Below are 113,601 nucleotides of genomic sequence, written 5' to 3'. Positions count from 1 at the left end.
GGCGTGGGGCGCCCCTGTTCGACTCCTGGCCATCCGACACCTGTCGTTCGTTAGCCCTCTGCTGTCGCGATCGAGCATCCGCGATCTCATACTGTGATCTGACGAATGCGAGGAGTACACGTGTACGCACGCCCTGCCGCTGCAGCCGCCGCCGCGCTCCTGGGAGTCAGCGCACTCATCCTCCCCTCACCCTCCGCTCACGCCGTCGAGCACGACGAACCGCTGGTCATCGCCCACCGCGGCGCCTCCGCCGAGGCCCCGGAGAACACTCTGGCAGCCGTCGACCGGGCGGCCGCCATGGGGTTCCGCTGGGTCGAGAACGACGTCCAGCGCACCAAGGACGGCGAGCTCGTGGTGATCCACGACGACAGCCTGAAGCGGACGACGAACGCCGAGGAGGTCTTCCCCGGTCGTGCCCCGTGGAAGGTCGCGGACTTCACAGCGGCCGAGATCGCCCGGCTCGACGCGGGCAGCTGGTTCGGCCCCGAGTACGCCGGCGCGCGCGTGCCGACGCTCAAGCAGTACATGAAACGGCTCTCCCACAACCACCAGAAGCTCGTCCTGGAGATCAAGAAACCGGAGCTGTATCCGGGCATCGAGCAGCAGACCCTGCGCGTGCTGCGCAACGAGGGCTGGCTCGATCGCGCCCACGTCGGCAGCAAGCTCGTCATCCAGAGTTTCAGCGCACGGAGCGTGCAGACGGTGCACGCTCTGCAGCCCGACGTCAAGACGGGTTTCCTCGGCACTCCGGCGACAGCGGACCTGCCGAAGTACGCCGAGTTCGCCGACCAGATCAACGCGGAGGACACCTCGATCTCTGCCGCCTATGTGTCCGCCATCCACGCCCTCACGGGACCGCACGGCAGGCCGCTCGAGATCTCCACCTGGACCGTCGACAGTGCGGCGAACGCACGGCGGGCCGCGGGCTTCGGCGTGGACGGCATCATCACGAACGCCCCTGACGTCGTACGCAGGGCCGTGGCCGAGGACTGAGTCCACCCTGTGATGCGGGCGGAGGGGGCTCCCGCCCGCAGCCCCGGGCCAGGCCGGTGCCGGGTCGTTGTCAGCCCCGGGTCGCTGTCAGTGCCGGTTCGTTGTCAGTGCCGGGTCGTACGGTGGTGCGCATGAACAGCCATGGGCAGAACGGGCAGCAGAACGGGCATTCCGGGCACCGGGTCGTGTGGACCGTCGTCGGCACCGACATCGGGCCGCTGCTGCTGGCCGCGACCGAGGAGGGCCTGGTCAACGTCGTCTTCCACGCATCGGACGCGGTGCGGGAGACAACGCTCGAGCGGCTCGCAGCACGTCTGGGCACCGAGCCGGCCGAGGCACCCGAATCGCCGCTGCTGGCCGAGCCCATACGTCAGCTCGCTGCGTACTTCGCCGGTGAGCTGCACGATTTCGAGCTCCCGCTGGACTGGAGCCTGGTCTCGGGCTTCAACCGCCAGGTCCTGCGCGAACTGGCTGCGGGCGTCCCGTACGGCGCGGTCGTGGGCTACGGCGACCTGGCGGCCCGGGTGGGCCAGCCTGGCGCGGCACAGGCGGTCGGGGCCGCCATGGGGGCCAATCCTCTGCCGGTCGTCGTGCCGTGCCATCGGGTGGTGGAGAGCGACGGCGGAATCGGCGGGTTCGGTGGCGGCCTGGAGACCAAGCGGCACCTCCTCGCCCTGGAGGGGGTACTTCCGCAGCCGCTGTTCTGAGCCGTATGCGAGGCCGGTTCGCTCCCGGTCCGACCAGTGCGGGGAGGCACGTCCGGCCCTGGAAGTGAGGACCGCTGCGGGAGGCGCGCCGTCGTGCTTCCGAGCGCCCGGACTGGAACCCGCCCCACGGGGAAGGCCGTTGGTGAGCGCACTCGGCGTGGGCAGGCGTGGCGCGGCAGGGACGGGCAGCCTCGAGGCTGCCCGTCGGCCGGTATGCAGAGGGAGTCGTGGCGGCATGGAGATCTCCGGCATCATCAGCGCGATAGTGATCGGCATCGTCATCGGCGGCCTGGGGCGCCTCGTGCTTCCCGGCCGGCAGCGGATCGGCATCCTGTTGACGATTCTGGTGGGCATCGTGGCCGCGCTGCTCGGCTCGGCCATCGCTGCCGGAGTCGGAGTGGCCGACACCGCTGGTGTCGACTGGGCCGAGTGGTTGATCCAGATCGGCCTGGCGGCGCTGGGCATCGCACTGCTGGACCGCGGACGCGTTCGGCGCTGACGCCTTGGGGCGGCCCAAGACGGCCGGCCGCCCAGCGGCTGGACGCCCCAGCGGACCAGGCCCCCAGCCGACGACACGCGGTTGCCGAGCACGTCATCAGGCGTCACGCGGCACTCCGCGTCACGCCGGGTCGTAGTGCCGGGCCTCGAAGATGTCGCCGTCCGGATCCCGGAATTAGAAACTGCGCCGAGCGTTTCCGCGGGCGCCGAACGCGTCGTAGGAGAACTCCGAGACGGGCGTGTTGCGCTCCTCCAGCTGGGCGTGCAGGGCGTTGAAGTCCTCTCCCGGCAGGGAGATACAGACATGGTTCACGGGGCGCCCGGCGCTGTCCGCCGCGCGTGGTCGAGGCGCACGATGTCTGTCGTGCCCCCAGGCTGCTGCGGTCTCCTCCGCCGTACAAGGGTTTGACCGGTCGTCTCGGCTGCCAGGGATGAGGGGGGAGACCGACAGGCAGGAGGCAGGCGCGTGCTGGTGGTGTCCGAGGAAGTACGGGAGGCGGTCGCGGCGCGGCAGCCGGTCGTGGCGCTGGAGTCCACGATCATCGCGCACGGGCTGCCCCGCCCGCGCAATCTGCAGGTGGCTCTGGAGCTCGAGGCGGTCGTACGCACAGAGGGCGCCGTTCCCGCGACGATCGCCGTACTGGACGGGCGGCCCCATGTGGGTCTGGACAAGGAGCAGCTGGAGCGGGTCGCCAACGAGGACGGGATCCGCAAACTGGGCCACCGGGATCTCGCCCTCGCGGTCGCCGCTGGAGCGAGCGGCGCGACGACCGTGTCGGCGACGGCGCTGCTCGCCGCGCGTGCGGGGGTACGGGTGTTCGCGACGGGCGGGCTCGGCGGGGTGCACCGGGAGTGGACGGTAACGCAGGACGAATCGGCCGACCTGGGACTGCTGGCGCGTACCCGCATCACGGTGGTGTGCGCGGGCGTGAAGTCGATCCTCGACGTGGCTGCGACGCTCCAGCGTCTGGAGACGCTGGGGGTGGCGGTGGCGGGATACGGCACGCCGCGCTTCCCCGGCTTCTATCTGTCCGACTCCGGGCATCCGGTGGAGTGGACGCTGAACTCGCCCAGCGAGGTCGCGGAGGTCATGCGAGCCCAGGACGCGCTCGGCGGCCCCGAGTCGGCGCTGATCATCGCCAACCCCGTGCCCGAGAGCGAGCAGCTCGATCCAGCGCTGCACGCGCGCGTGCTGGCCGACGCGCTGCGAGCCTGCGACGAGCAGGGTGTCACGGGACAGGCGGTCACACCGTTTCTGCTGGACTATCTGGTGCGGCACACCGACGGTGCGTCACTGCGCGCCAACCTTGCGGCAGTGCGCGGCAACGTGCGGCTGGCGGCACGCATCGCGGCGGCCTGGTCCCCGGCGTGACCACGGCCCCTCACCATGCATCCGGCGCGACCGCGACCGATCACGATGCATCGGGCGTGGCCGCGCCCGGTCACGATGCATTCCCCATGACGCCGACGGCCGCAGGCAACGGTGCGCCGGGTGTACCGGGGACGCCGACCGCACCGGAGCCGCAAGGTGTGCCGAGAACGCCGAGTACGCCAGGCGCACTGCTCGTCGTCGGCGACGTCATCACGGACATCGTCGCCCGGCACCGCGCACCGCTGGCACCGGGCACGGACACTGCGGCCGCGGTCCGGACGCTGCCGGGCGGCGCCGGCGCCAACGTCGCCTGCTGGGCGGCCCATTGCGGCTGCGCGGATGTACGGCTGCTGGGACGCGTGGGTAGCGACTCCGCGACGTGGCACGAGCGTGCGCTGACCGTCTCGGGGGTGGGTCCTCGCCTTGTGGTGGATCCGGAGGCGCCCACCGGGACGGTGATCTGCCTGGTCGACGCCGCCGCATCGGCGGAGCGCACCTTCCTCACGGACAGCGGGGCATCCCTGCGGCTCTCCCCCGCCGACTGGTCGGCGTCTCTGCTGGACGGCGTCGCACGGCTGCATCTGTCCGGATACCTGTGCTTCGCAAAGCCGAGCCGCGCGCTGGTGAGGGCCGCTGTGGCGTCGGCACGCGCGCGTGGGGTGCCGGTGAGCATGGACCCCGCCTCGGCCGGCTTCCTCAGGGAGCTCGGTGTGGACCGGTTTCTGAAACTGGCCGAGGGCATCGACGTACTCCTGCCCAGCGGCGACGAGGCGCGGTGGCTGACCGGCGTCCCGGACGACGTCGACGCGGCGGCCGAGCTGAGCCGCCATTTCCCACTGGTCGTGGCCAAGCGGGGCCCCGAGGGCGCTGTGGTGGCGCGCGCGGGAGCGGTGCGGGCCCGGATCCCCGCGGTGCCCGCCAGGGCACGGGACACGACGGGCGCCGGTGATGCCTTCACCGGCGCCTTCCTCGCTGCTCTGCTCCGGGGTGCTGGGGCGGAGGAGGCGGCGGCCGAGGGATGCCGGGCGGGAGCGCAGGCGGTGCAGCAGGTGGGCGCCAGGCCGCGAACGTCCGCTCCGGAGGAATCCGCATCGGCACAGGACCTCTCGGCGCACGGGCGGTAGACGCCGCTCGTTCACCTGCCCCCGCCGGCATGGGCGAGCCTCATGGTTCGCTTGCCGTGCCTTGGGCCCGCGCCTCAGGCCTTGCGTCCCCACGCAGAGATCATCGGTGCGGTGGCAAGGTCCATCTCACCGGCGGCCACGTTCATGAGGTGCCGGTCGATCTCCTCGTCGGTGGCGAGCCCCGCGCCGACGAGATGGTCGCGCACCTCCTGGACGGTTGCGATCTCCAGCTCGGCGCAAGCGCGCGAGGCGAGCGGGAAGTGGACCTCCGCCTCCACCTTGCTCAGCCCGGCCTCGCGCATGAGCCGGGGCAGCGTGCGGCCGTACGAGAGGTCGGCGCCGCGCCCGGCGAGCAGGGCACGGAACGACTTGCGCAGCCGGTTCGCCAGCTCCTGGGCGGGGCCGTGCTCGTCGGGGCAGAGAAGGGGCTGCAAGGCGGGGTCGGTGTCCTCGACGAGCAGGTGTCCGCCGGGCCGCAGGGCCTTGACCATGGACTGCAGCGCCCGTGCGTGGTCCGGCACATGCACGAGGACGTGCCGGGCGTGCACGAGGTCGAAGCTCTCGCTGGGCGACGGCTCGGTGCCCACGTCGTGGCGGCGCACCTCGACGGGCGGGCGGGCCGCCAATGCCACCCGGGAGGTGTCGGTGTCGGTCACGAGGACCCGCCCGGTGGGCCCGACCTTCTTGGCGAGCCAGTTCACCACGGAGGTGCCGTAGGCACCCACCTCCCAACACCGTCGGCCCGGGCCCATGCCGAGCCTTTCGATGTGGCGGAACGTCGCGGGATCGAAGAGTGCGGCGAGGGCGTCGAATCGCCGCCCTGCCGCAGTCTGGTTCTGCGTCTGGCTGCTGTTGAGGAGACGACCGTCAGTTCGCGTCATGCGCTGATCATTACAGTTGGCCCGGTTTGCCCCATGCAGTTGAGGGTCGCTTCCGGAGCGGATTACTCCGTTCCCACAGGCCACCACGGCATGTGGCGCATCCTGGCAGACTGGCTCGCCAGGTCATCGAGTCCAGCGCAAGGAGCTCCGCATGTCGATGGCAGGGAATCTGTGGAAGGTGGGCAGTCTGCACAAGGTGGGCGGCCTCCGGAAGGTGGCGCGCCTGAGGCAGCGACGCCCGCGGGTCGATCTGAGTCATCCCGCCCGCTCCCCCCTGGGCTCCGCGGTGGTGAACTGTGTGACGTACCGGGACGGCATCCGCCAGCCGGGAGGTCGCGACCTGGTCGAGGCGGTCGAGTTCGTCCGCAAGGCCAAGGAGGGCTTCGTATGGCTGGGCCTGCACGAGCCCACGGAGCGGGAGTTCGCGGGAATAGCGGCGCTGTTCGACCTTCACCCGCTGGCGGTGGAGGACGCGATCGACGCCCACCAGCGCCCGAAGCTCGAGCGGTACGGCGAGACGCTCTTCGCCGTGTTCAAGACCGTCTGCTACGTGGATCACGCCGAACTGACCGCGACCAGCGAGGTGGTGGACACGGGCGAGATCATGGTCTTCGTCGGCCGGGACTTCGTCATCACGGTCCGTCACGGGAGGCACGGTTCGCTGGGACCGGTGCGCGAAGGGCTGGAGGCGGCCCCCGAGCAGCTGGCCAAGGGTCCGGCCGCCGTGCTGCACGCGATCGCCGACCATGTGGTGGACGACTATCTGGCCTGCACGGACGCGGTGCAGGCCGACATCGACCAGGTCGAGACGGATGTGTTCACCGAGACCGGCGCGCGGGCCGATCCCGGACGCATCTACCAGCTCAAGCGTGAGCTGCTGGAGCTGAAGCGGGCCGTGGTCCCCCTCAGCCGACCGGTGCAGGTGCTCGCCACAGAGCCCCTACGGGTGGTGGACCCGGAGATACAGGCGTACTTCCGGGATGTCTCCGACCATCTGCTGCGGGCCACGGAGCAGATAGCCGCGTTCGACGAGCTGCTGAACTCGATCCTGCAGGCGCACCTCGCGCAGGTGACGGTGGCTCAGAACGAGGACATGCGCAAGATCACGGCCTGGGCGGCGGTGATCGCGGTGCCCACGATGGTCTGCGGGGTGTACGGCATGAACTTCGACTACATGCCGGAGCTCCACTGGCGATTCGGCTATCCGGGCGTCCTTGTGGTGACCGCGGTGGCCTGTCTCGTCCTGTACCGCGGGTTCAGGCGGAGCGGCTGGCTCTGACGGGGACGGCCGACGCTTCAACCGTTCCAGGCCGGGTGCCGTGGGTCGTCCGCTCGTACGAGTACGTCGGCCGTCGAGCCCGGGTCCACCTCGGACTCGTACCGTCCGAAGGCCGGCAGTGTCCACAGCTCGTGCTCGGGCGTGCGCCGTCGGAGCGCGCCCGGCGACAGTCGCACATGAACGGTCAGATCGAAGGGGAACCAGCGTCCCAGGAGGAGGGGGCCGTGCAGCAACAGGATGCCGCCGGGCGGGAGTTGGACGTAGGTGCTGCGTGTCGCCCGATCGGCGGTCGCGTCCCAGAGATCGGGCAGCACACGACCGGTGCCGCCGGGGTCGAGGGGCCCGAAGACCTCCCGCCACAGCGCGGCCGTGTCGAACCAGCCGTCGTAGTAGGTGCCGACGTCCTCGCGCCCGTACTCGAACCGCAGCGACGCGGGCCGCAGGAACCCTTCGGTGCCGACGACGAGCCCGGCGCGGCCCCGGGCGCGCAGCACGTCGGCGACCTGCCGGGCAAGGTCGCCGGGGCGGGCCGCCGGGGCTCCGTCGAAGGCGATCCGCGGCCAGGAGCTCCCGTCGTGGGGCTTGAGGTCGAGCAGCCGGTCGGCGAGCGAGTCGCCGAGCCGTTCCCAGGTGATCGCTTCGAGTCGCACATGCTCCATCATGCCGCGCTCCTGGACGCTACCGGCCGGGCACCCGGCCCTCCACCGGCCAACCCTCGCAGATCCTCGGTGCACAGAGGGAATGAAGCGCGTATGGCGACCTCCCCCTCTGCCCTGGGATCCGGCGCCGGTGGGCGTGGACCTCTCGTCTTCCAGTCCGTGAAGCGGCGGCGGAACTGTGCGGGGTGCCGCGGCGGGCCGCTGTCGCTGCTCGTGCTCGAGCGCGGCGCGCCGCGGTGCCTCGACTGTGCCGACCTCGGCCATCTGGTGTTCCTGGCGCGCGGCGACACCGCACTCACGCGGCGGGCTCGCGAGGGCAGCAATCTGTCCGCGATCGTCGTCCGCTTCAACCGGCGGCGGGGACGGTACGAGCGGCAGGGCGTCCTCGTCGAGGAGGACGCCCTCGCGCGGGCCGAGGAACGGTGTCTGGCGGACGCCGAGATCAGGGCGCGGCGCCGGGCGCGTGACGCCAAGCGGCGCGAGGCGGAGGATGTGCGCTTCACCGCGGCGTTCGCGGAGAAGATATCCCGCCTCTTTCCCGGTTGCCCGCCCGGCCGGGCACAGGCGATCGCCGCTCACGCCTCGGTGCGGGGCAGCGGCCGCGTCGGCCGCAGCGCCGCGGGCCGGGCACTGTCCGAGACCGCGGTGACGGCGGCGGTCGCGGCGGCGGTGCGGCACACGGACACGCCGTACGACGGCCTGCTGATGAGTGGCGTGCCGCGGCTAGAGGCACGTCGCAGGATCGGACCGACGGTGGAGGCGACGCTCGAGGCCTGGCGTGCGGGCGCGGGTACGAGCGCGGACACGCACGGGGGCACACCCACGGGCACGGACACGGGCAGGGACACCCACGGGGGCACACCCACGGGCGCGGGCAAGGACACGGGCGGGGACACGCGGTGCGAGGCGTAAGGGAGTTGACATGATCGAGGGGCCTTACTTCGTTCTCACTGTGCTGGGTGCACTCGCCTGCGGACTGATGGCCGGGGTGTTCGTCGCCTTCTCCACCTTCGTGATGAAGGGGCTCGCCGCACTCCCCGCCTCTCAGGGGATCGCCGCGATGAACGCGATCAACGCGATGGCGGTCGGCCCCGCCTTCATGGTCCTCTTCATGGGTGCGGCCGGGTTGTGTGCCGTACTGGCCGTGGTGACCTTCGTGCTGTGGCCGGACAAGGGGACGGTCGAGCTGCTGCTGGGTTGCGCGCTGTATCTGGCCGGCTCGTTCGTGGTCACCATCGCGGCGAACGTCCCACGGAACGAGGCGCTCGCCAGACTGGATCCGGAGGCACCGGAGAGCGCCGAGTACTGGCACAGATATGTGGCCGAGTGGACCATGTGGAACCACATACGCAGTGCCGCGTCGCTCACCGCGAGTGCCTCGTTCGTTCTGGCCCTCACCCTCTGACCGCGCGGCGTTCCAGACGCATTCCAGACGCATTCTCGACGCGTGCGGCGACGCATTCTCGACCATGCCGCGACGCACACCGCGACGCACGGTGGCGGCGCGACGTATGGTGGCGGGAAGACGCTGTCCCCCGTAGGCAAGGGAGACGGCCATGGCCGATCCCAAGGGTTTCCTCACGACCTCTCGCCAGGAATGGCCGCGGCGCCCGGTCGAGGAGCGGGTCCAGGACTGGGACGAGGTCTACGTCCCCGGCGCCCTGCTTCCGATCGTCAGCCGGCAGGCCAACCGCTGCATGGACTGCGGCATACCGTTCTGCCATGACGCCTGTCCGCTGGGCAATCTGATCCCGGAGTGGAACGACCTGGTCTCGCGCGAGGACTGGCGTGCGGCGAGCGAGCGGCTGCACGCCACGAACAACTTCCCGGAGTTCACCGGGCGGCTCTGCCCCGCCCCCTGCGAGGCGGGATGTGTGCTGGCGATCAACCAGCCGGCAGTCACGATCAAGAACGTCGAGGCGGCCATCGCGGACCGCGCCTGGGCCGACGGGCTGACACCGCCCCGGCCCCCGGACCGACTGTCGGGCCGCACGGTAGCGGTCGTCGGCTCGGGTCCGGCCGGGCTCGCCGCGGCGCAGCAGCTGACGAGGGTGGGGCACACCGTCGCGGTGTACGAGCGGGACGACCGTATCGGGGGGCTGATGCGCTACGGGATCCCCTCGTTCAAGATGGAGAAGCACCACCTGGAGCGGCGGCTCGGGCAGATGGAGGCGGAGGGCACCAAGTTCCGGGCGGGCACGGCCGTCGGAAGGGACATAGGGGCGGAGGAGCTGCGGGGGCGGTACGACGCGGTGGTGCTGGCCGTCGGCGCCACGGCGTGGCGCGAACTTCCCGTAGCAGGACGGGAGTTGACCGGCATACACCAGGCCATGGTGTATCTGCCGCTGGCCAACCGGGTGTGCGAGGGGGATCTCGACTTCTCACCGCTGTCCGCCAGGGGCAAGCACGTCGTGATCGTCGGCGGCGGTGACACCGGGGCGGACTGCCTGGGCACAGCAGTACGCGAAGGGGCGGCGTCCGTGACCCAGCTGGACATCTATCCGCAGCCGGCGACCGAGCGGACGGAGACGGATCCCTGGCCGACGTACCCGAAGATCTACCGGCTGTCGGCCGCGCACGAGGAGGCCAGGGACCTGGCCACAGCGCCCGCGGCGGACGCGGACGCACGCCTCTTCGCGGCATCCACGCTCCGCTTCACGGGGGACGAGACGGGGCACGTCCGGGCCCTGCACCTCGTCGAGGTGGACGCGGCGCGCCGCCCCATGCCCGGCACGGAGCGTACGCTCCCCGCCGACCTGGTCCTGCTCGCGCTCGGCTTCTCCGGGCCCGACCGAGGGGACGGGCTCATCGATCAGCTGGGGCTCGCCCTCGACGAGCGCGGCACCATCGCGCGCGACGCGGGCTTCGCGACCAACGTCCCGGGCGTCTTCGCCGCCGGAGACGCGGCCCGCGGCCAGTCACTGATCGTCTGGGCGATCGCCGAGGGCCGCGCGGTGGCGGCGGCCGTCGACCGTCATCTGACGGGCTCGGACCGCCTCCCCTGCCCGATAGGTCCGTACGACCGGCCGCTGCGCGCGTAGCGCTCACCGCCCACCACGCACGCCCCCGCGGCAACTGCCTCCCAGGCCCGTGCGGGCGCCGCCGACCCCGTGTCGCTTTGTCGTCTACCTCTTGCGCGCCACTCCCGCGTACCCCGGTACGGGCCCGTCGTCCTGCCCCGGGACGGGTTCGCCGAGCTCCGGGTGCCAGACGGTCGGGACCACGACGCCGGGCTCCACGAGGTCCAGGCCGTCGAAGAAGCGGGCGACCTCGGCGTGGCTGCGCAGCGCCATGGTGAGCGCCCGGGCCTTGTACATGTCACCGGCCTCGGACGCGGTGTCCGGCGTGAAGTCGGCCGTCGCGTGGGAGAGCATCAGACAGCTTCCGGCGGGCAGGTCCGCCATGAGCCGGTCCACCAGCTCGTACGCCCCGTCCTCGTCGGAGATGAAGTGCAGCAGGGCGACGAGCGACACCGCGACAGGCTGTGTGAGGTCGAGGATCTTCCGGGCCTGGTCGAGGATCGCGCCCGGCTCACGCACATCGGCCTGGACGAACTCCGTGGCGCCCTCGGGCGTGCTGCGCAGCAGCGCCTCGGCGTGAGCCAGCACGATGGGGTCGTTGTCGCAGTACACGACGCGTGCGTCAGGCGCGATCCGCTGCGCGATCTGGTGGAGGTTCGGCTCCGTGGGTATGCCCGTGCCGATGTCGAGGAACTGGCGTACGCCCTGCAGGGCCAGCCAGTGCGTGGCGCGCTGCATGAACGACCGGTTGATGCGCGCCAGGACCGGAACGCGCGGCTCGAGGGCCAGGAGCTGCTCGCCCATCTCGACGTCGACGGGGTAGTTGTCCTTGCCGCCCAGAAACCAGTCGTACATGCGGGCCGGATGAGGCTTGCTCGTGTCGATCGCAGGGTCTTTCCGGGGTGCCGTGGATTCCTGCGCGGCAGCAGCGTCTTGTCCGGTCACGGCGTCTTGCCCGGTCATCAGTGACTCCATAAGTCGGAAGGAAAGTCGGCACGGTTCGCGGTGTCGACACATTCGGGAGAATGGGCGAGGAATTCAGAAGAATCGACGAGGAAATCGGGGGAATGGGCGATCACGACAGCAGGAAATCCGCTTCTCCGGCCTTGGCACCCTCGATGAAGGCGTTGATCTCGCCGGGTGTGTAGATCAGAGCGGGTCCGTCGGGGTCGGCCGACTGACGCACCGCGACCCTGCCGTCCGAGAGCTTCATGGCCTCCAGGCAGTTGCCGCCATTGCCGCCGCTCCACGGCTTGTGCCAGCCCTCGGTGCCGAGTTCGCGGGCGGGCATGCCGTTGTAGATCCGCACGCCGTCGGCACGGTGGATGCCGTCGGTCGTGCGTATCCGGACCTTGATCCGATCCATCCGGTCGATCCGGTCCATCCGGTCCATTCACAGCTCCTTGCGGAATTCCCGGAGGATTTCCTTTGTGCGTCGTGCAGTTGCGGCCTGCGCCGCCATGCGGTCCAGGACCTCGAGATGCGTGGCGACCTCGGCACGCGCGTCCAGATAGACCGCTCCGGTCAGGTACTCGCTGTAGACCATGTCCGGGAGCTCCGGCATGGCGAAGCGGAAGAGTACGAACGGCCCGTACGTGCCCGGGTGCGGTCCGGACGCGAACTCGGCGATCTGCAGCGTCACATGGGGCAGCCGCATGGCCTCGAGCAACCGGTCGATCTGCGCCCGCATCACCTCGGGGCCGCCGACGGGACGGCGCAGCGCCGTCTCCTCCATCACGACCCACAGCCGCGGGGCGTCCTCGCGGGTGAGCAGTTGCTGGCGCTGCATCCTCAGGGCCACATGGCGTTGGATGTCTCCGGGCCGGGTCTGGCCGATCGCGCCGGACTCCATGACGGCGCGGGTGTAGTCCTCGGTCTGCAGCAGTCCGGGGACGAAGTGCGGTTCGTACGACCGGATGAGGCTCGCGGCCCCCTCCAGGCTGACGTGCATGCTGAACCAGCCCGGCAGGATGTCGTGGAACCGCTGCCACCAGCCTGGCCTGTTGGCCTCCTCGGCGAGCGTGACGAACGCGTCGGCCTCGCCGTCGGAGACGCCGTAGGACTTCAGCAGCAGCTGCAGATACGGGATCTTCAGCGCGACTTCGGCCATCTCCATGCGGCGGACGGTGGCCGGGGCCACGCGCAGGATGCGGGCGGCCTCCTCACGCTTGAGGCCGGCCTGCTCCCGCAGATCCTGGAGGCGCCGGCCGAGGACGACCTGACCGACCGTCGGTGCGGACCGTGGCTCGCTCACGCTCTACCTCCGTCCAGTCCCTGGGCCAACTCGGCCTGTATGGCGGTTGGTTGCGAGAAGTGTGCCATGTCCCTCCACCGGAGCACGCGACACTCTGGACTTTTCAGAGTGGCTCTTGCCAAGTGTTCGAGGCAGGGAGATAGTTGCACACGTGACTACTTCCGCGCGGTTAGAGACGGCCGCCGCCGAGGGCAATCCCGGCATGCCGGCCGGGGCATGCGTCGGGGCGACCGCCGGACGCCGGTTCGGCTTCGAACTGGCGGTGCATCCGCGTTCCGCGGGACAGGCGCGGCAGCTGACGCGTGCCCGGCTGACCGGCTGGTCCGTCGGCGAGGACACCTGCGAGACGGCCGTCCTGGTCATCTCCGAGCTGGTCACGAACGCACTGGTCCACACCGCGTCCCGGATGATCGTGTGCGCGCTGCACGACGACGGCCGTCGGCTCCGGATATCCGTACGCGACGAGGGATGTACGCCCGGCGAGCCGCACCCGTCTCCACAGCGACCCGAGGAGGAGCACGGGAGGGGATTGCTCCTCGTCGAGGCCTTGAGCAGTGCGTGGGGCACCCAGGAAGCCGGGTCCGGTCTGCTCGTGTGGGCGGACCTGCCGCGTCCGGTCGACGAGACCCGCGAGACCGAGGCCGGTTCGGACGGGGTCCGCGGCACGGGGACCGGATGGCTGTGACGAGGTCGCGGGCCCTGGGGATCGACACGCTGGCCGGCCTGGGGCGCCGGCGCCGCCCGCTCCGCGTCCCGCCGCTGCGGCTCGCCGTTCCCTCCGGCATGTCGGCGCCCTTGGGCTGCGACGCGGTCGCGGTGCCGGCGGCGTACGGGCAGCGGCTGCTGGCGCGGTTGCCGCGGGCGGGGTGCGTCTACGGGGACGAAGCTCGCTGGTGGTGGCTCGTGCCGTCCCATTCCGATGTCGCCATGGAGTGGCCGGCGCCCTCGTACTACGCGACGGGAGCGGTGGTCTCGGACGCCTGCGGCCGGCCGGGACTGGTGCACCGCCCGGACGGCACGTCCGTGGCGTACACCCCGCCGATCCCGCTCTATCTCGCCATGTGCCAGATCACGGGGGCGAGGCCCCCGTGGTCGCGCCCGGTCACTGCTTGACCGGCTAGATCACGATGCACGGCTGACCGGCGCGGCTACTCGGAGGCCTCCCTCGGCCGCACGATCACCAGGAACGCGTCCGACGCCAGGTCCATCACGACCTCGGCAGGCTGCCCCTCCATGCGGAGTGCCTGCGCGAACTCCTCTGCCGGCCAGGACCCTCGCGGGCCGCCGGCCGGAAAGCGCTCCAGCACTACGCGTCCGTTCACCGCACTCTCCTGTTCTCGTGCCCGGCCCACACCTTCGAGGACCGTTCAGGAACTAGAACGCACCGCGAGCCTGTTCGGTCTGCGACGTGACGGTACTGAAACCTAGTTGAAACGCCAAATGTACTCAGGGTTCACTCTCGTACCGTGGCCCTCCGTGCACGCACCGTGGCCGGAAAGTGGTGCGGTCCGTTGCCTACGGTTTCTGGATCAGGCCGTGCCTACGGTTTCAGGATCAGGCGGTCGTGATCCGCGCGCGGGGCTCCACGAGCTGCTTGCGCTGCGTGAGCTGCGCAAGGTCCGCGCACAGCGCGGACAGCTGCCGGGCGTGCTGCTCGGGGACGCGGCCGGTGTCGTCGACGTGCACCGCGCACGCCGTCGCGGTGTCCACGATCAGTTCGAGCATGGCCGCGATCTCCCCTGCGCCCGCCGCGTGCCGGGCGAGTGCCGGCAGTTCGGCGGCCGAGACCTCGCTGGCGGCGCGGGCCTGGGCGAGCGCACGGTAGGCCGCGCGCCTCAGCGCCCAGCGGGCGGCACGGTCCTCTGAGCCGCTCAGCACATGGGCGAGGTAGGCGTCCGCGGCACGCATGGCCGCCGCGAGGCGGGTCCGCACGACGCTCCCGCCGTGCCCGGGCAGCGGAAGATGCCCGACGATCAGCACGATCGCGCAGGCCAGCAGCGTCTCCCCGATCCGGCTCCAGGCCGCCTGCGGTTCGCCGCCGACCATCACCAGGCCCAGCACGAGCACGGTCACGACGGCGGTCTGCGCCGCGAAGTGCCGGGTGGCCACGGGGATCAGGGCACCGCTGAGGGCGACCAGGCCGATCAGCCCGTACGGCGAGGGCAGCAGCGCCGCGAAGGCCGCGAAGAGCGCGGCGCCCAGCACCGTGCCGAGGGCCCGGCACAGCACGCGCGACACGAGCGGTCCGAGGTCGGGCTTCACCAGGAAGACGGCCGTGGCGGGCAGCCAGTACCAGTGCGCGTGGTGCAGTGCCTGCGCCACGGCGGCGCTGGCACCGAGGCAGAGGGCGACCCGCACGCCGTACTCGCGCCCGCCGGGTCCCAGGGCCCGGCGGGCGGCGGGCAGCAGCCGGCTCTTGCGCCGGGGAAGGTGTTCTGTGCCGCTGTCGAAGGCCTCGGCCGCGTGCAGCAGGGCGTCGTCGAGGGCGCGCAGCCCGGCGTCGTAGCGGGCGGGCGCGGGGAGCGGGCCGGGGGCCTCTCCGCTGCGGACGGCGGCCGCGAGCCTGCGCGGGCCTTCCGAGGCCTGGGCGGGGAGGGTGCGGCCCGCCCAGGCGAGGGCGGTCGCGGCCTCGGCGAGCGGCAGCGCGGCGAGGTACTGGGCATGCAGCCGCCGCTCGGCCGAGGAGCTGGGCCTGGCCCGCAGGCGCGGACCGGACAGGGCGTCCTGCGCATGGTCGAGGGCCGCGGTGAGCGCGGCACGACGGGCGAGGGCGTCGGGCCCTCCGGCCGCGTCGAGCAGGTCGGCGATGGCTGCGTAGACGTCTGCGACAGCCGTACGCTCACCGTCGAACCGGAAGGACCCGGCGGTGCCCGGGGCGCCGGGCGACGGAAGCAGGAGGCGCAGCGCGATGAGCCAGCCGGCGCCGGCGAGGTAGCACAGGGCGCGCTGCCATCCGGGCTCGGGCAGTTGCATTCCGGCCCCGATCGCCGCGCCCACCAGCAGTTGTGTCCCTGCCGCGGAAGCGACGGGCCCCCCGGCGCTGACGGCACCGGCGAAGAGTCCGAGCACGGCGAGCCCCGCGATCAGCACGACGGCGCCCGCCCGGCCTTCCGCGCCCGCCGCATACCCCGTGGCGTACGACCCGAGAAGCAGCCCGCACGCACCGGCGACGGCTGGCACGCCCAGCCGCTGCACTGCCGAACGGCGGCTTCCCCGCCGGTCGTTGATGCCGGCCAGCATGGCCCCGAGCGCGGCGACGACACCGGCGGACGGCCGCCCCCACCACACGGCCGCGAGCAACAGGGGCCCGGCGGCCAGCGCGCCGCGGACGACGGCGCTCCAGGGCACGGGTCCGCGCTGGGCACGCAGGGCATGGGCCAGCCAGGGCGGTATGGCGGAGCGGAGACCGGAAGGGAAACGGGCGGGGACGTGCACGGGGCTCCTGTCGGGCGGGGCGGGGTGCGCCTTCGGACGACTTCGGCCAGGGCGGTCGGTCCGACCATAGGAGATGGATTTGAAGGGATCGGGACGTGACCGTTTCCGCAATGTGTCAGCCGCTGATGGTTCCTGGCTGTTCCCGGATCCCGCGGCGTCGGCTACGCGGTCAAGAAAGGTTTCGTCGTCATCTCGCGGCGGGTGGCCGGGTGGCCCCGATGGTCAGGCCGCCCGACCGAGCCCGGATCGCCGTGCCGTGCTGCGCGCCGCCGCCGGTCCTGTCGGGTACGGCCCCTCGCCGCTGCGCCGATGGCACAGGGCCCCACTCGGCCAGGAGCGCGCGCAGTTCGGCGGCGGCTGTCGGGTCCGACCGCAGGGTGCGGCGCAGCCGGTTGCGCCACTCCGCCTGCACGTCGGCCTCGGCGTCCTGGTCCTCGGCGCCCCGCGCCGCGACGAGTTCGGCCCGTGAGGCCTCGAGTTCGCCCCCGACCACGTCCCCGGCGCCGCCGCGCCGCCGCGAGAAGAACGCGACCGCACGGTCACGTGCCTGCGTCCATCCGTCGGTCGCCATCTGCTGCACGAGCGCCGTCGCCCCCGCCGCCGCAAGTGCACTCAACTCCGCGTCCACCGAGCCCCCTTTGTCGCTCGTCGCCGCTCCGGCCGGACGCCCCCACGGTATCCCGGCGACTCACGGCAGGTAGCCGACCGTCCACGCTCGGTGCCCCCCGGAGCACACGTATCCCGAGGCCACGCGCCAACCGAACTCCCCACAAGTCTCGGGCGCGTCCCGGACCGAGGACCGCGTCGACAGCCCAACCGGTGTGCCACGCGCGCGTGCACGCGCTCAACGGTACGGCGCCGTCCGCAGCGGCGCAGTCACCGGACCGGCCCGCTCGTCCCCCGTACCACCAGCGTGGGGTCCACCACCGCCTCCCGCGGCTCGACGCCCTCCCCCTCCAGGCGCTCCACGGCGAACCGCACCGCGCGCTCCGCCATCAGGACGAAGTCCTGGCGGACCGTCGTCAGGCCCAGGGGCATGAGGTGGGAGATGTGGCTGTCGTCGTAGCCGACGACCGAGACCTCGCCGGGGACGTCGATGCCCGCGCGGCCGAGGGACATCAGCAGGCCCAGCGCGCAGCGGTCGTTGGCCGCAAGGACCGCCGTCGGCAGCTCGTCCTGCGCCGCCAGGAGGCGGCCCGCGTCGATGCCGGCCTGCTCGTCGTGCGCTCCCGGAACGACGCGGATCTCGTCGGCCAGGCCGTGCCGGCGCATGGCGTCGCGGTAGGCGCGGCGGCGCTCGGCCGAGCCGGGCCCGCGGCCGCCGTCGACGTGCACGATACGGCGGTGGCCCAGTTCGACGAGGTGGTCCATGGCCTGCCGTACGCCCTTGGCCTCGGCGGTGCGGACGCTGTCGACGCGGGCGCCGCGCACCCGTCGCGCGACCGCGACGGCGACCGTGCGCCGGCCGAGGGCTTCCAGATCGGCGGCGCTCGAGCGCGGGCCGAGCAGGATCAGCGCCTCGCAGCGGTGGCTCAGCAGTGCCTCGATCGCTTTGCGTTCGTCGCGGGCCGGGGCGTCGGCCGACAACAGGACGTCGTAGCCGGCGCGTTCGGCCTCGTGGTAGATGGCCTCGACGAGGTCCGTCTGGAAGGGCTGGTGGAGGGTCAGCATCACACCGAGCGCCCGGCTGCGGCCTCGCGCGAGAAGGCGTGCCGCGTTGTCGGGGCTGTAGCCGAGCTCTTCCGCGACGCGCCGTACGCGTTCTCGGGTCTCCTGGCTCGCTCCCGGCTGGTTGCGGAAGACGATGGAGACCAGCGCCCTGGAGACGCCGGCCTTCTCGGCGACATGCGCCATCGTGGGGCGCTGCCTGCCCGGTGCACGCATACGAGGTCTGCCCTTCCCTTCCGTTCGGTGGTCCGACCTTCGCGTATCCGAGGATCTGTGTATTGGAGTAATCCGAGGAGGATCTGTGTATTCGGAGTGATCCGAGCCGGGAGATTCGGGCGGATCTCCGCGGGGTCTGCCCGGCCTCCCCGGGCTCAGCGGGGCAGACGCCCGGAGAACTCCCGGACCCGCTGGTGAGTCACCCCATGGACGCCGGTTGACATGACATTCGAACAGCGCCATCGTTACTCGCCGCTGGAGCGCGCTAGCAGGGTGGGGCGGAACCGAGTGTGCCATGAGCACCGAAACGCCCCAGCCAGTCAAGGGGGAGCGATGACCACCGAGACGATACGTCTCACCACTGCCCAGGCCCTCGTCCGCTTCCTCGCCGGCCAGTACAGCGAGCGCGACGGCCTGGAGCAGCGGCTGATCCCGGGAGCCTGGGCCGTCTTCGGGCACGGCGAGGCCTCCGGTATCGGTCAGGCGCTCCTCCAGGCGGCCGTCACGGGCGAGGCCGGGGTTCCGGAGTTCCCGTACTACGTGGCCCGCAACGAACAGGGCATGGTGCACGCCGCCATGGCCTTCGCCAGAATGCGGGACCGGCTGGCCGCCTTCGCCTGCACGGCGTCGACAGGGACCGGTTCGACGAACATGATCACGGGTGCGGCGCTGGCCACCGCCGGCCGTCTTCCCGTCCTCCTTCTGCCCGGCGACACGGCCGCGACCCGGGCGGCCGCCCCGGTGCCGCAGCCGGCGGCCAAAGGGTCCGGCGATCTGACGGTCAGTGACGCGTTCCGCTCGGTGTCGAAGTACTTCGAGGTGATCACGCGTCCCGAGCAGCTCATCCCGGCCGCGCCGGCCGCGATGCGGGTGCTGACGGACCCGGTGGAGACGGGAACGGTCACGCTCGTGCTGCCGCAGGACGTCCAGGCGGAGGTCTTCGACTGGCCGGTGACGTTCTTCCGGCGCCGGGTCTGGCGCGTGGGCCGCCCGGCACCGGAGCCGGCCGCGCTGGCGCGGGCCGCCCGACTGCTGCGGCAGGCACGGACGCCGTTGATCGTCGCGGGCGGCGGTGCGGTGTACTCCGGCGCCGAGACGTTGCTGCGCGCGTTCTCCGAGGCCACCGGCATCCCGGTCGCCGACACGCACGCCGGCAGGGGTGCGGTGCCGTGGGACCACCCGTACGCGGTGGGCGGCATCGGCCCGGCGGGCTCGTACGCGGCGAAGGAGACGGCGAGGGCGGCCGACGTCGTCCTCGGCATCGGCACCCGCTACAGCGACGTCACCGCCTCCGGCCGATGCGTCTTCGGCAATCCGCACGTCGCCTTCGTCAACCTCGACGTCGCCCGGCCGGACTCGGTCAGGCACTCCGTCGAACCACTGGTCGCCGACGCCCGGCTCGGCATCCAGGCGCTCGCGGGCGCGCTCACGGACTGGGAGGTCGACGAGGCGTACCGCCTGCGCACCCGTGAACTCGTCGCCGAGACGCGGCGGATGGAGGACGAGAGCGTCCGGCGCGGCGAGGGCCCGCTGCCCGCCACGGCCGAGATCCTGCGCGCGCTCGACGAGACACTCGACGACCGCGACGTCGTGATCAACGCGGCCGGGTCCATACCTGGCGACCTGCAGCTGTGGCGGGTCCGCGATCCGAAGGCGTACCACGTCGAGTCGGCGTATGCGTGCATGGGTTACGAGGTCGCGGCCGCTGTCGGTGCGAAGCTGGCCGATCCCTCGCGCGAGGTCGTCGTGCTGGTCGGCGACGGCTCGTATCTGATGATGGCTCAGGAGATCGTGACCTTGGTGTCCGAGGGCATGAAGGTCGTCATCGTCCTGGTCCAGAGCCGCGGGTTCGCCTCGGCCGGTGCGCCGTCCGAGCCGCTCGGCTCTCGGCGGTGCGGCGCGCAGTCCCGCTTCCTCGACGGGGAGCCGGGGCTGCCCGTCGGCACCGGGGGCCGCGTCGATCTGGCCGCCAACGCCGCCTCGCTGGGCGCCGACGTCCTGCACGCCACGACGGTGGACGAGTTCCGCACGGCGATCACGAAGGCGAAGGCCGGCAGCCGCACCACGGTGGTGCACGTCGAGACCGAACTGAGTTCCGTCACAGCTCCCGCGCCCGGAACCCCGGACGCGGAAGCACTCACGCTCTGACGGGTTCCCGCGCCTCAGGGTTGCGCGGCCGCGTACTTGTCCGTGGCCGCCACCAGCGCCTCCTGGATGCCCGGCGCCCCCGCGTTGTGGCCGACGTCGTCCACGAGCACCAACTCGCTGCCGGGCCATGCGTGGTGCAGCCGCCACACGATGCCCAGCAGGTTGCCGAAGTCGAGGCTGCCCTGGACGAGCGTGCCGGGGATGTCCTTGAGCAGCGGGGCGTCGCGGAGGACGACGCCTTCGTCGTTGCCCTCACCGAGGAAGTGGTCGCCCGCGAAATAGTGCGTGACGATGCGGGCGAAGGCGGCACGGAAGACGGGGTCCTCGTAGCGCGGGACGGAGCGCGGCGGCGCGGGCGCCATCGCCGTCTCCCAGTCCGTCCAGGCCCGGGCCGCCCTCGCCCGCACCTCTGCGTCCGGCGACTCGAGGAGCCGGTTGTACGCGGCCGCCAGATTCCCGTCGCGCTCGTCCTCGGGCACGTGGTCCCGGAACTGCGCGAACGCCTCGGGGAAGATCTGCCCGAGCCCGCGTGTCAGCAGCGCCACCTCGGGGCCCGAGCCCGTGGCCACACCCGTGAGGACCAGCTCCGACACGCTGCCCGGGTGCGTCTGCGCGTACCGCAGACCGAGCACCGAGCCCCACGAGACCCCCCACACCAGCCACCGCTCGACGCCGAGATGCCGGCGCAGCAGCTCCAGGTCCCCGATCAGATGAGCCGTCGTGTTGACGCTCATGTCCGTGTCGTATGCGCTCGCGTGCGGAGTCGACCGGCCGCAGCCGCGCTGGTCGAGGAGGACGATGCGGTACGCGGCAGGGTCGAAGAGACGACGGAAGTACGGCGTGCAGCCGGAGCCCGGCCCGCCGTGCAGGACGACCGCGGGCTTGCCGCGCGGATTGCCGCAGACCTCCCAGTACACGTCGTTACCGTCACCCACGTCGAGCATGCCGTGGTCGTGCGGTTCTATGTCCGGATAGAGGCTCATCAGGGCAATCTAGTGCCGCGTCCGGCGCGAACGTGACACGATTTCGAGGGTGACCAGCAAACCCGCCGCGGCACAGCGCCTGAGCGACCTCGCGCGGCTGCGTCGCGTGCGCGACCGGATCGACCGGGAGTACGCGCAGCCGCTGGACGTCGAGGCCCTCGCCCGTGGCGTGAACATGTCGGCCGGGCACCTCAGCCGCCAGTTCCGTCTCGCCTACGGAGAGTCGCCGTACGCCTATCTGATGACGCGGCGCATCGAGCGCGCGATGGCGCTGCTGCGCCGTGGCGATCTCAGCGTGACGGAGGTCTGCTTCGAGGTCGGCTGCTCGTCGCTGGGCACCTTCAGCAGTCGCTTCACCGAGCTGGTCGGTGTGCCGCCCAGCGTCTACCGGCACCAGGCGGCGCAGGCGACGGCAGGGATGCCGTCCTGCGTCGCGAAACAGGTGACCAGACCGATCAGGAATCGAGAAGCATCGGCACCGAGCGGCAACTAGCGTGACGGCCATGGACATCACCATTCACACGAGCGTTCTCCCGCACGACGACCCGGACGCGTCCCTGGCCTTCTACCGCGACACCCTCGGCTTCGAGGTCCGCAGCGACGTCGGACAGGGCACGATGCGCTGGATCACGGTCGGCCCTCCCGGCCAGCCCGACACGTGCATCCTCCTGGCGCCGCCGGCCGCAGACCCGGGCATCACCGAGGACGAGCGCCGCACCATCACCGAGATGATGGCCAAGGGCACCTACGGCTGGATCCTGCTGGCCACCAAAGACCTCGACGGCACCTTCGAGCAGGTGCAGGCCGGCGACGCCGAGGTCGTCCAGGAGCCGACCGAGCAGCCGTACGGCATCCGCGACTGCGCCTTCCGCGATCCCGCGGGCAACCTGATCCGCATCCAGGAACTGCGCTGAGCCTTCCGGCGAACGCTCGGCGTCCTGGAGACACCGGACATCGGCTCACCCACGACAAAGCGAAGTAGAACCAGGCGTACGGCTTGAAGCTGGTCAGATCGATCCAGGCGACGCCGACGGAGACCGCGAAGCCGGTCCCGCCCGACAGATGGAGAAATGATGAGCATGGCCCCGAGGACGGACACGCAGTCGCCTGCGCTGCACGATGCCGACAGCCACGATCTGATCCGCGTGCACGGCGCGCGCGAGAACAACCTCAAGGACGTCAGCATCGAGATCCCGAAGCGCCGGCTGACGGTGTTCACCGGCGTCTCCGGCTCGGGCAAGAGCTCGCTGGTGTTCGACACGATCGCCGCCGAGTCCCAGAGGCTGATCAACGAGACGTACAGCGCCTTCGTGCAGGGCTTCATGCCGAACCTGGCGCGGCCCGAGGTCGACGTGCTCGAAGGGCTGACGACCGCGATCATCGTCGACCAGCAGCGGATGGGCGGCGACCCCCGCTCCACGGTCGGCACCGCCACCGACGCCAACGCGATGCTGCGCATCCTCTTCAGCCGGCTCGGGCAGCCGCACATCGGCTCGCCCAAGGCGTACTCCTTCAACGTCGCCTCGATCAGCGGGGCGGGCGCGGTCACCGTCGAGCGCGGCGGACAGAAAGTGAAGGAACGTCGCAGCTTCAGCATCACCGGCGGCATGTGTCCACGCTGCGAGGGCCGGGGCACGGTCACCGATCTCGACCTCACCCAGCTCTACGACGACTCCAAGTCGCTCGCCGAGGGCGCGATCACCGTCCCCGGCTATACGGGGGGCGGCTGGAACTCCCGCCTCTACAGCGAGTCGGGCTTCTACGACCCGGACAAGCCGATCCGCAAGTTCACCAAGAAGGAGCTGCACGACTTCCTCCACCGCGAGCCGACCAGGATGAAGATCGCGGGCATCAACATGACCTACGAGGGGCTGATCCCACGGATCCAGAAGTCGATGCTCTCCAAGGACAAGGAGGCGATGCAGCCGCACATCCGTGCCTTCGTGGAGCGGGCGGTCACCTTCACCACCTGCCCCGACTGCGACGGCACGCGGCTCAGCGAGGCCGCCCGGTCCTCGAAGATCAAGGGGATCAGCATCGCCGACGCCTGCGCGATGCAGATCAGCGACCTGGCCGCATGGGTCCGCGGCCTCGACGAGCCGTCGGTGGCGCCGCTGCTCACCGCGCTGCAGCACACCCTCGAGTCGTTCGTGGAGATCGGCCTCGGCTATCTCTCGCTGGACAGGCCGTCGGGCACGCTGTCGGGCGGCGAGGCCCAGCGCACCAAGATGATCCGCCACCTCGGGTCGTCGCTGACCGACGTCACGTACGTCTTCGACGAGCCGACCGTCGGTCTGCACCCGCACGACATCGCACGGATGAACGGCCTGCTGCTGCGGCTGCGGGACAAGGGCAACACGGTGCTCGTCGTCGAGCACAAGCCGGAGGTCATCGCGATCGCCGACCACGTGGTCGACCTCGGCCCCGGCGCCGGTACGGCGGGCGGCACCGTCTGCTTCGAGGGCACCGTCGAGGAGCTGCGGACCGCGGGCACCATCACCGGCCGCCACTTCGACGACCGGGCCTCCCTCAAGGAGACGGTGCGGAGGCCCACCGGCCTGCTTCCGATCCGCGGCGCGACGACACACAACCTGCAGGGCGTCGACGTCGACATCCCGCTCGGGGTGCTGGCCGTCGTCACCGGCGTCGCCGGCTCCGGCAAGAGCTCGCTCGTACACGGTTCGATCCCGGCCGGCGAAGGTGTCGTGTCCGTCGACCAGACCGCGATCCGCGGTTCGCGCCGGAGCAACCCGGCGACGTACACCGGACTGCTCGACCCGGTCCGCAAGGCGTTCGCCAAGGCCAGCGGGGTGAAACCGGCGCTGTTCAGCGCCAACTCCGAGGGCGCCTGCCCCACCTGCAACGGCGCCGGTGTCATCTACACCGACCTGGCGATGATGGCCGGCGTCGCCACCACCTGCGAGGACTGCGAGGGGAAACGGTTCGACGCGTCGGTGCTGGAGTACCACCTCGGCGGCCGCGACATCAGCGAGGTGCTCGCGATGTCGGTGACCGAGGCCGAGGAGTTCTTCGGCGCCGGCGAGGCGCGCACCCCGGCCGCGCACCGCATCCTCGAGCGGCTCGCTGACGTCGGGCTCGGCTACCTCACCCTCGGCCAGCCGCTCACCACGCTGTCCGGCGGCGAGCGGCAGCGGCTCAAGCTGGCCACGCACATGGCCGAGAAGGGCGGCGTCTACGTCCTCGACGAGCCGACCGCAGGTCTGCATCTCGCCGACGTCGAGCAGTTGCTCGGCCTGCTCGACCGGCTCGTCGACTCCGGCAAGTCGGTCATCGTCGTCGAGCACCATCAGGCGGTCATGGCGCACGCCGACTGGATCATCGACCTCGGCCCCGGCGCCGGCCACGACGGCGGCCGGATCGTCTTCGAGGGCACACCCGCCGACCTCGTCGCCGCCCGCTCCACCCTCACCGGCGAGCACCTCGCGGCCTACGTCGGCGCCTGAAGCGCGGCACCTGAAGCGCAGGATCGAATGCCGCGTGAGGTGGTCGAGCGCGCACACGCTGCCTCACGCGGCACCTGCCCGTGCTACGTCTGCGTCGGCTGGATGTTTCTCATCCGCCCGTACGCGTACACGCAGCCCGCGAGGGCCAGGTCCGACAGCAGCATGAAGCCGATGGAGTACGAGTTCTTCACGCTGTAGATCGCGCCCATGACGAGGGGCGGCACGAAACCGCCGAGGCCGCCCATCGCGCCGACGATGCCGGTGACGGAGCCGACCTGTGGCTGTGGGGTGACCCTGGAGACCAGCGCGAACACGCTGCCGCTCGTCGTGCCGAGACCGGCCGCCATCAGCAGGAAGCAGAGCGTGCCGACCGGGGCGAGCGCCGGGTCGAAGGACTGGATGATGGCGAACAGCGCGACGACGCCCAGAGCGACGCAGGTGACGATCGCGGGGTGGATGTGGTCCGACAGCCACCCGCCGATCGGCCGGAAGATGACGGTGACCAGGGCGAATCCGGCCGCCTTGGTGCCGGCTTCCGTGGCGCTCAGGCCGTACCAGGTCTTCAGATACGTCGGCAGGTACACGCCGAACGCGACGATGCCGCCGAACCCGATCGCGTAGAGCGCGGACAGCTCCCATGTCACGCGGAGACGCCCCGCCTGCCCGAGCCGGGTGCCGAGCGAGGTGGCCGGCACCTGCCGGTCGGGCCGGTCGGTGATGAGGAGCGCGCCGAGCACGGCGAAGACGGCGAGCGCGATGGCGACCACGATGAACGGCAGGTTCTCGCCGTGTTTGGCGATGCGCGGCGTGAAGAATCCGGACAGCGCCACACCGCCCATGCCCATCCCGAAGACGCCGAGCGCGAAGCCGCGGTGGGCCGGCGGAAACCACGAGTTGACCAGCGGCACGCCGATCGCGAAGGTCGTGCCGCCGAGGCCCAGCAGAAAGCCCACGACGAGCATCGCCCCGAAGCTGCCCCGGGCGGGAATGACCAGCAGCACCGGGATGATGGTGAGTGCCGTGACCAGCGGGAACATCTTTTTCGCGCCGTAGCGGTCGGTGAGCGCGCCCGCCGGGATACGGCCCAGGGAGCCGACGAGTACCGGGATTGCGACCAGGAGCGACTGCTGGAAGGAGCTCAGTCCCAGACTCTCCTTGAAGTCCCCGCTGAGTGGCGAGATCAGGTTCCAGGCCCAGAACGTGAGCCCGAACCCGATCGTGGCCATGATCAGGTTCCGGTACGCGGCCGTGGAGGGCTTGGTCGCCGGGCCGCCCTCAGCGACCGAGGGGGCGGTCTTCGTGTCTTTCACGCCCCCACGCTAGGAACAGCCGTCCGGCAAGGCCCGATCTACTGCTCCATACGAGGGGTCCCGCCTGCTGCTCCATCAGCGGTGGGCCCCTCGGTGTTCAACCCCGCCGCACGGGCTGCCGTCCCGAGCACGCCCCGCAGCATGCCGGGGGTGAGCCTGCCCGTGAACGTGTTGCGCTGGCTGACATGGAAGCAGCCGAAGACCTCGAGCGGCGGGCCTCCGTCCGCGGCGGGCAGTGTCAGGTGCGCGCCGTGCGCGAAGGCCGGGCGCGGCCGGGGAACGACCCACCCGGCCGCACCGAACGCCGGAAGCGCGGCGCCCCAGCCGAAGGCCCCGAGGACGACGGCCGCGCGCACATACGGGCGCAGCAGCTGCAGTTCGCGCACCAGCCAGGGGCGGCAGGTGTCGCGTTCCTCAGGCGTGGGCTTGTTGGCGGGGGGCGCGCAGTGCACGGGCGCGGTGACGCGGACGCCGCGCAGGGTGAGGCCGTCGTCGCGCGAGACGGCGTCCGGCTGGGAGGCGAGGCCGAGATCGTGCAGCGCCGCGTACAGCACATCGCCCGAGCGGTCGCCGGTGAACATCCGGCCGGTGCGGTTCCCGCCGTGTGCGGCCGGCGCCAGGCCGATGACCAGCAGCGACGCGGTGGGCGGGCCGAAGCCGGGCACCGGGCGGCCCCAGTACGTCCAGTCCGCGAAGGACGCGCGCCTGGTCCCCGCGACCTGCTCGCGCCACTCGACCAGCCGTGGGCAGGCACGGCAGTCGGTGAGGGCGGCGTCGAGCTCGGCGAGGGTGCGCACGCCTCCACGGTAAGCGCGCGGAGAAAAGTAGTCCGGGCCGGCCGCCGCGGGGCACTAAGGTCAAGGCATGGCTGGTCGAGACATGGCTTCAGGGGACCCGGACGGCACGGCGGGCGCCGCCGGCGAGGGATCCGTGCGCGTCGACAGCTGGATCTGGTCCGTTCGGCTGGTCAAGACCCGGTCGATGGGGGCCACCGCATGCCGCGGCGGGCATGTGCGGGTCAACGGCGAACGCGTGAAGCCCGCCCATGGTGTGCGGGTCGGCGACGAGGTGCGGCTCCGGCACGAGGGGCGGGAGCGGATCGTCGTGGTGAAGCGCATCATCCGCAAGCGCGTCGGCGCGCCGGTGGCCGTCGAGTGCTACGTCGACAACAGCCCGCCGCCCCCGCCCCGCGAGGCCGTCGCCCCGGCAGGTGTACGGGACCGGGGCACCGGCCGCCCGACCAAGCGCGACCGCCGTGAGATGGAGCGGCTGCGCGGGCCGGGCGGCCTCGGCGGGCCGCCCGCCGGGCAGTAGCACAGTTCACGCGCGCCGCCGGACGAGGCGCAGCAATTCGGCGTTGTGCTGACGGCGCGCCCAGGCGATGAGGGCGAACGGCACGACGAGGATCACCGGTGTAGCGGCGTACTGGCCGTCGAAGACCACGATCTGCGTGACGAACGCCCCGATCATCAGCCCGATGAAGGCCACGGACGCCACCGAGGACAGCACCGGGATCAGCAGGGCGATCGCTCCGGCGAGCTCCAGGGCACCGATGGTGTACATGCCGCCGGCGCCCCACCCGATCTTGTCGAACGACTCGGCCGCAGACGGGTGCGCGATCAGTTTGGGCAGAGCGCTCGCCAGCGCGAAGAACAGGGCGAGCAGCACCTGGAGGGTGAGCAGCGCGAGATGGAGGCGGCGGCCGCGGGGCCTGGCCGCGTCGGTCCCGGTGGCTCCGGTGGCGGCGGTGGCGGCGGCGGCGGGGTTGCTGGTCTGGGACATCAGGGTCTCCTCGGTGAGCAGGTGCCTTTCGGCTGTCACCGAGGCAGACCGGCCCAGACGGCCGAACTCATCGGCCGGGCCCGGATGTCCCGGCCGCGGTTATCGGACCGGCAGCGCCCGCACCCATGTCCCGTCGTCCGTCAGATACCGGTCGACCTTCAGTCCTGCTTCCGCGAGCGCCTCCTCGAAGGCGTCCTTCGTCAGAGGGCGTGACAGGAACGTCTGGGTCCATGTGGCATCCGGGAAGACGTATTCCGCGCGCACCGAGTGCACACCGTCCCCGACCGGATCCGCGGACACGATGCGTACGGTGCAGCCGCTCGGGTCGGCCCTCTCCCTCGGCACATTCGTGTGGTAGTCGGCGCCTTCGCGCTGGATCAGCACGCAGCCGGCGTCGGCGACATGGCGCCGGCAGGTGTTCAGCAGTCCACGCCGCACCTCCACGTCGCCCGCGTGCACCAGGAAGGAGGCGAGCATCACCACGTCGAACGTCTCGCCGAGGTCCAGCTCCTCGATGGACGTGCACACCGTGCGGGCCCCGCGGACCCGCTTCAGCATCTCGGCCGACTCGTCCACGGCCGTGACCGTGAAGCCGCGCTCCAGCAGCGGATGCGTCACCCGGCCGACGCCGCTGCCCAGCTCCAGGATGTACGCCTCCGCCGGCACGGCCCCGGCGATGATGTCCGGCTCGCCGCCGACGGGCAGCCGCGCATACAGATCGACCGCGCAGCCGTCCGGCGTGATCGCGCCGGGCCCCGTCCCTCCGTATCCCTTACGCATCTCACCGCTCATGGCCCGCCAACGAACCCCTGCCGCGGTGCGTTCCCCGGCCCGGGTGCCGCGGTCGGAAACCGGCCACGTCCCGCGCACTCGTTCCACGCTCCCGCCGCCTGGATTCCGCCTCCGCTCCGCGTTCACCGGACCCCGGGTGGGGTACCTCAGCGCAGGTAGGAGGTGATGGCGATGCGTACAGGCAGTGAACCGATGACAGCGCGCAGTCCCCTGCGGATGCGCTTCTGGCTCAGCGTCTGGGGCGTGATCGTCACGGTCGCGGGGACGGTGGCGTTCGTCCTGGCGGGGCGCCCGGGGTGGGCGGCGGCGTGCGCCGCCCTGTGGCTGATCACCATCATCGACATGGCGGTGATCCTCCGGCACATCCGGGAGGGTCCGCGCTACCAGCCGGGGCGCGACGTCCCGCCCTACCCACCGGTCGACGACCGCTGGTGACGGCGTCGCCGGGCGTGTCAGGAGTCGAAGCGCGCGGCCTTGACGTACTGCGGGCGCGGGTCGAGCGCCGCGGCGAGCCGGAAGTGCCGCAGCGCCTGGTCGGGCTTGCCCGAGCGCTCATAGGTGCGGGCGAGCGCGAAGTGTGCGAACGCGTTGTCGGGCTCGCGCTCCAGGACGATCGTGAACTCGAGCTCGGCGGGGCGCAGTTGGGCCGCGGCGAAGAAAGCGCGCGCACGCAGCAGCCGCGCGGCGGTGTTCTCCGGATGGGCGGCGATGACCCGGTCGAGAAGCTTCACCGCACCGCGCGGGTCGCGTGCGGCCAGCAGTTGCTCGGCCGCACGGAAGTCGATGACATCGGTTTCCGGCGTACGTTCGGTGTGTTCGGGCACGACTGAGTCCTTCCCTGACTGCACCTGTTCAACGCCCGCCACAGCCCCTGCTATTCCAGGGCCGGCCAACTGCGTACCAGCCTGTGACCGCGTACCGGACCAGGACCGCGCACCAGCACGGGACGGCCGCTTCAGCGCTGATCCGCGCCCGCCGCCCTCTCCGCCAGGTCGCGCCACACGGCCTGGACCTGTTGCCGCAGCTCAGCGAGCGGCACATCGTTGTCGATCACGATGTCCGCGATCGCCAGCCGCTTCTCTCTGGTCGCCTGCGCGGCCATGCGCGCCCGCGCGTCCTCCTCGGTCATGCCGCGCAGGCGGACGAGCCGGTCCAGCTGTGTTTCCGGGCTCGCGTCGACGACGACCACCACGTCGTACAGGGGGGCCAGGGTGTTCTCGGCGAGCAGCGGCACATCGTGGACGACGACGGCGTCGTCGGGGGCGGCGGCCTCCAGTTCGGCGGAGCGCGCACGCACCAGGGGGTGCACGATCGAGTTGAGCACGGCCAGCCGATCGGCGTCGGCGAAGACGACGGTGCCCAGCTTCGGACGGTCCAGGGAGCCGTCCGGGCGCAGGACCTCCTCGCCGAAGGCCTCAACGATGGCGGCGAGCCCCGGAGTTCCGGGATCGACCACCTCACGTGCGATCTTGTCCGCGTCGATCAGCACCGCGCCGTACTCGACGAGCAGCCGCGACACCTCGCTCTTGCCGGCACCGATGCCCCCGGTCAGGCCCACTCTCAGCATGTCCGGAAGCTTAGGCCCTCGCCTCACGCACCGCGCCGGCGGCTGGATCCCTAGACGTCGCCCTCCCGCTCCGCAAGGAATTTTTCGAACTCCCTGCCGATCTCGTCGGCGGACGGGATGTCGGCAGGTTCCGCCAGCATGTTGCCGCGGGTCTCGGCACCCGCCGCGGCGTCGTACTGGTGCTCGAGACCCTGGACCAGTGCGACGAGCTCCTCGTCGCCCTCCCGGATCTGCCGGTCGATCTCCGTCTGTGTGCGCTGTGCGTCGGTACGCAGGGAGTGCGCGATGCCGGGCAGTACGAGGCCGGTCGCGGCGGTGATCGCCTCCAGGACGGTCAGCGCGGCGTCGGGATACGGCGAGCGGGCAACGTAGTGCGGAACGTGTGCGGCGACGCCGAGCACGTCGTGTCCGGCCTCGATCAGCCGGTACTCGACGAGGGACGCTGCGCTTCCGGGCACCTGGGCCTCTTCGAAGGGGCTGCGGTGGCCGGGGACGAGATCGGTGCGGTTGCCGTGCGGGGTGAGCCCGACGGGACGCGTGTGCGGGACGCCCATGGGAATGCCGTGGAAGTCGACGGACAGCCGCACGCCGAGCCGTTCGACGATCTGCCGGACGGCGGCCGCGAAGCGCTCCCACTCGACGTCGGGTTCGGGGCCGGACAGCAGCAGGAAGGGCGCGCCCGTGGCGTCCTGGACGAGCCGCACCTCGAGTGTGGGCACCTCGTAGTCATTCCAGCGGTCGCGCTTGAACGTCAACAGCGGCCTGCGGGCGCGGTAGTCGACGAGGCGGTCGTGGTCGAAGCGCGCCACGACCTGGTGGGGCAACGAGTCGAGGAGACGGTCGACGATCTGTTCGCCGGTGTCACCCGCGTCGATGTAGCCGTCGAAGTGGTAGAGCATGACCAGTCCCGCCGACTCCTGTGCGAGCGCCATGTCGACGGCGGCGAGCCCCTTCGGCTCCCATGCGTACAAACCCTGCGGATCAAGCACTGTGACCGCTCCTCCTCGTGTTCGTACAGCAGAACGCGCGACGGGGCGCGGGCATTCCCGCCCGCGCCCTGCACACCCGCCCTCAGCAGTGCATTGTGTGCCTCACGCCGCCAGTACGCGCGCGTGGAGCGCGGAAACAGCCTTGCGCGCCGACGTGAAGGCGCCGTGCTGCCACGCGTCGGTGTAACTCAGCCAGTCTCCCGCGAAGTACACCCGCCCGGTGGGCTCGTTCAGAGGCTTGTAGCGCGCGTGGTCGGGACCGCCGGGCGTGCCGTGCCAGGCCGCCTCGAGATACGGGGTCTGCCGCCAGTGGTGCGAGAAGGAGGAGGCGAGCTCGGTGCGGTACTTCTCGCCGTAGATCTTCACACCGGCGGCCACGGCACGCTTCTCACGCTCCTTCGGGGTGAGCGCGGCGTACGAGTCCGCGTCGCTGCCGTAGTTGTAGTAGCCGATCATCACGCCGCGCTCGCCGTGGTAGCCGTACGAGGGGTGCCAGATGTGGGTGACGTCGAGGTCGGTCTCGGTGATACCGCCGTAGATGTTGTGGTCGAGCTCCCACCAGCGCGACTTGTACTCGAGACCGATCTTGCCGGCGGACTGCGGCGTGATGGCCTCGAGGGCGCTCTGCACGCCGGATCCCAGGTTGTGCGGGACCTTGGCGAGGATGTTGGGCGGCGCGGCCGCGATGCAGTAGTCGGCGTCGACGCTGTAGGTCCGGCCGCCCTGCGTGTAGGTGACGGTGACGCCGTCACCCTTGTCCGTGATCTTCGTGACGGCGGCGCCGGTACGGACCCGGTGCTCGCCGATCGCCTTGGTCAGCGCCCTCGGTATCTGGTCCATGCCGCCGACCGGCTGGAACATCAGCATCGCCTGGTCGAACTCGAATTCGAAGGAGAAGTAGCGCCCGACCCCGCTCGCGAAGACCTCGGACGCGGACGGGACGTCGCCGAGCAGCACGCCCGGGGTGCCCGCCGCGGCCGGGACGGTGGTGTACCCCCGGCGCGAACCGCCCTCGTACTGAAGCTTGTCACCGAGCTCGCCGAAGTCCTTCAGGAACTCGATCAGCCGCTCCTGATCGGCGCTGGTCAACTGCGCGTCCAGAGCACCCTTGTCGGTCGCCTTGGCCAGGAACTCGGAGACGTAGCCGTATACATCGGCCTTGGCCGTGCGGTAGCGCATCGGCTTGGTCATGCCGGCGGACTCGTTGAAGATGTACGCGTCGGCGTTGACGTTCGTGAACACCTCGACGGGCACGCCGAGTTCACGGCAGTAGTCGAGGGTGACCATCCACTGCGGGAGACGCGCGGGGCCGGCGTTCATGTACTGGCCGTCGCTGAATCGGGCAGTTTGCTTGTTGCCACCCAGGTCGGTGGTGGAATCGCCGCTGCGCACCGTGAAGTTGCGGCCGCCGGTCCGGTCTCTGGCTTCCAGGATCGTACAGTCGTAGCCCGCCTTGCCGAGTTCGTACGCGGAGGCGAGCCCGGCGATACCGCCGCCCACGATGACCACCTTGGCCGCGCCACGGCCGCTGAGCGTGAAGTCCCCGGACTGTGGGGCGCGGAAGGGCTGTTCCCGCTGCGCCGCCTGCGCGGTGGGGGCCAGGCCCAGGGCACCCATGGTGGCGAACATCGCGCCCGCACCACCCGTGAGACCCACGTTGCGCAGAAACACTCGCCGACTGGTGCCCGTACCCGCCTGAGGCTTTGCCATGTGTTCGACTCCCCTAATCGATCATGCCTGATGAAGGGATCCTGACAAGAACCTGTTACAACCCGAGGAGATTCGTGTATCCACCACATTTCTCACCCGCCGCTGTGCCCACGACGGCGGGCAACTGGAAAAGTGGGGCACCCGGGCCTACCCGGGCAACGCACTGGGGCCCGCACCCAAAAGGGTGCGGGCCCCAGCGTTACCGGCTAAGCCCTAGCGGCCAGCGTTCAGCTCTGACCACCGGCCAGCTTCTCGCGCAGCGCAGCCAGCGCCTCGTCCGAAGCAAGCGCCCCGGAGTTGTCCGCGGACTCCGAGGAGTACGACCCACCGGACGCGGCCGGAGCCGCACCCGCCGCGTCGCCGCCCTCGGCCGCAGCCTGGGCGTCGGCCTCGCGGGACTTGATGACCTGCGCCTGGTGCTGCTCGAAGCGAGCCTGCGCCTCGGCGTACTGGTGCTCCCACGCCTCGCGCTGGGTCTCGTAGCCCTCGAGCCAGTCGTTGGTCTCGGGGTCGAAGCCCTCGGGGTAGATGTAGTTGCCCTGGTCGTCGTAGGACGCGGCCATGCCGTACAGGGTCGGGTCGAACTCGACGGCCGTCGGGTCGGCACCGAAGGACTCGTTGGCCTGCTTCAGCGACAGCGAGATCCGGCGACGCTCGAGGTCGATGTCGATGACCTTGACGAAGATCTCGTCGTTGACCTGGACGACCTGCTCCGGGATCTCCACGTGGCGCTCGGCCAGCTCGGAGATGTGGACCAGGCCCTCGATGCCCTCGTCGACGCGGACGAACGCACCGAACGGAACGAGCTTCGTGACCTTACCCGGGACGACCTGACCAATCTGGTGGGTCCGGGCGAACTGCTGCCACGGGTCCTCCTGGGTCGCCTTCAGCGACAGGGAGACGCGCTCGCGGTCCATGTCGACGTCGAGGACCTCGACGGTGACCTCCTGGCCGACCTCGACGACCTCGGACGGGTGGTCGATGTGCTTCCAGGACAGCTCGGAGACGTGGACCAGACCGTCGACGCCACCCAGGTCCACGAAGGCACCGAAGTTGACGATCGAGGAGACCACACCGGAGCGGACCTGACCCTTCTGCAGGGTCGTAAGGAACGTCTGGCGGACCTCGGACTGGGTCTGCTCCAGCCAGGCACGGCGGGACAGGACCACGTTGTTGCGGTTCTTGTCCAGCTCGATGATCTTCGCCTCGAGCTCCTTGCCGACGTACGGCTGGAGGTCGCGGACGCGGCGCATCTCGACGAGAGAGGCCGGGAGGAAGCCGCGGAGGCCGATGTCGAGGATGAGACCACCCTTGACGACCTCGATGACGGTACCGGTGACGATGCCGTCCTCTTCCTTGATCTTCTCGATGGTGCCCCAGGCACGCTCGTACTGGGCGCGCTTCTTCGAGAGGATCAGGCGGCCTTCCTTGTCCTCCTTCTGAAGGACGAGGGCCTCGATCTCGTCGCCGACGGCGACGACCTCGTTGGGGTCGACGTCGTGCTTGATCGAGAGCTCGCGGCTCGGGATGACACCTTCGGTCTTGTAACCGATGTCGAGCAGGACCTCGTCCCGGTCGACCTTCACGATGACGCCGTCGACGATGTCGCCGTCGTTGAAGTACTTGATCGTCTCGTCGATCGCGGCGAGGAAGGCTTCCTCGTTACCGATGTCGTTGACCGCAACCTGCGGGGTGGTGGCGGTGGTCTCGGTGCTGCTCGTCATGTGGGAAAGGGCTCCGGTACGGACATTGAGTCGTAGGTACTGCTTACGCCGGGAGCCCGTTTCGCTCTGTAGAAGCCGGACAGCTTAGGAGGCGGTTTTCCGGTTTCCATTGAAACGGAAAGCGCCTCGACAACCGAGGGGACATACAACAGATGCGAGCGCAGCCTGCTATGTCTGAGGTGCGCAGGCCCGCAGCGCAACTTGTAGCATACGGGGGCAGCCGGGCAGGGTCAATGCGCGAACGCGCACACCCGGGGCGGATCGCCGCATTCCCGGCACAAAACCTGTTGTCTGAGGCCACAGGGGGCGCACCGCACTCGGTCGCGACACGCACGCAGCGTCACAGCCGGCGCGGCAGTGCGCCGCCGCGGCACGACGCCGTCGAGACCCGTCACGACGGATCAGCAGCAGGCGATCGAAGAGTACGACGAGGGAGCCGATCATCCAAGAGCCCGAGCTGCCCGAACCGGAAGCCACTCGACGTGAGACCGATGTCACGGAGAGTAGTCGCGCGAGTCGCGGCTGGTGGGACCGGAACGCGGACGAATATCAGCGCGATCACGGCGCCTTTCTCGGCGACGACCGTTTCGTGTGGGGCCCGGAAGGTCTCGACGAGGAACAGGCGGCGCTGCTCGGCCCCGCGGCCGAGTTGAAGGGCAAGGACGTCCTGGAGATCGGTGCGGGCGCGGCGCAGTGCTCGCGGTGGCTGGCCGCGCAGGGCGCCAGGCCCGTCGCCCTGGACCTCTCGCACCGGCAGCTGCAGCACGCGCTGCGGATCGGCGCCGAAGGGCTCGGCCTCGTGCAGGCCGACGCGGGGGCGCTGCCCTTCGCGGACGGCTCCTTCGACCTGGCCTGCTCGGCGTACGGGGCGCTGCCGTTCGTCGCGGACCCGGTGCGGGTCCTTCGGGAGGTGCGCCGTGTGCTGCGTCCTGGTGGCAGGTTCGTCTTCTCCGTCACGCATCCCATCCGGTGGGCGTTCCCGGACGAGCCGGGCCCGGAGGGCCTGTCGGTGGCCGCCTCGTACTTCGACCGCACGCCGTACGTGGAGCAGGACGAGCAGGGACGTGCCGTGTACGTCGAGCACCACAGGACGCTGGGCGACCGGGTCCGTGACGTGGTCGCGGCGGGTTTCCGGCTCGTCGACCTGCTGGAACCGGAGTGGCCGGCCTGGAACAGCCAGGAGTGGGGCGGCTGGTCTCCCCTCCGCGGGAACCTGATCCCGGGGACAGCGATCTTCGTCTGCGTACGGGACCGGTGATCGCTCACGGGACCGGTGAGGTGACGGGCGTACGGGGCTGGAGACTGGGGGCGTGATCCGTACCGACGCCCTCGAGCAGTTGCCCGTCCGCACCGCCGTTCCCACCCTGCGGGAGGCGCTGGAAGAGCACGGCACCGCGGTGCTGTGCGCGCCGCCAGGGACGGGCAAGACGACGCTCGTGCCGCTGGCCCTGGCCGGGCTGCTGGACGGCGGCCCGGCGGCCGCGGAGGTGCCGGTGCGGCGTGTCGTCGTCGCCGAGCCGCGGCGTATCGCCGCGCGTGCCGCCGCCCGGCGGATGGCGTGGCTGCTGGGCGAGAAGACCGGGCAGCGGGTGGGTTACACGGTGCGCGGCGAGCGCGTGGTGGGGCGGCACGCGCGCGTGGAGGTCGTCACGACCGGTGTTCTGCTGCAGCGGCTGCAGCGGGATCCGGAGCTTTCGGGGGTCGATGCGGTGGTCATCGACGAGTGTCATGAGCGGCATCTGGACGCGGACACGGTCGCCGCGTTCCTGCTGGACGTGCGCGCTGCGCTGCGGCCGGAGCTGCGGTTGCTGGCGGCCTCGGCGACGACCGATGCGCAGGGGTGGGCGCGGCTGCTCGGCGGCGCGCCGGTGGTCGAGGCGGAGGGCGTCTCGTATCCGGTGGACGTGGTGTGGGCGCCGCCCGCGCAGCCGGTGCGGCCGCCGCACGGGATGCGGGTGGATCCGGCGCTGCTGTCGCATGTGGCGTCGGTGGTGCGGCGGGCACTGGCGGAGCGGGACGGGGATGTCCTGTGCTTCCTGCCGGGGGTCGGCGAGATCGCCCGGGTGGCCGGCCTGCTGGCGGGCCTGGGCGGGGTCGAGGTGCTTCAGGTGCACGGCCGGGCGCCGGCGGCGGTGCAGGACGCGGTGCTGGCGGGCTCGCCGGACGGTATGCGCAGGGTGGTGCTGGCGACGTCGGTCGCGGAGTCGAGCCTGACGGTGCCGGGTGTGCGGGTGGTCGTCGACTCCGGGCTCGCGCGGGAGCCGCGGGTGGACCACGCGCGCGGGCTCAGCGCCCTGACCACGGTGCGTGCCTCACAGGCGGCGGGCCGGCAGCGGGCGGGGCGGGCCGGGCGTGAGGCGCCGGGTGCCGTGTACCGGTGCTGGTCGGAGGCGGAGGACGGGCGGTTGCCGCGGTTTCCGGCGCCGGAGATCAAGGTGGCGGACCTGGCCTCGTTCGCTCTGCAAGCGGCGTGCTGGGGCGACCCTGACGCGTCGGGTCTCGCGCTGCTCGATCCGCCGCCCGGCGGAGCGATGGCCGCGGCGCGGGACGTCCTGCACGCCATCGGTGCCGTCGACGCGGCCGGCCGGGCCACCGAGCGGGGCACCCGGATGGCACGGCTCGGGCTCCATCCGCGGCTGGCGCGCGCCCTGCTCGACGGGGCCGGCGAGGTGGGCGCGCGGCGGGCGGCGGAGGTGGTGGCCCTGCTCAGCGAGGAGCCGCCACGCGAGTACGGCGACGACCTGGCCGCGGCGTGGCGCACCGCTCACCGCGGCCGTGACGCCTACGGGGCGCGCTGGCGTGCGGAGGCCGGGCGATTGGCGTCCGCCGTCGCCGCACCGGGTGGTGGTGAGTCCGGCGCGGGGTCAGCCGAGGCCGCCACGCCCGCGGGGGCCGGGCGCGACGCCGGGTACACCGACGACCTCGTTGCCGGGCTCGTCGCCGCGCTGGCGTTTCCGGAGCGGGTCGCGCGGGTGCGGAGTGGAGGGGCGTACCGCATGGTGTCCGGGACCGGGGCCGAGCTCGGCGAGGGTTCCGCTTTGCGCGGGACACCGTGGATCGCGGTGGCCGTGGCCGACCGGCCCGTGGGGGCCGGGCACGCGCGCGTGCGGCTCGGTGCCGTGATCGACGAGGCGACCGCGCGGCGGGCGGCCGCTTCCCTGTATGCCGGGGGCGAGGAGGTCGGCTGGGCGGACGGCGACGTCGTCGCCCGGCGTGTCGAGCGGCTCGGGGCCATGGAGCTGGCCGTGAGTCCGCTCAAGGGCGCCGACGCCCGCCTCGTACGCGAGGCCCTGCTGGAGGGGTTGCGGCGCGAAGGGCTGGGGCTGCTGCGCTGGACGCGGGACGCCGTAGCGCTGCGGCAGCGGCTCGCCTTCCTGTACCGGCACAGGGGCGCCCCGTGGCCGGACGTGTCCGACGACGCTCTGCACGCGCGCGTGGGCGAATGGCTGGAGCCCGAGCTGAGCCGTGCCCGCAGGCGGGCCGATCTGGAGCGCATCGACGCCGGTCAGGCGCTGACGCGGCTGCTGCCGTGGGCGTCGGGTGAAGCGGTCCGGCTGGAGGAGCTGGCGCCCGAGCGCGTCGAGGTGCCGAGCGGGTCCAGGATCCGGATCGACTACGGCGACCCCGACCGGCCCGTACTCGCCGTCAAGCTGCAGGAGATGTTCGGTCTGGCCGAGACGCCGCGCGTGGCCGGGGTGCCGCTGCTCGTCCATCTGCTCTCGCCCGCCGGCCGCCCGGCGGCCGTCACAGCCGACCTGGCCTCCTTCTGGCGCGACGGCTACCGGTCCGTGCGCGCCGAACTGCGCGGCCGGTACCCCAAGCACCCATGGCCCGAGGACCCGGCCACCGCGGAGCCCACCCGCCACACGAACGCACGGCTCAGGCGTTGACGCTGCTCAGGCATTGAAACAGCTCAGGCGTTGACGCAGCTCAGGCGTTGACCGGCTGGGGCGCCGGCTCGCGCTCTCCCGCCGGCGCCGGCTCCCCCGGCCTGCGGCCGCGCGCCTCCAGTACGAGCGACAGCGTGAGCAGGCCGGCGCCGAGGCCGAGGAAGCCCCAGGGCAGATACGAGGTCATCAGCAGGATGAGCGTGCGCTGGGACTTGACCAGGGCGACCGTCGACCTGATGTAGTCCTCGCGCATCTTGACGTCTCCGGAGAACACCATGACCCTGTCGCGGCCGCCGAGCAGGGTCCCGCCGCGCAGCTCCTCCTTGTGGTCCTCCTCGCCGTAGACGGGCGCGCCGGTGACCGGTTCGACCCAGAACTTCCGCACGGTCGAGTACCAGCGGGTGGTGCCCGTCTTCGCCACCGATTCCGGTGTGATGCCCTTGACCGGCATCGTCTTCGGCATGCTGACCTTGGTCCACGGGATGGTCTGCTCGAAGTAGTAGACCTCGACGCCACGGAAGTTCCGCGTGCCCTTGTAGTGGATGGGAGCGGTGGTGCGGGACTGGGCGTCGAAGTACTCGTAGTCCCGCTTCTCGGTCAGGAAGGGCCACTTGAACTCGATGCCCTCGCGTTTGACCGGGTCCCCGTCGACCATCTCGCCCGATGCGTGGACGGGTTCCTGGGAGTGCGCGTCGAAGATGTAGCGCTCGGGGATCTTGGAGACCATCTTGCCGTCGGGGCCCTGGACGTAGGAGAGCCCGTCCCAGACCACGACGTCGCGGCCGGTGCTCTTCTCGATCTTCTTTGACGCCTCCACGTTGCCCTTGAGGGTCTGCACAATGGTGACCTTGTCGACCTTCTTGGCCTGCATGGTGCCGTAGTCGATGAGGGTCGCGGGTTTCGCCTCCAGCACCATGGTCTGGTAGTGGTTCGCCGGGATCTTCGCCAGCCGGGGGAAGGCGTACCAGCGCACGAGCGGGGACAGCGCCGTGCAGAACACGGCGAGGGCGAGCAGGACCAGGCTGGCCTTGCGGCGCATCTCGACGGCCCTCCTACGGGTCAGGGGTGTGCGGGGACGGTGGTGAGCAGCGGCTTCGGTGAGGTCTTGCCCGGGGGTGAACCGACGGCGGTGAGCGTGAGCACCAGGGCGAAGGCGACGGCGAGACCGGTGGCGGCGGCGATGAGGGCACGCATGGGGCCTCCCGGCGAGCTGGGCTGCTGATGACAGATAGCTGATGCTGCGTCAGAACTGGGGCACCGTAGCAACGGCCGCGCGAGATGAGAACACGTTGCACGCATGCAGAACGGCGCCCCTCTGCCGGCGGTGGCAGAGGGGCGCCGCCGTGTGCGAGCTGTGCCGTCCTTACGAGGCGGTGGCCGCCTCCACGTTCAGTTCGACGGTGATCGTCGCGCCGCCCGTGGTGTCGATGCGGAGCAGGAACGTACCGGTGGTGTCGTCCGCGTACAGCTGCGGCAGCTTCAGCAGACCGTTCGCGTCCGTCTCCAGGCCCGTGAGGGTGCGGACGGGGTTGCCGTCGGCGTCCTTGAAGTAGGGGCCCTTGTCGTTCTCGGTCGCGTCGTCCGCCGACTTGATCAGGGTCGCGGTGGCCGCGACACCGTCCGCGACGGCGCCCTTGTAGGTGGCCTTGACCTCGACGGCGTCCGCGAACTCGCCGCCCGGCGTGCAGGTCAGCGCGGTGTCGCTGGTGCGTACAAGGGTGTCGGCCTGGCGTTCGGTGACCGTGGCCGTGTAGTCGAGACCGGAGAGGGTGCGGCCCACGACGGCGGCGCGGACGGTGAAGTCGCCGGTCTTCTCGCCCGCCTGGAGCGTGGGAGCGGTGGCCGTACCGGTGGCGGAGGTGGTGATCGTGGCGATGGTCTCGCCGCCGGTGAAGGTCGCGTCCGTGTCGCCGACGATCGTGAACCGCACCCTGACCTTGGGCACACCCAGGCCGGACGCGGACTCGGCCCGCACGGACACCCGCTCGGCGAAGGCGTCGCCCGCCATCGCGGTCAGGTCCCCGGTGCCCGCGTCCTCCAGGCGCGCCACGGTGTCGGTGGCGGTGGGCGGCGTGGGGCTGGGCGAGGGCGTGCCGGGCTCGGTCGGCGCGGGGCTCGTCGTGCCGCCGCCCGGCTTCGTGGTGCCCGGGTCGGGCGTGCCGGGCTTGGTCGCGCCGGGCGTGGTCGGTGACGGGCTGGGGGTCGGTCCGTCGCTGTCGTCGCTGCGGTCGTTCGGCAGGACGCCCGTGCCGTCGGGGACCTCGTGGGTGCCCTTGCGGTAGTAATCGAGCCACTTCAGGACCGTGTTCAGGTAGTCCTGCGAGTGGTTGTAGCTGAGGATCGCCGCGTGCAGCTGCGAGGTGACCGACAGGTCGCGGTCGCCGGCGCACAGGTAGTGGCCGGCGGCGAGCGCCGCGTCGTAGATGTTGTTGGGGTCCTTCTTGCCGTCGCCGTTACCGTCCGCACCCCAGCTCTCCCAGGTCGACGGGATGAACTGCATGGGGCCGACGGCGCGGTCGTGCGCCGTGTCGCCGTCGTACGCGCCGCCGTCGGTGTCGGTGATCTTCGCGAAGCCGTTGCCGTTGAGGACGGGTCCGAGGATGGGGGACAGCGTGGTGCCGTTCGCGTCCACATTTCCGCCGCGGGCCTGGCCCGACTCGACCTTGCCGATGGCCGCGAGCAGTTGCCAGGGCAGGTTGCAGCCGGGCTTGGACTCGGCGAGGGCGGCCTGCGCCTTCTTGTAGGCGTCGAGGACGGTGGCGGGTATGCCCGCTTCCGTGTCGCCCGTGTTGCCGCCGTCGTCGTCGGCGCTGGGCGTCTCGGTGGGGCTGTTGAGGGGCGGCAGGTCCGTGTAGTAAGGGGAGTTGCCGGTCACGCCCGGGTCGGTGTCGGTGTCGGCCGCCGGGGTGTCCGTGCGCTGCCGACCGGTGCTGCTGTCGGTCAGGCCGGGAGCCTGGGACGCGGATATCGCCGCGACCGCGACCGCCGCCAGGGCGGCGGTCGCCATCCCCTTGCGCAGCCTCCTGCCGAAGTGCGCCGCCATTCCGAGAACCCCTCCCATTGACGATCATGCGGGACCGTCCGCGCTCCCCAGCGCGTAGACCCACGTGACACTACGACAACTTGAGGCGCCTAGACACCTGTTCGCGCCCGAAATTCACCGGTTGGCCACCTCTCGGTTTCAGCCATCCTGCACGCCCGGGCGACCCGCATCGGCCCGATCGGTGCATCCCGCATACTGGGCGGCATTGATCGCGACACGGTACGCGACACGGTTACGGGGCGCACGGTCGGGGCGTGCGCAGTCAGTGGGAACTGTCCTAGGGGGGCTCTTGCCGTTCACGCTCAGCCATGCGGCCGCAGTACTGCCGGTGATCCACCGAGACGGCACAGCGCGGGGGCCACTGATTCCGTCGGCGCTCGTCGCGGGTTCCTTTGCGCCCGACATGACGTACTTCGTGGCGAGTGTGCTGCCCGGAGCCATGGAGTTCGGGGACGTCACGCACTCCGCCTTCGGTGTGTTCACGGTCGACGCCCTCATCACGGCGGCGCTCGTCGGCGTCTGGCGGGTACTGCTCGAGCCGCTGGTGGCGCTGCTGCCGCGCGCCTGGCAGGGCCGTACATATGCACTGCTGTGCGCGGGCGAAGGAGCGGGACGGCGGGGGCGCCGGAAGCCGGTGGCGCTGATCGTGTGGGGGTATGTCTCCGCGGTGCTCGGGGCCGCCACGCATGTCGTGTGGGATGCGTTCACGCATTTCGACCGGTGGGGGATACGGGTGTTCCCCGTGCTCGGCGAGGAGGTCGCGGGCTCTCCGCTGTACTGGTACGCGCAGTACGGCAGTTCGGCGCTGGCCCTGGTGGTGATCGCCCTGTTCGCCGGTTCTGCGCTGCGGCGGGTGCCACCCGCCGCACCTGTGGGCGTGCCTGAACTGTCCGCGCGCGGGCGCTTGTTGGCAGCCGTCCTGATCGGCGGGTGCTCGATAGTGGGCGCGACGCACCGGGCGCTGCGCTGGTGGGCCTACTGGGGCGCCATCGCCAAGCCGTGGGACCTGATCCCGACGCTGTGCTTCGGCGCGGGGGCGGGGCTGGCTGTGGGGCTTTTCTTGTACGGGCTCGGGGTGCGGGCGTTGCGGGCGGGGCCTGCCTCTGCCGCCGACGCCGCCTCCGCGGCAGCGGCGTCGGCCTCTGCGGCCGCGAATCCGGACCATGCGAGGCCGCGCTGACGCGACGCGATGTCGCGGCGCGCTGCTCACCGTCGCGGGCAGGCGTCCCGCCTTCGCGGAACACCTGCCCAACAGCCGCGTCAGCGGCTAGTGCGCTGCCGACTCCCAGTCCGTCCCGACCCCCACCGACACATCCAGCGGCGCCCGCAGCTGCACCGCCGACGCCATCTCGCGGCGGACGATCTCCTCTGCGGCCTCCCGCTCGCCGGGGGCGATCTCGAGCACGATCTCGTCGTGGACCTGGAGCAGCGTCCGCGACTTCAGCTGGGCCTCGGTCAGCGCCCGGTCCACCTTGAGCATCGCGAGCTTGACGATGTCGGCCGCGGTGCCCTGGATCGGCGCGTTGAGCGCCATGCGCTCGGCCATCTCGCGGCGCTGCCGGTTGTCGCTGTTGAGGTCGGGCAGATAGCGGCGGCGGCCGAACAGCGTCTCCGTGTACCCCGTGGCGCGGGCCTCGTCGACGACGCGGCGCAGATAGTCGCGTACGCCGCCGAACCGCTCGAAGTACGTCTCCATCAGCCCGCGCGCCTCAGCCGCCTCGATGTTCAGCTGCTGTGAGAGGCCGAAGGCCGAAAGACCGTACGCAAGGCCGTACGACATGGCCTTGATCTTGCGGCGCATCTCGGCGTCGACCGCGGACCGCTCCACGGAGAACACCTGCGAGGCGACGGTGGTGTGCAGGTCCTCGCCGGAGGTGAACGCCTCGATGAGGCCCTCGTCCTCGGACAGGTGCGCCATCACGCGCAGCTCGATCTGGCTGTAGTCGGCGGTCATGAGGGACTCGAAGCCCTCGCCGACGACGAAGCCGCGGCGGATGGCGCGGCCCTCGTCCGTGCGCACCGGGATGTTCTGCAGGTTGGGGTCGGTGGAGGACAGCCGGCCCGTCGCCGCCACGGTCTGGTTGAACGTGGTGTGGATGCGGCCGTCCTCGGCGATCGTCTTGATCAGGCCTTCGACGGTGACGCGCAGCTTCGCCTGCTCGCGGTGGCGCAGCATGATCACGGGCAGTTCGTGGTCGGTCTGCGCCGCAAGCCAGGCGAGGGCGTCCGCGTCCGTGGTGTAGCCCGTCTTCGTCTTCTTCGTCTTGGGCAGGGCGAGTTCGCCGAAGAGGACTTCCTGGAGCTGCTTGGGCGAGCCGAGGTTGAACTCGTGGCCGACGGAGGCGTGCGCCTCCTTTATGGCCTGCTGCACGGCGCCCGCGAACATCTGTTCCATGGCCTCGAGGTGCGGGCGGTCGGCGGCGATGCCGTGCCGCTCCATGCGGGCAAGGAGCTCCGACGTGGGCAGCTCCATGTCGCGCAGCAGCTCGGCGGCGCCCACGTCCCGCAGCCGGTCGCCGAACGCGGTGCCCAGGTCGAGGATGGTGCGGGCCTGCACCATGAGCGCCTCGGCCTCGGCCTGCTCGTCGGTGCCGAAGGCGAGCTGCCCGTCGGCCGCGCCGGCCGGGGCCAGCTCCCGGCCCAGGTACTCCAGGGACAGCGCGTCCAGCGCGAAGGAGCGGCGGCCCGGCTTGACGAGATACGCGGCGAGGGCCGTGTCCATGCTCACACCGTCGATGCGCCAGCCGTGCTCGGCGAAGACCCGCATCGCGCCCTTGGCGTTGTGCAGCACCTTGGGCTTCGCGGGGTCGGCGAGCCACTGCGCGAACGCCGTCTCGTCGGCCTCGTCCAGCTGCGTCGGGTCGAACCAGGCGGCCGCTCCCCCGGCGGCCGCGAGGGCGACCTCGGCGACGGCGCCGCTGCCGAGCTTCCAGGAGTCGACCGTGGCCAGGCCGAGGACGGCCTTGCCGTGCTCGGCGAGCCAGGGGGCGACCTCGCCGCCGCCCAGCACGGTGCCGTCCAGCGCGACGCCCTCAGCGGCCGGCGTCTCCTCGGGCTCCTCCGCGCCGGGGTCGACGGCGAGCAGCCGCTCACGCAGCGACGGGTTGCGGATCTCCAGGGTGTCCAGGAACAGGGCCACGGCCTTGCGGTCGTACGGGGCGCGGGCCAGGTCGTCGACGGTCTTGGGCAGCTCGACGTCGCGCACCATCTCCGTGAGGAGGCGGTTCATCTTCACCGCTTCCAGGTGGTCGCGGAGGTTCTGCCCGGCCTTGCCCTTGACCTCGTCGACGCGCTCCACCAGCTCGGCGAACGAACCGAACTGAGTGATCCACTTCGTGGCGGTCTTCTCACCGACGCCCGGGATGCCCGGAAGGTTGTCCGAAGGGTCGCCGCGCAGCGCCGCGAAGTCCGGGTACTGCTGGGGGGTGAGGCCGTACTTCTCCTCGACCTTCTCCGGCGTGAACCGCGTCAGCTCGGAGACGCCCTTGGTCGGATACAGCACCGTGACATGCTCGCTGACCAGCTGGAACGAGTCGCGGTCGCCCGTGACGATCAGCACGTCGAAGCCCTGGGCCTCGGCCTGCGTCGCGAGCGTGGCGATGATGTCGTCGGCCTCGAAGCCGTCCACCGCGAACCGGTCGGCGTGCATGGCGTCGAGCAGCTCGCCGATCAGCTCGACCTGGCCCTTGAACTCGTCCGGGGTCTTGGAGCGGTTCGCCTTGTACTCCGCGAACTGCTCGGCCCGCCAGGTCTTGCGGGACACGTCGAACGCCACCGCGAAGTGCGTGGGCGCCTCGTCGCGCAGCGTGTTCGCCAGCATCGACGCGAAGCCGTAGATCGCGTTCGTCGGCTGGCCGGTCGCGGTGGTGAAGTTCTCCGCGGGCAGCGCGAAGAACGCGCGGTACGCCAGCGAGTGCCCGTCCATGAGCATCAGGCGCGGCCGGTCCCCGGCGGTCGTCTTCTCGGTCTTCTTCGATGCTGTCTCTGCCACGCCCCCGATCCTGCCACGGCCCACTGACAACCGTGCCCGCCCCCGCGGCCGGGCCGGCCGATGCCTGCAGGGCCGTGGCGTCCGGTCCGCCGCCGTTGTCAGCGGGACGTGCAAGGATTCCGGAGACGTACGCCACACATGCGATCACAGGGGATCGCAGACGGTCCCGAGGAGGAGCAGCGATGGCCACCAAGCCGCCCGCCGGTGACCCGGTCCAGGACGCGCCGCAGGTCGCGGCCCCCAAGCACGCTGCCGCAGGCCTGCCCGCGATCGGCTACTCGCTGCGCATGGCGCAGCAGCAGATGGGCGTGCGCCGCACGGCGCTCACGCTGCTGCGCGTGAACCAGAAGGACGGCTTCGACTGCCCGGGCTGCGCCTGGCCCGAGCCGGAGCACCGGCACACGGCGGAGTTCTGTGAGAACGGCGCGAAGGCGGTCGCCGAGGAGGCGACGCTGCGCCGCGTCACGCCGGACTTCTTCGCCGCACACTCGGTGGCGGACCTCGCGAACCGCAGCGGCTACTGGCTGGGCCAGCAGGGCCGGCTCACGCACCCCATGTATCTGGCGGAGGGCGCCGATCACTACGAGGCGGTGCCGTGGGAGCGGGCCTTCGACATCATCGCCGAGGAGCTGGCCGGGCTCTCGTCGCCGGACGAGGCCGTGTTCTACACCTCGGGCCGCACCAGCAACGAGGCCGCGTTCCTGTACCAGCTCTTCGCCCGCGAGTTCGGTACGAACAACCTGCCGGACTGCTCCAACATGTGCCACGAGTCCTCGGGCTCCGCGCTCACCGAGACGATCGGCATCGGCAAGGGCAGCGTCCTCCTTGAGGACCTCTACCAGGCGGACCTGATCATCGTCGCCGGGCAGAACCCGGGCACGAACCACCCCCGGATGCTCTCCGCCCTGGAGAAGGCCAAGACGAACGGCGCGCGGATCATCTCGGTCAACCCGCTGCCCGAGGCGGGCCTGGAGCGGTTCAAGAACCCGCAGACCCCCAAGGGCCTCGCCACGGGCGCAGCGCTCACCGACCTGTTCCTGCAGATCCGCATCGGCGGCGACCAGGCCCTGTTCCGGCTCCTCAACAAGCTGATCCTCGAGACAGACGGTGCGGTCGACGAGGAGTTCGTCCGCGAGCACACCCATGGGTACGAGGAGTTCGCGCAGGCCGCGCGGGCAGCGGACTGGGACGAGACGCTCACCGTGACGGGTCTCACGCGCGAGGAGATCGAGGAAGCGCTGCGCATGGTGCTGGCCTCCAAGCGCACCGTCGTGTGCTGGGCGATGGGCCTGACCCAGCACAAGCACGCGGTGCCGACCATCCGCGAGGTGGTCAACTTCCTGCTGCTGCGCGGCAACATCGGCCGCCCCGGCGCGGGCGTGTGCCCGGTCCGCGGCCACTCCAACGTGCAGGGCGACCGCACGATGGGCATCTTCGAGCGCCCCGCGCCCGCCTTCCTGGACGCCCTGGAGCAGGAGTTCGGCTTCGCTCCCCCGCGCCGACACGGCTTCGACGTCGTACGGGCGATCCGCGCGCTGCGCGACGGCGAGGCGAAGGTCTTCTTCGCGATGGGCGGCAACTTCGTGTCGGCCTCGCCCGACACCGACGTGACCGAGGCCGCGATGCGCCGGGCACGCCTGACGGTACACGTGTCGACGAAGCTCAACCGCTCGCACGTCGTCACGGGCGCGCGCGCCCTGATCCTGCCCACGCTCGGCCGCACCGAGCGGGACCTGCAGGGCAGCGGCGAGCAGTTCGTGACCGTCGAGGACTCCATGAGCATGGTGCACGCATCGCGCGGCCGCCTGGAGCCGGCGAGCCCGCTGCTGCTGTCGGAGCCGGCCATCGTGTGCCGTCTGGCGCGGCGGGTGCTGGGCGAGCACAGCCGCACCCCGTGGGAGGAGTTCGAGAAGGACTACGCGACGATCCGCGACCGCATCGCGCGCGTCGTCCCGGGCTTCGACGACTTCAACGCGCGCGTGGCCCGTCCCGGAGGCTTCGTCCTGCCGCACGCCCCGCGCGACGAGCGCCGCTTCCCGACGGCCACCGGCAAGGCCAACTTCACGGCCGCCCCCGTCGAGTACCCGGCGGTCCCCGAGGGCCGTCTGCTGCTGCAGACGCTGCGCTCGCACGACCAGTACAACACCACGATCTACGGCCTGGACGACCGCTACCGCGGCATCAAGAACGGCCGCCGGGTCGTCCTCGTCAACCCGGACGACGCGACCGCGCTGGGCCTGGCCGACGGGGCGTACGCGGACCTGGTCAGCGAGTGGGAGGACGGCCTGGAGCGGCGAGCGCCCGGCTTCCGCGTGGTGCACTACCCCACCACGCGCGGCTGCGCCGCCGCGTACTACCCCGAGACCAACGTCCTGGTCCCGCTCGACGCGACCGCCGACACCAGCAACACGCCCGTGAGCAAGTCCGTCGTCATACGCCTGGAGCACCGATGAGCGGACCCGTCGTACGGCGGGAGCGCTGACGACGGCAACAGAGACCCCGTCTAAGCGTTTGCTCAGCCGTCCTGATAAAACGGTGCATCTGCCATGCACCGCCGTACGGCTACGGCGGCGAGACAACGAACGGAGCCCGGCCACCCCATGGGCGAACAGCACACCGTGAAGTTCCCGCAAGAGGTCATCGACGAGTACGCCTCGCTCGGCGTCGATCTGCCCGCACTCTTCTCCGCAGGCCACCTCGGTACCCGTATGGGCATCGAGATCAAGGAGGCGTCGGCGGACCGCGTCGTCGGCACCATGCCAGTCGAGGGCAACACCCAGCCGTACGGCCTGCTGCACGGCGGCGCCTCCGCCGTCCTCGCCGAGACCCTCGGCTCGGTCGGCTCGATGCTGCACGGCGGCAGCACGAAGATCGCCGTCGGCGTCGACCTCAACTGCACCCACCACCGCGGGGCGCGCTCCGGCCTGGTCACCGGCGTCGCGACACCGCTGCACCGGGGCCGCTCCACCGCCACATACGAGATCGTCATCACGGACGAGCAGGACAAGCGCGTCTGCACGGCACGGCTGACGTGCCTGCTGCGGGACGTCGGCCCCAGCGACGAGGAGCGCATCCGCGCCGCGGGCTGACACCGACGGCTCCGTTCCGGGGCGGGCCGCGCTCTTGTTGCCGCCCGCCTCAGGCGCTTCACTGGCGGACACCTCCCACAGGCACCTCCCATCGAGGAACGCCCGTTCCAGAAGAACACCCGTTCCACACGCACTGCGACAGAAGGGGTTTCTACTTGACCGCCGTACGCGCCACCGCCGTCACCGCAGCGGCCTGCGCCGCCGTGCTCGCCACCGCGCTGCCCTCCTCCGCGATCAACTCCTACAACGCGACGCCCGCACCCGAACGCACCGAGGTCGGCGCGCTCGTCGCCACCTGGGACAACGACGACGACCCGGCGACCCCGGACCGGGTCGACTGGGTCTGCTCCGGCACCATGATCGACGCGGACACCTTCCTGACCGCCGCGCACTGCACCACCGACTGGCCGGACAACGTCAAGTTCTACGTCTCCCTCGACCAGGACGTACAGGCCGGTCTCGACGCCGCCGCGAAGAAGTACCCGGGCGACCCCGCCGCCCAGGCGAACGCCGTCGCCGTCCAGGGCACCGCCCACACCCACCCCGACTACCCGGGCCCCGCCTCGGACCCGCACGACATCTCGGTGATCGAACTGCCCGCCGCGAAGGTCAAGTCCCGCTGGTCCTTCACCCCCGCCACCCTGCCGACCGCCGACCAGCTGGGCGCGCTCGGCCCACAGGGGCTGAACTCCACCGACTGGTTCGTCGCCGGATACGGCACCCAGGAGGCCGTCAACGGCCCCGGCGGACAGACCCACCCCGGCGGCGGCGTCCGTATGAAGGCCCCCGTGACCTTCAACGCCCTCAACAATGCCTGGGTGCGCCTCGGCATGACCGAACCCCAGGGCAACGGCGGCGCCTGCTACGGCGACTCGGGCGGCCCCAACTTCGCGGTCATCGGCGGCAAGAACATTCTCGCCGCCACCACGATCACCGGCGACACCCCGTGCTACGCGACGAACGTGGCGTACCGGCTGGACACTCCCGGCGCGCGGGCCTTCCTCGCGCCTTTCGCGAAGCTGCCCTAGCTGCTCCTCGCTCCCCTGGCTGCCCTCATCCCTGGCCGGCTGCAGGAGACCGGCGCGGGCGGCCTGGCGGGACGTCGTCTTTCCCGCCACGGCCGCCACCCCTACCGTTTCACCATGAGGCTGTCATGAGGGCGCGGTCATGAGCGGTACAGGGCCCGTCGAGCCTGTCGAGCCGATCGACCCGGCTGAACCGGCTGAACCGGCTGAGCCCGTCAGCCGGTTCGGCCGGTTCACGCGCTTCAGCCGGTTCGTTCGGTTCGGCCGCATCGAACCGGCCGACACCGGGCACCCCGTCGACCCCATCGACCCCATCGACTCCGACGACCCCATCGGCCCCGTCGACGCTCGGCGGCCCCGCGATCGCCTCGCTCGGGATCTCGACCCCATCGGCCCCATCGGCCCCGTCGACCCCGACAAAGAAGCCGGCCTCGAAGGGCTCTCCACGACCCGTACCGGGTCCGCGCACGAAGGAGCCCGCCAATCCGCACCCAGGCCGGACCACGACATCATCACCGGCCCGGTCAACTCGCCCCTCCTGTCGGACCGCTGGTACGCGCTGTCGCCCCGCCTGCGCAGGCTTCTGCTCACCGCGGGCGCCGTGGGCGCGGGCGCCGCGGTCACCGCCGCGCTGCTGCTCTCCACCAGCAAGCCGCCCCCGCAGTTCGCCCCCGACGAAGAGCCTGAGACCCCCTGGCCCGCCTCCGTCACGGATTTCCGGTACACGGGTACGGCGTCGGCGCCTGCGTCCGGGAACACCTCCCGCGCCGGGGCCTTCCGCTTCACGGTCTCGGTGCGCCGCGGATCCCCCGTGACCATCGAGCGCGTCAGCGCCGCATTCCAGGGACTGACGGCTCGCACCACTCCAGTGACGCCGTTCTCCGTGCGGGCCGGCACCTCGCGACCGGTCACCGTCCTGATATCCGTGGCCGAGTGTGCGGGGCTCCCCCTGAACGCCTCCCTGCCCTTTCTGGATGTAACGCTGCGTAACACGCGCGCAATACAGCAGCACAGTTTCATCTTCGGCGGAGCGTACTCCCGCGATCTTTCGCGGCTGCTCCACAGGGTCTGCGACGGCATTTCCCCCAGGTCCGGCCCACCCACGAAGGGAAGTGCAGCTTCTCAAAATGTGGACTTTTGGGAATTCCACCAAACCGGCCGAGAGTCACCTTTGCGGAAGGATTGATTCCGGGCAGGCCATAACAAGAAAGTCACAACGCAGCCCGCGTAGATGCCTCTAACCAGGCACCGGGCTTAGAGTCACGCCCAGTCACCGCTCCATGGGGAGTTCGGTACCAGCGCGGCACAGACCGTCCCAGAAGGGTGACGGTCATGCCTGCCGAAAGGACTGATTGTGCGACAGCGTTCTCTGGTGATTCTTACCTCCGTTCTCACCACCGGAGCTCTGACCCTCACCGCTTGCGGCTCCCGTGACGACAAGAGCGGCGACTCCAGCGACAGCAGCACCACCACCCTCACCATCGGCGTCGACGCACCGCTCTCGGGCGAGAACTCCACCACCGGCCTCGGCATCCAGTACGGTGTCCAGATCGCCGTCGACGACGCCAACAAGAAGAACCTCGTGCCCGGCGTGAAGTTCAAGGTCCAGGCCGTCGACGACAAGGCCCAGCCCGCCACCGGCCAGCAGAACGCCACCGCCCTCGTCGGCGGCAAGGACGTCGTCGGCGCCGTCGGCCCCCTCAACTCCGGTGTCGCACAGTCGATGCAGCAGGTGTTCGAAGCCGCCAACATGGTGGAGATCTCGCCCTCGAACACCAACCCCGAGCTGACCCAGGGCAAGAACTGGCAGACCGACAAGAAGCGTCCCTACAAGACGTACTTCCGCACCGCCACCACCGACGCCCTGCAGGGTGGCTTCGCCGCCGACTACGCGTACAACGGCCTCAAGAAGAAGAAGGCCTTCGTCGTCGACGACAAGCAGACATACGGCGCCGGCCTTGCCAAGATCTTCAAGGAGCAGTTCACCAAGCTCGGCGGCAAGGCCGTAGGCACCGACCACGTCAACACCGGTGACAAGGACTTCGGTTCCCTCGTCACCAAGATCAAGAACTCGGGTGCCGACCTGCTCTACTACGGCGGCCAGTACGACGAGTCCTCGCTGATCACCAAGCAGCTCAAGGACGCCGGCGTCAAGATCCCGCTGTTCGGTGGCGACGGCATGTTCGCCTCCACCTACATCGAGACCGCCGGCAAGGCGTCCGAGGGCGACCTCGCCACCGCCGTCGGCGTCCCCGTCGACACCCTGCCCGGCGCCAAGGCCTTCGTCGATGAGTACAAGGCCAAGGGCTACAAGGGCGACTACGGCGCCTACGGCGCGTACGCCTACGACGCCGCCACCGCGATCATCAACGCCGTGAAGGCCGTCAAGGACGCCAGCGGCGACAAGCTCCCCGCCCTCAACGACCTGCGCTCCAAGGTCGTCGACGAGGTCCAGAAGAGCGACTTCGAAGGCATCAGCGGCAAGGTCGCGTTCGACGAGTACGGCGACACCACGAACAAGCAGCTCACCGTCTACCAGGTCACCGACGGCGCATGGAAGGCCGTGAAGACCGGCACCTACAACGAGAGCTGACCGACCCCAGCATGCCGACGGGCCGCGCGGAAGGACGACCCCACCGCGCGGCCCGTCCGCACGTCAGACCCAGACCCCGAACCCCAGACCCGTGCACACAACCAGTGCACACGACCAGCGACATGGAGGCCATGCGGTGAACACCCTGCCGCAACAGCTGGCCAACGGGCTGCTTCTCGGCTCGATGTACGGGCTGATCGCCATCGGCTACACGATGGTGTACGGCATCGTCCAGCTCATCAACTTCGCACACGGCGAGATCTTCATGACCGGAGGTTTCGGCGCGCTCACCGTCTACCTCGCCCTGCCCTCCGGCACCTCGATGTGGGCCGTCGTGCCCCTCATGCTGATTGGCGGCGCACTCGTCGCCGTCCTCATCGCCGTAGGAGCGGAACGATTCGCCTACCGGCCACTGCGCGGAGCACCACGCCTCGCCCCGCTCATCACCGCCATCGGCCTCTCCCTCGCCCTCCAAGAAGTCGTACGCAACTTCTACCCCCAGGCCGACCGCGCCCGCGCCTTCCCCGGCCTCGACACCACCCACGACCTCGGCTCCGTCACCATCAAGGACGCCGACATCTTCCTCATCCTCGCCGCCATCGTCTGCATGGCCTCCCTCGCGCTCTTCGTCCGCCGCAGCCGCACCGGCCGCGCCATGCAGGCCACCGCGCAGGACCCGGACACCGCGCAGCTCATGGGCATCGACACCAACCGCATCATCGTCATCGCCTTCGCCATCGGCGGCTTCTTCGCCGCAGTCGCAGCCGTCGCCTACGGCCTCAAATACGGCAACATCGACTACCGCATGGGCTTCCTCATGGGCCTCAAGGCCTTCACCGCAGCCGTCCTCGGTGGCATCGGCAACATCTACGGCGCCATGCTCGGCGGCATCGTCCTCGGCATCGCCGAAACACTCGCCTCCGCCTACATCGACGGTGTCCCCGGCATGCAGCAGCTCGGCGGCGCCAGCTGGGCCAACGTCTGGGCCTTCTGCCTCCTCATCCTCGTACTCCTCTTCAGGCCACAAGGCCTGCTCGGCGAGCGCGTCGCGGACAGGGCGTGAGCACCATGACCGACACCACCACCAGCACCGAGACCACCGCCACCCGCGGCCTCATCCCGCTGCCACCCGCCGCAGCCAAAGCCCTCACCCTCGCCGGATCCATCGCCACCACCGCATCCGCGTTCCTCGCCTGGACCTGGACCGACGAGTTCCCCGGCAACCTCACGATCAGCGGCTACCCCGGCGGCCTGCAGTGGCTCACCTTCACCGCCGGCATCCTCACCGCCCTGTTCGCCCTCTCCCTCTACGGCGTCCCAGGCCTCCGCTGGCTCACCCCCGCCGGCAACAACGCCCCCGCCGCCCTCACCGCACTCGGCGGCTTCGGCACCACCTGGTTCACCATCATCGCCATCAGCGTCGAACTCGGCGGCCTCGCCAACCTCGAACCCGGCGGCTGGATCGCCGCCGTCGCCTCAGCGCTGCCCGTCATCGGCACCCTCGCACTCCCCCAAGCCGGCGCCGGCGACAAACCCGCCAAAGAAACCCTGCGCGACTACCTCGCCAAACCCGACAGCATCCCCGCGGCCACACCCGCCGCACCCTGGGTACAGCGACTCGCCATCACCGCCGTCACCGCCATCGGCCTCGGCGTCTTCACCTACGGCATCGACACCGAATACGGCCAGCTGTTCATCGGCTACCTCTTCGTCGTCATCTTCTCCATCTGGGCGCTGCACACCGCCGGCCTCCTCAACCGGTTCTCCCGCCTCATCGCCGACAACCGCAGCTTCGGCCTCGCGATAGGCCTCCTCGCCGCCATCGCGTTCCCCTTCACCCAGACCAACGACCACTACGCCAACATCGGCGTCAACATCCTCATCTTCGGAACCGTCGCACTCGGTCTGAACATCGTCGTCGGCCTCGCCGGCCTCCTCGACCTCGGATACGTCGCCTTCCTCGGCGTCGGCGCCTACACCGCCGCCCTCGTCTCCGGCTCCGAGTTCTCCCGCTTCTCCGGCGTCCAGTTCCCCTTCTGGGCCGCCGCCCTCGCCGGCGCCGCCGCATCCCTCGTCTTCGGCGTCCTCATCGGCGCCCCCACCCTCCGACTCCGCGGCGACTACCTCGCCATCGTCACCCTCGGCTTCGGAGAGATCTTCCGCATCGCCGTCAACAACATGGACGGCGACTCCGGCCCCGACATCACCAACGGCCCCAACGGCATCCCGTCCATCCCGGACCTGAACTTCTTCGGATTCAACTTCGGAGAGGCTCACGACCTCGGCGGGTTCACCCTCGGCCGCTTCGCCAACTACTACCTGCTGATGGTCCTCATCATGGCCATCGTCGTCCTCGTCTACACCCGCGCCGCCGACTCCCGCATCGGCCGCTCCTGGATCGCCATCCGCGAAGACGAAACCGCCGCCACCGCCATGGGCATCAACGGCTTCCGCGTCAAGCTCATCGCCTTCGCCCTGGGTGCTTCGCTGGCGGGTCTGGCCGGCACCGTCAGCGCCCACGTCACCTACAGCGTCGTCCCCAACCCCTACCAGTTCGCCGGCTCGACGCCCCCCAACTCGGCATTCCTCCTCGCCGCCGTCGTACTCGGCGGCATGGGCACCGTCGCAGGACCGCTGCTCGGCGCGGCACTCCTCTACCTGCTCCCGGAGAAGCTCGTCTTCCTCCAGGACAAGTCGCTCCTCGCCTTCGGCATCGCCCTCATCCTGCTCATGCGCTTCCGGCCCGAAGGCATCATCGCCAACCGCCGCCAGCAACTCGAGTTCCACGAAACCGGCCAACTCGACGTACCCGAACAACGAACCGACGACACCGACGACACCGCCGCCGTCAACGTCACCAAAGCGGGGGCGTGACCACCATGACCACAACCACCACGGCAACCGGCACCCCCGTCCTCGAAGCCAAAAACGTCACCATGCGCTTCGGCGGCCTCACCGCCGTACGCTCCGTCGACTTCACCGTCAACAGCGGCGAAATCGTCGGCCTCATCGGACCCAACGGCGCCGGCAAGACAACCTTCTTCAACTGCCTCACCGGCCTGTACGTCCCGACCGAAGGCACGGTCTCGTACAAGGGCACCGTCCTGCCGCCCAAGCCGCACCTGGTGACGAAGGCCGGCATCGCCCGCACCTTCCAGAACATCCGGCTCTTCGCCAACATGACCGTCCTGGAAAACGTCCTCGTCGGCCGCCACACCCGAACCAAGGAAGGCCTCTGGTCGGCGCTCCTGCGCGGCCCCGGCTTCAAGCGCGCCGAACGCGCGAGCGAAGAACGCGCCATGGAACTCCTCGAGTTCGTCGGCCTCGCCGCCAAGCGCGACCACCTCGCCCGCAACCTCCCCTACGGCGAACAACGCAAGCTCGAAATCGCCCGCGCCCTCGCCAGCGAACCCGGACTCCTCCTCCTCGACGAGCCCACCGCCGGCATGAACCCCCAAGAAACCCGCGCCACCGAAGAACTCGTCTTCGCCATCCGCGACAAGGGCATCGCCGTCCTCCTCATCGAGCACGACATGCGCTTCGTCTTCAACCTCAGCGACCGCGTCGCCTGCCTCGTCCAAGGCGAAAAACTCGTCGAAGGCACCTCCGACGTCGTCCAAAGCGACGAACGCGTCGTCGCCGCCTACCTCGGCACCCCCTTCGAAGGCGCCCCCGAAGACACCGCACTCGAAGAAGTCGAAGCCGCCGAGGCACACAGCGCCACCAGCACCACCAGCGTTGAAGGTGAAGGAGACCAGAAGTGACCGCACTCCTCGAGGTCGAAGACCTCAAGGTCGCCTACGGCAAAATCGAAGCCGTCAAAGGCATCTCCTTCAGCGTCGAAGCCGGCCAGGTCGTCACCCTCATCGGCACCAACGGCGCCGGAAAAACGACCACGCTGCGCACGCTGTCCGGCCTCCTGAAGCCCCTCAGCGGCAAAATCACCTTCGACGGGAAGCCGCTGAGCGGAGTCCCCGCCCACAAAATCGTCGCCCTCGGACTCGCCCACTCCCCCGAAGGCCGCCACATCTTCCCCCGCCTCACCATCGCGGAAAACCTCCAACTCGGAGCATTCCTCCGCAAGGACACGGCAGGGATCGAGAAGGACATCCAGCGCGCCTACGACCTGTTCCCCATCCTCGGCGAACGCCGCAAGCAGGCCGCAGGCACCCTCTCCGGCGGCGAACAGCAGATGCTCGCCATGGGCCGCGCCCTCATGTCCCAGCCCAAACTGCTCATGCTCGACGAGCCCTCCATGGGCCTCTCCCCGATCATGATGCAGAAGATCATGGCGACCATCGCGGAGCTCAAGTCCCAGGGCACGACGATCCTGCTCGTCGAACAGAACGCCCAGGCAGCGCTCTCCCTCGCGGACCGCGGCCACGTCATGGAGGTCGGCAAGATCGTCCTGTCCGGCACCGGACGGGACCTCCTGCACGACGAATCGGTACGCAAGGCGTACCTGGGCGAGGACTGACCGTCCCACACCCGCATGAACACGGCGAGGCCCGCCTCCCAGACAAGGGAGGCGGGCCTCGCCGCTGAAGAAGACCGACCGGCCTACTACTGGCCCTTCGCCGCCTTCTTCTCCTCAGAATCCTGAATAACCGCCTCAGCAACCTGCTGCATCGACAAACGCCGATCCATCGACGTCTTCTGAATCCAACGGAACGCCGCCGGCTCCGTCAGCCCATACTCCGTCTGCAGAATCGACTTCGCCCGATCCACCAGCTTCCGCGTCTCCAAACGCTGCGTGAGGTCCGCGACCTCCTTCTCCAACGTCTTCAACTGCTGGAACCGAGACACCGCCATCTCGATCGCCGGCACCACATCGCTCTTACTGAACGGCTTCACCAGATACGCCATCGCACCGGCATCCCGCGCCCGCTCCACCAGATCACGCTGCGAGAACGCCGTCAGCATCAGCACCGGAGCGATCGACTCCTCGCCGATCTTCTCCGCCGCCGAGATGCCATCCAGCTTCGGCATCTTCACATCCAAGATCACGAGATCGGGCCTGTGCTCCCGCGCCAGCTCGACAGCCTGCTCACCGTCCCCCGCCTCACCGACGACGGTGTAGCCCTCCTCCTCCAGCATCTCCTTGAGATCCATACGGATGAGCGCCTCGTCCTCGGCGATGACGACGCGGGTCGTCAGCGGAGGCACGTGCGACTTGTCATCGTCATCGGCTACGGGCTGGGGAGACTCGGGGGCGGTCACGTGGGCTCCTCGGTGCGCAGGTCGGGCATGTTACTGCTGCCTATGCAGAGTACCTAGCGGCGGGGAGCTGCGGTGACCCGGTACACTTCCCGAAGTGCCGAGCCGGGTTGGTGGAACGGCATACACGGAGGTCTCAAACACCTCTGCCCGTGAGGGCTTGCGGGTTCGAATCCCGCACCCGGCACCCCTGAAAAGCGGATGTTCACGTTCTCGTGAACATCCGTTTTTTGATACGTACGGCCACTCTGCGTGACACAGAGTGGCCACATGATCTTTCACGGGACTGAGATCCGGCAGACCGCCCTCACGCTGCTGCGCGGCGGGACGAACAATGCGGACGTTGCTCGGAAGCTCAACGTACCCCTCGGGACCATCGGCTACTGGAAACACATGGACCGCGCGAAGCGCGGAGAGTGCCCAGGAAGACACGACCCAAAGTGCCCCCGATGCGACGATCGCGAGCTGGACGGAGCGGCGTACGCCTATCTGCTCGGGCTCTATCTCGGTGACGGGCACATCAGCCACTACTCCGAGCACAGAGTGCCCAACCTCATGATCGCCTGTACCGAGTCATGGCCGGGCCTTATGGACGAATGCGAGGAGGCCATGCGCGCGGTCTTCCCCGACAACTCCGTCTGCCGCGTACGCAGGAAGGGGTGCCGCAACGTGAAGGTCTACTCGAAGCACCTGCACTGCCTGTTCCCGCAGCACGGTCCCGGGAAGAAGCACGAGCGCACCATCGCCCTCGAGCCCTGGCAGGAAGAGATCGTCGAGGCCTACCCGTGGGAGTTCATACGGGGGCTTGTCCACTCCGACGGGTGCAGGATCACCAACTGGACCACCCGTCTGGTGGGCGGCGAGCGTAAGCGCTACGAGTACGGTCGATACTTCTTCGCCAACAAATCCGACGACATCCGGAAGCTCTTCACTGACACGCTCGACAAGGTGGGGGTCGAATGGAGCACCCTAGCCCGCGGCAGCGACCCCTTCAACATCTCCGTCGCCCGCCGCGCCTCCGTAACCCTCATGGACGCACACGTAGGGCCGAAGTACTGACCCCAGTACTTCGGCCCGCGTAAGACCCGTAAGAGGAGAAGAAAACAGCCGCTCCCCTACTTCGGTGAGTCGTCCTCGCCGATGTGGTGGACGCGCACCAGGTTCGTCGCCCCGGGGACTCCGGGCGGCGAGCCGGCCGTGATGACCACGATGTCGCCCTTCTGGCAGCGGCCGATCTTGAGGAGTTGTTCGTCGACCTGGTCGACCATGGCGTCGGTGGAGTCGACGTGGGGGCCGAGGAAGGTTTCGATGCCCCAGGTGAGGTTGAGCTGGGAGCGGGTGGCTGCGTCGGGGGTGAAGGCGAGGAGGGGGATGGGTGAGCGGTAGCGGGAGAGGCGGCGGGCGGTGTCGCCGGACTGGGTGAAGGCGACGAGGTATTTGGCGCCGAGGAAGTCGCCGATTTCGGCGGCTGCGCGGGCGACGGCGCCGCCTTGGGTGCGGGGCTTGTTGCGGTCGGTCAGGGGCGGGAGGCCCTTGGCCAGGATGTCTTCTTCCGCTGCTTCGACGATCCTCGCCATGGTCTTGACCGTCTCGATGGAGTATTTGCCGACGCTGGTTTCGCCGGAGAGCATGACGGCGTCGGTGCCGTCGATGACGGCGTTGGCGACGTCGGAGGCTTCGGCGCGGGTGGGTCGGGAGTTGTCGATCATCGAGTCGAGCATTTGGGTGGCGACGATGACCGGTTTTGCGTTGCGTTTGGCGAGTTTGACGGCGCGCTTTTGGACGATGGGGACTTGTTCGAGGGGCATTTCGACGCCGAGGTCGCCGCGGGCGACCATGATGCCGTCGAAGGCGGCGACGATGTCGTCGATGTTTTCTACTGCCTGGGGTTTTTCGACTTTGGCGATGACGGGGAGGCGGCGGCCTTCTTCGCGCATGATGCGGTGGACGTCGTTGATGTCGCGTCCGCTGCGGACGAAGGAGAGGGCGATGACGTCGAATCCGGTGTTGAGGGCCCAGCGGAGGTCGTCTTCGTCTTTTTCGGAGAGTGCGGGGACGGAGACGGCGACGCCGGGGAGGTTGAGGCCTTTGTGGTCGGAGACCATGCCGCCTTCGATGACGGTGGTGTGGACGCGGGGGCCGTCGACGGCGGTGACTTGGAGGCAGACTTTGCCGTCGTCGACGAGGATGCGTTCGCCGGGGGTGACGTCGGCGGAGAGGCCGGCGTAGGTGGTGCCGCAGGTCTGGCGGTCCCCTTCGACGCCTTCTTCGACGGTGATGGTGAATTCGTCGCCGCGTTCAAGGAGTACGGGGCCTTCGCTGAAGCGGCCGAGTCTGATCTTCGGGCCCTGAAGGTCGGCGAGGATTCCGACGCTGCGGCCGGTTTCGTCGGATGCCTTTCGTACGCGCTGGTAGCGCTCCTCGTGTTCGGCGTGGGTGCCGTGGCTGAGGTTGAAGCGGGCGACGTCCATTCCTGCTTCGACCAGGGCTTTGATCTGGTCGTACGAGTCGGTGGCGGGGCCCAGTGTGCAGACGATCTTTGCTCGGCGCATGGTTTGAGCGTATGCCTTACCCGTGGGTAGGGAATTGGCTGCGCATGACCACTCAACAACCTTTAAGTGAAGGTCTCTTGACAAGGGTTGAATTGTGCGCCGGGGCGCTCCGATGAGCATTCGAGGTGCCGCCCGTATGGGTATTCCTGTGGTCTTTCCGTGTTATTTCAGCTAGGGCTCGAGTCGGGGTGGCGTCATCGTAAATCGGGCGTTGACCTGGGCGTAGACGTGTTGGCGTTGGGGTTCGAGGTCGAGGGGTGGGGCTTCGTCGGGGGCGGTGGCGGTGTAGGCGGCTGTGCGCATGCGGGTGGCGGCGGGTGCCATGGGGCCGTAGGGGGTGGGGGTCTCGGCGCCGATGTCGGCGAGTTCGGTGAGGGCGGCGAGGGTGGTGCCGAGGGCGGCGGCGTATTCGCGGGCGCGTTGGACGGCGTCGTGTACGGCTTGTCGGCGGGCTTCACGGTGGGCGGGTGAGTCGGGGCGGAGAGCCCACCAGGGGCCGTCGACGCGGGTGAGGTCGAGGTCGGCTAGGCGGGTGGCGAGTTCGCCGAGGACGGTGAAGTCGGTGAGTTCGGCGGTGATGTGGACGTGGCCGTGGTAGGCGCGGATGCGTTCGCCGCGGCCGTGTTTGGTGAGTTGTGGTGCGATGGAGAAGGCGCCGGTTTCGAGTTTTTCGACGGCTTCTCCGTATGTCTTGATCAGGTCGAGGACGGTGGTGTTGCGGTGGGTGAGGTCGTCGAGGGCTTCTCGGCGGCTGGTGCCGCGGGCGCTGATGGTGATGCCGATGCGGGCGATTTCGGGGTCGGCTTCGAGGTGTGCTTCGCCGCGGACGGCGATGCGGGGGGCGTCGGGGGTGCCGTAGGGGGTGTGGGGGGTGGGTGGCTGGGGGGTTTCTGGGGTCGTGGCCATAGGCCCACTGTGACACCGGGGTGCGGGGCTCGGCGGTCATCAGATCGAAATGCTTCGAAACGCGGAAGGGGTGTTGCGGGGTGGGGCTTCTGCGCCAGAATCTACGCGCGTTGTGTCATGCGCATGAGGGTCCACCAGGACACGTGAGGGAGACGAAATGCCGTTCGACAGAAGGTCGTTCTTGGGCCGGTCCGCTGCCACGGGTGCGGGTGTCGCACTCGCCGGTACGGCCGCCGTGCCTGCCTCCGCCGCCACGGCCGGTTCAGCGACCGGACCGGCTCCGAAGCGGTATGCGTTCACGGTGATGGGCACGACCGACCTGCACGGCAACGTCTTCAACTGGGACTACTTCACGGACCAGGAGTTCGACGACAAGGCCCACAACGACGTGGGTCTGGCGAAGATCTCCACGCTGGTGGACCAGGTGCGCAGGGAGAAGGGCCGGCGGAACACGCTGCTGATCGACGCGGGCGACACGATCCAGGGCACCCAGCTGTCGTACTACTACGCCAAGGTCGATCCGATCACCGCGGAGAACGGCCCGGTGCATCCGATGGCGCTGGCGATGAACGCGATCGGCTATGACGCGGCGGCGCTGGGCAATCACGAGTTCAATTACGGCATTCCAGTGCTGCGGAAGTTCGAGCAGCAGTGTCGTTTTCCGCTGCTCGGTGCGAACGCGCTGGATGCGAAGACGCTGAAGCCGGCTTTCCCGCCGTATGTGATCAAGAGGCTGTGCACGCCGTACGGCCGTGATGTGCGGGTGGCGATCCTGGGTCTGACGAACCCGGGGATCGCGATCTGGGACAAGGCGAATGTGCAGGGCAAGATGACCTTCCCGGGTCTGGAGGAGCAGGCGGCGAAGTGGGTGCCGAAGCTGCGGTCGATGGGCGCGGACGTGGTGATCGTGTCGGCGCATTCGGGTGCGTCGGGCACGTCGTCGTACGGGGATCAGTTGCCGTACATCGAGAATGCGGCGGGTCTGGTGGCGGAGCAGGTGCCGGGGATCGACGCGATTCTGGTGGGGCATGCGCACACGGAGATTCCCGAGTATTTCGTGGCGAACAAGGAGACCGGCAAGCAGGTGGTGCTGTCGGAGCCGCTGAAGTGGGGGCAGCGGCTGACGCTGTTCGACTTCGAGCTGGTGTGGGAGAAGGGCCGCTGGACGGTGGAGTCCGTGGGCGCGCAGGTCCTGAACTCCAACACGGTGGAGGAGGACCCGGAGATCACGAAGATTCTGCGGGACGAGCACGAGAAGGTCGTGGCGTACGTCAATCAGGTGATCGGTACGAACGCTGCGGAGATGACGTCGGTGGAGGCTCCGTACAAGGATGTGCCGATCATCGATCTGATCAACCACATTCAGGCGGCGACGGTGCAGGGCGCGCTGGCGGGGACGGAGTACGCGTCGTTGCCGGTGCTGTCGCAGGCGGCGTGTTTCTCGCGGAGTGCGGTGATTCCGGCGGGTGAGGTGACGATTCGCGATGTGGCGGGTCTGTATGTCTACGAGAACACGCTGGAGGCGCGGCTGATGACGGGTGCGCAGATCAGGGCGTATCTGGAGTTCTCGGCGAATTACTACGTCCAGACGGCTGCGGGTGCGGATGTGGATCCGGCGCAGCTGACGAATGCGAACGGTACGCCGGACTACAACTACGACGTGGTGAGCGGTGTGACGTATGAGGTCGACATCGCGAAGGCGGCGGGGTCGCGGGTGACGAATGTGCGGTTCGAGGGTGCGCCGCTGGCGGATGATGCGCAGTTCGTGCTGGCGGTGAACAACTATCGGGCGAATGGCGGCGGCAATTTCCCGTATGTCGCCGCCGCCAAGCAGCTGTGGTCGAATTCCGACGAGATCCGCAACACGATGATCGCGTGGGTGAAGGAGAAGGGGTCGATCGATCCGGCGGAGTTCGCGTCGGTGGACTGGACGCTGACGCGGGACGGGGTGCCGGTCTTCTAGACGTACCGGTCTTCTAGACGTACCTCGTCTTCTCGACGTACCTCGTCTTCTAGCGGCTGATCGTGTGACCTGCCTTGGCCGGCCTCGCCCATCCGGGCGGGGCCGGTGCCGTTTGCTGGTCCAGGCCGAAGGTGGTGAACGCGGTGCGCCGGGGCAGGGGGTAAGGGTCCTTTCCGGTCACGGCGTTGAGGATGGTGGCGCTGCGCCAGGCGGCGAGTCCGAGGTCGGGGGCGCCGACGCCGTGGGTGTGGCGTTCGGCGTTCTGGACGTAGATGTTGCTGCCGGTCGCCGTGATGGCGGGGTCGAGGTCGATGCGGTAGTGCTCGTCGATGTGGGGACGGCCGGCGGTGTCGCGGTGGATGTGGGGGGCGAGGCCGGCGAGGAGCTGGTCGAGGGGGCGTTCGCGGTAGCCGGTGGCGAGGACGACGGCGTCGGTCAGGAGGCGGGTGCGGGTGCCCTGCTGGTGGTGTTCGACGTCGAGTTCGATGGTGGTCTGTCCGACGCGGGTGGCGGCGCGGACGCTGACGCCGGGGGTGAGGACGGTGTCGGGCCAGCCGCCGTCGAGGGTGCGCTGGTAGAGCTCGTCGTGGATGGTGGCGATGGTGTCGGTGTCGATGCCTTTGTGGAGTTGCCACTGGCGGGGTACGAGGCGGTCGCGTACGGGTTGGGGCAGGCCGTGGAAGTAGCGGGTGTAGTCGGGTGTGAAGTGTTCGAGCCCGAGTTTTGAGTACTCCATGGGGGCGAAGGCCTCGGTGCGGGCGAGCCAGTGGAGGTTTTCGCGGCCGGGTGGGCGGTGTCGGAGGAGGTCGAGGAAGACTTCGGCGCCGGACTGGCCGGAGCCGATGACCGTGACGTGTCTGGCGGCGAGGATGCGTTCGCGGTGGCGGAGGTAGTCGGCGGAGTGGACGACGGGTACGGCGGGTGCGTCGGCGAGTGCGCGGAGGGGTTCGGGGATGTGGGGGGCGGTGCCGATGCCGAGGACGATGTTTCTGGCGTGGGTGCGGCCCAGTGCTTCGGCTGCTCCGTCGGCGTCGATCTGGGTGAAGTCGATCTCGAACAGGGCGCGTTCGGGTTCCCAGCGGACGGTGTCGATCTGGTGGCCGAAGTGCAGGCCGGGGAGGTTTTCGCTGACCCAGCGGCAGTAGGCGTCGTATTCGGCGCGCTGGATGTGGAAGCGCTCGGCGAAGTAGAAGGGGAACAGCCGTTCGCGGTGGCGTAGGTAGTTGAGGAACGACCAGGGGCTGGCCGGGTCGGCGAGGGTGACGAGGTCGGCGAGGAAGGGCACCTGGAGGGTGGCGCCGTCGATGAGCAGTCCGGGGTGCCAGCGGAAGGCGGGCCGCTGGTCGTAGAAGGCGGTGTCGAGTTCGGCGAGGGGGTGGGCGAGGGCGGCCAGGGAGAGGTTGAAGGGGCCGATGCCGATGCCGACGAGGTCGCGGGGGGCTTGGGGTGTGGGGTGGGGGGTGGCGCTGCGGTGGTGGGTGGGCCGGGTGGCCGGGCGGTCGGCGCGCCGGACGGGGTCGGGGGGCGTCGGGCTCATCGGGCGGTGTTTCCTTCCACCAGTTTCAGCAGGCCGGCGAGGTCGCCGGGCCGGGTGTGCGGGTTGAGCAAGGTGGCTTTGAACCAGAGCCGGCCCGCCAGCCGGGCGCGGCCGAGGACGGCGCGGCCTTCGGTGAGGAGCTGTCGTCGTACGCGGGCGAGGGCGGCATCGTCGGCGCCGGTGGGCCGGAACAGGACGGTGCTGATCGTGGGGGTGTCGTGGAGCTCGAAGCCGGGGTGGGCGTCGATGAGGTGCGCGAACTCTTGGGCGGTCGCGCAGACCTGGTCGACGAGCGCGCCGAGGCCGGTGCGGCCGAGGGCTCTGAGGGTGACGGCGATCTTGAGTATGTCGGCGCGGCGTGTGGTGCGCAGTGAGCGGCCGAGGAGGTCGGGCAGTCCGGCTTCGGTGTCGTCGTCGGCGTTGAGGTAGTCGGCGCGGTGGGCCAGGGCGTCGAGGTCGCGGCGGTCGCGTACGGCGAGGAGGCCGGCGGCGACGGGTTGCCAGCCGAGTTTGTGCAGGTCGAGGGTGACGGTGTGGGCGCGGTCGAGGCCGTCGAGTTTGGTGCGGTGCCGGTCGCTGAAGAGGAGTCCGCCCCCGTATGCGGCGTCGATGTGGAGCCGGGCGTCGTGGGTGGCGCACAGGTCGGCGATGGCGGGGATGGGGTCGATGAGTCCGGCGTCGGTGGTGCCGGCGGTGGCGGCCACGAGGAGGGGGCGGTCGTCCAGCCGGGTGAGGGTGTCCGCGAGGGCCGTGGGGTTCAGGGTTCCGGCGGGGGCGGGCACGGTGACGGGGGCGGGGAGTCCGAGGAGCCAGGCGGCGCGGTGCAGGGAGTGGTGGGCGTTGTCGCCGCATACGAGCTGGACGGTGCCGTGGCGTTCGCGGGCGAGGAGGAGGGCGAGCTGGTTGGACTCGGTGCCGCCGGTGGTGACGACGGCGTCGGCGCTGCCGCTGTGTGGGTACGCCTCGGCCGCGAGGGTTGCTGTGACGAGGGCTTCGAGTGCGGAGGCCGCCGGGGCCTGGTCCCAGGAGTCCAGGGACGGGTTGAGCGCGGAGACGGCGAGGTCGGCGGCTGCGGCGAGGGCGAGGGGTGGGCAGTGCAGGTGTGCTGCGCACAGGGGTTCGGCGGGGTCGGCGGCGCCTTCGGTGAGGAGGCGGACGAGGGTGTGGAGGGCCTCGTGGGGGCCGGTGCCGTGCAGGGGGAGGGTGGTGCCGACGGTTTCGCGTACGCGGGCGGCGACGGTCCCGGGGCCACCGGCTGGGAGGGGGCCGCGGCGGGCGGTGGCTCCCTGGTGGAGGGCGTCGAGGACGGTGGTCAGCAGGGGGCGCAGGGCGGTGGGGCCTTCGGGGCCACCGGACAGGGGTGGCGGCCCTGCCGTCCCCTCCTGCTCTGGCGGTGGGGACGGCAGGGCCCGCGGGGGCGGCGGGGTGCTCATGCGGTGTCCTTCGGGTGGGCGTGGGTGCAGGGGGCACCAGCCTCAACGATCGACACGCGCAAGTGGTACTGCTGTTACCGGTGTTGTGGCGGGGGCCACCACCCCGCCGGGGGTGCGGATTTCACGCCGGGGCGCCCGCCGTCGTGGGTTGTGCCCGCCCTCCCCCAGCTACCTCCCCCAGACTCCGTCCGGGAGGTGCCCCCAGGAGGTGCCCCCAGCCCTGGGGGTACCTCCCAGGCTTAAGGCACTGGGGGAGGAACGATTGCCCGCAACGGAACGAGCCCGGCCCGCCCCGTCAGGCCGAGGCGCGTACCCGTAGTGCCCTTGCCAAGTCGTCCAGTTGGTCGGCCAGGCGGCGGTGTAGGGACGGGATCGGGTTGGCTTCGCGGAGGCATTGTTCGCCGAGGCTGAGGGTTTCGGTGTCGACGGCGTACACGGGGAAGGCGTAGCGGCCGGCGGCGTCGGCGATGGCGGGGCCGCGTCGTTCGGCGACGGCGACCGCGTCGGTGTAGTAGCGCGGGACGTACTCGCGTACGAGGGCGGCCTGTTCGGGTTGCCAGAAGCCCTGGGCCGTTGCGGTGAACAGGTAGTTGGAGAGGTGGTCGGCGGCGAACATCTCGTCCCACGCCTTGCGCTTGGTCTCGGGGTCGGGCAGGGCGGCGCGGCAGCGGGCGGCGCCTTCCTGGCCGGTGGCGCTGGGGTCCTGGACGAGTTCGGCCTCGATGACGGCGTCGTCGATGGCGCCGAGGACGGCGAGGCGGCCGAGGATGCGCCAGCGCAGTTCGGGGTCGAGTTCGGGTCCGCCGGGGACGGTGCCTTCGGAGAGCCAGGCGGTGATGGTGTCGGGCCGGGTTGCGGTGTCGATGCGGTGGCGTACGGCGGTGAGGCGGAGGCCGGGGTTGTCGCCGTCCTCGGTGCGGCGGATGAGGTCGCGGCAGAGGTCGTTGAGGCCGGCGAGGGCGTCGGGCCGGTCCTCGTCGGCGACGTAGCGGCCGGCGACCTGGCTGGTGACGAAGGTGAGGACGCCCTGGACGATGGCGAGGTCGGTCTCGTGCGGGAGGTGGGTGCGGGCGGCCTTGAGGTAGTCGGCGGGCGGCAGTTCGCCGTCGCGGACGGCGTCGCGCAGGGCGTTCCACACGACGGCGCGGGTGAGGGGCTCGGGGATGCCGGAGAGGGTTTCCTGGACGGTGGTGAAGGACCGGTCGTCGAAGCGGATCTTGGCGTAGCTCAGGTCGCCGTCGTTGAGGACGATGAGTGCGGGCCGGTTGCCGATGGGGCGGGCGGTTCCGTTGTTCGGTACGTCGAGTTCGAAGCGTTCGCGCAGGGTGAGCCGGCCGGTTTCGGTGAGGTCCTGGTCGTAGAGGCCGACGGAGATGCGGTGGGGGCGGCTGCCGTGGTGGTCGACGGTCAGGGTGTGGCTGGTGTTCTGGCCGGCGATGCGGGGCAGGAGGGTGTCGACGCCGGTGGTGCGCAGCCAGGCGTCGGCCCAGGCGTGGACGTCGCGTTCGGTGGAGTCGGCGAGGGAGTCGATGAAGTCGGCGAGTGTGGCGTTGGCGAACTTGTGGCGGGCGAAGTGAGTGTTGATGCCGGCGAGGAAGTCCTTCTCGCCGAGCCAGGCGACGAGCTGGCGCAGTGCCGAGGCGCCCTTGGCGTAGGAGATGCCGTCGAAGTTGAGGAGCGCGGAGGCGGTGTCCTCGACGGCTTCGGGGGCGACGGGGTGCGTGGAGGGCCGCTGGTCGGCGTCGTAGCCCCAGGCCTTGCGGGCGACGCCGAAGTCGACCCAGGTGTCGCTGAAGCGGGTGGCTTCGGTGAGGGTCTGGTAGCCCATGTACTCGGCGAAGGACTCGTTCAGCCAGATGTCGTCCCACCACTTGAGGGTGACGAGGTCGCCGAACCACATGTGGGCCATCTCGTGGGCGATGACCATGGCGCGGGTCTGGCGTTCGGTGTCGGTGACGGCGGAGCGGTAGACGAATTCGTCGCGGAAGGTGACGAGGCCGGGGTTCTCCATGGCGCCCGCGTTGAACTCGGGGACGAACGCCTGGTCGTAGGAGTCGAAGGGGTAGGGCTCGTCGAACTTCTCGTGGTAACGGTCGAAGCACGCGCGCGTGACGTCGAGGATCTCGTCGGCATCGGCGTCGAGGTGGGGGGCGAGGGAGCGGCGGCAGTGGAGGGCGAAGGGCAGGCCGCGGTGCTCGGTGCGTACGGAGTGCCAGGGGCCGGCGGCGACGGCGACGAGGTAGGTGGAGATGAGGGGGGTCGTCGCGGCCTTCCAGACACCGTCGCCGGTGTGTTCGGTGACGGTGTTGGTGAGGACGGTCCAGCCGTCGGGTGCGGTGACGGTCAGTTCGAAGACGGCCTTGAGGTCGGGCTGGTCGAAGGCGGCGAAGACGCGCTGCACGTCCTCCATGAACAGCTGCGTGTAGGTGTAGGTCTCGCCGTCGGTGGGGTCGGTGAAGCGGTGCATGCCCTCGCCGGTGTGCGAGTACCGCATCGAGGCGTCGATCCGCAGCTCGTGTTCGCCGGCGGTGAGGCCGGTGAGCGGGAGGCGGTTGCCGTCGAGGGTCGCGGGGTCGAGGGGCTGTCCGTCGAGGGTTGCGGAGCGCAGCTGGGCGGGCTTCAGCTCGACGAAGGTGTCCGCGGCTTCGAGGTCCCCACGTACCGTGAAGTGGATGACGGTGAGGGAGTCGAAGGTCTCCTCGCCCCGGGTCAGGTCGAGGTCGATGGTGTATCGCCGGACGTCGAGGAGCTCGGCTCGGGTCTGCGCTTCGGCGCGCGTCAGTACGGACATGGGGGCCATGCTGCCTGATGGCCGGGGCGGGGCGACAGGGGCTCTCTCCCCGGGCCGGCCCCCGCGGGGACGGCGCTCGGGGGCACGGCCATGCCGGGCTGTGCGGGGCTCACGCGACGGTGAGCGCCCTCGTGTGTGCCGTCTGTGACGTTGCTTCTGTCAGGATCCGTCCGCGGCCGCCGAGTCGTTGGCGATGGTCTCGTGGTGGCGGATCACCTCGGCGATGATGAAGTTCAGGAGCTTCTCGGCGAAGGCGGGGTCGAGCTTGGCGCTCTCCGCGAGGCCGCGGAGCCGGGCGATCTGGCTGGCCTCGCGGGCGGGGTCGGCCGGGGGGAGCTGGTGGGCGGCCTTCAGGTGGCCGACCTGCTGGGTGCACTTGAAGCGCTCGGCGAGCATGTGGACGACGGCCGCGTCGATGTTGTCGATGCTGTCGCGCAGCCGGGACAACTCGGCGCGGACGGCGGGGTCGACGTCGCCGGTTGTGCCGGGCCCGTTCGGCGTACCGGACTCGTTGATGTTGCTGGTGGTCATGGGGCGACACCCTACGTGGCCGGTGGGCGGCGGGGTACGGCGCCCGGTGATCAACGGTCGGTGGATGGCTTGCTCGCGTCGGCCGGCGGGGCCTGTCGGCGCCCGTCCCGCTTACAGTGGGGGCAGTGCGGAGAGGTCGCAGTCGCGGAGATCTGTTCAGGCGTCTGAAGGGGGTCCGGACGTGGCGGACGGCGGGCCGGTCGAGCACGGCTATCCGCATCTGGACACGGTGCGGTCGGCCATCACGGCGCTGTACAGAAGGCTCTCGTACCACACCGTCAACAGTTTCGACACCAGTGTCGTCCCGGCCGATGTGGCGTTCTGCGACCAGGACGATCTCCATCTGGGTGTGCAGCGTGTGGCCCGTGAGATCGTGCAGCACTACCGGCTGCCGGACGCCCGCGTGATCGTCAGCTTCCGCGAGATGGAGCATGCGGCGAACGTGGAGCTCGCCGCGGGTCCCGAGTACTTCATCGAGTTGAACGACCGGTTCCGCAGCCATCGCAGGGATATCGGTGCGGCCCTCGCGCACGAGGTGATGCATGTCTACCTGCACCGCCTGGACCTGTCGTTTCCCGGCACCCGCGACAACGAGATCCTGACCGACACCGCCGCGACGTATCTGGGTGCGGGCTGGCTGCTCCTCGACGCCTACCGGGAGGACGGCGCGTCGTCGCAGAAGCTGGGTTATCTGACGCCGGAGGAGTTCGGGTACGTGCTGGCCAAGCGGGCGCTGGTGTTCGGCGAGGACCCGTCGCCGTGGTTCACCAGTGCGCAGGCGTACACGGCGTACACCAAGGGCATGGTGCAGGCCCGCCGTGACGAGCAGCAGCCGCCGCTGACGGCGGCCGGGTGGGCGGGGCGGCGGCGGTATGCGAAGGACCGCCGGTTCGCCCAGGACCACCAGGTGCCGGTGCCTCCGCCGGGCCTGCAGCCGGGGCCGTACTCGTTCGACGGGCGGACGCCGCTGCGGGTGTCGTTCCCGTGTCCGACGTGCCATCAGCGGATCAGGGTGCCGGTGCGGGGGCGGGTACGCGCGCGGTGCGCGCTGTGCCGCACGGTGCTGGAGTGCGACACCTGAGGCCTGTCGTACCGGTTGTGGGCAGCGGAACCCGAGGGTTCCGCTGCCCACAACCGGCAGACGAGGAAACCAGCCCGGGGGCAGGCCGGGGCCGGGCGGCCAGGCGCCCCTCTAGGCCGCCCGCCGTCCCCCGCGAGCTCCGCGCTCAGGGCGGTTCGGGCGCGCTTGGCCCTCCCCCGCACGGCGGCCCTGCTGCCGTCGTTGGGGGGCGGTGCCGCGGGCCTCGCCGTTCCCCGGTTGCCCGCCGTGGGCCGGCGCCGACGACGCCTGCGCCTGGCCCGTGCGCTGCGGCCGGCCCGTGCCGCCTGCCCGCCGTTCGCCGCCCCGTCGCGGCGACCTCTTCGGCTTCGGCTGCTGCACCACCTGCGGAACCTCGATCGTCACCGCGACCCCGGAGGGCTCGCGCGCCCCCGTGATCCGGACCAGTTCCTCGTCGCCGGACCTGATGCTCGCCGTGCGCGGCTGGATGCCCGCGTCCTTCATCAGGCGGCTCATCTCCCGCTTCTGGTCGGGCAGTACGAGGGTGACGACGCTGCCCGACTCGCCGGCCCTGGCGGTACGGCCGCCTCGGTGGAGGTAGTCCTTGTGGTCCGTGGGCGGGTCGACGTTCACGACGAGATCGAGGTCGTCGACGTGGATGCCGCGGGCGGCGACGTTCGTCGCCACCAGGGCGGTGACCTGGCCGTTCTTGAACTGGTCGAGGGTGCGGTTGCGCTGCGGCTGGGAGCGGCCGCCGTGCAGCGGGGCCGCCCGGACGCCGCAGGCCAGCAGCCGTTTGGCGAAGCGGTCGGCGGCGCGCTTGGTGTCCACGAAGAGGATCACCCGGCCGTCCCGGGCCGCGATGCGCGTGGCCACGGCCTTCTTGTCGGTCTCGTCGGCGACGTACAGGACGTGGTGCTCCATCGTGGAGACGGCACCGGCGGACGGGTCGACGGAGTGGACCACGGGATCGGTGAGGAACATCCGCACCAGCCGGTCGATGTTCCTGTCAAGCGTCGCCGAGAACAGCATCCGCTGGCCGTCCGGAGCCACCTGCTCAAGCAACGCCGTGACCTGCGGCAGGAACCCCATGTCGGCCATCTGGTCGGCCTCGTCGAGCACGGTGACCGCCACCTCGCCGAGCCGGCAGTCTCCCCGGTCTATGAGGTCCTTGAGCCGCCCGGGTGTCGCCACGAGCACCTCGGCGCCGCGCCGCAGAGCGCCGGCCTGCTTGGTGATCGACAGTCCGCCGACGACCGTGGTCAGGCGCAGGTTCACGGCGGTGGCGTAGGGGGTGAGGGCGTCTGTGACCTGCTGTGCGAGCTCCCGCGTGGGCACGAGAACCAGGGCGAGCGGGGCCTTCGGCTCGGCACGGCGGCCCGCTGTCCTGGCGAGCAGGGCGAGCCCGAAGGCGAGGGTCTTGCCGGAGCCGGTGCGCCCCCGGCCGAGTACGTCCCGGCCCGCGAGGGAGTTCGGCAGCGTGGCGGCCTGGATCGGGAAGGGCTCGACCACACCCTGGGCCTCGAGGGTCTTCTGCAGGGCGGCGGGCATGTCCAGCTCGGCGAACGCCCCGACAGCGGGCAGCGCGGGGGTGGTGCCGCTCGGCATCGTGAATTCCTGGGGCGGCGCGGACCGGCGGGCGGGAATCTTCCCGGACCTCTTCGCCGGATTTCCGGACTTCGGGGACTTCACAGACTTTGCGGAGTTCGCCGACTTCGCGGAGTTCCCGGAATTCGAGGACCTCGCGGACTCCGCGGAGTCTGCCGAGCCGGCCGGCGCCTTGGTGCGGGAGGCCGCGGGGCGTCGGCGGGCGGGACGCGCGGGCCGTTCCGAGCTGGGGCGGGTCATGTGGCTTTCCCTTCCTGGGGACAGCAGAAGCCGGGGCCCGCACCATGCAGGTGCGGGCCCCGGCTGCGACATTCGGGTCGCCGGGTCAGGCCGGGAGGATGTTCTCCGCCTGCGGGCCCTTGCGGCCCTGCACGACGTCGAACGTCACCTTCTGGCCCTCCTGGAGCTCACGGAAGCCCTGGGTGGCGATGTTGGAGTAGTGGGCGAAGACGTCGGCGCCGCCGCCGTCCTGCTCGATGAAGCCGAAGCCCTTTTCCGAGTTGAACCACTTCACGGTTCCAGTGGCCATTTTTCTGTCTCCCTAACGGGTGTGCTCCGGAAATCCGCGACCTGCGAATTTCCTCGTCGCCGCGCAATGAGCCCGTGCCGGAAATACCGGAAAAACAAAATGCGCCCGACGATCATTCCGTCAGGCGCACACGAAGTTCATGGGTACCAAAACCGCAACCACGCAACCGTAGCACGTCCGGGCCGCGCTACCGCGAATTACGGCCGACGGCACGGTGGGACCGGGTCCCTCAGCGCACGAGGCCCTGCGCCCTGGCGGCCGCCAGCCACGCCGGGAACTCCCCGACCAGCCGGTCGTACAGCTCCTCGTCCGAGACCTGCCGCGGGTCGGAACCGGCGTGGAAGAAGCCCGCGTTGTCGATCGGCCGCTTGTGCGGCACGGCCAGTTCGTCGAGTTTGCGCAGGAATTCGAACTGCTTGCTGCCCGGGTCGCCGAAGCCGATGAACTGCCAGAACATCGGCAGTTTCGCCGCCTTGCACAGATAGCGCTCCGCCGCGAGCTTGTTGATCGGGCCGCCGTCGGTCTGGAAGACGACGAGTGCGGGGGCGGTCGCGCCGCTGTCGAGGTAGTGGTCGATGACGGCGTCCATCGCCAGGTGGTAGCTGGTCTTGCCCATGTGGCCGAGGCCGGCCACGATCTCGTCGATCCGCCCGCGGTGTGCCTCGAGACCGATGTCCGTCACAGCGTCGATGTCGGTGGAGAAGAAGACGGTGGGGACGCGCCCGTCGTCGTCCAGATGCGAGGACAGGCCGAGGACCCGGTCGGCAAGCGCCTGGACGCTGCCGTCCTTGTAGTACGGCTTCATCGAGCCGGAGTAGTCGACGACGAGGTAGACCGCCGCCCGCGCACCGCTCAGCCCGTGCTTCTGCAGGGAGACGCCCGCGTTCTTGTAGAGGCTGACGAGTGCGGGAGCGGTCTGCTCCATCTTGCTGAGGCTGATGGCCGGTCCGGTCGTGGTGGTGGACATGCCTGTGCCGGCCATACGGCGCTCCGCTCCGTGGGTCGAGTGCGTGGTCGAGTGGATATCAGTGCGTACCGGGGGATGTGCTGCGGGTCGTGCGTGCTGGGATGCCGAGGCTAACCGAGGCCCGACCGCGCCGGAGGCGGAACGATCTCGTCCGGCATCGGGCACCGCCCGGGCAGCGCTCGAGTGCCGGCAGCGCTCGCGTGGCCTGGCACCCCGCGCCGCAGCGGCCGCCCGAGTTCGCTATTTTGATCGCCGCCGTCCCCACCGGCTCTCTGTTCCGTGATGACCCCGCAGTTCCCGAGGAGCCGGCCGTGCAGCCTTCCGTCACCACCTGCTACCGCCACCCGAAGGTCGAGACGTACGTCCGCTGCACCCGCTGTGACCGGTTCATCTGCCCGGACTGCATGCGCGAGGCGGCGGTCGGCCACCAGTGCGTGGAGTGTGTGAAGGAGGGCAACCGGTCCATACGCCAGGCCCGTACGGTCTTCGGCGGGCGGATCTCGGCCGTCCCCGTCGTCACGTACACGCTCATCGCGCTCAACGTGCTGGCGTACCTGGGCGAGCTGGTGCGGCCCGCGCTCGTCGACCGGTTCGCGATGCTCGGCGCCGGGCTGATCGGCCCGGACGGTGGCCACTACCTCTACCAGGACACGTATCCCGCGGAGTTCCACGCCGAAGGCGTCATCGACGGCGAGTGGTACCGGCTGATCACCGGGGCGTTCCTGCATCTGCCGCCCACGCAGGGCACGTTCGGCATCCTCCACATCGTCCTCAACATGCTGTCGCTGTGGAACATCGGCCGTGCGGTGGAGGGCGGCCTCGGACGCTCCCGCTATCTCGCCCTGTATCTGCTGTCCGCGCTCGGCGGTTCGGTGCTCGTGCTGCTGATCGCTCCCGACCAGTCCGCGGTCGGCGCGTCCGGGGCGATCTTCGGGCTGGCCGCCGCGTACTACGTGATGAGCCGCCGCATCGGAGCGGACATGCACGCCGTCAACCGCTTCATCGCGGGCTTCCTGATCTGGATGGTGATCTCGGCGTCGGTCACCTCGTGGCAGGGCCACCTGGGCGGACTGCTCGCGGGCGGCGCGGTCACGATCGCCTACGCGTACGCGCCGCGCAACCGCCAGACCCTGGTGCAGGCGGCCGGAGCGGCCGGCGTGCTGGTGCTGCTGCTCGCGCTGGCGGTGCTGAAGGTGTCGGAGCTGACGGGCGGGGGCGGCGCGGTCTGAGGCCGCCCGTACCCTGTGCCGTTATGAAGCGTGCTGGCTGCCTCTTTCTCGCTGTCGCCCCCGTGGCCACGGCGGTGGTATTCCTCTTCGGGACCGGCTCCGGATCGGGGGACTCGCAGGACGACAAGGGCCCCGGGGTCTCCGCTTCCCCGAGCAGGGGAGCCGGTACGTCGTCGGCGTCGGAACGGGCGAAGGAGGACGCCCTGATCGCCGAGCTGCCGCCGGGCCTCGCCGCCGCCGGCAAGAAGGAACTGGCGCAGCAGATCGTGGCGAGCGCCGAGAACTCCACGCTCGACTGGCGCGGGCAGTACGACTACATCGAGGACATCGGCGACCGCCGCGGCTACACGGCGGGCATCATCGGCTTCACCACCGGCACCCACGATCTGCTCACGCTCGTCGAGCGGTACACGAAGTCCCACCCGGACAACGGCCTCGCCCGCTATCTGCCCGCCCTGCGCAAGGTCGACGGCACCGGCTCCCACAAGGGCCTCGACCCCGGATTCCCCGAGGCCTGGGTGAAGGAGGCGCAGAAGGCGGAGTTCCGCAAAGCCCAGGATGCCTTCCGGGACGAGTTCTACTTCGACCCGGCGGTGCGCCTGGCGAAGCTCGACGGGCTCGGCACGCTCGGCCAGTTCATCTACTACGACGCGATGGTGCTGCACGGGCCGGGCACGGAACCGCGTGGCTTCTACGGCCTGCGCGAGGCCGCCATGGCCGAGGCCGACACGCCTGCCGAGGGCGGCAAGGAGAAGGCGTACCTGGACATCTTCCTGGACGTCCGCCGCAAGGCGATGAAGTACAAGAGGCCCGACCGCGACACCTCGCGCATCGACACGGCGCAGCGCCGGTTCCTCTACGACGGCAACCTCGATCTGCACACTCCGCTGGTGTGGCAGGTGTACGGGGAGACGTTCCGGGTGCCGTAGCCTCCACCGGCTCGCCTGGGCTGGTCAGCCCTCCACGACCTCGCCGTCGCCGAGTTCCAGTACGCGGTCGGCGAGGCCCAGCAGCTGGGGGTCGTGCGTGGCGACCAGCGCCGTGACGTCCTCACTGCGGACGACGGCCCGCAGCAGTTCCATCACCGCGAGGCCGGTCTGGGCGTCCAGTTGCCCGGTCGGCTCGTCGGCGAGCAGCAGGGCCGGGCGGTTGGCGAGGGCACGGGCGATGGCGACACGCTGCTGCTGCCCGCCGGAGAGTTCGGCCGGGCGCTGGGCCGCGTGGTCGGCGAGGCCCACCAGGGCCAGCAGCAGCGCCACCCGCTCCTCGCGTTCGCGGGGGTCGGCCCTGCTCAGCCGCAGCGGCACGCCCACGTTCTCGGCCGCGGTGAGGATGGGGATGAGTCCGAAGGACTGGAAGACGAAGCCGATGCGGTCGCGGCGCAGTTCCAGGAGCTCGTTCTCGCCGAGTGCGGACAGGTCCGTGCCGTCGATGACGATGCGGCCGCTGTCCGGTGAGTCGAGGCCGCCGATGAGATGGAGCAGTGTCGTCTTTCCGGAGCCCGAACGGCCTTTGAGGGCGACCAGCTCGCCGCGCCGGATGTCGAAGGAGGCACCGCGCAGCGCATGCACGGCCACGGCGCCCGTGCCGTACGCATGGTGCAGGTTCTCCACCCGCACCATCGGCTCGCCGGACGGATCGCCCGCGAGGGCGGCACCGGACTGCGTGCTGGGGTTCTCCGTCATCGGTGCATCCCACAGGGAACGAGCCCGAAGCGTCAAGAGCACCTCTGCGGACCTCTGCCGGTGAAGACGTATCCCGGAATGCGGACACCGTGATATGCATGCCGGGTTGACGAGGGGGCGGCTCGGCAATCACATGGGGGGAATGGGTGACGGGCTTCTTACTGCTGCGCGTTCGAGCGCATCGGCTGCTGCTCGCCGCCGCCCTTCTCGCGGTGCTGTTGACCACATCGGTGCTCGCCGCGCTCACCGCGTTCTCCGCTGCCGTCGGGGACGCGGCGTTGCGGAGCACCCTGCGCGGCCGGGCCGCGGCCTCCGCCTCACTCGTCATCAGCGCGGACGTGCCCCGGGGTGGGCGGGACGCGGCCCAGGAGGCAGCGGTCCGCGGTGCGCGGAAGACCTTCGCCGGGCTGCCGGTGACCGTGCGGAAGCTGGAGCGTTCCGGGCCGTACGCGTTGCCTCGGTCCCTGCAGCGCGCCGATGCCCGCGCGGGACAGCCGGATCTGACGCACATGGCCTCCCTGGACCGGTCGCGGATCAGGCTGGTGTCCGGCTCGCTGCCGGGGCCGGCCCCGGCAGCGCGGACCGCTGCCGTGCCCGTGGCGCTGCCCGAAGCCGCCGCCGACCGGCTGGGGTTGCGGCCGGGTGAGCGGATCACGCTCACCGACCGGCTGGGCGGCGCGCCCCTGACGGTCCGGGTCACGGGCGTGTACCGGCCGGCCGACAGCAGCGATCCGTACTGGCAGCTGGACGCGCTCGCCGGCCGCGGGGTGCGCACCGTGCTCTTCACCACGTACGGACCGCTGCTCGCCGACCCGTCCGTGCTCGCCTCCGGCCGCACCTCCGCGGGCAGCACCGGGTGGGTGGCGACCGCCGACTACCGGACCGTCACCACCGGCGGGATGGGTGCGCTGCGCGAGGCGGCCGTGCGCGGGCCCGAAGTGCTGCGCAAGGACCCGGCGTTCGGTGACGGCGTCACGGTGCAGACGGCGCTGCCCGCCGTACTCGACAGGACCGGGCGTGCGCTGCTCGTGTCCCGGTCGACGCTGATGATCGTCTCCGTGCAGCTGGTGCTGCTCGCCGGGTACGCGCTGCTGCTGGTGGCCCGGCTGCTCGACACCGATCGGGCGGGCGAGACCGATCTGCTGAGGGCGCGGGGCGGTTCGCGCCGCCGCATCGCGGGCCTCGCGGCGCTGGAGGCGCTGCTGCTGGCCGTGCCGGCCGCGGCCTGTGCCGCGCTGCTGTCAGGCCCGCTGGTGCGGCTGCTGGCGCGGTGGTCGTCGCTGGACGGGATCGGGTCCCGGCTCGGGGACGCTCCCGCGAGCCGGGTCTGGCTGGTCGCGGCCGGGGTCGCGGTGTGCTGCGCGGCGGCGGTCGTCGCGCCCGCGCTGGCCGCGACGGCGGGTGGGCCGCTGCAGCTGCGGCGCGTGCGTGCCGCGATGACGGCCGTGCCCGTGCGCGCCGGGGCCGATGTCGGGCTGCTCCTGATCGCGGCGGTGGCGTACTGGCGACTCGCCGGGCAGACCGGCTCGTTCGGCGGCGGCGCGCTCAGCCGCGACCGTGCAGGCGGCCTGGGCATCGATCCGCTGCTGGTCGCGGCACCGGCGCTGGCGCTGCTGGCCGGTGCGGTACTGACGCTGCGTCTGCTGCCGCTCGCGGCGCGCCTCGCGGAGCGGCGGGCCGCGAGCGGACGGGGGCTTCCGGCGGCGCTGGCGGGCTGGCAGTTCAGCCGGCGTCCGCTGCGCGGTGCGGCGCCGGTGCTGCTGCTGGTCCTCGCCGTGGCGACGGGCATGGCGGCCATCGGGCAGAGCGCGTCGTGGAGCCGGTCGCAGGGCGACCAGGCGGACTTCGGGACAGGCGCCTCCGTACGCGTGGTGGACAGCCGGCCGGGCGGCCCGGGCCAGGCCGGTCTTTACGCCTCGCTGCCCGGCGTACGGGATGCGGCGCCCGCGTACCGCACCACAGCGGACCTCTCCGACGGCCGTACGGCGACGGTTCTCGCGCTGGACACGGCGCACGCCCGCGAAGGGATGCTGATGCGCGGCGATCTCGCCGACGAGCCGGTACAGCGGCTGCTGCGGGCGCTCGCGCCCCATGAGGAGGCGAAGCGGCCCGCGTTGCTGCTGCCCGACGGCACCCGGCGGCTCGCGGCCGATGTGCGGATCAGCGACGAGGGGTCGAAGACGGGCCGTTCCGGTTCCGGGGTCGCGCCCGTGGTCACCGTCGTCGTCGAGGACCGTTACGGCATCGCGTACCGGCTGGGCGCCGGGAAGATCCCCGTCGACGGCCGGGTCCACCGGATCACCGTCGACCTCGACGTGTCCACGTCGGGCAGTCGTGCCGCGCCCGCCGGGCCGCTGCGTGTGACGGGGCTGCAGGCCGACGGCACGGCACCGGCCGGGAAGTCCGAGCAGCACCGGCTCACCGTCGAGGAGTTGCTGGCCGCGGGCTCCGCGGGGGACGCCCGTCCGGTCGCGGTGCCTGCCGGGGTGCGCTGGCAGGGCAGCAGGACGGAGACCGGCGACGGGGAGGTGCGCCCGCCGACGGCCCTGAGTCCGGCCGCGTCGAAGGCGGCGCCGCTGACGGTCTCGTACGCGACGGGCGGCGGGCACGGGAGCGACGGGTCGCCCTCCGGTCCGCCGTCGTTCACTGTGCGCGTCGATGTGGCACGGGCCGCTTCTCCTGGGCGGATCGCGGCCGTCGCCACACAGGACTTTCTGCGCGCGGCAGGGGCCGAGCGCGGCTCGAGCCTCGACGTGACGGTGGCAACCGGGGAACAACTGCCGGTGACGATCGTGCGGTCGGTCAGGGAGCTGCCGACGACCGGAGCGGGAGCAGGAGACGAGGCGGGTACTGGAGACGGGGCGGGAGCCGGCGGTGGAGCCGGGGCCTCTGACGAGGGTGGTCAGGACGGGGGTGCGCTGCTGCTCGATCTGCGAGCCGTCAACGCGGTGCTGGCCCACCGCGCCAGCACTCCCCTTACGCCCGACGAGTGGTGGCTGAGCACCGCACCCGGCAGGGCCGCGGACGTCGCGGCCACGCTGCGGGCCCGCCCGGACAACGACCCGGACCAGGTGCTCGTACGTGACGAGGCCGCAGCCGAGCTGTTGGGCGACCCGCTCGGCGCCGGGCCGCGTGCGGCGCTGATGGCGGTGGCGGTGGCCGCCGCGGCCCTGGCCGCCGGGGGCTTCGCGGTGAGCGCCGCCGGTTCGCGGCGGGAGCGGTCAGCGGAGTTCGCCGTTCTGCGTGCCCTGGGCGCGGCCCGCCGGGACCTCGCCAGGATGCTCGCCGTGGAGCAGAGCCTGCTGATCGGGGTCGGTCTGCTCGCCGGTCTCGGTCTCGGGACCGCCCTGACGCGGGCCGTCGTCCCGTTGATCGTGCTGACGCCGGAGGCGGCCCGGCCGGTCCCCCACGTCCTCGTCGAACTCCCGCTCTCCCATGTGGCCCTGCTCCTCGGGGGCGTCGCGGCGCTGCCCCTGCTGATCACCGTCGCGTCGGCGGCCCGCCGCGCCGACCCCGCGGTCGCGCTCCGCCACCAGGGGGACAGCTGAGATGAGCATGGCGCCCGAGCGCGAGAAGCGCCCTCAGCGGGCAGAGCGCAGTGTCGCGCCGTGGGTGCGGACACGCTTGCGGACGGCCCCCGGTACGGCCGTCGCCTTCGGTGTTCTCGTGCTGGTCACGGCGTTCCTCGCGGCCGTACTGCCACGGGCCGTCGACGCGTACGAGAGCGAAGGGCTGCGCCGGGACATCGCCGGCGCGGCCCCGGCCTCCACCGTGCTGGAGCTGAGCACACCGCAGCCGGGTCTTGAGATCGCGCAGCCCGCCAGGGAGGAGGCGATGCGGCCCGAAGCGCTCGCGGCCGTCCACCGCAAGGCGCTCGGCCGGCTTCCCGGACCGCTGCGCGCGAACACCGCGGAGTCGGCCTACGGGGTGCGGACCTCCGAAAGCCTCGTCGGTCTCGACTCATGGCTGCCCAGCCTCAATGCACCGCCCCGGTTCACGCTGGCCGCGCAGTCGGACCTCGCAGGACACGCGACCGTACGCAAGGGGCGGTTGCCGACCGCCGCCGGAGCCGTGACGGAGGGCACCAGAGAGGTGGAGGCCGCCGCGACCGCGGAGACCGCCCGGGTCATGCGGCTGCGAGTCGGTTCCGTCGTCAGCCTGGGCGGCTTCCCGGACCGGCCGCTGGCCGTACGGATCACCGGGATCGTCGATCCCCGGCGCCCGCAGGGCGGCTACTGGTCCGCTGAACCGGTCCTGCGCACCCCGGGCATGGCCGCCCTGCCGTCCAGCACGCCGCAGTTCTACTGGCAGGCGGGCCTCCTGCTGGCGCCCGGCGCCGCCCCCGCGCTCCTCGGCAGCCAGGGAAAGCCCGAGCGGTATTGGCGGTTCGCGCCCGCCACCGGACAGCTCACAGCGCAGGACGCCCCGGCGCTCGTCGACCGCGTCGCGTCCCTCGAAGGCGGGCCGGGGTTGTTGACGATGCGTCGGATCGCGGGTGCCACCGCGTCGTTCAGCACCGGCCTGGAGACGGTCGTCGGCTCGTACACGACGACCCGTGAGGCGATCACGCCGATCGTCGCGGTCGCGGCGTTCGGGCTCGGAGCGGTCGGCGCGGTCGTCCTGGTCATGACCGGCGGGCTGATCGCGGCCCGTCGCGCCGCCGAACTCGCCCTGCTGCGCGCGCGGGGCGGCTCCCTGCGCGGCATCGCAGGACGGCTCCTCGCCGAGACCGCGGTGGTGGCGCTGCCCGCGGCCGCCTGCGGTCTGCTGCTCGCCGTACTCGCCGTGAACGAGGCTCGCCTGCTGCCCGCGGTGCTCGGCGCGGCCGCCGTCGCGCTTCTCGCCTGCATCGCGCTGCCAGTGCGTGCGGTCGTGGCACACCGCAGTCCGCGGGCGCACGGGGAACGCGACGATCTCGCGCTCGCCAGGCCGGGCAGAAGCCGCACGGTCGCCGAACTCACCGCGCTGGTCCTGGCCGTCGGCTCGGTCCTGGCGCTGCGCCGGAGCGGCGCGGCGGGCGCGGGGGACCTTCTGGTGAGCGCTGCTCCGGTCCTGGTGGGGCTGATCGCGGCGCTGGTGCTCGTACGGCTGTATCCGCTGCCGCTGCGGTGGGCCGCCCGCCCGGCCGTCCGGTTGCGCGGGGCGGTCGGTTTTCTGGCGCTGGCCCGCGCGGGCCGCTCCCCCGCGACGGGCACAGTGCTGCCGTTGCTCGCCCTGCTGATGGCCCTGGCGACAGCGGCGTTCGGCGGTTCCGTCCTCACCGGCGTGGCGGACGCCCGGGACCGGGCCGCACTGCTGGCGACGGGTGCGGACGCACGGATCTCCAGCAGGGGCGACGCGGTGCCGCTCCCGGACGGAGTGGAGAAGGCGGTACGGGCAGTCGCGGGCGTACGGCAGGTGACGGCCGTGCGGATCGAACGCACCGCGGACGTCTCGTCGTCCGGCGAGACCGGCTCCGGGTCGGAGGAGTCACTGACGCTCATCGCGGTCGAGCCGGATTCGTACGCACGGCTGGCCCGGCAACTCGGTCTCGGGGCCTTTCCGGCCGACGCGTTGAAGAGGACGGGTGGCGTGCTGGACGCCGTGGCCTCACCCGGCGTCGCGGAGCGGCTCGGCCGCGCGCCGCGCCGGATCACGTCCTCGGCCGGTGATGTCACGGTGCGGATCTCCGCCGTGCGGTCCCGTACCCCGGCCGCCCCCGGCACCGGATTCCTGCTGGTCGACGCCGCGGGCCTGGAGCATTCCGAGCCGACGACACTGCTGGCCGCCGGCGGGTCGCTCGACGCACGGGCGCTGCGGGCGGCCGTGCGCGGCGCCGGGAAAGGCCTTGACGTGACGCTGCGCAGCGAGGAACGGGCGGCGCTCTCCGACTCGCCGCTGCAGTCGGGCGCCGGGCGGGTCTACGCCACCGCCGTCGCGGCCGGTGCGGGTTACGCCGTGCTCGCGCTGCTGCTGTCCTTCCTCCAGTCCGCGCCGGAACGGGCCGCGTTGCTGGCCCGGCTTCGCACCCTGGGCCTTGCCAGCCGGCAGGGCCGCCGGCTGGTCGGCCTGGAGGCGCTGCCGCAGGCGCTGCTCGCGGCCGGAGGGGGCATGGCCGTCGGCTGGGCTGCTGTCCGGCTGCTCGCGCCCGGCATCGATCTGGACCGTCTCGCCCTGTCCGCCGCACCGGGCCGTGCGGGGTCGGCCGGTGCGTCGCTGCGCACCGACGTGTGGTCGCTGGCGCTGCCATCGGCGGGCATGGTGCTGCTGGTGGTGGCGGTGGCCGCCGTGCAGGCCTGGTGGGCGGGGCGCCGCACACCGGTCACCGAACTCAGGGCAGGAGGCATGCGATGACCCGGACGACGAGCTCGCGGACGACGCTTGCGGAGCTGGAACAGCGGGCGGCGGCCCGCCGCGACGGGCCGTCATACGGGCATGACGCGTTGATCGTCTGCGACCGGCTGGTCCGCATCTTCTCCGGACGCGGGTCGGGGAGCGGCTCCCCGGGAAGGAACGACGCCGCCTCCGGGCTGGAGGTGCAGGCGCTGCAGGGGCTCGATCTCCTGGTCCACGAGGGCGAGTTGATGGCTCTGGTCGGCGCCTCCGGCAGCGGCAAGTCGACCCTGATGAACATCCTCGCGGGCCTGGACGTGCCCACCGCGGGCGCCGCGAGGGTCGCGGGCTGCGATCTGCTCACGATGGACGCGAAGGCCCGGTTGCGCTACCGCCGCGAGGTCGTCGGCTTCGTGTGGCAGCAGACGGCACGCAATCTGCTGCCCTATCTGACGGCGGCGCAGAATGTGGCGCGGCCCATGCAGTTGCGGGGCGGCGGTGGGCGGGGCCGCAGGCGCAAGCGGGCCGAGCGGGCCGAGGAGCTGCTGGCGATGCTCGGTGTCGCGGACTGCCGTGACCGCCGTCCCCAGCAGATGTCCGGCGGCCAGCAGCAGCGCGTCGCGATCGCCGTCGCCCTCGCCAACGCGCCGTCCGTACTCCTCGCCGACGAGCCCACGGGCGAGCTGGACTCCGCGACGGGGCAGCAGGTCTTCGCGGCGTTCCGCCGGGCCAACGAGGAGCTGGGTACGACCGTCGTGATCGTCACGCACGACCAGGCGGTCGCCGGGGAGGTCCGCCGTACGGTCGCGATCCGCGACGGCCGCACGTCGACGGAGGTGCTGCGCCGCACGGAGGTCGACGAGGAGGGCCAGGAGTCGTTGGTGGCGCGGGAGTACGCGATGCTGGACCGGGCCGGGCGGCTTCAGTTGCCCGCCGAGTACACGGCGGCGCTGGGTATGGAGCACCGGGTGATGCTGGAGCTGGAGCCGGACCATATCGGGGTGTGGCCGGATGAGGGCGGGGGGCGGGGCGAGTGAGTACGCCGGACGGGCTGGAAAATCCAGCCCGTCCGGCGTTTGAGGACCGGGGGTCCAGGGGGCGGAGCCCCATGGTTACGGGAAGGGGCGGGGTGGGGGACATCAAAACCCGAACATGCCACGGCGCCCGCCCATCGTCCGGTCGGGGACAGGGGCAGGCGCCGCAGGGTGTTCCGTACGCCTTTGTACGGGACGTCTTATTGACGGGTCGTCAGACCATCAGTGCGCGATCCGTCGGCCGGATCGGCGCAGGCAGGTCGCTCGCTCCCGTCAGGAACCGGTCGACCCCGCGGGCCGCCGAACGGCCCTCCGCGATCGCCCACACGATCAGCGACTGGCCACGGCCCGCGTCACCGGCGACGAAGACACCGGGGACGTTGGTCTGGAACTGGGCGTCGCGGGCGACGTTGCCGCGCTCGTCGAGCTCCAGGCCGAGCTGCTCGACCAGGCCGTTCTCACGGTCGGTACCGGTGAAGCCCATGGCCAGCGTGACCAGCTGCGCGGGGATCTTCCGCTCGGTGCCGGGCTTCTGGGTGAGCTTGCCGTCGACGAACTCGACCTCGATGAGGTGCAGCCACTGGACGTTGCCGTCCTCGTCGCCCTCGAAGTGGGTGGTGGAGACGGAGTAGACCCGCTCGCCGCCCTCCTCGTGCGCGGAGGTGACCTTGTAGAGCATCGGGAAGGTCGGCCAGGGCTGGCTGACCTTGTTCCGCTCGTCGTTCGGGCGGGGCATGATCTCCAGCTGCGTGACGGAGGCCGCGCCCTGGCGGTGGGCGGTACCGACGCAGTCCGCGCCGGTGTCGCCGCCGCCGATGACGACGACGTGCTTGCCCTCGGCCGAGATCGGGGGCGCCACGAAGTCGCCCTCCTGGACCTTGTTGGCCAGGGGCAGGTACTCCATCGCCTGGTAGACGCCCTTGAGCTCGCGGCCGGGGGCCGGCAGGTCGCGGGCGGTGGTGGCGCCGGCGGCGATGACGATCGCGTCGTACCGCTTCTTCAGGTCGGTCGCCGTCAGGTCGCGGCCGATCTCGATGCCGGTGCGGAAGCGGGTGCCCTCCGCGCGCATCTGCTCGATGCGGCGGTTGATGTGGCGCTTCTCCATCTTGAACTCGGGGATGCCGTAGCGGAGCAGACCGCCGATGCGGTCCGCGCGCTCGTACACCGCGACCGTGTGGCCGGCCCGGGTCAGCTGCTGGGCGGCGGCCAGGCCGGCCGGGCCCGAGCCGATCACGGCGACGGTCTTGCCCGACAGGCGCTCGGGGGCCTGCGGCGCGACATCGCCGCTGTCCCACGCCTTGTCGATGATCGAGACCTCGACGTTCTTGATGGTGACGGCCGGCTGGTTGATGCCGAGCACACACGCCGACTCGCACGGAGCGGGGCACAGACGGCCCGTGAACTCCGGGAAGTTGTTCGTGGCGTGCAGGCGCTCGGACGCGGCCTGCCAGTCCTCGCGGTAGGCGTAGTCGTTCCACTCGGGGATCAGGTTCCCGAGCGGGCAGCCGTTGTGGCAGAACGGGATACCGCAGTCCATGCAGCGCGACGCCTGCTTGGAGATGATCGGCAGCAGCGAGCCGGGGACGTAGACCTCGTTCCAGTCCTTCAGGCGCTCGTTCACCGGGCGGGACGTGGCGACCTCACGGCCGTGGTTCAGAAAGCCCTTGGGGTCAGCCATTGATCGCCGCCTCCATCATCTTCTCGGTGATCTCGGACTCGGAGAGCCCGGCTCGCTCGGCGGCGTCCTTGGCGGCGAGCACTGCCTTGTAGGTGCTGGGAATGATCTTGCTGAAGCGGTCCACGGCCGTGTCCCACTCGGCAAGGAGCTTCTCGGCGACGGTCGAACCCGTCTCCTCCTGGTGGCGGCGCACCACATCGTGCAGCCACTGCTTGTCGGCGTCGTCGAGGGCCTCGATGGCGCCGTGGTTGCCGGAGTTGACGTTGCTGCGGTCCAGGTCGATCACGTACGCCATACCGCCGGACATGCCCGCCGCGAAGTTGCGGCCGGTCTCGCCGAGGACCACCGCGCGGCCACCGGTCATGTACTCGCAGCCGTGGTCGCCCACGCCCTCCGAGACGACGGTGGCGCCGGAGTTGCGGACGCAGAACCGCTCGCCCGTACGGCCGCGCAGGAACAGCTCACCGCTGGTCGCGCCGTACGCGATGGTGTTGCCCGCGATCGTCGAGTACTCGGCGAGGTGGTCGGCACCCCGGTCCGGGCGGACGATCACGCGGCCGCCGGACAGGCCCTTGCCGACGTAGTCGTTCGCGTCGCCCTCCAGGCGCAGCGTCACGCCGCGCGGCAGGAACGCACCGAACGACTGGCCCGCGGAGCCGGTGAAGGTGATGTCGATGGTGTCGTCGGGCAGGCCCGCGCCACCGAACTTCTTCGTCACCTCGTGGCCGAGCATGGTGCCGACCGTGCGGTTGATGTTGCGGATCGCGACCTGGGCGCGCACCGGCTGGGCGTCGTTCGCCGAGTCCACGGCGAGCGCGTCGGCGGCGAGCTTGATCAGCTCGTTGTCGAGCGCCTTCTCCAGGCCGTGGTCCTGCGCGATCAGCTGGTGGCGCACCGCGCCCTCGGCCAGCTCGGGCACGTGGAACAGCGGGGCCAGGTCCAGGCCCTGCGCCTTCCAGTGGTCGATGGCGCGCGTGACGTCGAGCGCCTCGGCGTGGCCGACGGCCTCCTCGATGGAGCGGAAGCCCAGCTCGGCGAGGATCTCGCGGACCTCTTCGGCGATGAACTGGAAGAAGTTCACGACGTACTCGGCCTTGCCGGCGAACCGCTCACGCAGGGTCGGGTTCTGCGTGGCGATACCGACCGGGCAGGTGTCCAGGTGGCAGACGCGCATCATGACGCAGCCGGAGACGACGAGCGGCGCGGTCGCGAAACCGAACTCCTCGGCGCCGAGCAGCGCGGCGATGACGACGTCGCGGCCGGTCTTCAGCTGGCCGTCGGTCTGCACGACGATGCGGTCGCGCAGGCCGTTGAGCAGCAGCGTCTGCTGGGTCTCGGCCAGGCCGAGCTCCCAGGGACCACCGGCGTGCTTCAGCGAGGTGAGCGGCGAGGCGCCCGTACCGCCGTCGTGACCGGAGATCAGGACCACGTCCGCGTGCGCCTTGGAGACACCCGCGGCGACCGTGCCGACGCCGACCTCGGACACCAGCTTCACGTGGATGCGGGCGGCCGGGTTGGCGTTCTTGAGGTCGTGGATCAGCTGAGCCAGGTCCTCGATGGAGTAGATGTCGTGGTGCGGCGGCGGCGAGATCAGGCCGACACCCGGCGTCGAGTGACGCGTCTTCGCGACCCACGGGTAGACCTTGTGGCCGGGCAGCTGGCCGCCCTCACCGGGCTTGGCGCCCTGGGCCATCTTGATCTGGATGTCGTCGGCGTTGACCAGGTACTCGGACGTGACACCGAAGCGGCCGGAGGCGACCTGCTTGATGGCGGACCGGCGCGCCGGGTCGTACAGACGGTCGGCGTCCTCGCCGCCCTCACCGGTGTTGGACTTGCCGCCCAACTGGTTCATGGCGATGGCGAGGGTCTCGTGCGCCTCCTTGGAGATGGAGCCGTACGACATGGCGCCGGTGGAGAACCGCTTGACGATCTCGCTGACCGGCTCGACCTCGTCGATGGAGATCGACTGACGGTCCGACGTGAAGCCGAACAGGCCGCGCAGCGTCATGAGCCGCTCGGACTGCTCGTTCACGCGGTCCGTGTACTTCTTGAAGATGTCGTAGCGGCGCGTGCGCGTGGCGTGCTGCAGGCGGAAGACCGTCTCCGGGTCGAACAGGTGCGGCTCGCCCTCGCGGCGCCACTGGTACTCGCCGCCGATCTCCAGCGCGCGGTGCGCCGGGGCGATGCCGGAGGCCGGGTACCCCTTGGCGTGGCGGGCGGCGACCTCGTCGGCGATGACGTCGATGCCGACGCCGCCGATCTTGGTGGCGGTGCCGTTGAAGTACTTCTCGACGAAGGCGTCGTCGAGACCGACGGCCTCGAAGACCTGCGCGCCGCGGTAGGAGGCGACGGTCGAGATGCCCATCTTGGACATGACCTTCAGCACGCCCTTGCCCAGGGCGTAGATCAGGTTGCGGATGGCCTTCTCGGGCTCGATGCCGGGGAGGAACGTTCCCGCCCGGACGAGGTCCTCGACGGACTCCATCGCCAGGTACGGGTTGACGGCCGCGGCACCGAAGCCGATGAGCAGCGCGACGTGGTGCACCTCGCGGACGTCGCCCGCCTCGACCAGCAGGCCCACCTGGGTGCGCTGCTTGGTGCGGATGAGGTGGTGGTGGACGGCCGCGGTGAGCAGCAGCGACGGGATCGGCGCGTGCTCGGCGTCCGAGTGGCGGTCCGAGAGGACGATCAGGCGAGCGCCGTTGTCGATGGCGGCGTCGGCCTCGGCGCAGATCTCCTCGATCCGCGCGGCCAGCGCGTCGCCACCGCCGGAGACCCGGTACAGGCCGGACAGGGTCGCGGCCTTCATGCCCGGCATGTCACCGTCGGCGTTGATGTGGATGAGCTTGGCCAGCTCGTCGTTGTCGATCACCGGGAAGGGCAGGGTGACCGAGCGGCAGGAGGCCGCGGTCGGCTCCAGCAGGTTGCTCGCGGGGCCGAGGGACGAGCGCAGCGAGGTGACGAGCTCCTCGCGGATGGCGTCCAGCGGCGGGTTGGTGACCTGCGCGAACAGCTGCGTGAAGTAGTCGAAGAGCAGCCGCGGGCGCTCGGACAGGGCCGCGATCGGGCTGTCCGTGCCCATGGAGCCGATCGGCTCGGCGCCGGCCTTGGCCATCGGCGCGAGGATGACGCGCAGCTCTTCCTCGGTGTAGCCGAAGGTCTGCTGGCGGCGCGTGACCGAGGCGTGCGTGTGCACGATGTGCTCGCGCTCGGGCAGGTCGGAGAGCTCGATCTCGCCGGCCTCCAGCCACTCCTGGTACGGCTGCTTGGCGGCGAGGGCGGCCTTGATCTCGTCGTCCTCGATGATGCGGTGCTCGGCGGTGTCGACGAGGAACATCTTGCCGGGCTGCAGACGGCCCTTGCGGACGACCTTGGACGGGTCGATGTCGAGGACGCCGACCTCGGAGCCGAGGACGACGAGGCCCTCGTCGGTCACCCAGTAGCGGCCCGGGCGCAGACCGTTGCGGTCGAGGACCGCGCCGACCTGGGTGCCGTCGGTGAAGGTGACGCAGGCCGGGCCGTCCCAGGGCTCCATCAGGGTGGAGTGGTACTGGTAGAAGGCGCGGCGGGCCGGGTCCATCGAGTCGTGGTTCTCCCACGCCTCGGGGATCATCATCAGGACGCTGTGCGGCAGCGAGCGGCCGCCGAGGTGCAGCAGCTCCAGGACCTCGTCGAAGGACGCCGAGTCGGACGCGTCCGGCGTACAGATCGGGAAGATCCGCTCGAGCTCCTTGTCGCCGAACAGGTCGGAGACCAGCTGCGACTCGCGGGCCTGCATCCAGTTGCGGTTGCCCTTGACCGTGTTGATCTCGCCGTTGTGCGCGACGAAGCGGTACGGGTGGGCGAGCGGCCAGCTCGGGAAGGTGTTCGTCGAGAACCGCGAGTGCACGAGCGCGACGGCCGACGCGAAGCGGCGGTCCGACAGGTCCGGGAAGAAGGGCTCGAGCTGGCCGGTGGTCAGCATGCCCTTGTAGACGATGGTGCGGGCGGAGAGCGACGGGAAGTACACACCGGTCTCACGCTCGGCGCGCTTGCGCAGCACGAAGGCCTTGCGGTCGAGGGCGATGCCCGTGGCAGGCACAGCGGCGCCGTCGGTGACGAAGATCTGGCGGAAGGCCGGCATCGTCGAGCGGGCGGTGGCGCCCAGCAGCTCGGGGGCGACGGGGACCTCGCGCCAGCCGAGGACCGTCAGGCCCTCCTCGGCGGCGATGGCCTCGATCTGCGCGACAGCCGCAGTGTCTTCTTGCCCCTCGATCGGCAGGAAGGCGATACCGACCGCGTACGAGCCGGCGGCGGGCAGGTCGAAGTCCACGACCTCACGGAAGAAGGCGTCCGGGACCTGCGACAGGATTCCGGCACCGTCGCCGGAATCGGGCTCGGAGCCGGTGGCGCCGCGGTGCTCCAGGTTCCGCAGAACCGTGAGCGCCTGCTCGACCAGCGTGTGGCTCGCCTCGCCGGTGAGGGTGGCCACGAAGCCGACGCCGCAGGCGTCGCGCTCGTTGCGCGGGTCGTACATACCCTGCGCGGCAGGGCGTGCATCCATGTGCGACCAGGCGGACCCGTTGGTCGCGGAATGCAGGGACGGCTGGCGCGGCGTACGCATCGGCTCTCCCGTCGTCGTCGTGGCATATAGCAGGTGCCGAGGGACGACGTTGGCCCTCTGCAAAATTTCACGCAGATTACATGATGGAGCGATTCTCGGAAACCGGATAGCTCGTTCCAACATGCGGACATCGCCGGTTGGCGATGGAGAGGGGACCAATGCGGACAGATCATTGACCGTCGGCCCACGGCGGGCGGGCGTCCTTGCCCGCGGCGCTAGCGGCTCATACCCAACGGTTAAGCGACTGAAACCGAGGCGTAACGACTAGTTATGCAGTCCCCTGCATATGACCTCATCCTAGAGCCGTACCGAACAGATTACCCAGGACGTACGTCACACCCGCGGCGGCACCGCCCAGCGCCAGTTGCCGCAGCCCGCTGAACCACCAGGACCGGGCCGTGACCTTCGCCACGACGGCCCCACAGAGGAAGAGCCCGATCAGCGCGAGCACCAGCGCGGGCCACAGGGCGGTGGCCCCGAGCAGGAAGGGCAGCACGGGCAGCAGGGCGCCCAGCGCGAAGGATCCGAAGGAGGAGACGGCAGCGACGGTGGGCGAGGGCAGATCGCCGGGGTCGATGCCGAGCTCCTCGCGCGCGTGGATCTCCAGGGCCTGCTCGGGGTCCTTCGACAGCTGTCTGGCCACCTCGTGGGCCAGGGCGGGCTCGACTCCGCGCGACACGTAGAGCGCGGCGAGCTCCTTCTCCTCGTCCTTCGGGTGCTTCCTCAGCTCCCGGCGCTCCACGTCCAGCTCGGCCTCGACGAGCTCGCGCTGCGAGGCGACGGACGTGTACTCGCCCGCGGCCATCGAGAAGGCTCCGGCGGCGAGGCCTGCGAGGCCGGTGAGGACGATGGTCCCGGGCGCCACGGATCCTCCGGCGACACCGGTGATCAGGGCCAGATTGGACACCAGCCCGTCCATCGCGCCGAAGACGGCGGGACGCAGCCAGCCACCGTTGACGTCACGGTGGGTGTGGTTGTCGCGGTGCGCCTCGTGCAGTGCCGCTTCGGTGTCGATGATGGACATGCCGGTCTTGCCCCCTCTTTTTGCGCCCAAGCCGGCGCCGCTCTCGCGGAACCGTTCGGTCGCCGTTGTGATTCCTCGATCGGTGGTTGCGGTGCTCGGTCTTCACGCCTGCGCGCCGTCAACACCGTCGAAAGTACGCGCGGAAAATGGTCCCCGCCAGCAAGGAAGGCCGTACTTACCTGCGCTTTTGCGGTACTTGCGGGGCCCGGCAAGGGCCCGCTCAGGGCCCCTGACGCTCATCGGTACGAGGTCGCGCACAGATGTCGAAGGGGTGACGCTGAAGCTCCTGGGCTCCTGCTCGCCGCCCGGCGTGGCAGAGATCCAGGAAAGGGCCGGCGGGCAGCGTCGCGTGCCGGCCCGGGACGGGCCGGCCCTGGAGGGCCGGCGCAGGACGGAACTGCGACGCGCAGACCGACCCGTAGAGAGGCCCGAATGGCGCCCATTGCCCGTATTCCTTCGGTCCCGGCACCGGGTGGGGCGGCAGAGCTCCGTGAGCGGGGGCGTGGTGCGCTGCTCGGCCTCGCCGTCGGCGACGCGCTGGGCGCGCCCGCGGAGAACATGAAACCGTCCCAGATCCGCCGCCGCTGGGGCCGCATCACGGGATACGTCGCCGAGCGTCCGTCGGGCACGGACGACACCGAGTACGCGATCTTCTCGGGGCTGCTCCTCGCCCGGTACGGTTCCGGGCTCACCGTGTCGCATGTGGAGGCGGCCTGGCATCAGTGGATCGCCGACCGGGACGAGGGACCGTTCCGGGGCGCCGGGTTCAGCGAGAGGGGCACGCTGGAGAACCTCCGGCGCGGGCTCGCGGCCCCCATCTCCGCGCAGCACCGGCACGCATGGAGCGACGGCCTCGCGATGCGGGCCGCCCCGTTCGGCGTCTTCGCCGCGGGCCGCCCCGCCGAAGCGGCCCGCCTCGTGGCCATCGACGGCTCGGTCAGCCATGACGGGGAGGGCATCTACGGCGGTCAGGCGGTGGCCGCGGGCGTCGCGGCGGCGATGGCCGGGGCACCCACCGTGGCGGTGGTGGCCTCCGCCCTCTCGGTCGTGCCCGACGACTCCTGGACCGCGCGCTCCCTGCGCCGCGCGGTGGCCGTCGCGCACCGCGGGGAGCGCGCGGTGCGCCGGGCCGTCGTCATCGGCGGCTATCCCTGGACCGATCTGGCCCCGGAGGCCGTGGCGCTCGCCTTCGGGGCGTATGCGGCGGCCGACGGCGCGTTCGTCCAGGCGGTGCTGACCGCCGTCAACATGGGGCGCGACGCCGACACCACGGCGGCCGTCGCGGGCGCCCTGGCCGGCGCCACGTGCGGCGTCTCGGCGATCCCGGCGGACTGGGCGACCGCCATCGGCCCGGTCAGGGGGACGTGCCTGCCGTCGATGAACGGCCACCACGTCCTGGAGATCGCGGACCTGCTGACACCGGAGGACCATCCGGCCGGGCTGCCGGGGGCCGGGTCGGGGCGGTGGCGGGGTGCGGGCGTTCGGTCGAAGACGGGGTCGAGGCCGCGGGCGGGATCGGGGGCGGTCTCGGGGTCGGGCTCGGTCTCGGGGTCGGGTGATCCTCACCGCCCTCCCGATCCGCCCTGTGATCCCCGCAGCGGCGGCCCGGCGGTGAACGGCAGCCCGGTGGACATGGGCGACCCCGAAGAGGGGGCGGCCCAATGACCGACATGGACGTACCGACCGGGCCCAGAGGCCGCCACCACCCGCCCGGGGGCGACACCCGCCACGCGGGCCCCACACCTGCGACACCGGAAGCCGACGGCTACGTGCCCGACGGCGAGGCCGCGTCCCCCGGTGGCCCCGCGGGCCCACGCCGGGCCCCTGCCGACCGTGGACTTCGCACGGGCGGTGCACCGCCATCTCCGGGAACGGACGGTGCGCCGCTGTCGCCGGGAGTAGACAGCCGGGGGCGGAGTGCGCAGGAACCGGTGCGCCGCGCCCCGGACCGACGCACTCCGCCGACGTACGGCCATCCGCTCACGACGGACGGATACCTGCTGGCAGCTGACGGCTATGTGTCCCCGCCGGACGAGTACGCACTCGATCCCGCCACCGCCACGAACCTGTCAGGCGACACTGACACGTACAGCATCCGGGTCCCGGGCGGCGCCGCCGCCTACGAGGGAGCGGCTGACAACCCGGATGGCTCCACGGACCCAGGCGACTTCGGTGAAGCAGGAAGCGCTCCCGCCCCGAGGTGCGCCGCCGACACGAGCACCGCCCTCGTCACAGGCGGCGTCCCCGACGTCATGGGTGGCGCCCCCGGCCACACCGCCGCCGAGCCGGGCGTCGCCCGTGTCCTGCAGAGCGCCCCGGACGGCGGCCGGGAAGTGGTTCCCGACGGTCCCCCGGCCCCGCACCGGCCTCGCGAAGAGAGCGGCGCCCGGCCGGCAGCGCCCCCCGCGCGCCGTATCGAGGGCCTCCTGCTCGGGCTCGCCGCAGGTGACGCCGCCGGGTGGCCGGCCGCGCGGCACCGGGCCGCCCGTATGCCCGAATGGACGCGGCGGCTGACGCGGGAGCTGGATACGTTCGCCGAGGAGAACGCGACCACCACGCTGCCCGTCCCCATCGCGCTCAACCAGCCCCCGGAGCCCCTCCGCCTCGGCCCCTCCGACGACGCGGAGTGGGCCGCGTTCGCCGCCGGGGCCGTACTGTGCGCGGCCGACAGCAGCGCCCTCGGCGACCTCAGCCGAGGGCGCCGGATGCGCGCCGCCATCGACCTGGCCTGGAACGCCCTGGCCAGTGAGGTCGCCGCGGCCGCCGACCGCGCGCCCGAGGTCGAGTCGGCCGAGCTCCAGCTGCGCGCCCGCATCTCCGTACGGGCCGGCCTCGGCAACCTCGCCACCGGTCTGCGTCCGCCCGCCACGGGACACGACAACCCGCACTACTTCGACGACGCGGCCTGCGTACGCGCCTGCGTCCTCGCCGTCGCCCACCCCGGCGATCCCGAGGAGGCCGCGGAGCTCGCCGAGTTCGACGCCCGCTACACCCAGGACGGCGACGGCGTGCACGGCGCCCGCGCGATGGCCGCCGCGGTGGCCGCCGCACTCGGCGGCGCGGACGTCGACACCTGTGTGGCCGCGGCACTCGCCCAGCTGCCCGAAGTTACGGAGGTCGGCCGGAACGCGCGCCACGCCCTCGAACTCGCCCGCGCCGCCGACAGCGCGTTCGGCCTCGTACCGCTCCTGGAGCACCAGATCGTCGACCACGTCTACAGCTACGGCATCGCGGCCGCCGAAACCGTGCCCGTCGCCCTGGCCCTCGTCACCGCCGCTCGCGGCCGGCTGCAGGAGGCCGTGCCCGCGGCCGCGTGCCTGTCGCGTGTCGCCGACTCGGCCCCCGCCCTCGCCGGCGCCCTGGCCGGCGCTCTCGGCGGGGGCGACGCCGTGCCCCCCGCCTGGCGCGACGCCTGCCGCATCCTCCCCGGCTGCGCTCTTCCCCGCCTCACGGGCACGGATCTCGTCGAACTCGCCGGACACCTCGCACACGCAGAATTGACCACCACAGAGGGATGATTCACACATGCGGGACATTCATGACGTAACCGACGTCGTCGCCGATGACGTGAGCCTGGAGGAAAGGATCTCCGGTTGCCTCGTCGGCGCCGCCGTCGGCGACGCGCTCGGCGGCCCCGTCGAGGGCTACTCCCCCGAGCAGATCGTGGAGCGCCACGGCGGCCGCGTGCACGGCATCGTCGGCCCCTGGCACGGCGACGACTGGCGCACCGCCCGCCCCATCGCCCCGTACCACAAGGGCGACGGGCACGTCACCGACGACACCCTGATGACGCACGCGCTGGTCCGCGTCTACGGCACCGTCCGCGACCACCTCGACGCCTATGCCGTGGCCGAGCACCTGGTCCCGGAACTGATCAGCCGTCCCGTGTGGATCCCGGAACTCCAGGCCGAGGCGCTCCCCCTCCAGCGGATCTTCCTCGCCGAGAAATGGCTGGTGGCACGGCTCCACTACGGTCATGTGGATCCGCGCGAGGCGGGCAGCGGCAACATCGTCAACTGCGGTGCGGCGATGTACATGGCCCCGGTCGGCCTGGTCAACGCGGCCGGTCCACGGGGCGCGTACGCGGAGGCGATCGACGTCGCCGGCGCGCACCAGTCGTCGTACGGGCGGGAGGCCGCGGGCGTCTTCGCGGCCGCCGTGGCCGCGGCATGCCGGCCCGGCGCGACGCCCGCGTCGGTCGTCGACACCTGCCTCGGTCTCGCGAAGGACGGCACGCGCGCCGCGATCGAGGCGGTCTGCGAAGTGTCCTCCCGCCACACGGAGTTCGAGTCCGCGCTGGCGCCGCTGCGCGCGGCCGTCGAGCCCTACGACACGGTCGGCCCCGACTACCGCACGCCCTCGCTCGGCGCCCGCCGCCCGTCCCGGCTGCACGCCATCGAGGAACTGCCGATCGCGCTGGGCATGCTGGTCGTGGCGGGTGGCGACTACCGCCACGCCGTCCTGGGTTCGGTCAACTACGGCCGCGACTGCGACTCGATCGCCACGATGGCGGGCGCCCTCGCGGGGGCGCTGGGCTCCGCGGTACCGGACGAGTGGGCGAAGGCGGTGGCCGAGGCCAGCCGCCTGGATCTGCACGCCCCGGCACGGACACTCGCGGAGGTGACCCGCGAGATCTTCGCCCGCGACGTACGCCGCCGCCGCGACCACGAGGCCGCGTTCGCGGAGATGGCGGGCCCCCGATGAGCCCGCCCGAGGAACCGGGCAGCACCCCGGCCCGTACGCCGACCAGCCCGGCGCTGCGCCTCACCTGGGTCCAGCCCGAGGACCTGCTCGGCCACGAACTGCGGCAGGCTGCGGAGGACGGCCGCGACGCGACGGCGATCGCGGCGCGCTGGCGAGAGGCGGGCGGCACGGAAGCCCCGCCGTGCGCGGGCGCGTCCCCGAACCCGGCACCGGCCCACCTCCGTACACTGGCAGAGCAACTCCTCACCGAACTGACGTCCCTGTCAAGCCCGTTGACGGAGACGGAACCAACGGACCTGGACGAAATCCGGGCCGGCTGCCCGGACTGGCCCAGCGGCGCCGCCACCCTCACCTGGAAGTCCGGGGGCATGCCCCTCCACGCGGCGGAGCCGCATATCGACTCGGCGGGAAGGGGCGGGCTCGGGGAAGAGAAACCCCCACCCCCAGCCGACGCCGCCCTCCTCCCCCGCCTCGAAGCCGCCTGGCTGGGCAGAGCCACCGGCTGCCTCCTCGGCAAGCCGGTGGAGAAACTCCCCCTGAAAGGGATCCGCGCCCTCGCCCAGGCCACCGGCAACTGGCCCCTGAACACCTGGTTCACAGCCAAGGGCGTCCCCGATGCCCTGACCCGCACCTACCCCTGGAACCGCCGCTCCGCCCCCACATCCCTCGCCGAGAACATCGACGGCATGCCGGAGGACGACGACCTCAACTACCCGCTCCTCGACATCCTGTTGCTCCAGCGGTACGGCCCCGCCTTCACCACCACGGACGTGGCCCGCCTCTGGCTCGACGAACTCCCCGCAGGCCGCACGTTCACCGCCGAGCGCATCGCGTACCGCAACCTCCTCGACGGCATCGAACCACCGCACACGGCCCGCCACCGCAACCCGTTCCGGGAGTGGATCGGCGCCCTCATCCGCGCCGACGTACACGGCTGGACGCACCCGGGCGACCCGGGCGCCGCGGCCGCGCAGGCGCACCGCGACGCGGTGCTCACGCACACCGCGAACGGCGTCTACGGCGCGATGTTCGCGGCCGCCGCGATCGCCGAGGCGGCGGGCGGAGCGAGCGATGTCCACGGTTGTCTGCGCGCCGGGCTCGCCGTCGTACCGCCGGGCTCCCGCCTGGCCCGCGCCGTACGCCACGGCATCCAACTCGCCGAGTCGGAGGGCGACTTCGACAGGGTCGTCGACCGGCTGCACGCGGCGTACGGCACGTACCACTGGGTGCACGTCGTCCCCAACGCCGCTCTGCTCGCCGCCGCACTCACCCACGCCGACGGCGATTTCACCGCCTCCATCTGCCGTGCGGTGTCCGGCGGCTGGGACACCGACTCGAACGGCGCGACGGCCGGTTCGCTCGCCGGGCTGCTGGCGGGCCGTCCGGACGCGCTGCCCGAGCGGTGGACGGCCCCGCTCAAGAACCGCCTCGCCACATCCGTCGCCGGCTTCGACGGCATCGGCTTCGACACCCTCGCCCAGCTCACCCAGGCCCGCGTCACCTACCGGGAGGCACGCCACCCATGACCCAGATCGTCGTGTTCGGCAGCGCGAACATGGACCTCGTCGCGTACGTCATGAAGGCCCCGCAACGCGGAGAGACCGTCACGGGACGCGAGTTCCGTACGCTCCCCGGCGGCAAGGGCGCCAACCAGGCCGTGGCCGCGGCCCGCGCGGGCGGCACGGTGTCGATGATCGGCGCGGTGGGCGCCGACGCCTACGGCACCCACCTGCGGGCCACGCTCGAACACTCGGGCGTGGACACCGACCTGCTGCGCACCGCGGAGGGCCCGTCCGGAACCGCGCACATCGTCGTGGACGACGAGGGCGGCAACGCCATCGTCGTCATCCCCGGCGCCAACGGCACCGTCTCGTCCCTCGCCCCCGGCGACGAAGCCGTCCTGGCCCTCGCCGACATGCTGCTGCTGCAGCTGGAGGTCCCCCTGGAGGGCGTGCTGGCCGCGGCCGAAGCCGCGCGCCGGCACGGCGTACGCACCGTGCTCACTCCGTCGCCCGTCCAGCCCCTGCCGGCCGAACTCCTCGCCGCCATCGACCTCCTCGTACCGAACGAGCACGAGGCCGCCGCGCTCACCGGTGTCACCGACCCGTACGAGGCGGCGGACGCCCTGCTCGAGCAGGTGCCGGAGGTCGTGGTCACGCTGGGTTCGTCGGGCTGCCTCTACGCCGCCCGGGGCGTCGAGAAGATCACCGTCCCGGCTCCGCACGTGACGGCCGTGGACTCGACCGGCGCGGGCGACGAGTTCGTCGGCTCCCTGGCCGTGGCGCTGGGCGAGGGCAGGCCGATGCCCGAGGCGCTGGCCTGGGCGTCGTCCGCGGCCGCGCTGTCGGTGCAGCGGCCGGGAGCCTCGGCCGCCATGCCCTGCCGCGGCGAGATCGACGAACTGGCCCTGCACGAGGAGCAGGAGCAGCATGAGCAGCAGGACAGGCAGGGCGAGCACCTCTCATGAACACCCCAGCGAACATCGCAGCAGAGCAGTCGGCGACCGGGATGCGGCAACCCGCCGGCGCAGGATCCCCGCCGCCCCTGACCGGCCTGCGCGTACTCGACATCGCGACCCTCTTCGCCGGGCCGCTGGCCGCCACCCTGCTCGGCGACTTCGGCGCCGAGGTGATCAAGGTCGAGCATCCCCGCACACCGGATCCGTCCCGCGGGCACGGCCCGTCGAAGGACGGCATCGGCCTGTGGTGGAAGCTGCTGGGCCGCAACAAGCGCACGATGACCGCCGACCTGTCCACGCCGGGCGGCCGGGAGACGCTCCTGCGCCTGGCCGCCACCGCGGACGTCGTCGTCGAGAACTTCCGCCCGGGCACGCTGGAGCGCTGGGGCCTCGGCTGGGACGAGCTGTCCGCGGTCAACCCGCGGCTGGTCCTGGCGCGCGTCACGGGCTTCGGCCAGTTCGGCCCGTACGCGCACCAGCCGTGCTTCGGCACCCTCGCGGAGGCCCTGAGCGGCTTCGCCGCCGTGACCGGTGACCCGGACGGCCCGCCGACCCTGCCCCCGTTCGGCCTCGCCGACTCCATCGCGGGCATCACGACGGCGTACGCGGTGATGACGGCGCTCCACGCCCGCGAACGCACGGGCCGCGGGCAGATCGTCGACATGGCGATCATCGAGCCGATCCTGACCGTGGTCGGCCCGCAGCCGCTCTGGTACGACCAGCTGGGCCACGTCCAGCCGCGGACAGGCAACCGGTCGGCGAACAACGCGCCGCGCAACACGTACCGCACGTCCGACGGGCAATGGGTCGCCGTCTCCACCTCGGCGCAGTCCATCGCGGAGCGCGTGATGCACCTGGTGGGACGGCCGGAGCTGATCGCCGAGCCCTGGTTCGCGACGGGCGCGGACCGGGCCCGCCACGCCGACGTGCTCGACGACGCGGTCGGCTCGTGGATCGCCCGGCACACCCGCGACGAGGTGCTCGAGGCCTTCGCCAAGGCGGAGGCGGCGGTCGCTCCGGTCCAGGACGTACGCGACATCATGGGCGACCCGCAGTACGCGGCCCGCGAGACGCTCACGACCGTCGACGACCCCGAACTCGGCCCGCTGCGCATGCAGAACGTCCTCTTCCGCCTCACCGAGACCCCCGGCGCCGTCCGCTGGGCGGGCCGTCCGCACGGCGCGGACACGGACGCCCTGCTGCGGGAACTGGGCCTGACGGAACAGGAGATCACGACCCTGCGGTCGGAAGGTGCCGTATGAACCCCATGAACTCCATGAACGGCCCGCACGGCGGCAGGGGTATGCGGGGCACCGGCGGCCGGCCGGCCGCGCCGCCCCCGCTGACCTGGCTGTACGCGCCCGGCGACCGGCCCGAGGTGGCAGTGAAGGCCCTTGCCTCCGGCGCCGACGTCGTCGTGATCGATCTGGAGGACGCGGTGGCCGCGCACCGCAAGGAGTACGCGCGCGCGGCCACCGCCGAGCTGCTGTCGCAGCGGCCGCCCGTCCCGGTCCATGTCCGGATCAACGCGCTGGACAGCCCGCTCGCCGCGGCCGACATCCGGGCCGTCGCCGCCCTCCCCGGCCTCTCCGGGCTGCGGCTGCCGAAGGTCACCTCCCCGGACGACGTCGTCCGTATCGCGGAACTCGCGGCACCCGCGGAGGGCGGCGCCCTTCCGCTCTACGCCCTCCTGGAGTCCGCCCTCGGCGTGGAGCGCGCCTTCGCCGTGGCGAGCGCCCATCCGGCGCTGCGCGGCATCGCGCTCGGCGAGGCCGATCTCCGCGCCGACCTGGGCGTACGGGACGACGCCGGGCTCGACTGGGCGCGCGGCAGGATCGTCCTGGCCGCACGCGCGGCGGGGCTCGCACCGCCCGCCCAGTCCGTGTACCCGGACGTACGCGACATCGACGGGCTCACGGCCTCCTGCGCCCACGGCCGCGCGCTGGGGTTCCTCGGCCGTATGGCGATCCACCCGCGCCAGCTCCCGGTGATCAAGCGGGCCTACCTCCCGTCCCCCGCGGAGATCGCATCCGCGGAGGAGATCGTCAAGAGCGCCACGGACGACGCCGGCGCCCTCGCCCTGCCGGACGGCCGCTTCGTCGACCCGGCGATCGTGGCCTGCGCCCATCGCACGCTGGCGCTGGCACAGCGCGCGGACTGAGCCTCAGGGACCGGCAGGCCCGCACCCCGTCCGGCAGGCCTGCCGGTTCACTGGCTGGTGTCGTCCTCGATGACCTTGCGTACCGCTTCGGCGATCGGGGTGCTGCGGGTCAGCTCGTTGATCCGGCGCCGGATGTCGCGATTCTCCCGGCCCGGGAAGAGGCGGTACTGCCATTCGGCAGCCCCGGCCAGGGCGGCCAGGTGCAGGTCGCGGTCGTCCAGCGGCGGGCCGGAGCCCGGTCGCCACGCCCGGGCCACCTCGAGGATCCGGCGCGCCGATTCCTTCGTCACACTCGGCTCAGTGGCATACCAGGCGGTGTACGGGAACAGGCCCAGGAAGCGGAAGCGGGGCTGGGCGCGCAGCAGGCCGCGCGCGGCGAGCGCCTCCAGACAGACCTTTTCGACCGACGTGTAGGGCGCGCTGACATCGTGCAGGATCTGGCCGATCCATCGCTCGATCCCCAGGTTCCACCGCTTCTTGCCCGCGCGCGTGAGCGAGTCGATCACATGGTCCCCGACGGGGTCCCCCACCGGGAGCGGCCGTACCTGGGTGATGTGCGGGCCTTCGACGGCGATCGCCCCGGCCAGCAGCAGCTCGGTGAGCACGGCTCCGGCCAGGACCCGGTCGAAGTACCACGGCCGCTTCAGCAGCCCGGTCTCCGGCACCGCGCTGAGCAGCAGGAGCTCCTCCGCCAGTGTGATGCGCGGCTCGTCGTGCATCGCCGGCCCCTCCCCCGCGTGATCTCGTCGCGTCCCTGCCCGCATGCACGCCCGGACCGTGCGTACGGTTGCACGGTTCCACGGCGAGGCGGGCCGGCAGGGCCCGGGCCGCCCTACACGACGGGGCCGCCCTACACGACGGGGCCGCCGGACATTCCGTCCGGCGGCCCCGTGTGCGCACTCGGTGCGCGCCGGCTCCGCAGCCGACGCGCGCCCGGCCCGTCAGCTCTTCTTGGCCGACCCGGCCTCGTCCTTGTCCTTCGCGGAGCCCGACGGCTCGGGAACGACGGCCGCCTCCGGGGCTTCCGACGCTTCTTCCTCGGAGTCCCCCGGAGCGTCGGCGGCCTTCTCCTCGACGGCCTTCGTGCCCTCGGCGGCCTTCTCGTCCTCGCCGGACGCGCTCTCGGTGGTGGACTTCTCGTCCTCGCCGGATGCGCTCTCCGCCGTGGCCTCGCCGCCCTCGGCGGGGGCCTCGGCGCCCGGCTCCACGACCTCCTCGCGACCCGGCCTCCGCTTCGACGAGACCACGATGTAGGTCACCGCGAGCAGGAAGACGAGCAGGGCGGTCCAGTTGTTGAGCCGCAGACCGAGGATGTGGTGCGCCTCGTCGACGCGCATGTACTCGATCCAGAAGCGGCCCGTGCAGTACGCGGCGACGTAGAGCGCGAAGGCCCGTCCGTGCCCGAGCTTGAAGCGCCGGTCGGCCCAGATGACCAGCAGCGCGACGCCGATGCACCACAGCGACTCGTAGAGGAACGTGGGGTGGTACGTGCCGGGGATCCGGCCGTCCTCGGACGACGTGATCTTCAGCGCCCACGGCACGTCGGTGGGCCGCCCGTAGAGCTCCTGGTTGAACCAGTTGCCCCAGCGGCCGATGGCCTGGGCGAAGGCGATGCCCGGCGCGACCGCGTCGGCGTACGCCGGAAGCGGGATGCCCCGCCGCCGGCAGCCGATCCACGCGCCGAGCGCGCCGAGGGCGATGGCTCCCCAGATGCCGAGGCCGCCCTCCCAGACCTTGAAGGCATTGACCCAGTCACGGCCCTCGCTGAAGTACAGCTCGTAGTCCGTGATCACGTGGTAGAGCCGGCCGCCGACGAGGCCGAACGGCACCGCCCACACGGCGATGTCGGCCACGGTGCCGGGCCGCCCGCCCCGGGCGATCCACCGCTTGTTGCCGAGCCAGACGGCCACGAAGACACCGATGATGATGCAGAACGCATAGCCGCGCAGCGGAATGGGGCCGAGGTACAGCACACCGCGCGACGGGCTGGGAATGAAGGCAAGGTCCATGGCAGGGTCGACGCTACCCTGCCGGGCGGGCGACACGGCAACCCGCCCGGCTACGGCTCCATAACGCCGGTCCGTATGTCACCGGTCCGCGTCACCCCTTGGCTGCGTCCTCGACCATCTGCTTCAGCTTCTGAGGCGTCAGCGGGTTGTTCTGGTCGCCGTACACCTTCTTGCCGTTGAGCAGGACCGTCGGGGTGCCGCCGAAGTTTCCGGCCTGGAAGGCCTCGTTGGACTTGGCGACCCAGCTGTTGTGGGTGCCGTCGTTCACACACTTCTCGAACGTGGGTGTGACCAGCCCGTCCACCTTGCGCGCCAGCTCGATCAGCTTGCTGTTCTTGGCGAAGGCGTCGTCCGTTTCCTCGGGCTGGTTCTCGTAGAGCACGTCGTGGTACGCGGTGAACTTGCCGGCGCCCTGGGCGCAGGCCGCGGCGTTGGCCGCGTGCAGGGAGCCGCTGCCGCCCAGGTTCTTGTCGATCAGAGTGGCCAGGCGGTACTCGACGCGGAGCTTGCCGGCCGTGGTCAGCTCATGGATCGTCGAGCGGTACGTGTCCTCGAAGTTCTTGCAGGCCGGGCAGCGGAAGTCCTCCCAGACCGTGAGGGTCGACTTGGCGGTGTCCTGACCGACGGGAATCACCAGCTTGTCCTGCCCGGTCGCCCCGCTGGGCGCCACGACGGGGCCCGAGGTGTCGGTCTTGTCCTCGCCCGAGTTCGCGGCGACCACGCCGATCACACCGGCCAGTACCAGCACGCCCGCCACGGTCGACCCGACGATCAGCGTCCGGCGGCGCCTTTCCCGCGCCTTCTCACGCTCTCGCTCAACCGCCATCCGCTCGCGTGCACTGCGCTTTCCCTCACGGTTTCTCTCACTCACACCCCGCCAACGAACCGGGGAGGCACCAACGTGCCTCCCCGGTCCCAGATCCACCCATACGGGTTATACCCCTTGGGGGCGATTCGCACGGATCATCGCCGGCGGGCCGGCGAGCCGGTTATGCGTTGCCGCGCCGTACGCCCGCCGCGAGCTCGCCCGCGAGCGCACGGACCGCCTCGAGGCCCGCCGCGTCGTTCTCGGCGTCCAGCATCCCCTTGACGAACGCGGAGCCGACGATGACGCCGTCGGCGAAGCCCGCGACCTCCGCGGCCTGCTCGGCGTTCGACACCCCGAGGCCGACGCAGACCGGCAGGTCGGTGGTCGCGCGGGTGCGCCCCACGAGGTCCTGCGCCTGCGCGCCCACCGACTCACGGGTGCCCGTGACACCCATCAGCGAGGCCGCGTACACGAAGCCCGAGCCCGCGGCGGTGATCTCCGCGAGGCGCTCGTCCTTGCTGCTCGGCGCGACGACGAAGACGGTCGCGAGACCGTGCTTCTCGGCGTGCTCCCGCCAGGTAGCCGACTCCTGCACCGGCAGGTCGGGGAGGATGCAGCCCGCGCCGCCCGCCTCGGCCAGCTCGGCGGTGAACCGCTCGATGCCGTAGCGGTCGATCGGGTTCCAGTACGTCATGACGAGCACCGGCTTGCCCGTGGCCTCGTGCGCCTCGCGGACCGTGCGCATGACGTCCGCGATCTTCACGCCGCCGCGCAGGGCGATGTCGTCCGCGGTCTGGATGACCGGGCCGTCGAGAACCGGGTCGCTGTGCGGCAGCCCCACCTCGACGACGTCGGCGCCGCCGTCGAAGACGGCCTTGATCGCCTCGATGCCGCCGACCACGGTCGGGAACCCTGCCGGGAGGTACGCGATGAGAGCCGCGCGTCCCTCGGCCTTGGCGGCCGCGAGGGTGTCGCTCAGCAGTTGGCGCTTTCCGCCGATGAATGCAGCCCCGCTCACTTCGCGTCCCCCCGAATCTCGGCGACCCCGCCGTTCGCGTCGGCTTCCACGGCGGCGTCGACCGCGGCGGTGTCCTTGACCTCGTTCCGGTCGTACAGCCCGAAGTAGCGGGCGGCCGTGTCCATGTCCTTGTCGCCGCGCCCGGACAGGTTGACGATGATCAGCCCGTCCTTGCCGAGCTCCCTGCCGACCTCCAGCGCCCCGGCGAGCGCGTGGGCGCTCTCGATGGCCGGGATGATGCCCTCGGTCTTCGACAGCAGGCGCAGGGCCTGCATCGCCGCGTCGTCGGTGACGGCGCGGTACTCGCCGCGGCCGCTGTCCTTGAGGTAGGCGTGCTCGGGCCCGATGCCCGGGTAGTCGAGACCGGCCGAGATCGAGTACGGCTCGGTGATCTGGCCTTCCTCGTCCTGCAGGACGTAACTGCGGGAGCCGTGCAGGATGCCGGGCTCGCCCGCGGTGAGGGTGGCCGCGTGCTCACCGGTCTCGATGCCGTGGCCTGCGGGTTCGCAGCCGACGAGACGTACCGACGCGTCGGGGATGAAGGCGTGGAACAGGCCGATGGCGTTGGAGCCGCCGCCGACGCAGGCGACCGCGGCGTCGGGCAGGCGCCCGGCCCGCTCCAGGATCTGGCGGCGCGCCTCCACACCGATGACGCGGTGGAAGTCGCGCACCATCGCCGGGAAGGGGTGCGGTCCGGCCACGGTCCCGAAGAGGTAGTGGGTGCGGTCGACGTTGGCGACCCAGTCGCGGAACGCCTCGTTGATCGCGTCCTTCAGCGTCCGGGAGCCCGACTTCACGGCGATGACCTCGGCGCCGAGCATGCGCATACGGGCCACGTTGAGCGCCTGGCGCTGGGTGTCGATCTCACCCATGTAGATGGTGCACTCGAGGCCGAACAGCGCGCAGGCCGTCGCGGTGGCCACGCCGTGCTGGCCGGCGCCGGTCTCGGCGATGACGCGCGTCTTGCCCATCCGCTTGGTGAGCAAGGCCTGGCCGAGCACGTTGTTGATCTTGTGCGAGCCGGTGTGGTTCAGGTCCTCGCGCTTGAGGAACATCCGGACGCCGCCCGCGTGCTCGGCGAACCGCGGCACCTCGGTGAGCGCGCTCGGGCGCCCCGTGTAGTTCACGAGCAGGTCGTCCAGCTCGCGCGCGAACTCCGGGTCGGACTTCGCCTTCTCGTACTCGACGGCGACCTCGTCCACGGCGGCGACCAGCGCCTCCGGGATGAACTTGCCGCCGAACGCGCCGAAGTACCCCTCGGCGCTGGGGACCTGACCCTCCGGGTCGGGAATGAAGAACTCGCTGGGCATGCGAACCTCGCAGGGGCGTTGTGCCCCGTCTCTCGGGTTGACGATGGTCACGGTGGCGCTGCCGCGCGCGCCAAAGCGTCCGGTGGCCCGCCCGCCTGTGGGCATGCGTTCCTCCCCCAGTGCCTCAAGGGCCTGGGAGGGACCCCCAGGGCGGAACGGGTGGGCACAGGCGGAACCCCGACTACGTCGGGCTCCTGGTCGTACCCCCGGGCAACCACAATGGCCTAGGCGGCGGGGCGGAGCCCCGCACAGACGCGCGCGGCGCGCTCGCGCCATCGCATCCCGTTGACCTGCCCCGGCTCGTCCCCGATCACATACCGCACACGCCGCCCGTGCACCCGGCGGGCCGGGGCGCGGCAGCCGCGCGGGCGGCAGCCGCGGGCGAGCCGCGCGTACGGGTCACGGGGCGCCGCTCCGGCCCCGCCGCCGGGTCGCGCGCAGGCCGCGGCACCGGCCGAGCGGGCGCTCGTCCGGTGTCCGGCTGCTGCGACGCGGCGGACGGTCACGGCCGGGATCAGCCCCTGCCGTGCCGCAGCGCGGGATGCGCACCCGCGGCGACGAGGTCGGAGACCGCCGTCTTCGGGTCCTTGCCGGTGACCAGGGACTCGCCCACCAGGACGGCGTCGGCCCCGGCGTTGGCGTAGGCGATCAGGTCGTGCGGGCCCCGGACGCCGGACTCGGCGATCTTGACGATCGAGTCGGGGATCTCGAGCGCGACGCGCTCGAAGGTCGACCTGTCGACCTCGAGCGTCTTCAGGTTGCGCGCGTTGATGCCGATGACCCGCGCACCCGCGTCGATCGCCCGCTCGGCCTCCTCCTCGTCGTGCACCTCGACGAGCGGCGTGAGCCCGATGGACTCGGCGCGCTCGATCAGCGACTCGAGGGCGGGCTGGTCCAGGGCGGCGACGATCAGCAGCGCGACGTCGGCGCCGTACGCCCGGGCCTCCCACAGCTGGTACGACGTGACGATGAAGTCCTTGCGGAGCACCGGGATCTCGACCTTGGCGCGGACGGCCTCCAGGTCGGCGAGCGATCCACCGAAGCGGCGCTGCTCGGTCAGGACGGAGATGACGGCCGCGCCGCCTGCCTCGTAGTCGGCGGCGAGCCCGGCCGGATCGGCGATCGCGGCGAGCGCACCCTTGGACGGGCTGGAGCGCTTGACCTCGCAGATCACCTTGACGCCGTCGCCACGCAGTGCGGCGACGCCGTCCTTCGCCTGCGGAGCCTTTGCCGCACGCTCCTTGAGCTCGTCGAGGGTGACGCGCGCCTGCCGCTCCGCGAGGTCGGCACGGACTCCGTCGATGATCTCGTCGAGCACACTCACGCGAGCGGCCCCCTTCCCTGACGGTTGCGGCACTGAAGTTGTTCGAACTGACGCACCGGCATTCCGATGGTCACTTGCGATGGTATCCGCAAGGGGGCGATGGCCCCGCATCCGGCGGACCTCGGTCCCACTACCTGGACATTCACTAATTGATCAAGGGTGCAGCCAGCCACCGAAGGGCAGATTCCGGACAACGGTGAACGCCAGGACCAGCACACCGAACGCCCACAGGTGCGCCGGACGGGGATCGATCCGCAGCGGCCGCCCCTGAGCCGCCCTGACGGCCCAGACGACCCACAACACGGCGAAGAGCACATATCCGGCGACGCCCAGCGCGTTGTCCCTCAGCGCAGCCACGAAGTCGCCGTGCACGAAGGCGTGCGCGCTGCGCAGCCCGCCGCAGCCGGGGCAGTAGATGCCGGTGACCCGGTACAGCGGGCAGACGGGATAGTGCCCGGGCTCATTGGGGTCGACCACCCCGACGTAGGCGAAGGCTGCGCCGACCGAGGCGAGCACACCGAGGGGCACGAGCAGGCGCTGGAGGCGGGTGGCCGGTGGAGTACCGGGGACGGAGCCGGAGCCGACGAGGGGGCGGGCGGCGAGGCTGGATGCGCCAGGGGTGGGGGTGGACGGAGCTGTGTGACACACGGCAGCCGGATGGCCGCACGACACGACATCACCGACCGGCGCGCCACACCCGGCGGGCACGACATGCCCCGACGGCGCAGCACGCCCGGCCGAGGCCTTACGCCCCGCCGGTGCCGTACGGGCAGTCGCCGCCGCAGAGTCACTCGGCGCGGTGTGACCGTCGGGAGCGGCGTGGCCAGGGTGCGCGATGCGGCCAGAGGGCGCAGCGTGGCCCGTGGGCGCCGCGCTCCGGGGTTCGGGGTTCACGCGGGCATTCTGCCCCGGAGGCAGACGTTCCGCCCGCCGGACGGCCCCTCACAGGCACGCGAAGGAGGCGGCTCCGGCGCCGGGCCGGTGCCGCCCCCTTCGGCGTGGAGAATCGGGGAGCGCGGGAGCGTCAGCTCTCGGACGGCGCGGGCTGCGGCCGCTTCTGGCCCAGACCGGCCACGCTCATGGCGCCGCCGACGACCGCGCCGGCACCGATGATCACCATGCCGGCCCAGAAGCCCACCGGGTTGGCCATGACCATGAAGGCACCCGCGACGCAGAAACCGATGAAGGCGATGATGACACCGGTCCACGCGGCCGGGGTGTGTCCGTGTCCGTGGCTGCCCGCCATTGCTTTGCTCCTCGTTGCTCTCGTTGCTGTGTGCGCGGTACGCGGCTGTCTGCGTGACGTGCTACGACGTGCTACGCGGTGGTGAGCGGGACGCTCGAAACCCATTGTCCCGTACTCACACGTTCGGCTGAGCCGCGGGGGGTCCCAGGCCGCCGGGCCGGAAGACCCGAGAGCCCGGGGACTTCCCGACCACGGGACCGGGGGACCTCCGAACCACGGGTTCGGGACCTGCGGACCACGGGTTTCGGGATCTCCGGGCCACGAGACCGCTTGCCGCACAGCCCCGCCCCGGTCACTCCCCGCCGGTAGGGTCCTCGCCCCGGTCGAGGGCCTTCCAGAGGTCCTCGGGCCGGTCGGGGTCCACGACCGGCGCCTTACGGGGACGGGGGGTGCCGTCGCGCTCGTACCGGCCGGACATGGCGGGCCAGCCGCGGCCGTAGCGCAGGGCGAGCAGCCCCGCGAGGAACAGGAGTGCACCGCCCGCGGCGGCCACGTACGGCCATGCGGTGTGGGTCAGCGCGCCGACGGTCGCCGCGGTGTTGCCCGCCACCTCGGCGGCCTTCTCGTCGAGTACGGAGCTGTCGCCGGCGCCGAGCACGGCGGCGGCGACGGTGCCCGCGCCCGAGAGCGCGAGGAGGGCCGAGACGAGCAGGCGCCCCGCCCGGCGCACCGCGAAGACCGCGACGAGGGCCGCGAGGGCCACTATCGCGAGCGCGGCCGGTACGCCGGTGACGTCGCCGCCCTTGGCCGTCAGCGGGAAGTCGCCGCCCGCCACGGAGGCCGTGCCGCCGGCCCACTCCTGCCGGGAGGCGAGCAGCACGACAGCCGCGCCGACGGCGCCCAGCAGCAGGGCGGCTGCGAGGCTGCGGCGGCCGGGGCGGGGGGCGGTGGTCGCGGACGCCCCTTCACGGCCTTCGCGACGGGGCTGGGGAACTGCTGCAGAAGTCACCCGTCCACTATCCCCCACGCCCACCGGTGAGCGACGGGGCGGGGGTGCCGCCCCGGTACCGCTACGCAGAGGCCGTGCCCAGCCGGTTCGCCGTGTGGACCGCCCGCAGGACCGCCGCCGCCTTGTTGCGGCACTCCGTGTCCTCGGCGACCGGGTCGGAGTCGGCGACGATGCCGGCGCCCGCCTGGACGTACGCCGTGCCGTCCCGCAGCAGGGCCGTGCGGATGGCGATCGCCGTGTCGGAGTCGCCGGCGAAGTCGAGGTAGCCGACGCAGCCGCCGTACAGGCCGCGGCGCGCGGGCTCGAGCTCGTCGATGATCTGCATGGCGCGCGGCTTCGGCGCGCCCGACAGGGTGCCCGCGGGGAAGCAGGCGGTCAGGACGTCGAAGGCCGTGCGTCCCTCCGCGACCCGCCCGGTCACGGTCGACACGATGTGCATCACGTGCGAGTACCGCTCGATGGACATGAAGTCGACGACCTCGACCGAGCCGGGCTCGCAGACGCGCCCGAGGTCGTTGCGCCCGAGGTCGACGAGCATCAGGTGCTCGGCGCGCTCCTTGGGGTCGGCGAGCAGCTCGTCAGCGAGCGCCTGGTCCTCCTGCGGCGTGGCACCGCGCGGCCGGGTCCCGGCGATCGGGTGGACCATCGCGCGCCCGTCCTCGACCTTCACGAGGGCCTCGGGACTCGATCCGACGACGTCGAAGCCGTCGAAGCGGAACAGGTACATGTACGGGGACGGGTTGGTCGCCCGCAGCACGCGGTAGACGTCCAACGCGCTTGCCGTGCAAGGGGTTTCGAACCGCTGCGAGGGCACGACCTGGAAGGCCTCGCCCGCGCGGATGCGCTCCTTGATGTCCTCGACGGCGTCCTGGAAGTCCGGCCCGCCCCACAGCGCGGTGAACTCCGGCAGCTCGGACGGCGGGAGCACCGCCGGGGGCTGGGCGATCGGCCGCGACAGGTCCGCCTCCATGGCGTCGAGGCGGGCCACCGCGTCGGCGTAGGACTCGTCGACGCCCGTGTCGAGGTCGTTGTGGTTGATCGCGTTGGCGATGAGCATGACGCTGCCGTCCCAGTGGTCCAGGACGGCCAGATCGCTGGTGAGCAGCATGGTCAGCTCGGGGAGCTGCAGGTCGTCGTGGTCGCCGGGGCCGATCTTCTCCAGGCGCCGCACGATGTCGTACCCGAGATAGCCCACCATGCCGCCGGTGAACGGCGGCATTCCGGCGCCCAGGTCGTGCGGCGTGTGCAGCGCCTCGACGGTGGCGCGCAGGGCGGCGAGCGGGTCGCCGTCGACCGGCACGCCGACCGGCGGGACGCCGTGCCAGTGCGCCTGCCCGTCCCGCTCGGTGAGCGTGGCGGCGCTGCGCACGCCGACGAAGGAGTAGCGGGACCAGGAGCGGCCGTTCTCGGCGGACTCCAGCAGGAAGGTGCCGGGGCGCTCGGCGGCGAGCTTGCGGTACAGCCCGACGGGGGTGTCACCGTCCGCCAGCAGCTTGCGGCTGACGGGGATGACGCGGCGGTCGGTGGCCAGCTTGCGGAACGTCTCGAGGTCCATGGCGGCCGACCTTACTGACTCAGAGGGAGGACGTCGGCGTCGAAGCAGGTGCGGGCTCCCGTGTGGCAGGCGGCGCCGACCTGGTCGACCTTCACCAGCACGGTGTCGGCGTCGCAGTCGAGGGCCACCGACTTCACGTACTGGAAGTGGCCGGAGGTGTCCCCCTTGACCCAGTACTCCTGGCGGCTGCGCGACCAGTACGTGCACCGGCCCGTGGTGAGCGTGCGGTGCAGCGCCTCGTCGTCCATCCAGCCGAGCATCAGCACCTCACCGGTGTCGTACTGCTGGGCGATGGCGGGCAGGAGACCGTCCGCGCTGCGCTTGAGGCGCGCGGCGATCTCCGGGTCCAGGCTGCTGGGAGGGGGCGTGCTGCTCATGAGAGCCATTGTGCTGGATCGGTACGACAGCGCGGCGCGCCGTCCGCCCGGTGGACACCCGCGCGAGCCTCCGCGGGTACGGAGCCGCGCCCGCACGGCCCCGTACCGTGGCAGCCGCCGGGGCGCCGCCGTACGCTGACCCCATGTCGACCCATGCCAAGCGTGAACGGCTGCTCCTCGCCGACCTGTTGGAGGCCGCGGGGCCCGAGGCGCCCACCCTCTGCGAGGGCTGGGGGACCCGCGACCTGGCCGCGCACGTCGTCGTGCGCGAGCGCCGCCCGGACGCGGCGGGCGGAATCCTGATCAAGCCGCTGGCGAGCCGCCTCGAGCGGGTGATGGCGGAGTACGCCGCCAAGCCGTACGAGGAGCTGATCCAGCTCATCCGGACGGGCCCGCCGCGCTTCTCGCCGTACGCGCTGAAGCAGATCGACGAGGCGGCGAACGCGGTCGAGTTCTACGTCCACACCGAGGACGTCCGCCGCGCCCAGCCCGACTGGACACCGCGCGAGCTCGACCCGGTCTTCGCCGACACGCTCTGGTCCCGCCTGGAGCGCATGGCCCGCGTCCTGTGCCGCGGTGCGACGTCGGGCCTGGTCCTGCGCCGCCCGGACGGCCAGACGGCCGTGGGCAAGCGCGGCACCCCGGTCGTCACGGTCACCGGGGAGCCGGGCGAGCTCACGATGTTCGCGTTCGGCCGCCAGTCCGCGGCGAAGGTCGAGCTGGACGGCGAGAAGGACGCGGTCACGAAGCTGCAGGAGACGAAGCAGCTGGGGATCTGAGCAGCTCCACCCGGCTTCCGTGAGCCGTGTTCAGCCGGTCCGCGGCTGAACACGGCTCGTCTTCGGCCTTGGGCTCAGCAGCGCGTCACCGCACGGGGTGCCCCGCCGCCCGCAGCGCCCCCTTCACCTCGCCGATCCGCAGATCCCCGAAGTGGAACACCGACGCGGCAAGGACCGCGTCCGCGCCCGCCTTGATCGCCGGCGGGAAGTCGGCGAGCTTGCCCGCGCCGCCGGAGGCGATGACGGGGACGGTGACGTGCCCCCGGACGGCCTCGATCATCTCGATGTCGTAGCCGTCCTTCGTGCCGTCGGCGTCCATCGAGTTGAGCAGGATCTCGCCGGCGCCGAGCTCGGCCGCGCGGTGGGCCCACTCGACGGCGTCGATGCCGGTGCCGCGGCGGCCGCCGTGGGTCGTCACCTCGTAGCCGGACGGGGTGCCCGCGTCCGTGCGGCGGGCGTCGACCGACAGGACGAGGACCTGGCGGCCGAACCGCTCGGCGATCTCGCGGATCAGGTCCGGGCGGGCGATCGCCGCCGTGTTGACGCCGACCTTGTCCGCGCCGGCGCGCAGCAGCTTGTCGACGTCCTCGGCGGTGCGCACGCCGCCGCCCACGGTGAGTGGGATGAAGACCTGCTCGGCGGTGCGGCGCACCACGTCGTACGTCGTCTCGCGGTTGCCCGACGACGCCGTGATGTCCAGGAAGGTGAGCTCGTCGGCGCCCTCGGCGTCGTACACCTTCGCCATCTCGACGGGGTCGCCCGCGTCGCGCAGGTTCTGGAAGTTCACACCCTTGACGACGCGGCCGTTGTCCACGTCCAGGCAGGGGATGACTCGGACCGCGAGGGTCACCTCAGGCTCCTCTGAAAGCTTCTAGTTCCACTTCGACCAGGATGCGCGGGTCGACGAAGCCCTCCACGACCAGCATGGTCGCGGCCGGGCGCACGGAGTCGAAGAGCTCCTTGTGGGCCCGCCCCACCTCGTCGACGTCCCGTGCATGGGTCAGATACATACGTGTACGGATCACCGACTCGATGCCGAGCCCGAACTCGGCGATCGCTTCGAGTGCGTGTGAGAAGGCCACCTTGGCCTGCTCGTACGGGTCGCCCTCGCCGTAGAGCACGCTGCCCTTGAAGGACGTCGTGCCCGCGACCAGGACACGGTCGCCGGCCGCGACGGCGCGCGCGAAGCCGATGGACTCCTCCCAGGGGGTCCCACTCTGCACGCGCCGCACGGCATCGGTCGTCATGACACTGCGTCCTTGTTCACGACACGGCCTCCAAGGCCTCTTCCAGGGTGAACGCCTTCGCGTAGAGGGCCTTGCCCACGATCGAGCCCTCCACACCCAGCGGGACGAGCTCGGCGATCGCCCGCAGGTCGTCCAGGGACGAGACGCCGCCGGAGGCCACGACCGGGCGGTCGGTGGCCGCGCAGACGTTCTTCAGCAGCTCCAGGTTGGGGCCCTGCAGCGTGCCGTCCTTGGCGATGTCCGTGACGACGTACCGCGCGCAGCCCTCCTTGTTGAGGCGCTCCAGCGTCTCGTAGAGGTCGCCGCCGTCGCGGGTCCAGCCGCGACCGCGCAGCGTGGTGCCGCGGACGTCGAGACCGACGGCGATCTTGTCGCCGTGCTCGGCGATGACCTTGGCGACCCACTCGGGGGTCTCCAGGGCGGCCGTGCCCAGGTTGACGCGGGTGCAGCCGGTGGCGAGGGCGGCGGCGAGGGTGTCGTCGTCGCGGATGCCACCGGACAGCTCCACCTTGATGTCCATCGCCTTCGCGACCTCGGCGATCAGCGCGCGGTTGTCACCGGTGCCGAACGCGGCGTCCAGGTCGACCAGGTGCAGCCACTCGGCGCCCGACCGCTGCCAGGCCAGGGCGGCCTCCAGCGGGGAGCCGTACGAGGTCTCCGTACCGGACTCGCCGTGCACGAGGCGGACGGCCTGGCCGTCGCGGACGTCGACGGCGGGGAGGAGTTCGAGCTTGGCCATGGTCTACAGGGTTCCGATCCAGTTGGTGAGCAGCTGTGCGCCGGCGTCGCCG

At 71.1% G+C, this 113,601-nt stretch carries 98 protein-coding genes, 1 tRNA gene and 1 pseudogene (1 of these 100 cut by a window edge); 46 read left to right on the top strand and 54 right to left on the bottom strand.

Annotated features, from left to right (window positions below; translation table 11 throughout):
• Positions 1-120 precede the first annotated feature (120 nt).
• The 3 genes from ACWD4J_RS02560 (at position 121) to ACWD4J_RS02550 (ending at position 2,199) form a co-directional block, all read left to right on the top strand.
• Entirely contained in the window at positions 121-993 is an 873-nt protein-coding gene (locus ACWD4J_RS02560) for a glycerophosphodiester phosphodiesterase (protein ID WP_451393400.1), read from the top strand.
• Positions 994-1,124: 131 nt separating this feature from the next.
• A complete protein-coding gene (locus ACWD4J_RS02555) occupies positions 1,125-1,700 on the top strand; it encodes a methylated-DNA--[protein]-cysteine S-methyltransferase (protein WP_451393399.1) in 576 nt (191 codons plus the stop codon).
• Positions 1,701-1,935: 235 nt separating this feature from the next.
• Complete coding sequence (locus tag ACWD4J_RS02550; protein ID WP_451393398.1) at positions 1,936-2,199, top strand: GlsB/YeaQ/YmgE family stress response membrane protein; 264 nt, start codon at positions 1,936-1,938, stop codon at positions 2,197-2,199.
• A gap of 174 nt (positions 2,200-2,373) precedes the next feature.
• Here the strand turns inward: ACWD4J_RS02550 and ACWD4J_RS02545 are convergent.
• A pseudogene (locus ACWD4J_RS02545) lies at positions 2,374-2,541 on the bottom strand (VOC family protein); the annotation flags it as partial.
• Between the two features lie 123 nt (positions 2,542-2,664).
• On the opposite strand from ACWD4J_RS02545, the gene ACWD4J_RS02540 reads away from it, so the two are divergent.
• The gene (locus ACWD4J_RS02540) at positions 2,665-3,570 is read left to right on the top strand and encodes a pseudouridine-5'-phosphate glycosidase (protein ID WP_451393397.1); all 906 of its coding nucleotides are present in this window, start codon (positions 2,665-2,667) and stop codon (positions 3,568-3,570) included.
• 86 nt (positions 3,571-3,656) lie between these two features.
• A complete protein-coding gene (locus tag ACWD4J_RS02535; protein ID WP_451393396.1) occupies positions 3,657-4,694 on the top strand; it encodes a carbohydrate kinase family protein in 1,038 nt (345 codons plus the stop codon).
• A 74-nt stretch (positions 4,695-4,768) separates the two neighbouring features.
• On the opposite strand, the gene ACWD4J_RS02530 is transcribed toward ACWD4J_RS02535, so the two are convergent.
• On the bottom strand, positions 4,769-5,575 hold the full coding sequence (locus ACWD4J_RS02530) for a methyltransferase domain-containing protein (RefSeq protein ID WP_451393395.1): 807 nt from the start codon (positions 5,573-5,575) through the stop codon (positions 4,769-4,771).
• Positions 5,576-5,726: 151 nt separating this feature from the next.
• Between ACWD4J_RS02530 and ACWD4J_RS02525 the strand changes: the two genes are divergently transcribed.
• Entirely contained in the window at positions 5,727-6,854 is a 1,128-nt protein-coding gene (locus ACWD4J_RS02525) for a magnesium and cobalt transport protein CorA (RefSeq protein WP_451393394.1), read from the top strand.
• A 17-nt stretch (positions 6,855-6,871) separates the two neighbouring features.
• Here the strand turns inward: ACWD4J_RS02525 and ACWD4J_RS02520 are convergent, their stop codons facing one another.
• Positions 6,872-7,513 carry a uridine kinase gene (locus ACWD4J_RS02520; protein ID WP_451393617.1) on the bottom strand — a complete coding sequence of 214 codons (642 nt, stop codon included), beginning with the start codon at positions 7,511-7,513 and terminating at the stop codon, positions 6,872-6,874.
• A 93-nt stretch (positions 7,514-7,606) separates the two neighbouring features.
• On the opposite strand from ACWD4J_RS02520, the gene ACWD4J_RS02515 reads away from it, so the two are divergent.
• From ACWD4J_RS02515 to ACWD4J_RS02505, 3 genes are all read left to right on the top strand, one after another.
• Entirely contained in the window at positions 7,607-8,425 is an 819-nt protein-coding gene (locus tag ACWD4J_RS02515; RefSeq protein ID WP_451393393.1) for a DUF2293 domain-containing protein, read from the top strand.
• A gap of 10 nt (positions 8,426-8,435) precedes the next feature.
• Positions 8,436-8,918, top strand: a complete 483-nt coding sequence (locus ACWD4J_RS02510) for an anthrone oxygenase family protein (RefSeq protein WP_451393392.1) — start codon at positions 8,436-8,438, stop codon at positions 8,916-8,918.
• A gap of 151 nt (positions 8,919-9,069) precedes the next feature.
• On the top strand, positions 9,070-10,554 hold the full coding sequence (locus ACWD4J_RS02505; protein ID WP_451393391.1) for a glutamate synthase subunit beta: 1,485 nt from the start codon (positions 9,070-9,072) through the stop codon (positions 10,552-10,554).
• An 84-nt stretch (positions 10,555-10,638) separates the two neighbouring features.
• On the opposite strand, the gene ACWD4J_RS02500 is transcribed toward ACWD4J_RS02505, so the two are convergent.
• The 3 genes from ACWD4J_RS02500 to ACWD4J_RS02490 form a co-directional block, all read right to left on the bottom strand.
• The gene (locus ACWD4J_RS02500; protein WP_451393616.1) at positions 10,639-11,478 is read right to left on the bottom strand and encodes an SAM-dependent methyltransferase; all 840 of its coding nucleotides are present in this window, start codon (positions 11,476-11,478) and stop codon (positions 10,639-10,641) included.
• A 130-nt stretch (positions 11,479-11,608) separates the two neighbouring features.
• Positions 11,609-11,899 (bottom strand): DUF397 domain-containing protein, encoded by a 291-nt coding sequence (locus ACWD4J_RS02495; RefSeq protein ID WP_451393615.1) that lies wholly within the window; start codon positions 11,897-11,899, stop codon positions 11,609-11,611.
• A gap of 27 nt (positions 11,900-11,926) precedes the next feature.
• Positions 11,927-12,787 (bottom strand): helix-turn-helix domain-containing protein, encoded by an 861-nt coding sequence (locus tag ACWD4J_RS02490; protein ID WP_451393390.1) that lies wholly within the window; start codon positions 12,785-12,787, stop codon positions 11,927-11,929.
• A gap of 151 nt (positions 12,788-12,938) precedes the next feature.
• Between ACWD4J_RS02490 and ACWD4J_RS02485 the strand changes: the two genes are divergently transcribed.
• Entirely contained in the window at positions 12,939-13,472 is a 534-nt protein-coding gene (locus tag ACWD4J_RS02485; RefSeq protein WP_451393389.1) for an ATP-binding protein, read from the top strand.
• On the top strand, positions 13,463-13,900 hold the full coding sequence (locus tag ACWD4J_RS02480) for a hypothetical protein (protein ID WP_451393388.1): 438 nt from the start codon (positions 13,463-13,465) through the stop codon (positions 13,898-13,900). Before ACWD4J_RS02485 ends, ACWD4J_RS02480 begins: the two co-directional genes overlap by 10 nt.
• A gap of 35 nt (positions 13,901-13,935) precedes the next feature.
• Here ACWD4J_RS02480 and ACWD4J_RS02475 read toward each other — a convergent pair whose 3' ends face one another.
• From ACWD4J_RS02475 to ACWD4J_RS02460, 4 genes are all read right to left on the bottom strand, one after another.
• A complete protein-coding gene (locus tag ACWD4J_RS02475) occupies positions 13,936-14,109 on the bottom strand; it encodes a hypothetical protein (RefSeq protein WP_451393387.1) in 174 nt (57 codons plus the stop codon).
• A 232-nt stretch (positions 14,110-14,341) separates the two neighbouring features.
• A complete protein-coding gene (locus tag ACWD4J_RS02470) occupies positions 14,342-16,222 on the bottom strand; it encodes an FUSC family protein (RefSeq protein WP_451393386.1) in 1,881 nt (626 codons plus the stop codon).
• A 187-nt stretch (positions 16,223-16,409) separates the two neighbouring features.
• Positions 16,410-16,838, bottom strand: coding sequence for a hypothetical protein (locus ACWD4J_RS02465; protein ID WP_451393385.1), 429 nt, complete (start codon positions 16,836-16,838; stop codon positions 16,410-16,412).
• A gap of 260 nt (positions 16,839-17,098) precedes the next feature.
• Complete coding sequence (locus ACWD4J_RS02460) at positions 17,099-18,106, bottom strand: LacI family DNA-binding transcriptional regulator (protein WP_451393384.1); 1,008 nt, start codon at positions 18,104-18,106, stop codon at positions 17,099-17,101.
• Positions 18,107-18,439: 333 nt separating this feature from the next.
• Here ACWD4J_RS02460 and ACWD4J_RS02455 point away from each other — a divergent pair, with 333 nt between their 5' ends.
• On the top strand, positions 18,440-20,254 hold the full coding sequence (locus tag ACWD4J_RS02455) for a thiamine pyrophosphate-dependent enzyme (protein ID WP_451393383.1): 1,815 nt from the start codon (positions 18,440-18,442) through the stop codon (positions 20,252-20,254).
• 14 nt (positions 20,255-20,268) lie between these two features.
• Here ACWD4J_RS02455 and pip read toward each other — a convergent pair whose 3' ends face one another.
• Entirely contained in the window at positions 20,269-21,237 is a 969-nt protein-coding gene (gene pip / locus ACWD4J_RS02450; RefSeq protein WP_451393382.1) for a prolyl aminopeptidase, read from the bottom strand.
• 49 nt (positions 21,238-21,286) lie between these two features.
• Between pip and ACWD4J_RS02445 the strand changes: the two genes are divergently transcribed.
• The 3 genes from ACWD4J_RS02445 to ACWD4J_RS02435 all read left to right on the top strand — a co-directional run bounded on the left by ACWD4J_RS02445 (position 21,287) and on the right by ACWD4J_RS02435 (position 24,701).
• Positions 21,287-21,730 carry a helix-turn-helix transcriptional regulator gene (locus tag ACWD4J_RS02445; RefSeq protein WP_451393381.1) on the top strand — a complete coding sequence of 148 codons (444 nt, stop codon included), beginning with the start codon at positions 21,287-21,289 and terminating at the stop codon, positions 21,728-21,730.
• Between the two features lie 10 nt (positions 21,731-21,740).
• Complete coding sequence (locus ACWD4J_RS02440; RefSeq protein ID WP_451393380.1) at positions 21,741-22,151, top strand: VOC family protein; 411 nt, start codon at positions 21,741-21,743, stop codon at positions 22,149-22,151.
• Between the two features lie 159 nt (positions 22,152-22,310).
• Entirely contained in the window at positions 22,311-24,701 is a 2,391-nt protein-coding gene (locus ACWD4J_RS02435) for an ATP-binding cassette domain-containing protein (protein WP_451393379.1), read from the top strand.
• A gap of 83 nt (positions 24,702-24,784) precedes the next feature.
• Here ACWD4J_RS02435 and ACWD4J_RS02430 read toward each other — a convergent pair whose 3' ends face one another.
• A complete protein-coding gene (locus ACWD4J_RS02430; RefSeq protein WP_451393614.1) occupies positions 24,785-25,927 on the bottom strand; it encodes an MFS transporter in 1,143 nt (380 codons plus the stop codon).
• A 122-nt stretch (positions 25,928-26,049) separates the two neighbouring features.
• Positions 26,050-26,808: a uracil-DNA glycosylase gene (locus ACWD4J_RS02425; protein WP_451393378.1), complete on the bottom strand. Its 759-nt coding sequence runs from the start codon at positions 26,806-26,808 to the stop codon at positions 26,050-26,052.
• Positions 26,809-26,875: 67 nt separating this feature from the next.
• Between ACWD4J_RS02425 and ACWD4J_RS02420 the strand changes: the two genes are divergently transcribed.
• Complete coding sequence (locus tag ACWD4J_RS02420) at positions 26,876-27,325, top strand: RNA-binding S4 domain-containing protein (protein ID WP_451393377.1); 450 nt, start codon at positions 26,876-26,878, stop codon at positions 27,323-27,325.
• A 6-nt stretch (positions 27,326-27,331) separates the two neighbouring features.
• Here the strand turns inward: ACWD4J_RS02420 and ACWD4J_RS02415 are convergent, their stop codons facing one another.
• Both ACWD4J_RS02415 and ACWD4J_RS02410 read right to left on the bottom strand, forming a co-directional pair.
• Positions 27,332-27,793, bottom strand: a complete 462-nt coding sequence (locus ACWD4J_RS02415) for a DoxX family protein (protein WP_451393376.1) — start codon at positions 27,791-27,793, stop codon at positions 27,332-27,334.
• 99 nt (positions 27,794-27,892) lie between these two features.
• Complete coding sequence (locus ACWD4J_RS02410; protein ID WP_451393375.1) at positions 27,893-28,573, bottom strand: class I SAM-dependent methyltransferase; 681 nt, start codon at positions 28,571-28,573, stop codon at positions 27,893-27,895.
• A 183-nt stretch (positions 28,574-28,756) separates the two neighbouring features.
• Between ACWD4J_RS02410 and ACWD4J_RS02405 the strand changes: the two genes are divergently transcribed.
• Positions 28,757-29,020, top strand: coding sequence for a DUF6343 family protein (locus ACWD4J_RS02405; RefSeq protein ID WP_451393374.1), 264 nt, complete (start codon positions 28,757-28,759; stop codon positions 29,018-29,020).
• Positions 29,021-29,037: 17 nt separating this feature from the next.
• Here ACWD4J_RS02405 and ACWD4J_RS02400 read toward each other — a convergent pair whose 3' ends face one another.
• The 5 genes from ACWD4J_RS02400 to rpsA form a co-directional block, all read right to left on the bottom strand.
• A complete protein-coding gene (locus ACWD4J_RS02400; protein WP_451393373.1) occupies positions 29,038-29,409 on the bottom strand; it encodes a tetratricopeptide repeat protein in 372 nt (123 codons plus the stop codon).
• 131 nt (positions 29,410-29,540) lie between these two features.
• Entirely contained in the window at positions 29,541-30,152 is a 612-nt protein-coding gene (gene coaE, locus ACWD4J_RS02395) for a dephospho-CoA kinase (protein WP_451393372.1), read from the bottom strand.
• A gap of 50 nt (positions 30,153-30,202) precedes the next feature.
• Positions 30,203-31,141 (bottom strand): PAC2 family protein, encoded by a 939-nt coding sequence (locus tag ACWD4J_RS02390; protein WP_451393371.1) that lies wholly within the window; start codon positions 31,139-31,141, stop codon positions 30,203-30,205.
• 102 nt (positions 31,142-31,243) lie between these two features.
• Positions 31,244-32,770, bottom strand: coding sequence for a flavin monoamine oxidase family protein (locus tag ACWD4J_RS02385; RefSeq protein WP_451393613.1), 1,527 nt, complete (start codon positions 32,768-32,770; stop codon positions 31,244-31,246).
• A 308-nt stretch (positions 32,771-33,078) separates the two neighbouring features.
• Positions 33,079-34,575, bottom strand: coding sequence for a 30S ribosomal protein S1 (gene rpsA, locus ACWD4J_RS02380; protein WP_451393370.1), 1,497 nt, complete (start codon positions 34,573-34,575; stop codon positions 33,079-33,081).
• Positions 34,576-34,975: 400 nt separating this feature from the next.
• Between rpsA and ACWD4J_RS02375 the strand changes: the two genes are divergently transcribed.
• Both ACWD4J_RS02375 and hrpB read left to right on the top strand, forming a co-directional pair.
• Positions 34,976-35,833, top strand: a complete 858-nt coding sequence (locus ACWD4J_RS02375) for a class I SAM-dependent methyltransferase (RefSeq protein WP_451393612.1) — start codon at positions 34,976-34,978, stop codon at positions 35,831-35,833.
• A 52-nt stretch (positions 35,834-35,885) separates the two neighbouring features.
• Positions 35,886-38,465, top strand: coding sequence for an ATP-dependent helicase HrpB (gene hrpB, locus ACWD4J_RS02370; RefSeq protein ID WP_451393369.1), 2,580 nt, complete (start codon positions 35,886-35,888; stop codon positions 38,463-38,465).
• A gap of 40 nt (positions 38,466-38,505) precedes the next feature.
• Here the strand turns inward: hrpB and ACWD4J_RS02365 are convergent, their stop codons facing one another.
• The 3 genes from ACWD4J_RS02365 to ACWD4J_RS02355 form a co-directional block, all read right to left on the bottom strand.
• Positions 38,506-39,504: a DUF3068 domain-containing protein gene (locus ACWD4J_RS02365; RefSeq protein WP_451393368.1), complete on the bottom strand. Its 999-nt coding sequence runs from the start codon at positions 39,502-39,504 to the stop codon at positions 38,506-38,508.
• Between the two features lie 20 nt (positions 39,505-39,524).
• Positions 39,525-39,659: an SPW_0924 family protein gene (locus ACWD4J_RS02360; protein ID WP_451393367.1), complete on the bottom strand. Its 135-nt coding sequence runs from the start codon at positions 39,657-39,659 to the stop codon at positions 39,525-39,527.
• Positions 39,660-39,828: 169 nt separating this feature from the next.
• A complete protein-coding gene (locus ACWD4J_RS02355) occupies positions 39,829-41,508 on the bottom strand; it encodes a lytic transglycosylase domain-containing protein (protein ID WP_451393366.1) in 1,680 nt (559 codons plus the stop codon).
• Between the two features lie 289 nt (positions 41,509-41,797).
• Between ACWD4J_RS02355 and ACWD4J_RS02350 the strand changes: the two genes are divergently transcribed.
• The gene (locus ACWD4J_RS02350; protein ID WP_451393365.1) at positions 41,798-42,688 is read left to right on the top strand and encodes a DUF4184 family protein; all 891 of its coding nucleotides are present in this window, start codon (positions 41,798-41,800) and stop codon (positions 42,686-42,688) included.
• An 87-nt stretch (positions 42,689-42,775) separates the two neighbouring features.
• Here ACWD4J_RS02350 and polA read toward each other — a convergent pair whose 3' ends face one another.
• A complete protein-coding gene (gene polA / locus ACWD4J_RS02345; protein ID WP_451393364.1) occupies positions 42,776-45,499 on the bottom strand; it encodes a DNA polymerase I in 2,724 nt (907 codons plus the stop codon).
• Positions 45,500-45,681: 182 nt separating this feature from the next.
• Between polA and ACWD4J_RS02340 the strand changes: the two genes are divergently transcribed.
• From ACWD4J_RS02340 to ACWD4J_RS02300, 9 genes are all read left to right on the top strand, one after another.
• Entirely contained in the window at positions 45,682-47,952 is a 2,271-nt protein-coding gene (locus ACWD4J_RS02340) for an FdhF/YdeP family oxidoreductase (RefSeq protein WP_451393363.1), read from the top strand.
• A 147-nt stretch (positions 47,953-48,099) separates the two neighbouring features.
• Positions 48,100-48,588: a PaaI family thioesterase gene (locus ACWD4J_RS02335; RefSeq protein WP_451393362.1), complete on the top strand. Its 489-nt coding sequence runs from the start codon at positions 48,100-48,102 to the stop codon at positions 48,586-48,588.
• Between the two features lie 155 nt (positions 48,589-48,743).
• Positions 48,744-49,616, top strand: coding sequence for a trypsin-like serine protease (locus ACWD4J_RS02330; protein ID WP_451393361.1), 873 nt, complete (start codon positions 48,744-48,746; stop codon positions 49,614-49,616).
• Positions 49,617-49,755: 139 nt separating this feature from the next.
• Complete coding sequence (locus tag ACWD4J_RS02325; RefSeq protein WP_451393360.1) at positions 49,756-50,799, top strand: hypothetical protein; 1,044 nt, start codon at positions 49,756-49,758, stop codon at positions 50,797-50,799.
• 183 nt (positions 50,800-50,982) lie between these two features.
• Complete coding sequence (locus ACWD4J_RS02320) at positions 50,983-52,206, top strand: branched-chain amino acid ABC transporter substrate-binding protein (RefSeq protein ID WP_451393611.1); 1,224 nt, start codon at positions 50,983-50,985, stop codon at positions 52,204-52,206.
• A gap of 136 nt (positions 52,207-52,342) precedes the next feature.
• Positions 52,343-53,269, top strand: coding sequence for a branched-chain amino acid ABC transporter permease (locus tag ACWD4J_RS02315; protein WP_451393359.1), 927 nt, complete (start codon positions 52,343-52,345; stop codon positions 53,267-53,269).
• Between the two features lie 5 nt (positions 53,270-53,274).
• The gene (locus tag ACWD4J_RS02310; protein WP_451393358.1) at positions 53,275-55,080 is read left to right on the top strand and encodes a branched-chain amino acid ABC transporter permease; all 1,806 of its coding nucleotides are present in this window, start codon (positions 53,275-53,277) and stop codon (positions 55,078-55,080) included.
• Positions 55,081-55,085: 5 nt separating this feature from the next.
• Entirely contained in the window at positions 55,086-55,970 is an 885-nt protein-coding gene (locus ACWD4J_RS02305; RefSeq protein WP_451393357.1) for an ABC transporter ATP-binding protein, read from the top strand.
• Positions 55,967-56,683 carry an ABC transporter ATP-binding protein gene (locus tag ACWD4J_RS02300; protein WP_451393356.1) on the top strand — a complete coding sequence of 239 codons (717 nt, stop codon included), beginning with the start codon at positions 55,967-55,969 and terminating at the stop codon, positions 56,681-56,683. Before ACWD4J_RS02305 ends, ACWD4J_RS02300 begins: the two co-directional genes overlap by 4 nt.
• A gap of 86 nt (positions 56,684-56,769) precedes the next feature.
• On the opposite strand, the gene ACWD4J_RS02295 is transcribed toward ACWD4J_RS02300, so the two are convergent.
• Positions 56,770-57,426: an ANTAR domain-containing response regulator gene (locus ACWD4J_RS02295; protein WP_451393355.1), complete on the bottom strand. Its 657-nt coding sequence runs from the start codon at positions 57,424-57,426 to the stop codon at positions 56,770-56,772.
• A gap of 101 nt (positions 57,427-57,527) precedes the next feature.
• Here ACWD4J_RS02295 and ACWD4J_RS02290 point away from each other — a divergent pair.
• Positions 57,528-57,610, top strand: a tRNA-Leu gene (locus ACWD4J_RS02290).
• An 83-nt stretch (positions 57,611-57,693) separates the two neighbouring features.
• Positions 57,694-58,482 (top strand): helix-turn-helix domain-containing protein, encoded by a 789-nt coding sequence (locus tag ACWD4J_RS02285; protein ID WP_451393354.1) that lies wholly within the window; start codon positions 57,694-57,696, stop codon positions 58,480-58,482.
• Between the two features lie 56 nt (positions 58,483-58,538).
• Here the strand turns inward: ACWD4J_RS02285 and pyk are convergent, their stop codons facing one another.
• The gene (gene pyk, locus ACWD4J_RS02280; protein ID WP_451393353.1) at positions 58,539-59,975 is read right to left on the bottom strand and encodes a pyruvate kinase; all 1,437 of its coding nucleotides are present in this window, start codon (positions 59,973-59,975) and stop codon (positions 58,539-58,541) included.
• Between the two features lie 171 nt (positions 59,976-60,146).
• Entirely contained in the window at positions 60,147-60,881 is a 735-nt protein-coding gene (locus tag ACWD4J_RS02275) for an SIMPL domain-containing protein (RefSeq protein WP_451393352.1), read from the bottom strand.
• A gap of 157 nt (positions 60,882-61,038) precedes the next feature.
• Between ACWD4J_RS02275 and ACWD4J_RS02270 the strand changes: the two genes are divergently transcribed.
• On the top strand, positions 61,039-62,844 hold the full coding sequence (locus tag ACWD4J_RS02270) for a bifunctional metallophosphatase/5'-nucleotidase (RefSeq protein WP_451393351.1): 1,806 nt from the start codon (positions 61,039-61,041) through the stop codon (positions 62,842-62,844).
• Positions 62,845-62,893: 49 nt separating this feature from the next.
• Here the strand turns inward: ACWD4J_RS02270 and ACWD4J_RS02265 are convergent, their stop codons facing one another.
• The 4 genes from ACWD4J_RS02265 to ACWD4J_RS02250 form a co-directional block, all read right to left on the bottom strand.
• Positions 62,894-64,381 carry a lysine N(6)-hydroxylase/L-ornithine N(5)-oxygenase family protein gene (locus ACWD4J_RS02265; protein ID WP_451393350.1) on the bottom strand — a complete coding sequence of 496 codons (1,488 nt, stop codon included), beginning with the start codon at positions 64,379-64,381 and terminating at the stop codon, positions 62,894-62,896.
• Positions 64,378-65,814 (bottom strand): pyridoxal phosphate-dependent decarboxylase family protein, encoded by a 1,437-nt coding sequence (locus ACWD4J_RS02260; RefSeq protein ID WP_451393349.1) that lies wholly within the window; start codon positions 65,812-65,814, stop codon positions 64,378-64,380. The genes ACWD4J_RS02265 and ACWD4J_RS02260 overlap by 4 nt, the downstream gene beginning before the upstream one ends.
• 295 nt (positions 65,815-66,109) lie before the next feature.
• Complete coding sequence (pepN, locus tag ACWD4J_RS02255) at positions 66,110-68,605, bottom strand: aminopeptidase N (RefSeq protein ID WP_451393348.1); 2,496 nt, start codon at positions 68,603-68,605, stop codon at positions 66,110-66,112.
• A gap of 159 nt (positions 68,606-68,764) precedes the next feature.
• Positions 68,765-69,136 (bottom strand): chorismate mutase, encoded by a 372-nt coding sequence (locus ACWD4J_RS02250; RefSeq protein WP_451393347.1) that lies wholly within the window; start codon positions 69,134-69,136, stop codon positions 68,765-68,767.
• Between the two features lie 181 nt (positions 69,137-69,317).
• Here ACWD4J_RS02250 and ACWD4J_RS02245 point away from each other — a divergent pair, with 181 nt between their 5' ends.
• Positions 69,318-70,217 (top strand): hypothetical protein, encoded by a 900-nt coding sequence (locus ACWD4J_RS02245; RefSeq protein ID WP_451393346.1) that lies wholly within the window; start codon positions 69,318-69,320, stop codon positions 70,215-70,217.
• A 111-nt stretch (positions 70,218-70,328) separates the two neighbouring features.
• Here ACWD4J_RS02245 and ACWD4J_RS02240 read toward each other — a convergent pair whose 3' ends face one another.
• The 3 genes from ACWD4J_RS02240 to ACWD4J_RS02230 form a co-directional block, all read right to left on the bottom strand.
• Complete coding sequence (locus tag ACWD4J_RS02240) at positions 70,329-72,044, bottom strand: DEAD/DEAH box helicase (RefSeq protein WP_451393345.1); 1,716 nt, start codon at positions 72,042-72,044, stop codon at positions 70,329-70,331.
• Positions 72,045-72,129: 85 nt separating this feature from the next.
• Entirely contained in the window at positions 72,130-72,333 is a 204-nt protein-coding gene (locus tag ACWD4J_RS02235) for a cold-shock protein (protein ID WP_451393344.1), read from the bottom strand.
• 229 nt (positions 72,334-72,562) lie between these two features.
• Positions 72,563-73,315, bottom strand: a complete 753-nt coding sequence (locus tag ACWD4J_RS02230; protein ID WP_451393343.1) for a vWA domain-containing protein — start codon at positions 73,313-73,315, stop codon at positions 72,563-72,565.
• Between the two features lie 296 nt (positions 73,316-73,611).
• Between ACWD4J_RS02230 and ACWD4J_RS02225 the strand changes: the two genes are divergently transcribed.
• Both ACWD4J_RS02225 and ACWD4J_RS02220 read left to right on the top strand, forming a co-directional pair.
• On the top strand, positions 73,612-74,529 hold the full coding sequence (locus tag ACWD4J_RS02225; RefSeq protein ID WP_451393342.1) for a rhomboid family intramembrane serine protease: 918 nt from the start codon (positions 73,612-73,614) through the stop codon (positions 74,527-74,529).
• 23 nt (positions 74,530-74,552) lie between these two features.
• On the top strand, positions 74,553-75,458 hold the full coding sequence (locus tag ACWD4J_RS02220; RefSeq protein WP_451393341.1) for a chitosanase: 906 nt from the start codon (positions 74,553-74,555) through the stop codon (positions 75,456-75,458).
• A 24-nt stretch (positions 75,459-75,482) separates the two neighbouring features.
• Here ACWD4J_RS02220 and ACWD4J_RS02215 read toward each other — a convergent pair whose 3' ends face one another.
• Complete coding sequence (locus ACWD4J_RS02215) at positions 75,483-76,214, bottom strand: ABC transporter ATP-binding protein (protein ID WP_451393340.1); 732 nt, start codon at positions 76,212-76,214, stop codon at positions 75,483-75,485.
• Positions 76,215-76,360: 146 nt separating this feature from the next.
• On the opposite strand from ACWD4J_RS02215, the gene ACWD4J_RS02210 reads away from it, so the two are divergent.
• Genes ACWD4J_RS02210 through ACWD4J_RS02200 form a run of 3 tightly spaced genes read left to right on the top strand, consistent with a single transcriptional unit; the run spans position 76,361 to position 83,563 of the window.
• Positions 76,361-79,762: an FtsX-like permease family protein gene (locus tag ACWD4J_RS02210; RefSeq protein WP_451393339.1), complete on the top strand. Its 3,402-nt coding sequence runs from the start codon at positions 76,361-76,363 to the stop codon at positions 79,760-79,762.
• 7 nt (positions 79,763-79,769) lie between these two features.
• Entirely contained in the window at positions 79,770-82,547 is a 2,778-nt protein-coding gene (locus ACWD4J_RS02205; RefSeq protein WP_451393610.1) for an ABC transporter permease, read from the top strand.
• Positions 82,544-83,563: an ABC transporter ATP-binding protein gene (locus tag ACWD4J_RS02200; RefSeq protein WP_451393338.1), complete on the top strand. Its 1,020-nt coding sequence runs from the start codon at positions 82,544-82,546 to the stop codon at positions 83,561-83,563. Before ACWD4J_RS02205 ends, ACWD4J_RS02200 begins: the two co-directional genes overlap by 4 nt.
• 211 nt (positions 83,564-83,774) lie before the next feature.
• Here ACWD4J_RS02200 and ACWD4J_RS02195 read toward each other — a convergent pair whose 3' ends face one another.
• The 3 genes from ACWD4J_RS02195 to ACWD4J_RS02185 form a co-directional block, all read right to left on the bottom strand.
• Positions 83,775-85,238, bottom strand: a complete 1,464-nt coding sequence (locus tag ACWD4J_RS02195; protein ID WP_451393337.1) for a glutamate synthase subunit beta — start codon at positions 85,236-85,238, stop codon at positions 83,775-83,777.
• Positions 85,231-89,841, bottom strand: coding sequence for a glutamate synthase large subunit (gene gltB, locus ACWD4J_RS02190; protein WP_451393336.1), 4,611 nt, complete (start codon positions 89,839-89,841; stop codon positions 85,231-85,233). The genes ACWD4J_RS02195 and gltB overlap by 8 nt, the downstream gene beginning before the upstream one ends.
• 292 nt (positions 89,842-90,133) lie before the next feature.
• Positions 90,134-90,865 carry a VIT1/CCC1 transporter family protein gene (locus ACWD4J_RS02185; RefSeq protein ID WP_451393335.1) on the bottom strand — a complete coding sequence of 244 codons (732 nt, stop codon included), beginning with the start codon at positions 90,863-90,865 and terminating at the stop codon, positions 90,134-90,136.
• 432 nt (positions 90,866-91,297) lie between these two features.
• Between ACWD4J_RS02185 and ACWD4J_RS02180 the strand changes: the two genes are divergently transcribed.
• The 7 genes from ACWD4J_RS02180 to ACWD4J_RS02150 all read left to right on the top strand — a co-directional run bounded on the left by ACWD4J_RS02180 (position 91,298) and on the right by ACWD4J_RS02150 (position 100,188).
• The gene (locus ACWD4J_RS02180; RefSeq protein ID WP_451393334.1) at positions 91,298-92,530 is read left to right on the top strand and encodes an ADP-ribosylglycohydrolase family protein; all 1,233 of its coding nucleotides are present in this window, start codon (positions 91,298-91,300) and stop codon (positions 92,528-92,530) included.
• Positions 92,531-93,117: 587 nt separating this feature from the next.
• Positions 93,118-94,383, top strand: coding sequence for an ADP-ribosylglycohydrolase family protein (locus tag ACWD4J_RS02175; protein ID WP_451393609.1), 1,266 nt, complete (start codon positions 93,118-93,120; stop codon positions 94,381-94,383).
• Positions 94,384-94,390: 7 nt separating this feature from the next.
• Positions 94,391-95,569, top strand: a complete 1,179-nt coding sequence (locus tag ACWD4J_RS02170) for an ADP-ribosylglycohydrolase family protein (RefSeq protein WP_451393333.1) — start codon at positions 94,391-94,393, stop codon at positions 95,567-95,569.
• Positions 95,566-97,095 (top strand): ADP-ribosylglycohydrolase family protein, encoded by a 1,530-nt coding sequence (locus ACWD4J_RS02165; protein WP_451393332.1) that lies wholly within the window; start codon positions 95,566-95,568, stop codon positions 97,093-97,095. Before ACWD4J_RS02170 ends, ACWD4J_RS02165 begins: the two co-directional genes overlap by 4 nt.
• Entirely contained in the window at positions 97,092-98,036 is a 945-nt protein-coding gene (gene rbsK, locus ACWD4J_RS02160; RefSeq protein WP_451393331.1) for a ribokinase, read from the top strand. Before ACWD4J_RS02165 ends, rbsK begins: the two co-directional genes overlap by 4 nt.
• A gap of 41 nt (positions 98,037-98,077) precedes the next feature.
• Positions 98,078-99,289 carry a CaiB/BaiF CoA transferase family protein gene (locus ACWD4J_RS02155; RefSeq protein WP_451393608.1) on the top strand — a complete coding sequence of 404 codons (1,212 nt, stop codon included), beginning with the start codon at positions 98,078-98,080 and terminating at the stop codon, positions 99,287-99,289.
• Between the two features lie 41 nt (positions 99,290-99,330).
• Positions 99,331-100,188, top strand: a complete 858-nt coding sequence (locus ACWD4J_RS02150; protein WP_451393607.1) for an HpcH/HpaI aldolase/citrate lyase family protein — start codon at positions 99,331-99,333, stop codon at positions 100,186-100,188.
• A 47-nt stretch (positions 100,189-100,235) separates the two neighbouring features.
• On the opposite strand, the gene ACWD4J_RS02145 is transcribed toward ACWD4J_RS02150, so the two are convergent.
• The 12 genes from ACWD4J_RS02145 to hisI all read right to left on the bottom strand — a co-directional run bounded on the left by ACWD4J_RS02145 (position 100,236) and on the right by hisI (position 110,784).
• Positions 100,236-100,907, bottom strand: a complete 672-nt coding sequence (locus tag ACWD4J_RS02145; RefSeq protein ID WP_451393330.1) for a GOLPH3/VPS74 family protein — start codon at positions 100,905-100,907, stop codon at positions 100,236-100,238.
• A gap of 222 nt (positions 100,908-101,129) precedes the next feature.
• Positions 101,130-102,197 carry a prolipoprotein diacylglyceryl transferase gene (gene lgt / locus ACWD4J_RS02140; protein ID WP_451393329.1) on the bottom strand — a complete coding sequence of 356 codons (1,068 nt, stop codon included), beginning with the start codon at positions 102,195-102,197 and terminating at the stop codon, positions 101,130-101,132.
• Between the two features lie 91 nt (positions 102,198-102,288).
• Complete coding sequence (locus ACWD4J_RS02135) at positions 102,289-103,068, bottom strand: DsbA family protein (protein WP_451393328.1); 780 nt, start codon at positions 103,066-103,068, stop codon at positions 102,289-102,291.
• Between the two features lie 118 nt (positions 103,069-103,186).
• Positions 103,187-104,005 (bottom strand): tryptophan synthase subunit alpha, encoded by an 819-nt coding sequence (trpA, locus tag ACWD4J_RS02130; RefSeq protein WP_451393606.1) that lies wholly within the window; start codon positions 104,003-104,005, stop codon positions 103,187-103,189.
• A 14-nt stretch (positions 104,006-104,019) separates the two neighbouring features.
• The gene (gene trpB, locus ACWD4J_RS02125) at positions 104,020-105,333 is read right to left on the bottom strand and encodes a tryptophan synthase subunit beta (protein ID WP_451393327.1); all 1,314 of its coding nucleotides are present in this window, start codon (positions 105,331-105,333) and stop codon (positions 104,020-104,022) included.
• Between the two features lie 224 nt (positions 105,334-105,557).
• Complete coding sequence (gene trpM / locus ACWD4J_RS02120; protein WP_451393326.1) at positions 105,558-105,839, bottom strand: tryptophan biosynthesis modulator TrpM; 282 nt, start codon at positions 105,837-105,839, stop codon at positions 105,558-105,560.
• Between the two features lie 8 nt (positions 105,840-105,847).
• Positions 105,848-106,657: an indole-3-glycerol phosphate synthase TrpC gene (gene trpC / locus ACWD4J_RS02115; protein WP_451393325.1), complete on the bottom strand. Its 810-nt coding sequence runs from the start codon at positions 106,655-106,657 to the stop codon at positions 105,848-105,850.
• Between the two features lie 153 nt (positions 106,658-106,810).
• Positions 106,811-107,191, bottom strand: coding sequence for a DUF2752 domain-containing protein (locus ACWD4J_RS02110; RefSeq protein WP_451393605.1), 381 nt, complete (start codon positions 107,189-107,191; stop codon positions 106,811-106,813).
• A gap of 490 nt (positions 107,192-107,681) precedes the next feature.
• Positions 107,682-107,903 carry an HGxxPAAW family protein gene (locus tag ACWD4J_RS02105; RefSeq protein ID WP_451393324.1) on the bottom strand — a complete coding sequence of 74 codons (222 nt, stop codon included), beginning with the start codon at positions 107,901-107,903 and terminating at the stop codon, positions 107,682-107,684.
• Positions 107,904-108,195: 292 nt separating this feature from the next.
• Entirely contained in the window at positions 108,196-108,852 is a 657-nt protein-coding gene (locus tag ACWD4J_RS02100) for a TIGR02234 family membrane protein (RefSeq protein WP_451393323.1), read from the bottom strand.
• Between the two features lie 61 nt (positions 108,853-108,913).
• Positions 108,914-110,407, bottom strand: coding sequence for an anthranilate synthase component I (locus ACWD4J_RS02095; protein ID WP_451393322.1), 1,494 nt, complete (start codon positions 110,405-110,407; stop codon positions 108,914-108,916).
• Positions 110,408-110,418: 11 nt separating this feature from the next.
• The gene (gene hisI / locus ACWD4J_RS02090) at positions 110,419-110,784 is read right to left on the bottom strand and encodes a phosphoribosyl-AMP cyclohydrolase (RefSeq protein WP_067275434.1); all 366 of its coding nucleotides are present in this window, start codon (positions 110,782-110,784) and stop codon (positions 110,419-110,421) included.
• Positions 110,785-110,927: 143 nt separating this feature from the next.
• Between hisI and ACWD4J_RS02085 the strand changes: the two genes are divergently transcribed.
• Positions 110,928-111,563 carry a TIGR03085 family metal-binding protein gene (locus ACWD4J_RS02085; protein ID WP_451393321.1) on the top strand — a complete coding sequence of 212 codons (636 nt, stop codon included), beginning with the start codon at positions 110,928-110,930 and terminating at the stop codon, positions 111,561-111,563.
• Between the two features lie 85 nt (positions 111,564-111,648).
• Here ACWD4J_RS02085 and hisF read toward each other — a convergent pair whose 3' ends face one another.
• The 4 genes in view from hisF to hisH are tightly spaced (at most 16 nt apart) and all read right to left on the bottom strand, a layout consistent with a single transcriptional unit that may run on beyond the window.
• Positions 111,649-112,413 (bottom strand): imidazole glycerol phosphate synthase subunit HisF, encoded by a 765-nt coding sequence (gene hisF, locus ACWD4J_RS02080; RefSeq protein WP_451393320.1) that lies wholly within the window; start codon positions 112,411-112,413, stop codon positions 111,649-111,651.
• Position 112,414: 1 nt separating this feature from the next.
• Entirely contained in the window at positions 112,415-112,810 is a 396-nt protein-coding gene (locus ACWD4J_RS02075) for a RidA family protein (protein ID WP_451393319.1), read from the bottom strand.
• 16 nt (positions 112,811-112,826) lie between these two features.
• Positions 112,827-113,549 (bottom strand): bifunctional 1-(5-phosphoribosyl)-5-((5-phosphoribosylamino)methylideneamino)imidazole-4-carboxamide isomerase/phosphoribosylanthranilate isomerase PriA, encoded by a 723-nt coding sequence (gene priA / locus ACWD4J_RS02070; protein ID WP_451393318.1) that lies wholly within the window; start codon positions 113,547-113,549, stop codon positions 112,827-112,829.
• Between the two features lie 3 nt (positions 113,550-113,552).
• A protein-coding gene (hisH, locus tag ACWD4J_RS02065; protein WP_451393317.1) for an imidazole glycerol phosphate synthase subunit HisH crosses the window boundary here: on the bottom strand, positions 113,553-113,601 show its 3' end. The gene runs 602 nt beyond the window's last position; the window shows 49 of its 651 coding nt (coding positions 603-651); its start codon lies off the right edge, out of view — the gene reads right to left on this strand; it ends in the stop codon at positions 113,553-113,555.

This window comes from Streptomyces sp. NPDC002577 (assembly GCF_053594815.1).
This window is presented reverse-complemented; position numbering and strand designations above follow the sequence as displayed.

Excerpts from the sequence above, each read along its gene's own strand:
- ACWD4J_RS02265 (WP_451393350.1), bottom strand. The coding sequence starts at position 64,381 with ATGAGCCCGACGCCCCCCGACCCCGTCCGGCGCGCCGACCGCCCGGCC.
- ACWD4J_RS02215 (WP_451393340.1), bottom strand. The coding sequence starts at position 76,214 with ATGACGGAGAACCCCAGCACGCAGTCCGGTGCCGCCCTCGCGGGCGAT.
- pyk (WP_451393353.1), bottom strand. The coding sequence starts at position 59,975 with ATGCGCCGAGCAAAGATCGTCTGCACACTGGGCCCCGCCACCGACTCG.
- ACWD4J_RS02495 (WP_451393615.1), bottom strand. The coding sequence starts at position 11,899 with ATGGATCGGATCAAGGTCCGGATACGCACGACCGACGGCATCCACCGT.
- ACWD4J_RS02535 (WP_451393396.1), top strand. The coding sequence starts at position 3,657 with ATGACGCCGACGGCCGCAGGCAACGGTGCGCCGGGTGTACCGGGGACG.
- ACWD4J_RS02150 (WP_451393607.1), top strand. The coding sequence starts at position 99,331 with ATGCGGGGCACCGGCGGCCGGCCGGCCGCGCCGCCCCCGCTGACCTGG.
- priA (WP_451393318.1), bottom strand. The coding sequence starts at position 113,549 with ATGGCCAAGCTCGAACTCCTCCCCGCCGTCGACGTCCGCGACGGCCAG.
- ACWD4J_RS02335 (WP_451393362.1), top strand. The coding sequence starts at position 48,100 with ATGGGCGAACAGCACACCGTGAAGTTCCCGCAAGAGGTCATCGACGAG.
- ACWD4J_RS02415 (WP_451393376.1), bottom strand. The coding sequence starts at position 27,793 with ATGTCCCAGACCAGCAACCCCGCCGCCGCCGCCACCGCCGCCACCGGA.
- ACWD4J_RS02230 (WP_451393343.1), bottom strand. The coding sequence starts at position 73,315 with ATGGCCGGCACAGGCATGTCCACCACCACGACCGGACCGGCCATCAGC.
- ACWD4J_RS02410 (WP_451393375.1), bottom strand. The coding sequence starts at position 28,573 with ATGCGTAAGGGATACGGAGGGACGGGGCCCGGCGCGATCACGCCGGAC.
- rbsK (WP_451393331.1), top strand. The coding sequence starts at position 97,092 with ATGACCCAGATCGTCGTGTTCGGCAGCGCGAACATGGACCTCGTCGCG.
- ACWD4J_RS02165 (WP_451393332.1), top strand. The coding sequence starts at position 95,566 with ATGAGCCCGCCCGAGGAACCGGGCAGCACCCCGGCCCGTACGCCGACC.
- ACWD4J_RS02520 (WP_451393617.1), bottom strand. The coding sequence starts at position 7,513 with ATGGAGCATGTGCGACTCGAAGCGATCACCTGGGAACGGCTCGGCGAC.
- ACWD4J_RS02515 (WP_451393393.1), top strand. The coding sequence starts at position 7,607 with ATGGCGACCTCCCCCTCTGCCCTGGGATCCGGCGCCGGTGGGCGTGGA.
- ACWD4J_RS02555 (WP_451393399.1), top strand. The coding sequence starts at position 1,125 with ATGAACAGCCATGGGCAGAACGGGCAGCAGAACGGGCATTCCGGGCAC.
- ACWD4J_RS02205 (WP_451393610.1), top strand. The coding sequence starts at position 79,770 with ATGGCGCCCGAGCGCGAGAAGCGCCCTCAGCGGGCAGAGCGCAGTGTC.
- ACWD4J_RS02155 (WP_451393608.1), top strand. The coding sequence starts at position 98,078 with ATGCGGCAACCCGCCGGCGCAGGATCCCCGCCGCCCCTGACCGGCCTG.
- ACWD4J_RS02510 (WP_451393392.1), top strand. The coding sequence starts at position 8,436 with ATGATCGAGGGGCCTTACTTCGTTCTCACTGTGCTGGGTGCACTCGCC.
- ACWD4J_RS02325 (WP_451393360.1), top strand. The coding sequence starts at position 49,756 with ATGAGCGGTACAGGGCCCGTCGAGCCTGTCGAGCCGATCGACCCGGCT.
- ACWD4J_RS02240 (WP_451393345.1), bottom strand. The coding sequence starts at position 72,044 with ATGACCCGCCCCAGCTCGGAACGGCCCGCGCGTCCCGCCCGCCGACGC.
- ACWD4J_RS02285 (WP_451393354.1), top strand. The coding sequence starts at position 57,694 with ATGATCTTTCACGGGACTGAGATCCGGCAGACCGCCCTCACGCTGCTG.
- ACWD4J_RS02385 (WP_451393613.1), bottom strand. The coding sequence starts at position 32,770 with ATGTTCGCCACCATGGGTGCCCTGGGCCTGGCCCCCACCGCGCAGGCG.
- ACWD4J_RS02525 (WP_451393394.1), top strand. The coding sequence starts at position 5,727 with ATGTCGATGGCAGGGAATCTGTGGAAGGTGGGCAGTCTGCACAAGGTG.
- ACWD4J_RS02220 (WP_451393341.1), top strand. The coding sequence starts at position 74,553 with ATGAAGCGTGCTGGCTGCCTCTTTCTCGCTGTCGCCCCCGTGGCCACG.
- ACWD4J_RS02105 (WP_451393324.1), bottom strand. The coding sequence starts at position 107,903 with ATGGCGGGCAGCCACGGACACGGACACACCCCGGCCGCGTGGACCGGT.
- coaE (WP_451393372.1), bottom strand. The coding sequence starts at position 30,152 with ATGCTGAGAGTGGGCCTGACCGGGGGCATCGGTGCCGGCAAGAGCGAG.
- ACWD4J_RS02420 (WP_451393377.1), top strand. The coding sequence starts at position 26,876 with ATGGCTGGTCGAGACATGGCTTCAGGGGACCCGGACGGCACGGCGGGC.
- ACWD4J_RS02250 (WP_451393347.1), bottom strand. The coding sequence starts at position 69,136 with ATGACCACCAGCAACATCAACGAGTCCGGTACGCCGAACGGGCCCGGC.
- ACWD4J_RS02235 (WP_451393344.1), bottom strand. The coding sequence starts at position 72,333 with ATGGCCACTGGAACCGTGAAGTGGTTCAACTCGGAAAAGGGCTTCGGC.
- ACWD4J_RS02460 (WP_451393384.1), bottom strand. The coding sequence starts at position 18,106 with ATGCGTGCACCGGGCAGGCAGCGCCCCACGATGGCGCATGTCGCCGAG.
- ACWD4J_RS02355 (WP_451393366.1), bottom strand. The coding sequence starts at position 41,508 with ATGGCGGCGCACTTCGGCAGGAGGCTGCGCAAGGGGATGGCGACCGCC.
- ACWD4J_RS02435 (WP_451393379.1), top strand. The coding sequence starts at position 22,311 with ATGAGCATGGCCCCGAGGACGGACACGCAGTCGCCTGCGCTGCACGAT.
- ACWD4J_RS02480 (WP_451393388.1), top strand. The coding sequence starts at position 13,463 with ATGGCTGTGACGAGGTCGCGGGCCCTGGGGATCGACACGCTGGCCGGC.
- lgt (WP_451393329.1), bottom strand. The coding sequence starts at position 102,197 with ATGGACCTTGCCTTCATTCCCAGCCCGTCGCGCGGTGTGCTGTACCTC.
- ACWD4J_RS02530 (WP_451393395.1), bottom strand. The coding sequence starts at position 5,575 with ATGACGCGAACTGACGGTCGTCTCCTCAACAGCAGCCAGACGCAGAAC.
- ACWD4J_RS02505 (WP_451393391.1), top strand. The coding sequence starts at position 9,070 with ATGGCCGATCCCAAGGGTTTCCTCACGACCTCTCGCCAGGAATGGCCG.
- ACWD4J_RS02550 (WP_451393398.1), top strand. The coding sequence starts at position 1,936 with ATGGAGATCTCCGGCATCATCAGCGCGATAGTGATCGGCATCGTCATC.
- hisI (WP_067275434.1), bottom strand. The coding sequence starts at position 110,784 with ATGAGCAGCACGCCCCCTCCCAGCAGCCTGGACCCGGAGATCGCCGCG.
- rpsA (WP_451393370.1), bottom strand. The coding sequence starts at position 34,575 with ATGACGAGCAGCACCGAGACCACCGCCACCACCCCGCAGGTTGCGGTC.
- ACWD4J_RS02170 (WP_451393333.1), top strand. The coding sequence starts at position 94,391 with ATGCGGGACATTCATGACGTAACCGACGTCGTCGCCGATGACGTGAGC.
- ACWD4J_RS02360 (WP_451393367.1), bottom strand. The coding sequence starts at position 39,659 with ATGCGTGCCCTCATCGCCGCCGCCACCGGTCTCGCCGTCGCCTTCGCC.
- ACWD4J_RS02185 (WP_451393335.1), bottom strand. The coding sequence starts at position 90,865 with ATGTCCATCATCGACACCGAAGCGGCACTGCACGAGGCGCACCGCGAC.
- ACWD4J_RS02310 (WP_451393358.1), top strand. The coding sequence starts at position 53,275 with ATGACCGACACCACCACCAGCACCGAGACCACCGCCACCCGCGGCCTC.
- trpB (WP_451393327.1), bottom strand. The coding sequence starts at position 105,333 with ATGCCCAGCGAGTTCTTCATTCCCGACCCGGAGGGTCAGGTCCCCAGC.
- ACWD4J_RS02340 (WP_451393363.1), top strand. The coding sequence starts at position 45,682 with ATGGCCACCAAGCCGCCCGCCGGTGACCCGGTCCAGGACGCGCCGCAG.
- ACWD4J_RS02095 (WP_451393322.1), bottom strand. The coding sequence starts at position 110,407 with ATGGACCTCGAGACGTTCCGCAAGCTGGCCACCGACCGCCGCGTCATC.
- ACWD4J_RS02455 (WP_451393383.1), top strand. The coding sequence starts at position 18,440 with ATGACCACCGAGACGATACGTCTCACCACTGCCCAGGCCCTCGTCCGC.
- ACWD4J_RS02085 (WP_451393321.1), top strand. The coding sequence starts at position 110,928 with ATGTCGACCCATGCCAAGCGTGAACGGCTGCTCCTCGCCGACCTGTTG.
- pepN (WP_451393348.1), bottom strand. The coding sequence starts at position 68,605 with ATGTCCGTACTGACGCGCGCCGAAGCGCAGACCCGAGCCGAGCTCCTC.
- ACWD4J_RS02260 (WP_451393349.1), bottom strand. The coding sequence starts at position 65,814 with ATGAGCACCCCGCCGCCCCCGCGGGCCCTGCCGTCCCCACCGCCAGAG.
- ACWD4J_RS02200 (WP_451393338.1), top strand. The coding sequence starts at position 82,544 with ATGACCCGGACGACGAGCTCGCGGACGACGCTTGCGGAGCTGGAACAG.
- ACWD4J_RS02180 (WP_451393334.1), top strand. The coding sequence starts at position 91,298 with ATGGCGCCCATTGCCCGTATTCCTTCGGTCCCGGCACCGGGTGGGGCG.
- ACWD4J_RS02075 (WP_451393319.1), bottom strand. The coding sequence starts at position 112,810 with ATGACGACCGATGCCGTGCGGCGCGTGCAGAGTGGGACCCCCTGGGAG.
- ACWD4J_RS02270 (WP_451393351.1), top strand. The coding sequence starts at position 61,039 with ATGCCGTTCGACAGAAGGTCGTTCTTGGGCCGGTCCGCTGCCACGGGT.
- ACWD4J_RS02175 (WP_451393609.1), top strand. The coding sequence starts at position 93,118 with ATGGGTGGCGCCCCCGGCCACACCGCCGCCGAGCCGGGCGTCGCCCGT.
- ACWD4J_RS02405 (WP_451393374.1), top strand. The coding sequence starts at position 28,757 with ATGCGTACAGGCAGTGAACCGATGACAGCGCGCAGTCCCCTGCGGATG.
- gltB (WP_451393336.1), bottom strand. The coding sequence starts at position 89,841 with ATGCGTACGCCGCGCCAGCCGTCCCTGCATTCCGCGACCAACGGGTCC.
- ACWD4J_RS02275 (WP_451393352.1), bottom strand. The coding sequence starts at position 60,881 with ATGGCCACGACCCCAGAAACCCCCCAGCCACCCACCCCCCACACCCCC.
- ACWD4J_RS02440 (WP_451393380.1), top strand. The coding sequence starts at position 21,741 with ATGGACATCACCATTCACACGAGCGTTCTCCCGCACGACGACCCGGAC.
- ACWD4J_RS02365 (WP_451393368.1), bottom strand. The coding sequence starts at position 39,504 with ATGCGCCGCAAGGCCAGCCTGGTCCTGCTCGCCCTCGCCGTGTTCTGC.
- pip (WP_451393382.1), bottom strand. The coding sequence starts at position 21,237 with ATGAGCCTCTATCCGGACATAGAACCGCACGACCACGGCATGCTCGAC.
- ACWD4J_RS02145 (WP_451393330.1), bottom strand. The coding sequence starts at position 100,907 with ATGCACGACGAGCCGCGCATCACACTGGCGGAGGAGCTCCTGCTGCTC.
- ACWD4J_RS02195 (WP_451393337.1), bottom strand. The coding sequence starts at position 85,238 with ATGGCTGACCCCAAGGGCTTTCTGAACCACGGCCGTGAGGTCGCCACG.
- ACWD4J_RS02430 (WP_451393614.1), bottom strand. The coding sequence starts at position 25,927 with ATGGCCACGATCGGGTTCGGGCTCACGTTCTGGGCCTGGAACCTGATC.
- ACWD4J_RS02305 (WP_451393357.1), top strand. The coding sequence starts at position 55,086 with ATGACCACAACCACCACGGCAACCGGCACCCCCGTCCTCGAAGCCAAA.